This is a genomic window from Pseudomonas sp. OIL-1 (genome assembly GCF_010669185.1).
GTDB classification, from domain to species: Bacteria; Pseudomonadota; Gammaproteobacteria; order Pseudomonadales; family Pseudomonadaceae; genus Halopseudomonas; species Halopseudomonas profundi.
The window spans coordinates 1489154-1604496 of record NZ_CP048629.1 but is presented as its reverse complement, the minus strand read 5'-3'; the positions used below and the strand labels follow the sequence as shown (position 1 = coordinate 1604496).

The window sequence follows — 115343 nt, the reverse complement described above, 5'->3', positions numbered from 1 at the left end:
ATAGTACGTCGGAGGCCAGGCCGGCAAACCAGGCCATCACCAGGCCGATCCTGTGCGGCAGAACCATCACCCAGAAAGCGACTGTCATCGCCAGCCACATAGGCCGACCAAAGCCGAACGGCTCGGGCATGGGCATGACACTCAGCAGCAGCGCCAGCAGAACGGTAAAGCCGACAACCAGGCTATGGCGCATCGTTGCTGCCCTCCTCGCCGGCTTCGCTTGATTCGCTTGATTCGCTTGATTCGCCAGGAATGTCAGGCTGTTCAGGCTGTTCAGGCGCGGCAACCGCCTGATCCGGCGGTGCCTCAGGTTCCAGGCTCAACACAGGGAACACATCGCCATAGGCACTTTCCGGACTGAACACCAAAAGCAGGTAACGGCTGCGATTGAGCTGGGCAGTCGGGGCAACCTTGACGATGGAGAAAGGCTCGGCAGGGTCCTGTTCGACCGAGATGACGCGGCCAACCGGATAACCGGCCGGAAAGCGCTGCCCCAACCCCGAACTGACCATGATGTCGCCAATGCGAATATCTGCCGTGTCGCTGACATGGCGAAGTTCAAGCCAGTCGTTGTTCCCGGTCCCGGTCGCCATCGCGCGCAGACCATTGCGATTGACCTGCACCGGCAGGCTGTGGGAGACATCCGTCAGCAGCAGTACGCGCGAATTGAACGGCATCACCTCGACCACTTGTCCCATCAGACCAGTGGCATCAAGCACGGGTTGGCCAAGAAAGACGCCGTCGCGTTCGCCCTTGTCGATCATGATGCGTTGGGTAAAGGGATTGGGGTCAACCCCGACCAATTCAGCTACCAGCACGCGTTCGTCGACCAGCGAGGAGGAGTTCAGCAGCTCACGCAGCCTCACGTTCTGCTCGGTCAGGGCCGCGAGTTTCTGTAGTTTGCGCTGGGTCAGCAAGGATTCGGCGCGCAGGCGCTGGTTTTCGGCAATCAGATCGGCACGGCTGGTGAGTTGGGTATGCACATTTTCCCAGGCGCGAACCGGCAGCTCGGCGACGTAATAGATAGGCATCAGGATCATGCCGAGCTGGGCGCGCACCGGCTGCAGCACGTTCAGCCTGGCGTCAGTCACCATCAGCGCCACCGACAACACCGTCAGCGCCAGTAAACGAACGCCCAGTGAAGGGCCTTTGATGAACAGCGGTTTGATGGTGCACTCCTCATAAACCTGTGCGGCTCCTGCTGCCGCGACGCTGAGCCAGTCGTTGCTGGTCCCTATCATGCAACACCGGCATGACAGGGACCAAGGCCTGGTGAACAGTGCGTCGGTTTACTCGGTGGAGAGCAAGTCCATATTGTGGCGGTCCATCATCTCCAGCGCCTTGCCACCGCCACGTGCGACGCAGGTCAGCGGCTCTTCGGCGATGATCACCGGCAGACCGGTTTCCTGGGTCAGCAGTTTGTCGAGGTCACGCAGCAGCGCGCCGCCACCGGTGATGATCAAGCCGCGCTCGGCGATGTCAGACGCCAGTTCTGGCGGAGACTGCTCAAGTGCGCTTTTCACTGCCTGAACGATGGTCGCCAGGGACTCCTGCAAGGCCTCGAGCACTTCATTGGAGTTCAGCGTGAAGGCGCGTGGCACGCCCTCGGCCAGATTGCGGCCACGCACGTCCACCTCAAGAATTTCACCGCCAGGGAAGGCAACGCCGATTTCCTGCTTGATGCGCTCGGCCGTGGCTTCGCCGATCAGGCTGCCGTAATTGCGACGGACGTAGGTCACAATGGCTTCGTCGAAGCGATCACCGCCGACGCGGACCGATTCGGCGTACACCACGCCATTCAGCGAGATCAGGGCGATTTCAGTGGTACCGCCGCCGATGTCGACGACCATGGAACCGTGCGCTTCCTCAACCGGCAAGCCGGCACCGATCGCTGCGGCCATGGGTTCCTCGATCAGGAACACTTCACGTGCGCCAGCACCCAGCGCCGATTCGCGAATAGCGCGACGCTCGACCTGGGTGGACTTGACCGGAACACAGATCAGCACGCGCGGGCTCGGCTGGATGAAGCTGTTTTCGTGCACCTTGTTGATGAAGTACTGCAGCATCTTTTCGCAGACGCTGAAGTCGGCGATGACGCCGTCCTTCATCGGACGGATTGCCTGAATGTTGCCGGGGGTGCGGCCGAGCATGCGTTTGGCTTCCGTGCCGACGGCTACAACACTTTTCTGATTTCCATGGGTGCGGATGGCCACGACGGATGGCTCATCCAGTACAATGCCGCGGTCACGAACATATATCAGTGTATTGGCAGTGCCCAGGTCAATGGACAAATCACTGGAAAACATGCCGCGTATTTTTTTGAACATGCGTTGAATATACCCCGGTGCGGGTGGGTTAAATGTAAAAGAAGTACTGACAAGTTGCCTGGGCCCACGGCAAACGCCCACTGGCCTGAAGTTGAACGGCCTCCCGGCGACAGGACAAATATGAACTGACAAGCCAACTGGTCGGTACTTCCTGAAGTGTCGCAACTCTAACAACGGCGGGGTTTTTGGGCAAGGCGCGTCTATGGTAAATTCGCCGCTTTGTCCGGGCTCGGCTACAGCCATTCACAGATTGGCGCATCGGCCCTATTGCGCCGGTCCGCGCCCAGGTTTCACGGAGAACAGAACATGGCACTAGAACGTAAAGAGGTGGAGAACGTCGCCCATCTTGCCCGTATCGCCATTGACGACGCGGATGCCACTGCGTTTACCGCCAAACTGGCCGGCGTCATGGATCTGATCGATCGCATGCAGGAGGTGAATACCGACGGCGTTGCCCCGCTGGCCCACCCGCTGGAAACCACTCAGCGCCTGCGCCCGGATGCGGTCACCGAGACCAACCAGCGTGACGCCTACCAGGCCATTGCCCCCGCTACCGAAGACGGCCTGTATCTGGTCCCTCAGGTGATCGAATAACCGCCGCGCCCCCGGAGAACACCTTTCATGCACGAGAAATCCCTGGCCGAGTTATCACAGGCCCTGCAGAGCAAGTCGATCTCAAGCGTCGAGCTGACCCAGCATTATCTTGATCGTATCGCGCGGTTCGATAGCACTCTTAATAGTTACATTACCGTTACCCCCGAACTGGCGCTGGAACAGGCGCGCGCGGCGGATGCCCGCCTCGCCGCCGGTAATGCCGGCCCGCTCACCGGCATACCGCTGGCGCACAAGGACCTGTTCTGCACCCAGGGCGTGCGCACCAGCTGCGGCTCGAAGATGCTCGACAATTTCATCGCGCCCTACGAATCCACCGTGACTTCGCGCTTTCTCGATGCTGGTACGGTCATGCTCGGCAAGACCAACATGGATGAGTTCGCCATGGGCTCGTCCAGCGAATCCAGCTATTACGGTCCGACCCGCAACCCCTGGGATACCGACCGCGTACCCGGCGGCTCCTCCGGCGGCTCGGCCTCTGCAGTGGCGGCACGCCTGTGCGCGGCAGCGACCGGCACCGATACCGGTGGCTCGATTCGCCAGCCCGCCGGCTTTACTGCATTGACCGGCCTCAAGCCGACCTACGGCCGCGTCTCGCGCTGGGGCATGATTGCCTATGCCTCAAGCCTCGACCAGGGCGGCCCGATGGCACGCACCGCGGAGGACTGCGCGTTGATGATGCAGGTCATGGCTGGCTTTGACGAAAAAGATTCCACCAGCGTCGACGAGCCAGTCGCCGACTATTCCGCCAGCCTGAATGACTCGCTCAAGGGTCTGCGCATCGGCCTGCCGAAGGAATACTTCGCCGGTGGCCTGGATGCCGCCACCGCCGAGGCCATTCAACAGGCGGTCAAGGAGTTCGAAGCCCTGGGCGCAGAAATTCGCGAGATCAGCCTGCCCAACGCCGAACTGGCCATTCCGGCCTATTACGTCATCGCGCCGGCAGAAGCCTCCTCGAACCTGTCGCGCTTCGATGGCGTGCGTTTCGGTTACCGCTGCGAGAATCCCGCCGATCTCACCGATCTGTACAAGCGTTCGCGCAGCGAAGGCTTCGGCAACGAGGTGAAGCGGCGCATCATGGTCGGCGCCTATGCGCTGTCTGCTGGCTATTACGATGCCTATTACCTCAAGGCGCAGAAAATCCGACGGCTGATCAAGACTGACTTCATGGCCGCCTATGAGCAGGTCGACGTCATTCTCTGCCCGACCTCACCGACGCCGGCGTTCCGCATTGGCGAGAAAATCGACGACCCGGTCAGCCTGTACCTCACTGACATCTACACCATCACCGCCAACCTGGCTGGGGTGCCTGGCATCGCTTTGCCCGCCGGTTTCGCCAATGGCTTGCCGCTGGGCATGCAGTTGCTCGGCCCGTATTTCAGCGAAGCGCGCCTGCTAAACATTGCGCACCAGTACCAGCAGGTCACCGACTGGCACACCCGCGCACCGCAAGGTTATTGAGTTATGGCGGAGCCGGGTTGCCTTGGTCCCCGCCAGGAGCGGCAACCGGCGCCACGGAATTTCTGAGGAATATTAAAGATGCAATGGGAAATCGTTATCGGGCTGGAGATTCACGCTCAGCTCACTACCGCCTCGAAGATCTTCTCGGGTAGCTCGACCACCTTCGGCGCCGAACCCAACGTGCAGGCCAGCCTGGTAGACCTGGGCATGCCCGGCACCCTGCCGGTATTGAACCAGCAGGCGGTCCGCAATGCGGTCAAGTTCGGCCTGGCGATCAATGCCGAGATCGGCATGACCAACGTGTTCGCGCGTAAGAACTACTTCTACCCCGACCTGCCCAAGGGTTATCAGATCAGCCAGATGGATCTGCCCATCGTCGGCAAGGGATTTCTCGACATCACCCTGGACGATGGCAGCATCAAGCGCGTCGGCGTCACCCGCGCGCACCTGGAAGAAGACGCCGGCAAGAGTCTGCATGAAGACTTCCAGGGCATGAGCGGCATCGACCTCAACCGCGCCGGCACACCCTTGCTGGAGATCGTTTCCGAACCCGATATGCGCAGCGCCAAGGAAGCCGTCGCCTACGCCCGCACTATTCACTCGCTGGTGCGCTACCTGGGTATCTGCGACGGCAACATGGCCGAAGGCTCGCTGCGCTGTGATTGCAACGTCTCCATACGCCCCAAAGGGCAGGAAGAATTCGGTACACGTTGCGAGATCAAGAACGTCAACTCGTTCCGCTTCATCGAGAAGGCCATCAATACCGAGGTGCAGCGCCAGATCGAGCTGATCGAGGACGGCGGCACGGTCATCCAGGAAACCCGACTGTATGACCCGAACAAGGACGAAACGCGCTCCATACGCAGCAAGGAAGAAGCCAACGATTACCGCTACTTCCCGGATCCCGACCTGTTGCCTGTGGTGATCGAGCCCGCCTTTATCGAAGAAGTGCGCGGCGAGCTGCCGGAGCTGCCGCAGCAGAAGCGTGAGCGTTTCCAGAGCGAGTTTGGTCTGTCGGTTTACGACGCCAGCGTGCTGTCTGCCAGCCGGGAAATGGCCGATTATTTCGAGGAAGTCCAGCGCGTCTGTGGCGATGCCAAGCTGGCTGCCAACTGGGTCATGGGCGAACTATCCAGCCTGCTCAACAAGGAAGGTCTCGAAATCGATCAGACGCCGGTCAGCGCCAGCCAGCTGGGCGGCATGATTCTGCGCATCAAGGACAACACCATTTCCGGCAAGATCGCCAAGATGGTCTTTGAAGCGATGGCCAAGGGTGAAGGCGATGCGGATCAGATCATCGAAGCCAAGGGCTTGAAGCAGGTCACCGACAGCGGCGCGATCGAAGCCATGCTCGACGAAGTGCTGGCCGCCAATGCCGAGCAGGTGGAGCAGTATCGCGCCAGCGATGAAGCCAAGCGCGGCAAGATGTTCGGGTTCTTTGTCGGCCAGGCCATGAAGGCTTCGAAGGGCAAGGCCAACCCGCAACAGGTCAATCAATTGTTGAAGCAGAAGCTCGATGACTGAGGGCAGGTCGGCACTCCTGCACAGGAGTGCCGGGCGGTCCCGCTGCGGTACGCCAGCCATGCGCCGATTTCTCGCGGCGCTTGTGCTGATTCCCGCGGTTGCCTGCGCCAGCAACGGGCCGCTCGAGGACGCTTCGCCCAGCAGCCTCGACAGTTATACCGAAACAGGCAGAGCCTCCTATTACTCCTCCCAGCTGCATGGCCGGCGTACCGCCAGCGGCGCCATCTACGACCAGACCCGACTGACCGCGGCCCACCCGACCCTGCCGTTCGGCACCCTCGTTTGCGTCACCAATCGACAGAACCAGCGCAGCGTAATGGTGGAAATCACCGACCGCGGCCCCTATAGCGGTAAGCGGGTGATCGACCTGTCGCTGCGGGCAGCCAGGGAAATCGGCATGACCAAGGCAGGGACAGTCCGGGTCAAGATTGAAACCTGTGAAGAGTCCTGATTAGCCGCTGCCAGTATCGCCGGAAGCACCCGCTATACTCACTTGCACTCGCGCACCGACGGCTTTCTGAACGTCTGATGCCGCTTGGCTGTCACAAATCACGAGAGGATTACGTATCGCGCGCTCACCCTTCCGAATTGACTACAAGGAAAAACTCCAATGAAGGCTGAACAATCCGCCTGGAAGTCGACCATCCTTTTCCCCGTTTTCATACCCGCCGTGGTCGTGACCCTGTTACTGGTAATCGGCACCGTCAGCAACCCGGACCTGGCAGGCGACGCCTTCGCCGCAACCCTGACGTATATCAACACCACCTTTGGCTGGTTCTATATGCTCTCGGTTGCCTGTTTCCTGGTATTTATCACGGCGATCGCATTCAGCAACTGGGGGCATATCAAACTGGGCCCCGACCATGCTGAGCCGCAATACAGCTTCCCGGCCTGGTTCGCCATGCTGTTTTCAGCCGGCTACGGTATTGCCCTGTTGTTCTTCGGTGTGGCCGAACCGGTGCTGCACTATGCCTCGCCCCCGGCGGGCGCGGCGGAAACGGTTGATGCAGCCAAGCAAGCCCTTCAGATCGCCTTCTTCCACTGGGGCTTTCATATCTGGGCGATTTACGGCCTGGTTGGCCTGGTTCTGGCGTACTTCGCCTTCCGTCATGGCTTGCCACTGTCCATGCGATCGGCCCTGTACCCGCTGATTGGTGAGCGCATCCATGGCCCGATCGGCCACACCGTGGACGTGTTCGCCATTCTGGGCACGCTGTTCGGCATCGCCACCACGCTGGGGCTGTCGGTCACGCAGATTAACGCAGGGATGAATTATCTCTGGCCGGAGGTACCGGTATCCATCACGGTACAGATCATCACCATTGCGGTGATTACCATGCTGGCGCTGATCTCGGTGGTAGCGGGCCTCGACAAGGGCGTAAAAAACCTCTCAATATTGAATATGGTGCTGGCCGTTGCCCTGATGATTTTCGTTTTTCTGGTTGGCCCTTCGGTGTTTATCCTGGAAACCTTCCTGCAGAACACCGGCAGCTACCTGAATAACATTATCGAGCGAACCTTCAATCTTCAGGCCTATACGCGCTCTGACTGGATCGGCAACTGGACGCTGTTTATCTTCGGCTGGACCATTGCCTGGGCGCCCTTTGTCGGGTTGTTTATCGCCAAGATCAGCCGCGGACGTACCATCCGCCAGTTCGTAGTAGGCGTCATGCTGGTGCCGAGTATTTTCACCTTCATGTGGTTCTCCATCTTCGGCGACACCGCATTGCACCTGATCATGAACGAGGGCTACACGGCGTTGATCACGGAAGTACAGAACGATAACGCGATCGCGCTGTTCAAGTTGTTCGAGCGTCTGCCGTTCACCTCGATTGTGTCTTTCCTGACGGTACTGCTGATCATCACCTTCTTCGTTACCTCCTCGGACTCGGGATCCCTGGTGATCGACTCGCTGGCATCCGGCGGCGTGCTCGCGACCCCGGCCTGGCAACGGGCGTTCTGGGCCATTCTGGAAGGTGCGGTGGCAGCTACCCTGCTTCTGGCGGGCGGCTTGAGCGCATTGCAGACCATGACCATCGCCAGCGCCTTGCCCTTTGCCATCATCATGCTGATATCCGCTGTGGGAATGTGGCGGGCGTTGGTGATCGAGGGACACCGCGACCAGAGCCTGATCCATCACATGCAAACCAGCCGGCATTCACAGGGCAATAGGGCCTCGTTGTGGAAGAAGCGTGTCGCGGGGATCGTCAATTTCCCCGAGAAGAACGAGGTCGAGCAGTTCATCGCGCAAACGGTGTTCCCAGCCATGCAACGGCTGGCCAGCAATCTGGCCGACCAGGGCTGGCCAGCCGAAGCGAACCACGATTCCGATTTGGGACGTGCCTATATTGAAGTCGTCAAGCCAGGCCAGACCGATTTCATCTATGAGATCCGCATCCGTGAATATGCTCGCCCGGACTATGCTTTTCCTGAAGTAGCCGCCACGGATAGCGCCCTCGAAGCGCACTACTACCGCGCCGAGGTCTTCCTCCGTCGCGGCGGGCAGACCTACGATATTTACGGTTACGATCAGCAGGAAATAATCGGCGACATTCTCGATCACTTCGAGCGCTACCTGCACTTCCTGCATATCTCGCCCGGCTCACTGCCCTGGAACATGGCTGAGCACGACGTGATGCTCCAGCCATCTCCGACCATGACGCCGCCACCCGAGAAGGGGTAAGCGGGCCGTTGGAAGCCACCCACAAAAAAGCCAGACCTCAGGGTCTGGCTTTTTTGTTCACGCCGTTAATCAGGCCTGTCTACGGGGAGAGACCCTAGCGCTGAAGAACGCGGACGATTTCCTGATCGCGGAACACCCGCGACAAGGCATCGCTCAGCACTTCGGAAACCAGCTTGGTATTGGTAGCCTGATTAGGTGCGTAACCGAAACGATGCTGGGCAGATGCGCTGTAGCGTCCGTTGTAGACCTGATCGCCACCCCGCGCCTCAGCAGTGAACACTGCACCGATGTCAGCCTGGGTGACATAAGCCCCGTCGCTGGGTGAGCGGTAGCTAAGCTCGGCGAGGTTGACTGTCAGGTTATTGGCACCGGCTGAACCGGGTTGAACCACGACGAACCCCAGCTGGCGTAGCGATTGTTCGACTTCCTGACGGATGGCAGGGATCGACTTGTCACTCAGGGTCAGGTTACTGGAATTGGGATAAATACCGCCGCGCGTGCCGAGCACAGTGGAAGACCGCGTGTCTTGCACAGTAACCGCCACCGGCTGATTGCCTGCAACGGGATTCAGGGCGACCTGAACCCTGGGCTGCACGCTGAGCTGCTGTGGACTATGGGCGCAGCCCACCAACGTCAGAGCCAGAGCGAATACAGCCAGCATACCCACAGGTTTCAACATGACACGGCACTCCTCAAATTCGATTGTTGATGTCCCGGGCGGCGGTCAGCCTGGTTGCTACGCCGGGGTTCACAGCATAGCTGATGACCATCGCCAGTGGCAGACTGACAGCACGACAAACCCGACCTGAAAAACAGCTTTTACCGCGCGCCAGCAGCCTCGAGGGCGACAATGTAATCCTCAGCCTGGGCGTGATCGCGCAGCGTACTGAGAAAAGTCCGACCCTGTGCGTCGGTGGCATTGATGTCATAACCTTCAGCGCGAAACATCTCCAGAAAGCGCTGAAAATCCTCCGCCCGCAAACCACGATACGCTTTGGTCAGGATATGCAGTTCCACCGACTCATTGGTATCGAATGGCCTTGCCTGTAAAAAAACCGCAACCTGTTCGTCTGTAATCGGTTCACCGACTACCTTCTGCTTGTCTTTACGCACGGAAACCTCGTTGCACAGTGTTCAGGGAGCGCAATTGTAACCAGACCAACCAGCCCCCACCAGCATCGTCCTGCCGCAACAGGGCTCGCTCGCCAATATTGTGCCTGAGCAGGAACGCGGCCCTGCGGTAAATCCGCACATCCCTGGCGCTTTGCTCCAGACAGAGCCCCGGAAGAGTATGCTATGAGTGCTTCCTGGCTAAAAGGATGAACTTTGATCAGAGCTGCTCCAAGCACCGATCAGGCACGACAGGACATTTTATGGCTCGCACTGGTTCAGGCCGCCTGCCCCTCTTCGCGGCGATGCGCGAAAGCATCAAACAGGGATATACCCTCCAGACGCTACGCGGCGACCTGCTCGCCGGCGTCACCGTCGGCATCATAGCCATTCCGCTGGGCATGGCCTTGGCCATCGCCGTGGGCGTTGCTCCGCAACACGGGCTTTACACCGGCATTATCGGCGGGCTGATCATTGCGCTGACCGGCGGCTCGCGATTCAACATTTCAGGCCCTACCGCCGCCTTCGTGGTGATTCTGTTGCCCATCACCCAGCAGTACGGGATGGGGGGGCTTCTGGTGGTCAGTGCCCTGTCCGGGCTGATCCTGCTTGCGCTGGGGCTGGCGCGAATGGGCAGCCTGATCCAGGTGGTGCCCTATCCGGTGGTAATGGGCTTCACCGCAGGCATTGGCGTGGTCATCGCCACCTTGCAGATCAAGGACTTCTTCGGCCTGCAGAGCGTTGGTCAGCACGAAAGCTACGTCGATCAACTGCAGGCGCTGGTGCAGGCACTCCCGAGTATCCAGACCGGCGACACCCTGGTCGGCATCGTTACGCTTGGAGTACTGATACTCTGGCCCCGCGTGACACGCAAGATCCCCGGTCATCTGGTCGCTTTGCTGGCCGGTGCGTTGCTCGCGCTTGGGCTGATGCGTTTCGGTCTATCAGTGGACACCCTCGGTTCACGCTTCAGTTATGTGACGGACGGAGTAACCCACGCGGGCATCCCGCCCATCGCCCCGCATTGGGTCTTGCCCTGGACCTTACCCGGCGCAGACGGCCAGCCGCTAGCGGTGGATTTCAATCTGCTGCGGGAGTTATTGCCCGCAGCGCTCGCGGTTGCCATGCTCGGTGCCATCGAGTCCCTGCTATGCGCGCTGGTCGCCGACGGCATGGCCAATACCCGCCATGACCCCAATGCCGAATTGATGGGCCAGGGGCTGGGTAATCTGATCGTGCCCTTCTTCGGCGGCATCACCGCGACAGCGGCTATCGCGCGGACCGCAACCAGCGTCCGCTCCGGGGCGCGTACGCCGATGGCGGCGGTATTCCATGCATTGGTCATTCTGCTTGCCGTAGTGTTGCTGGCCGACCTGTTCGCTTATCTGCCGATGGCTTCGCTGGCGGCAATGCTGCTGATCGTGGCATGGAACATGAGCGAGGCGCCCCACGTAATGCACATGCTGCGTATCGGGCCGCGCCAGGATGTCTGGGTCTTGATCATCTGTCTGGTGCTGACCGTGCTGTTTGATATGGTCCTGGCTGTTGGCGTCGGTCTGCTGCTGGCATCGGTGCTGTTCATCAAACGCATGGCGGACCTGAGTCAGGGCAGCAAGAAACCGATACACAGCGATGCAGCACTGGCCGCACTGCCGGAAAGCGTTGCGCTCTATCAAATCAACGGTCCGCTGTTCTTTGCCGCCGCGGACAAGGCACTGAACGCCCTGAATCGGTACGACGAAGCAATTCGTTATCTCGCTATCGATATGCAGACGGTACCGAGCATGGACATGAGCGCGCTGGTGATCTTGCAGAAGGCGCTGCAGGATCTTGAGAAACGCGGGATTCAGGTCTATCTGATCGGCGTGAAAGCGCCGCTGAGGCTCAAGTTGAAGCGGGCAGGCATGGGAGCGAGACGTGGTAGCCGGCGCTTTGTGGCCAGGCCGACAGAGGCGGCCCGATATATCCGTGAGGAACTGGCCGAACAAGCGCAGGAATCAGCGACCGCCTGAGCAAAGACGGTCGCTAGGGTATCAATGGTATCAATGGCCTTTGAGGGCGAAGATACCCGGCGCGTTGCGCCAGTAACCCTTGTAATCCAGACCAAAACCGAAGATGTAACGGTCTTCTACGTCCATACCGGTGAAGTCGGCGCGCATACCAGGGTACGCCTTGCGATCGTGCTTCTTGTCCAACAGCACCGCCGTCAGCACTTCACCAGCGCCAGCGTCGCGGCAGTATTCAACAATCGCCGCGAGGGTATGCCCCTCATCGAGAATATCGTCCAGAATCAGTACCGTGCGGTCGACCAGCGAATGTTCGGCGCGGGCTTTCCAGAACAACTCACCGCCGCTCAGCTTGTTACGATAACGCGTCGCGTGCAGGTAACTCAGCTCCAGCGGAAAACTCAACCGGGTAGCCAGTTGACCGGCGATGATCAGGCCCCCGTTCATTACGCTGTAAACGATGGGATTGCTACCTGCCAGGCGAACGTTCATCTCCGCAGCCATATTATCCATGGCGGCCCGTACTTCAGCCTCGGTGAACAGACAATCGGCCTCAGCCATGACTTGCCTGATGTGTTCAAGATCGACGGACATTGCAATTCTCCGGGGGTACGAAAGGGGCGCAAAATACTGGTCCTGCAGGTTAAACGCAAGATAATTGCTCTCGTTTACTGCTCATCCGGACGCGTGGTTTCGCCGTGCGCAGGTTCGCCAGCCCTGCTCATCGCCGTCCCGCGTGAATATCAATCCAGGTCATGTTTAAGTCGCCAGGGCAGCCGAAACCAGGCATTGATGCGCCAACCACACTACCCTTCTGCTTGCGACCTTATGCACACAGACTCTAAGCTATAAAGCATCTTCCCTCCGCGTGCACGAGAGCCTTCCATGAAAGTCAAAGAGATCCGCCACCCGCTGATTCGCCACAAACTTGGGCTGATGCGCCGCGACGATATAAGCACCAAGAATTTCCGTGAGCTGGCCCAGGAGGTCGCCGCACTGCTGACCTACGAAGCCACGCAGGACATGCTGCTCGAGGAAGCGGTTATCCCCGGCTGGTGTGGTGATGTAACCGTGGAAAAACTGTCCGGCAAGAAAATCACTGTCGTGCCCATTCTGCGCGCCGGCATCGGCATGCTTGATGGCGTCCTGTCGCTGATACCCAGCGCCAGGGTCAGCGTAATCGGCCTGGCACGCAATGAAGAAACGCTGGAAGCCGATACCTATCTGGAAAAACTGGTGGGCGAACTGAATCAGCGTCGGGCGCTGATCATCGACCCCATGCTGGCCACTGGCGGCTCCATGGTTGCAACGATCGACCTGCTCAAACAAGCCGGTGCCAAGGAGATCCGCGCGCTGGTGCTGGTCGCTGCGCCGGAAGGCATCAAGCGTGTAAATGAGCTGCACCCGGATGTGGAAATATATACTGCCTCGATCGACCAGCGCTTGAACGAGCATGGCTACATCATTCCCGGTCTGGGCGATGCTGGCGACAAGATTTTCGGAACCAAGCAAAAGGATATTCATTAAATGCAGGGAGTTGAAACCAGCGGCTGGCGCACCGCGCTAGCTGGTTCGCAGATGCTGTTCGTGGCTTTTGGCGCCCTGGTGCTGATGCCATTGATCACCGGGATGGACCCCAGCGTAGCCTTGTTTACCGCTGGTATCGGCACCCTGATGTTCCAGTTCACCACCCACCGACAGATTCCGGTGTTCCTGGCGTCCAGCTTCGCTTTCATCGCACCCATTCTCTACAGCAACCAGACCTGGGGCTTGCCGGCAACGCTCGGCGGGCTGTTCGCAGCCGGGGTTGTCTATATCTTGCTGAGTCTGGCAGTCAGGCTGCGCGGCCCGGGATTTATCCAGAAATTGCTGCCGCCGGTGGTCGTCGGGCCGGTGATCATGGTGATTGGACTTGGACTGGCGTCGGTCGCGGTCAATATGGCGATGGGCAAGGCGGGAGATGGCAGCGCGGTACTGGTTGATTACCCGGTCGCCATCCTCATTTCCATGGCGTCTCTGGCGACCACTATTGCCGTGGCAGTGCTGGCCAAGGGAATCTTCCGGCTGGTGCCAATCCTTGCCGGCGTGCTGGTGGGCTACAGCCTGTCATGGCTATTTGGCGTGGTTGATTTCAGCACGGTCGGCGAGGCCAGCTGGTTTTCTGTTCCCCAGTTCGTAACACCTGAGTTCCAGCTTGCCGCGATTCTGTTCATGTTGCCGGTCGCGATCGCACCAGCCATCGAGCATATCGGCGATGTACTGGCGATCGGGTCGGTGACGGGCAAGGACTATCTGCGCAAACCCGGCCTGCAACGCACCCTGCTCGGCGACGGGATTGCCACGTCTGCGGCGGCCTGCCTCGGCGGCCCTCCGAATACAACCTACTCGGAAGTGACCGGGGCAGTGATGCTGACGCGCAATTTCAATCCGATGGTGATGATCTGGGCCGCGATTTTTGCAATCGGTCTGGCCTTTGTCAGCAAGTTCGGCGCGGTCCTGTTAAGCATGCCGGTGCCGGTCATGGGCGGCATTCTATGTCTGCTGTTCGGCTCGATTGCCGTGGTTGGCATGAATACCCTGATCCGCCACCAGGTTGATCTGTCGGAGCCGCGTAATCTGTGTATCGTCTCGGTAACACTGGTGTTCGGCATAGGCGGGTTGATCGTCGGCAGCGAGGAGATCAATCTGCAGGGCATCAGCCTGTGTGGCGTGGTTGCGATCATTCTCAACCAGCTGCTGCCGGGTTCTGCCAAGGGCACCCAGCCGGCTGCCTGAGCCTCTGGTTTTTCAGCGCCGCCAGCATTTGGCATCGGCTGGCGTGCGCTGCCCCACCTGATTGAGCGTATAGACCGCGCAGGCATCACCGTCGAGAATGCCACCTGAGACAGCCGTAGCAGTCAGCGTGTAGGTTTCCGCGCCCAACGCCGCACCGATCGTCGCCACTGCACTCCCACTGGCAGGACTCTGGGTACCAAGAGTCACCGTTCCCGAGTCATAGGCACCCTGGCGGGTGTAATGTCGCTCGAGCAGTTGTGCGTTCTCCAGCAGAACAGCTGTCACCTCTGCGCGCCGGGTCTGGCGGACGTGCTCCAGATACGATGGATAAGCGATAGCTGCCAGAATGCCAATAATGGCGACAACGATCATTACCTCGATCAAGGTAAAGCCAGGCGTTCTGTTCTTCATCTGTACTCCCTCACATCCGTTGTCGCCAGTTGATTCGGTCGAAACGACAGGTGGCGGTCGCGGTGACGACCGCTACACCGCTTGAGCCCTGCACCAGGATGATGTCCGGCGCACAACCGGTCTGAGTGATTTCAGGATCGTCCTCGCGACGCACAATATTGATATCCCCAGGCAGCCCGATATCCAGATCCTTGCCGGCGACCTGCTCATCATCGTTATCGACGTTGTTGTCATTGTTGGTATCGAGAAACTTGCCCGGCGCCATGCTGCCGTTATCCAGCGAGAGCACCATGAGCCAGCCGGCGCCCTGGGTCATACAGGGGTCCGTGTCCGGCTTGATATATCCCGTGTTGAAAGAGACCTTGCCATCGCGCACCGCAAAATCCCGGGTTACCCTTTCACCGATCGCCTGCGCCCCGCTTATCAAGGGCAGACGCCAGCCATATTGGCTGGCCCAATCGACAGGGTTTACCGACACTCGACGGAATGTTCCGCCAGCGCCATCCGAGACGGTGGCCGAATCGATCTGTTGCGCCTGCAGATTGGCCGGTGCAAGCCCGCCAGCCGGAAGACTGGACGCGTCCAACACTGCATAGAAACTCTGCAAGGAGGTATCGGTAAGATCGGCCTGCTCCATGAGCTTGCCGGTGCCGAAAAACACCAGAGAACCGTTGGCGTCGGCGCTGCGGTGCACCTGAGGCCGAACGGTGATCGGTTGGTTCGCGTTCGCGGTGAATAGCGGTACGCCGCCGTGGGCAATGCTCCAGTCAGTGCTGTCAGCGTCGCTGAGGTCAAATTTCCACAGCTGTCCGTGCAGATCGCCAGCGAACACTGAGTAGTTGCCGCTTCCATCATCGTGCAACACCGGCGCCGACAGACCGTTCCCCTCGGTGGCATCCTCGCGGCTGGTAACGTCCAGCTTTCGGATCAACACGCCCGTTGCAAGATCGATCACCAGCAACGATGCGGTCCCCGCCGCGCTGCCGTAACCGTTTCCAGTAATCAGCACGCTCCGGTCATCCAGACGCGCCAGCACGGGCTGCGCATAGATATGTCCGAGGTCTTCCCAGCCTGGATCAGCGGCGTTGATTTCCCACAGCGCGCCGATCGCATTGTTGCCGGTGGTTGCATCGAACAACCGGATCGCCGCCAGTCCCTTGCCACCGGCGCCAAATCCGGTTGCCGCCACAGTGGACCAGATATCGCTCAATGGAATGTCGGCGACGGACAGACGGCCATCCACACCCGAACGGTGATTATTGCCATTGGAATAATCGCTGCGCGCCCGTGCACCCAGGCTGGCATGCAGGCCGGCGGGCAGAAAGGAATAGCGGTGCTGACCAGCGGTATCGAATACGCGGATAAAGCCATCGTTCGCACCCACTACGAGCGATTCGATCAGTTGCTGCTTACTGCTCCTATAGGCCGCGGGCGCACCGGATGTCGCCTGGTGCCGGGCCACCAGCACCGGCGAGGCGTTGATGACATCGCCAAGCAAGGACGTACGGGCGCGCAGACCAGCAACGTTCTGTCCACGCACCCAGTTCAGGAGAATCTGGCCAGCCTCACCAATGAGACCTGCCTGAACTGCTGCGTTATCAAGAATGGTTTGTTGCACCGGCGCCAGCATAGCCCTGGTGGCTCCATTCAACGCCACCGGACCAGCAAGGGTGGCGTCATGTGCAAGGCGCCAGGTCTGAAATACGCCAGGTCGGTTGGCCGGTGTGAAAGTCGAGTCAGTAGACCAGAGCACAGCGCCCGGCTCACCTTCCGCGTTCAACGTATGGGCGCTAAGCGAACCGCTCCAGTCCTTGGGATTAAATTTGCTCTGGTAATAGCGGCTGGTGCCGGCCTGCAGCACCTGGCTATCGACGGTCGCTCCGCCACCGGAACCGGACGAGGCCATGATCTCGCGCAACGCGGTGCGCAATGCTTCCTTCAGTTCCGTCCGGTCACTCGCCGTGTAGTATTTCCCACCGCCGGCGGTCGCCGTGTCGCGCAGGCGCGAATCATCCAGCGCGAAGCCGACAGTGAAGGTCTTCATGTTCTGGGTTGGAAAGGTCGGATCGTCCCAGCTTTTGCCGGCCTGGTCGGTGCCATCGCCAGTGTTGCGCATATCGGTATCCAATGCGAAACGCGCAATATCATCAAGATAGAAGGTGCTGCCTTCGGTGGAGGGATTCGGACTGTTTACATCGCCCTGGCTGTCACCATCCCAGTTCGGCAGATTGAATACACCAGACACCTGCGAATTATTACCCGCCGGGTCTTCAGCCAGCGTCGCAGGGAACTGGTTATCGTAGGTCGGCAGACCATCAGTCAGTACCAGACCGAAATTCTTCTGGCAGCGGTATTCTACGGGGCTGTTGAATTGTTCCCGGTTCTGCTCGGCATCTGACTGCGGATAGAACGCCCGAAGACCGCGCATGTAGCGCGTGACTTCGTAATAACTCTCAGCCAGCGGCGTCCAGGTTAGTCCTGAACGGCCACTGCCTGGATTGATATCGTCCAGCGCAGAATTGATTGCGTTGAAGCGTGATTCGCCAGTCGCTGTGCCTGCCGCAATGGATCCGACCGGCACCCGCAACAGACCGCCCGGCGCGTTGGTTCCCGAGCGAAAGGTAAACAGGCCGAAGCGTACGTCGCGGTTGTCGCTGATCACATCCTTCGCTGCGTCCCTGGCGATATTCAGACGGGTATCGCCGTCGATGCGGTTCATGACCATGCTCGAAGAGCTGTCAAACAACATAACGACGTTGGGCGACACGCTGGATGCCGAGAGCACCGGGCCGCTGAGCGGGGTGAACGCATTGGCCGAACAGGCCAGGGTCATGCCGAGCGCAAAACTGGCCAGCCGGCCAGCACCTGTTCGCGCCCCTTCCATGTTAAATCCTGGTATGTGCATAGGTTCCCTCCAGCACGGTGCGGGTGGTGCCTTTGAAGCCGACTACCGATATTCGATAGAGGGTGCTTGGTGCGCTGGCGCTCAGGTTGACCGGTATCTCGCTGTCGCCCAGCCGCACCACGCGGTACCAGACCGAGGCAGCGTTGCCCGCGATGGCTTCAGGCACTGCTATCCAGTTGTCCCCTGGCGAGGACAGCTGATCGATATCGAGCGCGGCGGCATCAATCTCGCACGCCGCGCCAGCGCAGACCTCGGCAGGCAACACCACCGCCAGGGTTTGCACCTGCCCTTCTACGAAGCGCATGCCTGCTTCAGCTGCCTGAAAGCTGTCATTCTTGAGTTTCAGGTTGGCTGCCATGCGCTCCTGGCTGATGGAGGTCTTGACGCCAGCTATCGCAGCCAGGCTCAGCAATAACAACAGCACCATGCTGATCAGCAAGGCGCTGCCCTGCTGGCTGTTTCGAGGGCAAAAATGACGGGGTGACATAAGCGCTTCCTTGCGTGTTCAGTCGAGACGATTGCGCAGCGCTGCAACCAGGGTGAAATCCTTTGTTTTGACACTTCCAGCATCCGGATCGGACGGATTCTCGGCCAACTGCAATACCAGACGCACGCTGCGAACCCGGCTCTCCAGACCCGTAACGTCAGTGACGTAGGCCCCCGAAACATGCACATCGGCATCGGATGCAGCCAAGCCGAATTGCGCATCGAAACCCGACACGCCTTCAATCAAGGTCTCAAAGTTGCCCATCCCGTTTACCCGCGTCTTGAGCGCATGATCCGTCAGCCGGTATTCCAGTTGACGCACCGGAACCACCAGGTCACCCGCTGCAGCCGTTACGCCGACGCCGCTATCAATACGCAGTCCGGCAACGCAATCGCTTACCAGTAGCCACCCTGCCCCAAGGCTTGAGGCAGTCAGCGTTACCTCTTCGGTCACGCGCTCAACCGCCGAGTCAGCTGTGATGATGGTCAGAATGCCGTCTTGAAAGGTAACGGGCGTAGCGAATGCGGCGGGGATCTGGTTGCGGGTTGCAATGGGAAGCCGTTCGATATCCAGGCAGCCGAACATGCCCACCTGCCTCAGCTCCGAGCTGATCCGGCTGAGCACGAAACGTGCGTTTTCCTGCATGGTGGCGGCGCTCTGCTGCATGCTGTAGGTCTGTTTGCTGGTGATGAATATCTGCATGACGCCCATGATCAGAATGAGCCCGAGCAACATGGCAATCATCAGCTCAACCAGACCGAAGCCGCGCTGTGCAGCGCGTGTGCTAGAGCTTTTCATGGCGTTTTCCGAACGATCGAGGAAACCACAAACTCGGTATCCTCCTGGCCCGCCACGATCCGCGCTTCGGACCAGCTGATGGTGATGGTGGCGGTGTCCGCAGCAACACGGATGCTGGCTTTACCTGATGGCAACTGACAGGTTACGGCGCGGACGAAGTCCGCGCGATCAAGGGCGATGATTGTGTCTGGCGCTTCCGCATCCGGATCGCAGGCGCCGGAAACCGAGCCTGCATATGAGGCAAGGTCGTCAGCGTTGGCACGCATCCGGTCAAGCAGGTCGTAGGCGATAAAGCTGGCGTGGGTGGTATGCGCGGCACTGGCACTGTAACGCACTGCATTGAGCTGTAATGATGCTGCGCCGAGTACACCGATAGCCAAAACCAGCACAGCAATGAGTACTTCGAGCAGGCTGACGCCACGCTGACTGATGCATTGTACTTCCGACCAGTCGTAAAGACGGTGAGCTGTCGACAGCCCATCAAACAGAAAAGGGTCTGCTGTCGCGGATACGGGGAAATCGAAGAAGGACTCGCCGCTGGCGAGAAGCTGTTCGGTGGTTACAACCGAATTCATTGTTGGCCAAGTCATTATTTGCTCGTCCCTGAGCGAAAGATGACCCGACCTTATTCCCGTCCTACCTGCCCCATCCATCACCTAAAGAGGTGGAGCAAGCCGGATTGTGCGCCAGTTGGCGCCAGATCGACGCAAATGCCAGCTTGATCAGCTAACTGACCGCCGCACCGCCCCATCCATAAAACCAGACAGGTTCTCCGCGAGCTGAGCAACGATGCGCTGCCTCGCTTCGCGGCTGCCCCAGGCGCTATGCGGCGTAATGATCAGATTAGGCACCTCGGTATCGAGTAGCGGATTGCCACGAGCCGGCGGCTCCTCGCTCAATACATCCAAAGCGGCTCCGCCGAGATGTCCGCTCTTCAAACTGGCAAGCAGCGCGTCCTCATCGACCAATCCGCCCCGCGCGGCATTCACCAGCAGGCTGCCAGGCTTCATCAATGCCAGCTCCGGCGCGCCTATCAGGTTGCGCGTGCTGTCCGTCAGCGGGCAATGCAGACTCAACACGTCGACCTGAGGCAACATCTCCCGCAACCCTGGACGGCCCGGCTGTTCACGACCCGGTAAGGCGCCCACCAGAAGCTGCATGCCAAACGCCTCGGCCAGCTTGCCAACCGCACGCCCGAGCTCACCGTAACCAAGAATCCCCAGGGTGCGGCCGGATAATTCGCCGATCGGATAATCCAGCAGGCAGAACTGGCTGCTGCGTTGCCAGGCGCCGGCTCTGACCGCTTGGCGATAGGATTCGAAGCGCGTGATCAGCACCAGCATCAGCATGATGCTGTGTTGGGCCACCGACGGCGTGCCATAGCCCTGGCAATTGCAGACCTGGATGCCGCGTCGACGCGCAGCATCCAGGTCGACGTTATTGGTCCCGGTAGCGGCTATCAGGATCAGTTTCAAGGCCGGACACGCGGCCATGGCGGTCTCGTCGATGACCACCTTGTTGGTGATCACCACCTGATGGTCACCGATCCGCTCGCTGACCTGCTCCGCTGTGGTTGCGTCGTACAGCGTCAACACCGCGGCGCTGTCTTCAAGCGGCTGCAGATCGAGATCATCCTTGTCCAGGGTAGCCTGGTCGAGAAATACCACGCGCAATTGTTCATTCATGGCTAGATCCAATTGGGTTTAAAATGGTCGATTTTCACGGGAGCGGTCGATGTACCTCAATGAATTTCTGCTGGTAGCGCTGATACATCTGCTGGCAGTCATGAGCCCCGGGCCGGATTTCGCCGTGGTCATCCGCAACAGCGTAAGTGCCGGACGACAGGCTGGACTGATGACCGCTGCGGGAATCGGCATTGGGATCTTTATTCATGTCGGCTATTCGCTACTGGGCATCGGCCTGATCGTCTCGCAATCGGTATGGCTGTTCAATCTGCTCAAGTTGCTGGCGGCGGCCTATCTGATCTATATCGGGGTCCGGGCACTTCGGGCGCAACCCCAGGGGCTGGCCGACGAGCGCACCCGCACGGTGTCCATGGCGCCACGGCAAGCCTTTCTCAACGGCTTCATAACCAACGGCCTGAACCCCAAGGCGACCCTGTTCTTCCTCTCGGTATTTACCGCTGTGATCAGCGCCCAGACGCCTCTGACGGTGCAAGCCGGCTACGGCCTTTATCTTGCCCTGGCGACCGGAACCTGGTTTGCGCTGGTTGCAGTGCTTTTCAGCCAGCCACGGGTCCGCCGCGGCTTTGCTCGGCTGGGACATTGGTTCGACCGACTGATGGGCGTCGTGCTGATCGGCCTGGGATTGCACCTGGTACTGGCCGAATGGCTGCGGCGTAGCTGATCAATTCCATCAGACTCAGACGGCCGCAGGCTCGGTGCGGCACCAGTGCTCCAGCGTATCGATCCACTTCGGATGGTCGTTCAGACAGGGCACCAGCACCAGTTCCTCGCCCCCGGCGGCCACAAACTGCTCGCGGGCACGATCACCGATCTCCTCAAGCGTCTCGATGCAATCGGCGACAAACGCCGGGCACATCACCAGCAAACGCTTGACCCCTTGGGCGGCCAGTTCGTCCAGCCTCTTCTCGGTATAGGGTTCGATCCATTTGTCGCGACCCAGCCGCGATTGAAAGGCCATGGACCATTTGTCATCGCTCAGCCCCATGCGTGCAGTGAATGCTTTGCTGACCGCCAGACACTGGGCGCGGTAGCAGGTGGCATGCGCCGGGGACGGCTGTTCGCAACACGCAGGATAGTTACCGCAGTGCGAGCCGGTCGGATCGGCCTTGCGCAGATGCCGTTCGGGCAACCCGTGGTAGCTGAGCAGCAGGTGATCGAAGCCCTGCTGCAGGTGCGGCTCGGCACTCTCGACCAGGGCGTCCATGTAACCCGGGCGATCGTAGAACGCAGGCACCACGGTCAGCTTGAGATTCAACTGATGCTTGGCAATGACCCGCTCAGTTTCCCTGATGGACGTGGTGATGGTGCTGTCGGCATGCTGCGGATACTGTTGCAGCAACAGCACCTCGCGCACGCCCGGCTTGGCGGCCAGTGCCAGAACGCCCCGTTCGATAGAAGGTTCGCCGTAGCGCATGGCCAACTCCACGGGCATATCCAGACGCGCCTGCAACGCCTCTTGCACGCGCCGGCTGATGACCAGCAGCGGCGAGCCCTGCTCCCACCAGATGGATGCGTAGGCGTGCGCGGACTGCTTGGGTCGGGTGGCCAGGATAATACTCACCAGCAAGCGACGTAACGGCCACGGCAGATCCACCACGTAAGGGTCCATCAGAAACTGATTCAGATAGCGGCGCACGTCGGCCACGCTGGTGCTGGCCGGTGAGCCCAGATTCAACAGTAAAACCCCACGATCCGACATTGACTGCTCCGATGCTCAGTGATTGTTTATTACATCATCCAGCGCCGCTTCAAGCGTCGCATGGCGAAAGCTGTAACCTGCTTCAATGATCCTGGCCGGCACTACTCGCTGGCCGGTCAACAACAAAATGGACATTTCCCCCAAGGCCGCTTTCAGGGCAATGCCAGGCAAAGGCATAAATGCAGGGCGATGGAGGGTTTTGCCCAATGCACTGCTGAACGCCTTGCTGGTCGCCGGGTCAGGTGCAGTGGCGTTATAGACGCCTTTGCACTCAGGGTGATTCAGCAGATGCAGGATGATGCCCACCTCATCCTGGATATGGATCCATGACATGTACTGCCTGCCCGATCCTATCGGCCCGCCAAGCCCCAGGCTGAATGGCTTGAGCAGACGCTGCAGAAAACCGCCGCCTGGCGCCAGCACCAGTCCGGTGCGTACCACGCATACTCGAATACCGTGCGAGCTTGCGCGCCGTGCCGCAGCTTCCCATGCGTCACAGAGCGTATGAGCATATTGCCGGTTGGCCGGGCTGTCCTCGGTGAGTTCCGCCTCGCCCCCATCGCCATACCAGCCAATGGCTGAGCCGCTGATCAACACTGAGGGCCGGCTTTTCAGAGCGCCCATCCAGTCAACCAGGTGCTCGGTGAGTGACACCCTGCTGGCCCAGAGTTGCGCCTTGCGCTCGGGTGACCAGCGCCGATCCGCTATGGGCGCGCCGGCGAGGTTGATGACGGCATCCAGCGGGACCGCATCAAGCTGCTCCAGACGCCCCACGCCTTTGACTTCCGACCCGCACAATGCCCAGACCTGTTCTGGTCGTCGGCTCCATACGCTTACCTGGTGTCCCTGCGCCAACAAACGATGACACAACGCCCGTCCAACCAGGCCTGTCCCCCCTGTTAACAATACGTGCATGGCTCGCCTCCCAGCATGCGTGACTCCCTGTGAAAACATCCTTACGAAACGGCAACAGACCCTGAGTCCAAGCTTAACAGGTCACTGACAAATCGCGACCAGTGCAGCTGAACGGTACCGCTCCAGAGCGGTTCTGAATGTACAGAGACCAGCAACCGACCGTATGATGATCGCCCGACGAGTTTAGCCCAACAGGAAGCTCCGCCCATGAGTTCTCTTCGTATTGCCGTTGTCGGCGCCGGTCTGGCAGGCGTCAGTGCAGCCAGTGCTCTGCGTGAGGATGACCACCAGGTATTCGTGTTCGACAAAAGCAGAGGCTGCGGTGGCCGATTGAGCAGCAAGCGAACGCCAATGGGCGGGTTCGACCTGGGCGCCCAGTATTTCACCGCGCGTGACAGCCGCTTTCGCCACGCGCTTCAGCATTGGCTGGATAGCGGATGGGTGGCGGAATGGACGCCCAGGCTCTACTGCTACGACGATACCGGCCTGCACGAATCGCCCGACGACCAGCAGCGCTTCGTTGGTCTCCCTGGCATGTCGGCACTGCCTCGCCAGCTGCTGGCGGATGTAACCCTCACCAGCCAGACGCATATAGAACGATTGCACCCTGTAGAGCCCGGGCAATGGATGCTGGAGGATAAAACAGGCGTAACGCACGGCCCCTTTGATCGTGTCGTCGTGGCCGTCCCCGCACCGCAGGCGGTAGTACTGCTGGAGCCGGCTCCAACGTTGCAGCAGACCGTAGCGCAGATCAGCATGTCGCCCACCTGGACGCTTGCGGTCGCCTTCGATCAACCGCTGGCAACCTCCGTCGACGCCTGCTTTGTACGCGGGGGCCCGCTCGACTGGGTCTCGCGCAACAGCAGCAAACCCGGGCGCCACGGCAGCGACAGCTGGGTGGTTCACTCAACCCCCGCCTGGGCGGCTGATCACCTTGAGGCTTCGCCTGAATCGGTAACGGCGCACTTGCTCGAAGCCTTATCCGAAGTGCTGGGAACCGCTCTCCCCGAACCTGCTTGTACCCATGTGCACCGCTGGCTTCTGGCTCGCCCCGACGATAAGCGTAACTGGGGCGCATTGGCCGCCCCAGAGCTGGGACTTTATGTGTGTGGCGATTGGTGCCTGGACGGCCGGGTCGAAAACGCCTGGCTTAGCGGACAACAGACCGCGCGCACCCTGGTCTGATCAGAACCCGGGCACGCATCAGGTAGACTCTCCAGCCGGCTCCATCATTCAGAGGACTCAATGGCGGCACGAAACAACTCCATTAACGCAGCATTATTCGTCGTTGGCTGGCTAGCCTGTCTGCTGGGCGGATATTCCGGCTGGCTACTGGTCGCCCTTGCTGCACTGGTAATGCACTTTGCGCTGGTCAGCTCATGGTCAGCGGAAGGCAAGACGGTGGTGAGCACGATGCTGGCTGGAGCAGCGCTGGATTCCTTCACGCTGCAAATGAATCTGCTCAGTTATCCCGGTGATCCCGCCCTGGTTCCACTGTGGCAGGCCCTGTTCTGGGCCCTGCTGGGAACCACGCTTAATCATTGCCTGGCCTGGAGCGGCCGAACGTGGTGGCTGGCCAGCACTGTTGGCGCCGTTGCAGCGTTAGCAGTCTACAGTGCTATCGCTGGGCTACGCGGTGTATACCTCGGACAAGCGCCGACAACCACCCTGGCGATTGCCGCTATCAGTTGGGCCGTCTTGTTTCCATTGCTACATGGTTTTGCTCAGCTGTATCGCGATCAATATCGAATGAAGCTGGCTGAAAGCAGGAACAAGCGCCGTTAGCTGCCCCGCCCGGCTGTGGCGGGGCCTCTGGCCGGAACATTCCGGTTGCTGTCAGATATCGAAGCGGTAGTGCAAGGAGACTGTTTCGATACCGTTGTTCGGGCTCTTGATGCCGGCATTGGAGTAGTGAAATACGCGTAGGCCAAGCTGCGAACCGTCAGCGAAACGCACACCGGCACCCAATCTGTCCTCGAACTGGAATTTCGAGCCCAGATCGACATTTTCGCTGTCGAAATCTGTTCGAGTGAAGTAGGACGCACCGATACCTGCCTCGATATAGGGCGTCATGGCGCTGTTGGGGCTACCAAAATCGAGTCGCAACACCGGCGAGATAGCAACGGTAGTGGCGTCAAGGCCGCTCCAGCGACGCACACCTGCATCCCAGTAGCCGCCGAGCCGCACGTTGCCAGACTGGTTCTGCCAAAGGGTCTGCCCAAAATCGAACTGAGCGGCTAACCGGAAGGTGTTGGTGGATTCCGAACTTCTACCCGCCTCAACAGAGATTCCATCCACCGCGTGAACTAATGGCGCCAATGTCGAAAAGGACAGCAGGCATCCAACTACAAGACCGCGTTTTTTCATTGATTTTTCCTTGCGCATCGAGCTACAAGCCCATTTGTATCCGTTTACACAGACAACGCTCGCACCGTCTCGTTCCGCCCCCAGAGCACTGGCAGCACGCGCCCCAGCGATTCCGGCGCCGCTGTAGTCCAGAACCGGGGCCGCTGAGCGCCGCCGGCGGCAAGAAGATCAGCCTCGATCAGACGCGCACGCAGCTGCCTCGCTACGGCGGCACCGGTATCAATCAAGGAAATGTGCGGGGGGAGAACAGCGAGCAACTGGGCGCGCAGAAAGGGGTAATGAGTACAACCAAGAATCAGCGTATCGCACCCCGCTTCCAGTAGCGTATCGGTATAGGCCCGTAACAGCTTTTCCACATGAGGCCCCCGCAGCTCGCCCCGCTCCACGCATTCCACCAGCCCCGGACACGGCTGGGTAACGACTTGTACCGAGCCGGCGAAACGGTCAAGCAGGGCAGCAAAGCGAGCGCTCTGCAAGGTACCTGTGGTCGCCAGCACGCCTACAACGCCGGAGCGCGTCGCCAGCGCCGCGGGTTTGACGGCGGGCTCCATGCCGACCACGGGCATGTCATACAGGCTGCGCAAGTCGGCAACCGCAGCCGCAGTGGCAGTGTTACAGGCGAGCACCAAAGCCTTGGCACCCTGCTCCACCAGAAACGCAGCGATCTTCCGGCTTCGCTCCCGAATATACTCAGCCGATTTCTCACCGTAGGGAACGTGGCCGCTGTCGGCGACATACAGCAGCGTCTCCTGCGGTAACAGACGGTTGATATCGCCCAGCACCGACAATCCGCCGACGCCGGAGTCGAACACGCCGACCGGTGCGTTATTGCTCAAGACCTGCGGCTCCACAGCAGCCGCAGGCCGGATCGCGCTTGACGCGCATTTCCCGGAAGCGGCTGGTCAACGCATCAATCAACAGCAATCGGCCGGTCAGCGGCTCGCCAAAACCCGCCAGCAATTTGAGCGCTTCCAGCGCCTGCAGACTGCCAATCATGCCCACCAGAGGGCCGATCACGCCTGCCTCGCTGCAGCTCAACGCCTCTTCGTCGCCCTCCCCGTACAGACACTGGTAGCAGGGGCTGTCTTCGCGCCGGGGGTCAAAAACGCTGACCTGGCCTTCCAGACGAATCGCCGCACCGGACACCAGCGGTTTGCCCGCCGCAAAACAGGCAGCGTTAACTGCCAGGCGGGTAGCAAAGTTGTCGGAGCAATCAAGCACCAGATCCACATCCCGCACGGCGCGATTCAGCGTCTCGCCTTCCAGCGCACGATCAATCAGCGTCAGCTGGACATCGGTATTGAGCGCCTGCAGCGTATCGCCTGCCGAGTCGACCTTGGTCCGGCCGACGTCCCGAGTGAGGTGAATGATCTGACGATGCAGATTGGTGGTGTCCACCGAATCATGATCAGCCAGCACCAGCGTGCCGACCCCGGCTGCAGCCAGGTACAGCGCGGCCGGCGCGCCCAAACCGCCCAGCCCGACAATCAGCACCCTGCTTTTGAGAAGGCTTTGCTGCCCATCGATGTCAATTTGCGGCAGCAGAATCTGCCGGCTGTAACGCAGTAGCTGTTGATCATCCATGCCAGCGCCCTCCACTGATACGTTGATGGCCGGCCAGATCCTGCCAGGATTGCACCTCGGCAAAACCCCGTGCAGCGAGCAGGTCGCGCACCGCATCTGCCTGCTCCCAGCCGTGCTCCAACAGGAGCCAGCCATCTGGTTGCAGATGATCAGGCGCTGCCTGGGCGATATGCCGGATGTCATCAAGACCGTCAGGCCCGCTGACCAGCGCGGTGGCGGGCTCGAAACGGACATCGCCTCCAATCAGATGCGGATCGTTTTCCGCGATGTAGGGCGGGTTGGAAACAATCAGGTCGAACGCCTTGCCTTGGGCGAGCCCGGCAAACCAGTCACTGAGCACAAAGGTGGCATTGCCGATGCCCAGCCGCTGACGGTTACGTTCGGCCAGCGCGACGGCGGGAGCCGTACTGTCGCAGCCGGTGACCTCCCAGGCCGGCCGCTCCACCGCCAGGGCAAGCGCCACGGCGCCTGTTCCGGTACCCAGATCGAGCACCCGGGCCGGATGCTTGACGACGCGCTCCAGGGCGACTTCAACCAGCCGCTCGGTATCCGGACGCGGAATCAGCGTCGAGCTGTCGACTTCCAGATCCAGGCTCCAGAACCCCCGGCGCCCGAGCAGATAGGCAACCGGCTCACCCGCTCGACGACGCTGCAACAAGTGCTGGAAACGTTCGATTTGCTCGGGCTGTGGCTGATGCTCTGGCCAGGTCATCAAGAAGCTGCGCGGCTTGTTCAAGGCATGCGCCAGCAACAACTCGGCATCCAGCCGCGGACTGTCTGAATCCGGCAGAGCCGCAGCGTGCAGCAGGGACGCCAGGTTCAGGCTCATGCGTGTTCCAGATCAGCCAACTGGTCAGCCTGATGTTCGCGTAACAGCGGCTCGATGACGTTGTCGAGCTCGCCCTGAATAACCTGATCGAGACTGTACAGGGTCAGATTGATCCGATGATCGGTCACCCGGCCCTGAGGGAAATTGTAGGTACGGATGCGCTCAGAACGGTCCCCCGAGCCGACCAGCTGCCGGCGGGCATCGGAGACCTCTTTATCCTGCGCCTCGCGCTGGCGACTTACGAGCTTGGATTGCAACAGGCTCATGGCCTTGGCGCGGTTCTTGTGCTGCGAGCGCTCTTCCTGGCATTCCACTACTATGCCGGTCGGCAAGTGTGTCAGACGTATCGCCGAATCCGTCTTGTTGACGTGCTGCCCACCCGCACCCGAGGAGCGATAGGTATCGACCCGAAGGTCCGCCGGATTGATCTCCACGGCAGCCTGCTCGTCCATCTCCGGCAATACCGCTACCGTGCAGGCGGAGGTATGGATACGCCCCTGGGATTCGGTTTCCGGCACGCGCTGCACCCGGTGAGCGCCGGATTCAAACTTGAGCTTGGCATATACGCCACGACCTTCGACCCGGGCGATGACTTCCTTGTAGCCGCCATGCTCGCCGATATTCTCCGAGAGAATCTCAACCTGCCAGCCCTGACGCTCGGCGTAACGCGAATACATGCGGAACAGATCGCCGGCAAAAATCGCCGCTTCGTCACCACCGGTGCCGGCACGCACCTCAAGGAATACGTTGCGTTCGTCGTTCGGATCCTTCGGCAACAGCAAGCGATTGAGGTCTTCTTCGAGGACCACTAGCCGCGCCTGACAGGCCTTGGCGTCTTCCTCGGCCATTTCGCGCATGTCGGCATCGCTGTCCTTGAGCAGGCTGCGCGCCTCGGCGAGATCAGCGGTGACCTGTTTCCATTGGGCATAACAGCTAATAGTGGGCTCAAGTTCGGCATATTCGCGGGAATAGGCGCGAAAACGCGTCTGGTCGCTGATCACTTCCGCGTCGCTAAGCAGTGCGGAGAGCTCTTCAAAGCGTTCCGTCAGTATATCCAGCCGGTTTAACAGTGATGCCTTCATGGTCAGCCTTGTGGTGAGTTCGTCTCGTCGTCCAGCGCGAACAGTTCCTGCGCCAGCGCCAGCGCTTCAGCCCGACCCTCTGCGCTCATCTGCTTGAGTTGCACACTTGGGTCATGCAGCAGTTTATTGGTCAGCGCACGGGCCATTTCCGCCAGCACAGCTGCCGGGTCCCCGCCGCGCTCAAGCTTCGCCTGCGCCTTGAGCAATTCCTGGTCGCGCAGTTGCTCAGCCTTCTGACGGTAGCGACGCAGGACATCCACCGCCGCCAGCGCTCTGAGGCGCTGCATGAACTCGGTGGAGCCCTGTTCGATCAGTCTTTCCGCCGCCTCAGCAGCGCCCTGACGCGAGCGCATGTTCTCTTCGATGACTTCGTGCAGATCATCGACGGTATACAGATACACATCCGAGAGCCCGCCAACCTCCGGCTCGATGTCACGCGGCACGGCGATATCAACCATGAATACCGGCCGGTGTTTGCGCTTGCGCAGCGCCCGTTCGACCATGCCCTTGCCGAGGATCGGCAGCGGACTGGCGGTGGAGCTGATAATAATGTCGCACCGCGACAGCACGTCAGGGATCTGGTTGAGGATGATAGCCTGCCCGCCCAGCGGTTCGCTGAGCAGTTGTGCACGCTCCAGAGTGCGGTTGGCGACGATGATGTCGCTGACACCCTGGTCGTACAGATGCCTGGCGACCAGGGCGATGGTCTCACCCGCGCCGATCAGCAGAGCCGTACTGCGCTGCAAATCGGAAAAGATCTGCTTTGCCAGACTGACTGCAGCAAAGGCAACCGACACCGGGTTCTCGCCAATTGACGTGTCGGTACGGACTTGTTTCGCGGTATTGAAGGTGCTCTGAAACAGTCGGTCGAGATAGGGACCCAGCGTTCCAGCGGTGCGCGCGGCCTGCCAGGCGTCCTTCATCTGACCGAAAATCTGCGGCTCACCCAACACCATCGAATCCAGACCGGCGGCAACGCGCATCATGTGCCGCACGGCCCCGGCATCGCTATGCAAATAGCTACAGTTCTGCAGGTCAGCGACCTCAAGCCCGTGGTAATGCGCTACCCATTCCACGACCCGATCAATGTCAGGATGATCCTGCGCGCAGTAGATCTCGGTGCGATTGCAAGTAGAGAGGATCGCGACTTCCTGGGTGTGCGTGTCGTTCAGCATCTGTTGCAGCGCGTCTGCCAGACGCTCAGGGGCAAACGCAACCCGCTCGCGCACGTCTACTGCAGCAGTCTTGTGATTGATCCCGAATGCGAGAAAGCCCATGGAGCCTCATATACCCGAACGACACGGGTCGAAAACGTGCAATTGTCCTATGTAAGCGGACGCCGATCAATTCCCGCGGGGATTTCCGCAACCGCAGCGTATGGCCCCATCGCCCGAATGCATCTACCAGACAAAGTTGGAAAGCCGCCGAGACGCATCTCGCCCAGACAATGGCTGGCATTTTCACCCGGTGCGGCTTTGGGCTTGCGCCGCATCCTGTGTCATGATGAGCCTCCCGCCTGTAACGATTCGAGCGTCCTTGTCAATGAAGGCTTTCTACACCTATCCCTTGCTGGTCACGGCATTCGGGCTCTGGCTCTCCGGTTGTGCTGCCACAGGCAACTCGCCGCAACCATCGCCTCAGCCTATAGCCCCTGAGGAAGCGATCTCGCAGCAGCCAGAACCGGAGCCGCCCATAGTATACGGCCAGTTCAGCCAGGACACGCTGTTCGCTCTGCTCAGCGCAGAGATCGCCGGCCAACGAAACCGCTTCGACGTCGCGCTGAACAATTACCTGGAGCAAGCTCGAATCACCCGCGACCCCGGCATCATTCAGCGCGCGATGCAGGTGGCGGAGTTTCTGGGCGCGCAGCAGCCGGCACTGGAAATGGCGCTGCTATGGGTGGAGGTGAAGCCAGAAGATCCTGAAGCGCTGCGCGCCGCCGCCTTACAACAGGCCAGGGCCGGTGACCATGAACGCGCCATGGCGATGATGGAAAAGGTGCTCGCCCTGCACGGCGAAACGCATTTTGATTTTCTTGCCCTCGCCGCCGCACAGACCGACTCCGCAACGCGCCAGGCTGCGCTGGAAAGCCTGCAGCAGTTACAACAGAAAAATCCGCAGAACGCCCAACTGGTGTTTGCCACTGCCCTGTTACTGCAACAGGAAGATCGTCAAGCCGAAGCCCTGGCGTTGCTCGAAAAGAACCCGGCGGCACACACCGCCTCAGCCCCGGTGATGCTGCACGCGCGCCTGCTGGCCGAACAGGGCGAAACGCAGAAAGCCATTTCTACATTGCAGGACGGCCTGATCAGTTTTCCGGACGACACACGCATGCGCCTGTTGCTCGCTCGACTGTTGGTAGCGAACGATGACCTGGAAGCGGCCGCAGCCCAGTTTGCCCTGCTTGTAGAGCAGAACCCGAATGATGCTGAGTTGCTGCTGGCACTGGGGCTGGTGAACCTGGAAAGTGGCGACCCTGACACGGCTATCGAGTACCTGGAGCGCCTGACCGACATCGCGCCCGGCAACAGCACCGGTTTGTACCACCTTGGCCTCGCCTACCAGGAATCCGGCGGCCAGGAAGATGCCCTGCGCACCTGGCAGAGCATCGATGATGGCAACGAATTTTTAACTTCGCGCCTGCAGATCAGCCGTGTGTTGATCGAGCGTGATAACCCGGACAGGCTGGCCGTTACCCTGGCAGCAGATCGTCTGGCCTATCCCGACCATCAGCTGCAGCTGTATCTGATCGAAATCGAGGCCCTGTTCGACGAGCATCCTCAACGCGCCCTGGACCGTATCAACGAAGCCCTGCAGGAATTCGAGGCACACACCAACCTGCTCTACATGCGCGCCATGGTCTCGGAAAAACTCGGCGACCCCGCGGGGCTGGAGAGGGATCTGCGGGCCATTCTTGAGCGCGAGCCGGATAATGCCATGGCACTGAACGCCCTGGGCTACACCCTGGCCGATCGCAACGAGCGCCTCGACGAAGCCCTGGAGTTGATCGAGCGGGCGCACCGCCTCGAACCGGATGATGCAGCCATCGCAGACAGCCTGGGGTGGGTACATTACCGGCTCGGCAATCTGGACAAGGCTGAGGAGCTGTTACGTCAGGCATATCGCGAATTTCCCGACCAGGAAGTCGCAGCGCACCTCGGAGAGGTGCTATGGAAACAAGGCCGCAAGGCCGAAGCCCGCGCAGTCTGGAACGAAGCCGTAGAGAACGAAGCGGAAGGAGAACTGATCCGTTCGACCCGAGAACGCCTGGGAGCCCGCTGATGAACCCATTCATACGTGTCGCCACGCTGGTCTGTGTGGCTGTGGCGCTGAGCGCCTGCGGTAATTTACACAAGCGCGAGACTCTTGAGTTCGGGGGCGACGCTGCCGCCTGGAAAGCCCATCGCCAGTCCGTCGAACCCATCGTCAGCTGGACGTTGCAGGGTAAACTGGGCATGCGCTCGCCCGAGCAATCCGGCAGTGGCACCCTGCTCTGGCTGCAGCAGCGGGAAAGCTATGACATCCGCCTGTCCGGCCCACTCGGACGGGGCGCGACCCAGATAGTCGGCACGCCTGCAGGCGTGACACTGGAGATTGCCGGGCGCGAACCCATGCACGCGGCCACGGCAGAAGATCTGCTGGAAGAGCAGATTGGCTGGCGCCTGCCTGTCGAGCATTTACTCTGGTGGGTCCGCGGTCTGCCAGCACCGGATAGCCCTAGCCGACTGCAGCTGGATATTGAGAGCCGGCTGGCTCGACTGCAACAATCAGGCTGGACCATTGAATACAGCCGCTATCAGGATGTTGATGGAATCGAGTTGCCGCAGCGCATGCAGCTGGCCGGGCACGATATCCTGCTCACTCTGATTATTACGCAATGGGATCCCGAGCTTTCCGAATGATCACTACACCCCTGAGTCTCCCGGCGCCAGCCAAGCTGAATCTGTTCCTGCACGTAACAGGTCGCCGGCCAAACGGTTACCACGAGTTGCAGACCCTGTTCCAGTTTCTCGACCATGGCGACACGCTGCACTTCGCTGCGCGGGAAGACGGCGGCATAACCCTTCAGCCAGAGCTCCCCGGCGTACCCGTCGAAGACAACCTGGTTGTCAGAGCGGCCCGATTGCTGCAACAGACCAGCGGCTGCACCCATGGCGCCGACATTCGCCTGGACAAACTTCTGCCCATGGGCGGCGGTATCGGCGGCGGCAGCTCCGACGCCGCCACAACACTGCTGGGGCTGAATCATTTATGGGAGACAGGCTTGAACCTCGAGCAGCTTGCTGAGCTAGGCTTGCAGTTGGGCGCCGACGTACCGGTGTTCGTACGCGGCCAGGCAGCCTGGGCCGAAGGAATCGGCGAGGAACTGACTCCGGTCGACCTGGAGGAGCCCTGGTATCTGGTAGTGGCCCCGCCCTGCCAGGTCAGTACCGCAGAAATTTTTTCGGATCAGAGGTTGACGCGTGATACGCCGCCCATTACATTAGCGGCCTTCCGGAGGCACGGAGGTCGAAATGACCTGCAGCCTGTTGTTGAAGCGCGTTATCCTGAAATACGTAACGCGTTGATCTTGCTAAACAATTATTGTGAAGCTAAGATGACCGGATCTGGCAGTTGCTTATTTGGGGCCTTCCCAAATAGACGTGAAGCTGATAAAGTTCGCGCCCGGTTGCCAGCCACACTGCAAACCTTTGTTGCAAAGGGATGTAACAGATCACCGTTACACCAGTTGCTTTACAAAGCGGCGTAAGAAGGATGCAACCTTTGCATCCGGACAGTTACAGGGGCGTAGCCAAGCGGTAAGGCAGCAGGTTTTGATCCTGCCATGCGTTGGTTCGAATCCAGCCGCCCCTGCCATTTTCCCGGCAGCAATCATTACATCTTGAGTCGATCTCACCGACCAGGCACCCTAGCCCGTTGTCGGCATCCCGGCTCATTCGCAACGACCACTACCCAGAAAGGTATTGCAGCGTGTCCAAGATGATGGTTTTCACGGGGAACGCCAACCCCGATCTGGCACGACGCGTCGTGCGTCAATTGCATATCCCCCTTGGTGATGCATCTGTCAGCCGCTTCAGCGATGGCGAAGTCAGTGTTGAACTCAACGAAAACGTGCGCGGCAAGGATGTCTTCATAATCCAGCCGACTTGCGCACCGACCAATGACAATCTGATGGAACTGGTGGTCATGGCTGATGCCCTGCGCCGCTCCTCCGCCTCACGTATTACTGCAGTCATCCCCTACTTTGGTTACGCCCGTCAGGATCGCCGTCCGCGCTCCGCTCGCGTGCCCATCAGCGCCAAGGTAGTGGCCGACATGCTCGACGTGGTGGGCGTCAACCGCGTTCTGACCGTTGATCTGCATGCCGACCAGATTCAGGGTTTCTTCGACATTCCGGTGGATAACATCTACGGTTCCCCGGTGCTGATCGACGACATCCAGGATCAGCGTATGGACAACCTGCTGATCGTTTCTCCGGACATCGGCGGTGTGGTCCGGGCCCGGGCGGTGGCGAAATCCCTCGGCGTGGACCTGGCGATTATCGACAAGCGTCGCCCCAAGGCCAATCAGTCCGAGGTCATGCACATCATCGGTGATGTGGAAAACCGCAACTGCATCCTGGTTGACGACATGGTCGACACCGCCGGCACCTTGTGCCATGCAGCCAAGGCTTTGAAGGATTTTGGCGCTACCCGTGTATCCGCTTATTGCACCCACCCGATCCTGTCGGGCAAGGCGATCGAAAATATCAACGGGTCCATGCTCGACGAACTCGTCGTGACCAATACCATCCCGCTGTCCGCCGCCGCAGAAAGCTGCGACCGCATCCGCCAGCTGGACATGGCACCGATTATTGCCGAAGCGATGCGTCGCATCAGCAACGAAGAATCCATCAGCGCAATGTTCCGTTAAGGAACAGGTACTGATACACACAGCCCGGCCATTTCGGCCGGGTTTTCATCATTCATCCGACGCGTTGGTCGCAAATGCCCGGATGCTTAGCAAGGAGACTACATATGGTCGACTTCACACTGAATGCGAAAGAGCGTAACGACCTGGGGAAAGGTGCGAGCCGCCGCCTGCGTCGTATCGCTGATCTGGTACCTGCCATTGTTTACGGTGGCAACAAGGAACCGCAAAGTATCTCGCTGGAAACACGCCAGCTGAACAAGGCGCTCGGAAACGAAGCCTTCTACTCGCACATCATCTCGCTTGATGTTGATGGCAAGAAGCAGGACGTTCTGCTCAAGGCACTGCAACGCCATCCTTCCAAGCCGCGCATCATGCACGTCGATCTTCTGCGTGTTGTAGCCGGTCACAAGGTTAACGTTCAGGTTCCGCTGCACTTCCTCAACGAAGACACTTGCCACGGCGTCAAGCAGGAAGGCGGCATGATTTTCCGCAACCTGCCTGAAATTGAAATCACCTGCCTGCCGAAGGATCTGCCAGAAGCGATCGATGTTGATCTCGCCAATCTCAAGCTGGGCGAAGTGATTCACCTGTCCGATCTGAAGCTGCCAAAAGGCGTAACCATCCCCAGCCTGGCGCTGGGTGCTGATCACGACCTGCCGGTTGTAAATGTCATGGCTCCGCGCGTTGCCGCTGAAGATGACCAGGCTACTGGAGAAGGCGAAGAGTCAGCGGAATAATCGCTGCTGAGTCTTCTGGAGGGCGCCCGTTGTGACGCAGGGAATCAAGTTGATGGTCGGTCTGGGAAACCCTGGACCTGAATATGAACTGACCCGCCACAACGCCGGCGCCCTTTTTATTGAGCGTCTCGCGGACCGGCATAACGTAGCGCTGCGCCACGAGAGCAAGTTCTTCGGCCTGACCGGCCGCCTCAACCTGTCCGGTCAGGATGTTCGTCTGTTGATTCCCACCACCTTCATGAACCGCAGTGGCCAGGCTGTTGCCGCACTGGCCGGCTTCTATCGCATCGCTCCGGAAGAGATCCTGGTCGCTCATGATGAGCTGGACCTGCCCCCCGGCGTGGTTAAATGCAAACAGGGTGGCGGTCACGGCGGACACAACGGGCTACGCGACATTATCGCCAGCCTGGGCAACCAGAATACCTTCCACCGCCTGCGCCTGGGGATCGGACATCCTGGTCACAGTTCTCAGGTTACGGGATTCGTACTGGGCCGCGCGCCCCGCGCCGAGCAGGATCTGCTCGACGCCTGCATCGACGAAGCCGTACGTGAACTCCCCGGCATGCTAGCCGGTGACTGGACGGCGGTCATTCGCCGCCTCCACAGTTTCAAAGCCTGAATCATTTATCCGCCGCGAACGCGGCAGAGGACACCAGTATGGGTTTCAATTGCGGTATTGTCGGCTTGCCTAACGTAGGCAAATCCACCCTGTTCAATGCCTTGACCAAAGCCGGCATCGGCGCTGAAAACTTTCCCTTCTGCACCATCGAGCCGAACAGCGGCATCGTGCCCATGCCCGATCCGCGTCTGGACGCCCTGGCGGCCATCGTCAAGCCGCAAAAGGTTCTCGCTACCACCATGGAGTTCGTTGATATCGCCGGCCTGGTGGAGGGCGCGTCGAAGGGCGAAGGCCTGGGTAACCAGTTCCTGGCCAACATTCGCGAGACCGATGCCATTGCCCATGTGGTGCGCTGCTTTGAAGACGAGAATGTTATCCACGTTTCCAATACAGTCGACCCCAAGCGGGACATCGAAATCATCGATCTGGAGTTGATCTTTGCCGACCTCGACAGTTGCGAGAAGCAACTTCAGCGCGTCACCCGCAACGCCAAAGGCGGTGACAAGGAAGCCGTGGCACTGAAGGCCCTGGTCGAAAAGCTGATCCCGCACTTCTCCGAAGGCAAACCTGCGCGCTCGCTGCTGAAAGATCTGGCCGATGACGAAAAGAAACTGATCAAAAGTCTCCACCTACTCACCAGCAAACCCGTCATGTACATTGCCAACGTCGCCGAAGACGGCTTCGAAGGCAACCCCCTCCTCGATGTTGTACGCAGCATCGCCGAAGCGGAAGGCGCTCTGGTCGTACCGGTTTGCAACAAGATCGAAGCAGAGATCGCTGAACTCGATGATGGCGAAGAGAAGGACATGTTTCTCGAAGCGATCGGCATGGAAGAGCCCGGGTTGAATCGCGTGATCCGTGCCGGCTATGAATTGCTGAATCTGCAGACGTACTTCACCGCAGGCGTCAAGGAAGTGCGTGCCTGGACCGTAAAGGTGGGAGCCACCGCACCCCAGGCTGCCGCAGTCATTCATACGGATTTCGAAAAAGGCTTCATCCGCGCCGAAGTTATCGCGTATGACGACTTCATCAAGTACAACGGCGAGAACGGTGCCAAGGAAGCAGGCAAGTGGCGCCTGGAGGGCAAGGAATACATCGTCAAGGATGGCGACGTCATGCACTTTCGCTTCAACGTTTAAGCAAGAGCCTCTATGCAAAGCCGCCTCCGGGCGGCTTTTTTATGCCTGCGGCAAACACCTCTGGCCGCCCCGACTTTCCGGATCCACCCGCAGCGTCCGCGGCACAATTAAGGAACTAATCGGCGGCATGGCCGCCAGAACTCATGCTGTCTTGCCTAAGTATCCAGGGGAATCCAACGCATGAATTGGGACGTTTTTTGGAATAACGAACTTCTGTTCAATCTGGTCGTTCTGCTTTCCGTCACCATTGTCAGTTACCTTATTCTTTCCGCTGCGCTGCGGATTATCAGTAGCCGTCTCGATTCCCTGTCCAAGCGGAAACGTGCCAAGAGCTATTTCTTTGCTGCGCAGCTGTTACGCAACACCAGCCGCCTGCTGGTGCTCGCCTTTTCCCTACTGATCGGCTTGAAAGTGGTCGAGCTTTCCCCGCGCTGGGAAGATGCCATGTCCCACGGGTGGTTTATTGCCCTCGCCTTCCAGGTGGCGCTCTGGCTGGACATGGCAGTACGTCTCTGGACAGAAAGCCTGACCCGGGATGGCAAGGCACGCAACCCGGTAACCACCACGATCATCGGGATCATGATACGCATCGTCGTATGGACAATGATGCTGCTATCGATTCTGGCCAATCTCGGCGTCGACATCACGGCGATGGTTGCCAGTCTCGGGGTGGGGGGCATCGCTATCGCGCTCGCCGTGCAAACGTTGCTGAGCGATGTTTTCGCTTCCCTGTCGATCGGTATCGACAAACCCTTCGAGATCGGTGACTTCGTGGTATTCGGCGAGGTGGCAGGCAATATCGAGCACATCGGCCTGAAGACCACCCGCATTCGAAGCCTCAGCGGTGAGCAGATCGTTTGTGCCAATGCCGACCTTCTCTCGCAGACGCTGCATAACTACAAGCGCATGCAGACGCGCCGCATCGTGTTCCGTTTCGGGATCAGCTATCGCACCTCAGCCAGGGACGTCAGGGAAGTCGGCCAGATGGTGCGCCGCGTCATTACAGAGGTCGACAAAACCAAGTTCGACCGGGCGCATTTTTTCGCCTTCGACGACAGCCAGCTCACCTTCGAAGTGGTTCATATCGTCCAGACCGCCGATTACAACGAGTACATGGACATTCAGCAGGAGATCAATCTCGGCATCATGCAGGGCCTGGAATCCATGAACGTAGAGTTTGCTTTCCCGACGCGCAGCGTGGAGTTCATTGGCGGCAGCTTGCCCGATATCAACCTCCAGACTCCCCCACAGCAAACTGCAACCGAAGCTTCTGGTTAACATTGCTCTATTGACTGCAACCTGGCCGGCCGGAAGATCAACAATTCCGGTTGTGGCTGGGCTAAGCGGTTGAAAATTTAAGGAAACGACGCGCGCTGACTATTGACAATAATTACCCAGATGGGAATAATGCGCGCCTCGGATGGCTACATAGCTCAGTTGGTTAGAGCACAGCATTCATAATGCTGGGGTCCCTGGTTCAAGTCCAGGTGTAGCCACCAACCGTTTCAAGGGCTTAGCTTCGGCTAGGCCCTTTTTTATTGCGTTGACCGATCTTCTTTCCCCGAAGCCTTTTCAAGCCTGACATCCAATTCTCCCGCGCGATACGCACCGCACTCGTCATAGACCCACTGCGATCACCAAGGCGCGCTCATATCACTTTGCCCAGAAGCACACTTCTCATTCGTCCGATACCGGTTGCACCCGGTTGCACCTTTAGCTTAATTTGCGTTTTTGACCAATACTGACTGCTTGCCTGGAGTCGGTTAACGGAGCACAAGCGCATGGCCAACACCACACTCGGCGTAAAACTGGACGAAGCCACCCGTACCCGATTGAAAGACGCTGCTGCGCGCATCGATCGCACGCCGCACTGGCTCATCAAGCAGGCGATATTCAGCTACCTAGAAACCCTGGAACGTGGCGTGGAAATGCCCGAACTTGCTGCCCTGGCTCAGCGCATCGGTGCTGGCGACACCAGCGCTATCGATCAACTATCAGAACATTCCTTCCAGCCGTTTCTCGAGTTTGCCCAGAGCATTCTGCCGCAACCAGTACTCCGCGCAGCCATCACGGCAGCCTATCGCCGGCCAGAACCGGAAATTGTGCCGCTGTTACTGGAGCAGGCGCGCGTCCCGGAACAGCTTGCCAAATCCAGCCACGAACTGGCCTACCGGCTCGCCGAGCAGCTCCGCGCACGCAAAGGTGCCAGCGGCCGAGCCGGACTGGTGCAAGGGCTGCTCCAGGAATTCTCGTTATCTTCCCAGGAAGGCGTAGCGCTGATGTGCCTGGCCGAGGCGCTGTTGCGCATTCCGGACAAGGGTACCCGCGACGCGCTGATTCGCGACAAGATCAGCAACGGCAATTGGCAGCAGCATCTGGGAAACAGCCCATCGATGTTTGTCAACGCTGCGTCCTGGGGGCTGCTGGTCACCGGCAGACTGGTGTCGACACATAACGAAGCAGGCATGACCCGCTCACTCAATCGCATCATCGGCAAGAGCGGTGAACCAGTCATCCGCAAGGCCGTGGATATGGCCATGCGGATGATGGGCGAACAGTTCGTGACCGGCGAAACCATCGGCGAGGCGCTAGCCAACGCATCCAGACTGGAAACACAGGGGTTCCGCTACTCTTACGACATGCTCGGCGAAGCGGCGATGACTGACGAGGACGCCCGCGCCTATATGACCTCCTACGAGCAGGCCATCCACGCCATCGGCAAAGCCTCAAATGGCCGCGGCATCTACGAGGGGCCGGGCATTTCCATCAAGCTATCCGCCCTGCATCCGCGCTACAGCCGCGCACAGTATGACCTGGTCATCGACGAACTCTATCCTCGACTACTGGAGCTGGTCCGCCTGGGACGCCATTACGACATAGGCATCAATATTGACGCCGAGGAAGCCGACCGCCTGGAGCTTTCCCTCGATCTACTCGAGCGGCTGTGTTTCGACCCCGACCTTCGCGGATGGAACGGGATCGGTTTCGTCATCCAGGCTTATCAGAAACGTTGTCCCTATGTGATCGATTTCCTGATCGACCTCGCACGCCGCAGCGCCCACCGCCTGATGATCCGTCTGGTCAAAGGCGCCTATTGGGACAGCGAGATCAAGTTCGCTCAGCTTGAGGGGCTTGAGGGTTATCCGGTGTTCACCCGCAAAATGTACACCGACATTTCATATATAGCCTGCGCCCGTAAATTGCTGGCGGCACCGGACGCGGTATATCCACAGTTTGCCACCCACAATGCGCATTCGCTGGCGACCATCTACCATCTGGCTGGACAGAATTATTACCCCGGGCAATACGAGTTCCAGTGTCTGCACGGCATGGGCGAACCGCTTTACGACCAGGTGGTCGGCAAGACTGCTGAGGGCAAACTGAATCGTCCGTGCCGCATCTACGCCCCCGTAGGCACCCACGAAACATTGCTCGCATATCTTGTGCGCCGGCTTCTCGAGAATGGTGCCAATACGTCCTTTGTCAATCGCATTGCTGATCGCTCAGTGTCCATCAGTGAACTGGTCGAGGATCCTATCGTTACTGTGCAACAGTCCGCAGTCAGTGAAGGGACACTGGGGCTTCCGCATCCGCGTATTCCGTTGCCGCGCGACCTGTACGGGAAAGGACGCGCCAATTCCAGCGGGATAGACCTGTCCAATGAGCAGCGCCTCGCCTCGCTGTCCAGCGCGCTTCTGGCCAGCACCCAGCAACAGTGGCGCGCCCAGCCCATGCTTGGCTGCCCTGTCGCCGAGGGGAAATGGGAGGACGTGCGCAATCCGGCAGATCTGCGCGACTGCGTGGGCCAGGTACGCAACGCGACCGAGCAGGAGGCACGCGATGCGCTGCAGGCCGCCGAGATCGCAGCGCCTATCTGGCAAGCAACCCCCCCGACGGAACGTGCCGCTATCCTCGAGCGAGCCGCTGATGTGATGGAGTCGCACATCGAGCCTCTGCTCGGCCTGCTGGCCCGCGAAGCCGGTAAAACCTTTTCCAACGGTATTGCCGAAGTTCGCGAGGCAGTCGACTTCCTGCGCTTCTATGCGCGGCAAGCCCGTGAGGACTTCAACAACGACACTCACCGTCCACTGGGTACGGTGCTGTGCATCAGCCCCTGGAACTTCCCGCTGGCAATCTTTACCGGTCAGGTGGTGGCTGCACTGGCCGCCGGTAATACGGTAATAGCCAAACCGGCTGAGCAGACCTCGCTTGTCGCCGCTCAGGCTATCCAGTTCCTGCTCCAGGCCGGCGTACCCGAAGGGGCAGTCCAGCTGCTTCCAGGCGATGGCGCGGCACTGGGTAACGTGCTGGTAAGCGACGAGCGCATCAAAGGCGTGATGTTTACCGGCTCAACCGAAGTCGCAAGCGTCATCTCGCAAAATCTGGCCGGTCGACTGGATGCACAGGGACGCCCGATTCCCTTGATAGCTGAAACGGGCGGCCAGAACGCCATGATTGTCGATTCGTCCGCCCTGACCGAACAGGTCGTAGCCGACGTGGTCGATTCGGCCTTTGATAGCGCAGGCCAGCGCTGTTCGGCGCTGCGCGTATTGTGCGTACAGGACGACGTAGCTGAACGTCTGCTGCGCATGCTCGAAGGCACCTTCGCCGGCTATAGTGTCGGCGACCCGGGGAACCTCGCTACTGATGTAGGCCCTGTGATCGATGCTGAAGCCAGGATCACAATCGAGCGCCATATCAACGAGATGCGTGAAAAGGGCCGTCGCGTCGTACAGGCGGGCCGGCATGAGCCCGATGCTTTGAGCCGGGGAACCTTTGTACTTCCGACCTTGATCGAAATCGAGAATCTGGATGAGCTCCAACGCGAGGTATTCGGCCCGGTATTACACGTGCTCCGCTATCGCCGCGAAGACCTTTCGAACCTCCTGGATCAGATCAATCACACCGGTTACGGACTGACGCTCGGAGTACACACGCGCATAGATGAGACCATCGAGCAGGTGGTGAACAAAGCGCGTGTCGGCAACCTCTACGTCAACCGCAATATCGTCGGCGCCGTGGTGGGCGTGCAGCCCTTCGGTGGCGAAGGACTATCCGGCACCGGCCCCAAGGCCGGCGGCCCGCTGTATATGTATCGATTGTTATCGAGCTGCCCTGCCCAGGGCGCAGCACCAACCTTCGAGCGCATGGGTAGCGAAGGCGAAACCGAAGCACGCATGCGTGAACGCCTGGCCGCGCGCATAGACCTTCCGGCACAAGCGCTTCGGGCCTGGGCTAGCGAACAGAACAACTCCGAATTGGTTGACGCCTGCGACGCCTTTGCGTCTCTGTCGCAGAGTGGTTTGACACGCGTATTGCCGGGCCCGACGGGCGAGCGCAATACCTATACGATACTGCCGCGTGAACGCGTATTGTGCCTGGCTGACGACCAGCAGGACCGCCTGATTCAATTGGCTGCGCTGCTTGCTGTCGGTTGTACCTCAATCTGGCCGGAGGACCAAACCAGCCGGGATCTGCTTGCATGTCTCCCCGCTCCGGTACAGGCAAGGATCGAGAGCACAACGAACTGGGAGGACGATAGCGTTGAGTTCGAAGCTGTCTTGCACCATGGCGACTCCGATCAGCTTCGCGAGCTGTGCAAACTACTGGCGCAACGCAGCGGACCCATCATCGGTGTGAGCGGATACGCGCCGGGGGACCGGCAGATAGCGCTCGAACGCCTGTACATCGAACGCTCGCTCAGCATTAACACTGCTGCGGCCGGGGGCAACGCGAGCCTGATGAGTATCAGTTGAAAGACAGATAATCGGCCGGTCTAGCTATCTGGCGTGCCCCGGTCGAGTGGCCAGAACCAGACCAAGGAAGGTCAGCGCTCCGCCAGCAAAATGAAACCACTGCAACTGCTCGCCCAGGATCAGCATACCGAGTAAGGCCGCAAATACGGGCATCAGATAACTGAACAACGAGGCGGTGGCTGGCCCCAGCACTCGAACGCCGTTATTCCAGGCCCAGTAAGCGAGCAGAGAGGCGAAAACTGCGGTATAGCCCACCGCGCCCACAGCCTGGATCGTCAGGGGCATTCCACCCGTCGTACTGTATTCCCACAAATAGAACGGCAGCAAGAGTGGCACGCCGCAAATAAGCAGAGCAGCCAACTGAATCAGTCCGGGCATCGGTAGCATCCAATGCCGTAATAACACCGAATACAGACCCCAGCATAAGACCGCCACAACCATGATCAGGTCGCCCCGATTAAATGCCAGAGACAGCAGCCGCTCGGGTTGTCCGTTGCCGAGAATGACCAGCAGACCAAGGAAGGACAACAGCGTACCAAGCAGCGTCAGCACGCTGGGCCAGATCCGCAACAACAATACGGACCAGATAAACGCGGCGACGGGCAAGCCGGTGTTCACCAGGGTCAGGTTGATCGCCGTGGTGCTTTGTGCGGCCTGGTAAAGCAAGGTGTTATAGGAGGAGATGCTCAGTGTCGCGAGCACTACGACATGCTTCCATCGCGTGAGCAACACCTCGCGGTGCTGCCATAGCCCACGAACAGTAAAAGGCAGCAGTAGTGCCAGAGCGGTGGTCCAACGCCAGAACGACAAGCCTATGGGCGGTAGCTCACCTGCGGTTGCCCTGGCTACCAGTGCATTTCCAGCCCAGGCCAGAGTGCAGATCACCAGGCCGGCTACCGCCCAGGATCGCTCGTTTCGCATTAGGGTGGGCTGAGGCGGTATTGCTCGGGTATCTGCTCCGGCCCCGTCACGGTCACGTCGAGGTTTTTCAGATGGCCATTCTTGATTCCGTAAATGAAACCGTGAACGGCCAACGGCTGACCGCGGTGCCAGGCGTTCTGAACAATGCTGGTATGACTGGCGTTGGCCACTTGACGAATTACGTTCATTTCACACATGCGGTCCAGGCGAGTCTCTTCGTCTTCAATCAGACGCAGCCGTTCGCGTTGCTCGAAATACAGGTCGCGAATGGTTCTTAGCCAGCCGTCACTCAGGCCCAACTGTGTGTTGCTCATCGCCGCCTTGACGCCGCCACAGCCATAGTGACCGGTGACGATGATGTGTTTGATCTTGAGTACATCCACGGCGAACTGCATTACGGAAAGACAGTTCAGATCCGTATGCAGCACGACGTTGGCAATGTTGCGATGAACAAATAATTCCCCCGGAAGCAAACCAACGATCTCATTGGCGGGCACGCGGGAATCTGCGCAGCCTATCCAGAGAAACTCGGGCGCCTGCTGGCCCGCCAGCTTGGTAAAAAACTCCGGATCCTCCAGTTTGATGGCTTCGGCCCATTCACGGTTGTTCTGGAACAGTTGCGTGAGGTCGTGCATGCATTTACCTGTTGTAATTGATATGACTCATGAAGCGACCGGCCCCGGCGAAACGCTTAATCCAGCAACGAGAATGCCATGACCAAAGCATCTTCCTGGCCCTGTGCTGCCGGGTAATAACCACGTCGACGCCCAATCTCATTGAAGCCAAAGTTCTCATACAAGCGAATCGCCGAAATGTTGGATTCCCTGACTTCAAGGAAAGCCACTTCTGCGTCCCGGTATTTGGCGCGCTCCATTAGCTGCTCCAGCATTCTCAGGCCATAGCCCCGGCCCTGGCAGTCGGGCCGCACTGTCAGGTTCAGCAGGTGCGACTCCTGAGCGGCTGCCGACAACACGCCGTGACCTACCTGCGTATTGCCCTCGAACGAAACCCAGCATTCATAACCGGAGCGAATACAATCAAGGAAGATACCGCGCGTCCAGGGGTGCGAAAAAGCAGAACATTCGATATCGAGTACTGTATCGACGTCACTCTCACCCATCGGGCGAAAATACAAATCAGACATTCACTGGCGTCCAATGCGACTTTATGCGTTTAAGAAAATGCCAGAGCCGGCGCTTCGCCTCAGGCTCGGCCATCAGATCCTCCAGCGAGGGCACAAACCATGCGGGGGGAAGCTGCTCAATCGACTCGATCCGACCGGCGAGGGCTGCGATGGACTCAGCATCGGGATCGCTGAGTAATATGGTGTGGGCTCCAAAACAGCCGATAGAGCCGATCTGTTGAGACTCCAGGCGTGCTTGCATGAACGCCTGTAGCCCCTGGCTGGCCGCCACTGCACTGTTATCAAGCTGACGATTCCGGGTCAGTGGCCAATGAAAGTCAGCGTAAAGCCTGGCTGGTGTCGGCAACTGCGCCGCGCGCAGAATTTCATTGAGCAACCGGAACGTAGCAGAGGAGCTTTCCAATCCAGGTTCCTCCGTTTCAATCAGCAACGCACAAGAGCCTGCCAACCAAAGCTGCATGTAAAAAGGGCGCACAGGTACTGCTGGGGCAGTTGGCTCGACAGGTGCAGCCACGGATTCAGTTGTCTCAACTACCGGGGTTTTGGCTGCACCACCGGGGCGCGGCACGGGAATAGGCACCCGCTTCCTGACAGGTTGCGCCTCTACCTCGGGACTGACGACGTCTGAAATGACCTTTGCCGATGCTTCTATGCGCTCGGGCGTAGCCTGCGCCGGAGGAAAAGGAATATCGGCGGCGGCGCGTTGCGCTGCGTTAGGCAGCACATCGCGGGGCACCCAGTTGGCTACCCCCATGGCCTCCAGATAGGACAGTCGGGTTTGCTCAAGCATTAAACGCCTGCCGCTTGCGGGTGCGCCTTGAGCGCACCCGCCTGAATCAGGTTAAGAGCATTGATATAGGCTTTGGCCGAGGCGACCACAATATCGGTATCAGCGCCATTGCCATTGACGATACGGCCGGCTCGTTCCAGCCTGACCGTCACTTCACCCTGAGAATCAGTGCCTTGAGTAATGGCATTGACCGAATACAGCTGCAACATCGCGTTAGACTGAACAATTTTCTCGATCGCCTTGAATGCAGCATCCACTGGGCCAGAGCCCTCCGATTGCGCCTCACGATCTGCCCCATCAACATTCACTGTTACCTGGGCTATGGGTGTCTCCCCGGTGCGCGACGCGACGTCAAGAGAGACCAGCTTGATGTCCTCGACTGCTTCGGTGAGCGTGTCCGAGACCAGCGCTTGCAGATCTTCATCAAAGATCTCGTGCTTCTTGTCTGCTAACTCTTTGAAGCGGCTAAAGGCAGCGTTCAGCTCAGCTTCGCCTGGCAGCCGAATGCCCAGCTCATCCAGACGACTGCGGAACGCGTTACGCCCCGAGAGCTTTCCGAGCGACAAGCGATTGGTATGCCAACCAACTGACTGAGCGCTCATGATCTCATAGGTTTCCCTATGCTTGATCACACCGTCCTGATGGATACCCGACTCGTGGGCGAACGCGTTGGCACCGACAATTGCCTTGTTCGGCTGCACCGGAAAACCGGTGATCCCGGAGACAAGACGTGAGGCGCTGAGAATGTTTTCGGTCACGATACCGGCATGCACACCGAGAATGTCCTGGCGCGTCTTGATCGCCATGACGATTTCTTCAAGTGCGGCATTACCTGCCCGCTCACCAAGGCCATTGATCGTACATTCCACCTGTCTGGCACCCGCACATACCGCCGCAAGTGAGTTGGCCACTGCCAGGCCCAGGTCATTATGACAATGCACGGAAAAGATAGCCTGATCGGAATTGGGGACCCGCTCGATGATCTGGCGAATCGTCTCGCCAAACTGGTGAGGGATGGAATACCCAACGGTGTCCGGGATATTGATGGTACGCGCGCCGGCATTGATAGCCGCTTCGATAATCCTGCACAGGAAGTCGATTTCCGAGCGGCCGGCATCTTCGCAGGAAAACTCAACGTCGGCGCAGAGATTACGGGCATGCTTGACAGCGTGCACTGCCTGCTCAAGCACCTGGTTCGGCTCCAGGCGCAGCTTGTGTTGCATATGTATCGGGCTGGTCGCGATAAAAGTATGGATGCGACCTGCGTTAGCGCCTCCGAGAGCCTCGGCTGCGCGCTCGATATCCGCTTCCACCGCACGAGCGAGACTGCAAACAGTGCTGTCCTTGATGTTATCGGCGATGGCCTTGACCGCTTCGAAGTCGCCGGGACTGGCGATCGCGAAGCCGGCTTCGATTACATCGACCTTAAGCTTTTCCAGCGCCTTGGCGATCCGCAGCTTTTCCTCACCCGTCATCGACGCGCCGGGGCTCTGCTCACCGTCACGAAGAGTCGTGTCGAAGATAATAACGCGATCCTGGTCCATCGCAGTCTCCTCAGTATCAAGCCCGGCGCAATGGTGGGCGCACAATGGAAATATCCAGGCAGTATACCGCATAGGAGAGTGAGAGCGCCGAGTTGCACCGTCGCTGAGTAACTTGATAGACGGTAGGAAAAGACTACAAGGAGACTCGTAAAACCGACGCAATCAAGACCATAGGAAGAGCCCCGTTAGCAGCTGAAGCCTGGATGGGCACCTCCACGCTTCGGTATGTCCTCCCAGCTGCCCGAAGCTATTTCCCAGGCGCATAAAAGAACACCCCGACCTGTCTCCAGATCGGGGTGTTCTCGGTATAAGCGCTTGACGATGACCTACTCTCACATGGGGAGACCCCACACTACCATCGGCGATGCATCGTTTCACTTCTGAGTTCGGGATGGGATCAGGTGGTTCCAATGCTCTATGGTCGTCAAGCAATTCGTTGCTGTGCGTTTTTTAGTCCACACGGCGTAAAGGGTTGGGAGCGTGATAGAAGCTCAGACAAGGTGGCAACTGTGATCTCTGCAGTTCCAGACTGTCGTTCAATCGGTGTCTTGTATAACACCGTAAATTGCTTGGGTGTTATATGGTCAAGCCACACGGGCAATTAGTACTGGTTAGCTCAACGCCTTGCAACGCTTACACACCCAGCCTATCAACGTCGTAGTCTTCGACGGCCCTTCAGGGGAGTCAAGCTCCCGGTGAGATCTCATCTTGAGGCAAGTTTCCCGCTTAGATGCTTTCAGCGGTTATCTTTTCCGAACGTAGCTACCCGGCAATGCCACTGGCGTGACAACCGGAACACCAGAGGTTCGTCCACTCCGGTCCTCTCGTACTAGGAGCAGCCCCTCTCAAATCTCAAACGTCCACGGCAGATAGGGACCGAACTGTCTCACGACGTTCTAAACCCAGCTCGCGTACCACTTTAAATGGCGAACAGCCATACCCTTGGGACCGGCTTCAGCCCCAGGATGTGATGAGCCGACATCGAGGTGCCAAACACCGCCGTCGATATGAACTCTTGGGCGGTATCAGCCTGTTATCCCCGGAGTACCTTTTATCCGTTGAGCGATGGCCCTTCCATACAGAACCACCGGATCACTAAGACCTACTTTCGTACCTGCTCGACGTGTTGGTCTCGCAGTCAAGCGCGCTTTTGCCTTTATACTCTACGCACGATTTCCGACCGTGCTGAGCGCACCTTCGTACTCCTCCGTTACTCTTTGGGAGGAGACCGCCCCAGTCAAACTACCCACCATACACTGTCCTCGATCCGGATAACGGACCAGAGTTAGAACCTCAAAGTTGCCAGGGTGGTATTTCAAGGTTGGCTCCACGCGAACTAGCGTCCACGCTTCAAAGCCTCCCACCTATCCTACACAAGCAAATTCAAAGTCCAGTGCAAAGCTATAGTAAAGGTTCACGGGGTCTTTCCGTCTAGCCGCGGATACACTGCATCTTCACAGCGATTTCAATTTCACTGAGTCTCGGGTGGAGACAGCGCCGCCATCATTACGCCATTCGTGCAGGTCGGAACTTACCCGACAAGGAATTTCGCTACCTTAGGACCGTTATAGTTACGGCCGCCGTTTACCGGGGCTTCGATCAAGAGCTTCGCCGAAGCTAACCCCATCAATTAACCTTCCGGCACCGGGCAGGCGTCACACCCTATACGTCCACTTTCGTGTTTGCAGAGTGCTGTGTTTTTAATAAACAGTTGCAGCGGCCTGGTATCTTCGACCAGCCAGAGCTTACGGAGTAAATCCTTCACCCTAGCCGGCGCACCTTCTCCCGAAGTTACGGTGCCATTTTGCCTAGTTCCTTCACCCGAGTTCTCTCAAGCGCCTTGGTATTCTCTACCTGACCACCTGTGTCGGTTTGGGGTACGATTCCTAGTTACCTGAAGCTTAGAGGCTTTTCCTGGAAGCATGGCATCAACCACTTCGCGTTCTAAAAGAACACTCGTCATCGGTTCTCGGCCTTAGGATCCCGGATTTACCTAAGATCCCAGCCTACCGCCTTAAACAAGGACAACCAACGCCTTGCTGGCCTAGCCTTCTCCGTCCCCCCATCGCAGTAACTAGAAGTACGGGAATATTAACCCGTTTCCCATCGACTACGCCTTTCGGCCTCGCCTTAGGGGTCGACTCACCCTGCGTCGATTAACGTTGCGCAGGAACCCTTGGTCTTCCGGCGTGGGAGTTTTTCACTCCCATTGTCGTTACTCATGTCAGCATTCGCACTTCTGATACCTCCAGCCAACTTCTCAATTGACCTTCACAGGCTTACAGAACGCTCCTCTACCGCTCATCTTACGATGAACCCGTAGCTTCGGTGTATGGTTTGAGCCCCGTTACATCTTCCGCGCAGGCCGACTCGACTAGTGAGCTATTACGCTTTCTTTAAAGGATGGCTGCTTCTAAGCCAACCTCCTAGCTGTCTAAGCCTTCCCACATCGTTTCCCACTTAACCATAACTTTGGGACCTTAGCTGACGGTCTGGGTTGTTTCCCTTTTCACGACGGACGTTAGCACCCGCCGTGTGTCTCCCGTGCTGACACTCACTGGTATTCGGAGTTTGCATGGGGTTGGTAAGTCGGGATGACCCCCTAGCCCAAACAGTGCTCTACCCCCAGTGGTGATACACGAGGCGCTACCTAAATAGCTTTCGAGGAGAACCAGCTATCTCCGAGCTTGATTAGCCTTTCACTCCTATCCACAAGTCATCCGCTAACTTTTCAACGGTAGTCGGTTCGGTCCTCCAGTGCCTGTTACGGCACCTTCAACCTGCCCATGGATAGATCGCCCGGTTTCGGGTCTATACCCTGCGACTAAACGCCCTATTAAGACTCGGTTTCCCTACGCCTCCCCTATACGGTTAAGCTTGCCACAGAATATAAGTCGCTGACCCATTATACAAAAGGTACGCAGTCACGGAACAAGTCCGCTCCCACTGCTTGTACGCATACGGTTTCAGGTTCTATTTCACTCCCCTCACAGGGGTTCTTTTCGCCTTTCCCTCACGGTACTGGTTCACTATCGGTCAGTCAGGAGTATTTAGCCTTGGAGGATGGTCCCCCCATGTTCAGACAACGTTTCACGTGCGCCGTCCTACTCGATTTCACAGCTAAGAGCCTTTCGTGTACGGGGCTATCACCCACTACGGCCGCCATTTCCAGGGCGTTCCACTAAACTCTAAACTGCTTAAGGGCTGCTCCCCGTTCGCTCGCCACTACTTGGGGAATCTCGGTTGATTTCTTTTCCTCGGGGTACTTAGATGTTTCAGTTCCCCCGGTTCGCCTCACACACCTATGTATTCAGTGTGTGATACCTGGCTTATGCCAAGTGGGTTTCCCCATTCAGAAATGTCCGGATCATAGCTTGTTTGCCAGCTCCCCGAACCTTATCGCAGGCTACAACGTCTTTCATCGCCTCTGACTGCCAAGGCATCCACCGTATGCGCTTATTCACTTGACCATATAACCCCAAACAATCTTGCTGTTGCCAGCGCGACCGATCGAAGTCACATGTTATATCGACATGATTTCACGACAATCCGGAACTTGCGTTGAGATTACAAGTTACCTTAGCCATAACCCTGTGCAGTGAAACACAGTGCTATGTCTTGTCTTACTTCTATCACTTTCCCAAATTTTTAAAGAGCGGCTGGTTATTAAAGACCAGACATCAATGATCCACCCATCGGTGATCATTCATGTATGAACTCTAGGTCCAGCTAAGGCGTTGTCATTGCGTTCGGTACGTCGGTCTGTCTTGGTGGAGCCAAGCGGGATCGAACCGCTGACCTCCTGCGTGCAAGGCAGGCGCTCTCCCAGCTGAGCTATGGCCCCTTTAAGAACCGTCGCACCTCGACAATTGGTGGGTCTGGGCAGATTCGAACTGCCGACCTCACCCTTATCAGGGGTGCGCTCTAACCAACTGAGCTACAGACCCAATTATCTCGGGTACCTTGCAGCACAAAGCGCTGCAACCCAATCGCCTTTCTGTTGAATCAAGTAATTCGTGTGAGTGCTTGAAGAGTGCCGAGATCTATCGATTAAGGAGGTGATCCAGCCGCAGGTTCCCCTACGGCTACCTTGTTACGACTTCACCCCAGTCATGAATCACACCGTGGTAACCGTCCTCCCGAAGGTTAGACTAGCTACTTCTGGTGCAACCCACTCCCATGGTGTGACGGGCGGTGTGTACAAGGCCCGGGAACGTATTCACCGCGACGTTCTGATTCGCGATTACTAGCGATTCCGACTTCACGGAGTCGAGTTGCAGACTCCGATCCGGACTACGAACGGTTTTTCGGGATTAGCTCCACCTCGCGGCTTGGCAACCCTCTGTACCGCCCATTGTAGCACGTGTGTAGCCCTGGCCGTAAGGGCCATGATGACTTGACGTCATCCCCACCTTCCTCCGGTTTGTCACCGGCAGTCTCCTTAGAGTGCCCACCATTATGTGCTGGTAACTAAGGACAAGGGTTGCGCTCGTTACGGGACTTAACCCAACATCTCACGACACGAGCTGACGACAGCCATGCAGCACCTGTGTCTGAGTTCCCGAAGGCACCAATCCATCTCTGGAAAGTTCTCAGCATGTCAAGGCCAGGTAAGGTTCTTCGCGTTGCTTCGAATTAAACCACATGCTCCACCGCTTGTGCGGGCCCCCGTCAATTCATTTGAGTTTTAATCTTGCGACCGTACTCCCCAGGCGGTCAACTTAGTGCGTTAGCTGCGCCACTAAGAACTCAAGGTTCCCAACGGCTAGTTGACATCGTTTACGGCGTGGACTACCAGGGTATCTAATCCTGTTTGCTCCCCACGCTTTCGCACCTCAGTGTCAGTATCAGTCCAGGTAGTCGCCTTCGCCACTGGTGTTCCTTCCTATATCTACGCATTTCACCGCTACACAGGAAATTCCACTACCCTCTACCGTACTCTAGTTCAGCAGTTATGAAAGCAGTTCCCAGGTTGAGCCCGGGGATTTCACACCCATCTTACTGAACCACCTACGCGCGCTTTACGCCCAGTAATTCCGATTAACGCTTGCACCCTCTGTATTACCGCGGCTGCTGGCACAGAGTTAGCCGGTGCTTATTCTGCCGGTAACGTCAAAACTGACACGTATTAGGCGTCAGCCCTTCCTCCCGGCTTAAAGTGCTTTACAATCCGAAGACCTTCTTCACACACGCGGCATGGCTGGATCAGGCTTGCGCCCATTGTCCAATATTCCCCACTGCTGCCTCCCGTAGGAGTCTGGACCGTGTCTCAGTTCCAGTGTGACTGATCATCCTCTCAGACCAGTTACGGATCGTCGCCTTGGTGAGCCATTACCCCACCAACTAGCTAATCCGACCTGGGCTCATCTGATAGCGCAAGGTCCGAAGATCCCCTGCTTTCTCCCGTAGGACGTACGCGGTATTAGCGCCCGTTTCCGGACGTTATCCCCCACTATCAGGCAGATTCCCAGGTATTACTCACCCGTCCGCCGCTCTCAAGAGAAGCAAGCTTCTCTCTACCGCTCGACTTGCATGTGTTAGGCCTGCCGCCAGCGTTCAATCTGAGCCATGATCAAACTCTTCAGTTTAAAAACTGCTTGGGTTTTGAGAAAACCCTAAACTTGGCTCAGCGTTTACAAATAAACTCGATGAATTCACAGAGTTACTTGCTTGGCTGATAATCTTGCGATCATCGAGCAATTCAGCAAGCACCCACACGAATTACTTGATTCAGATTGTTAAAGAGCGATTCGGCCGGCGTTTCCGCCTTGCCAAGGCCGCGTATTCTACGCTAACCTTCTGATCCGTCAAGCAATTTTGTGAAGTATTTTTGCTGCTTCACTTGCTGCCTGAATGGCCTGAACAGCGTTGCTGTTCCGTGCCAGGGAGGCGCATTCTACAGGAGCCAGGCTCGCTGTCAACACCTTCCGTAAACCTTGATGAGCTTCACTCATCGCTGCGAACAACCGATCCATCCAGCCTTCGCAGAGCGGCGCATTCTACGCCTTCTCTCCAGCCTGTCAACCCCTAAATTATCGCTAACTTATTGATTGCAAAGCGCTTATTCCGTAGCGCCATGACTTGAGAGAGGCGCATTATAGGCGCTTGAGATTGAGCGTCAACAGTTTTCTCAGACTATGATTCGCCCGACTCCGACTTTGCACCTGAACCGCCCTGTTTACGCAGCCTCCACAACATGAAAATCGGACCGGATATGGTATAAGCGATGAAGATCAGCCATAGGATGCGTGACGGATCAGTCGATACCACTGCAAAGCCGAGCACGACCAGCAGAATAACGAAAAATGGCACTCGCCCCTTCAGATCCAGATCCTTGAAACTGTGGTATTTGATATTGCTGACCATCAACACACCAGCCAGCGCGGTAATCAACCCCACCAACAAGGCGATATCACCACCATCGACGCCGAAGTCACTCAGCGCCCACACCATACCCGCAACGAGACCCGCCGCGGATGGGCTCGCCAGCCCGGTAAAGTAGCGCTTGTCTTCATCGCCAATATGGGTGTTGAAACGCGCCAAACGCAGCGCCGCTCCAGCGACGTAGATGAATGCGAAAACCCAACCCGCCTTGCCCAGATCAGCCAACGCCCAGGTGAATGCAACGAGCCCGGGCGCTACGCCGAACGCGACCATGTCGGACAGCGAATCAAACTCGGCGCCAAATGCGCTCTGGGTGTTAGTCATACGCGCCACGCGGCCATCCAGTCCGTCCAGCACCATCGCTACAAAGATAGCAATCGAGGCGTTGGCAAAGTTGCCGTCCATTGCACTGATGATGGCGTAAAAGCCGGAAAACAGAGCTGCCGTAGTAAACAGGTTCGGCAGAAGATAGATCCCACGATGGCGGATTTTCTTACCATCAGGCCCGTGCTCTTCTTCGACATGCTCATCGATAGGTAAAAGCAGGCTCGGTATCTCTTCATCGCCGTGCTTCTTGTCGTGTTCTAGATTGTCGCTCATGTGGTTACCTTACAACGGTGCCGGAAATGACAGTGTGGCAACTCACCCTGTAAATGGCTACAGGACAGGCATAAAAAAACGCGGCCATGGCCGCGCTTCTCTTGTGCAATAAAGCAGAACGATTAGTTCTTGTCTTTATCAACAATCTTGTTGGCAGAGATCCACGGCATCATGCCGCGCAGCTTTTCGCCCACTTGCTCGATCGGGTGTGCCGCGTTGTTACGACGGGCAGCAGTCATCGAAGGATAGTTGTGAGCGCCCTCAGCGATGAACATCTTCGCGTACTCACCGCTCTGAATGCGCTTGAGTGCATTGCGCATCGCTTCACGGGATTCGGCGTTGATCACCTCAGGGCCGGTCACATACTCACCGTACTCGGCGTTATTGGAGATCGAGTAGTTCATGTTGGCGATGCCGCCTTCGTACATCAGGTCGACGATCAGCTTCAGCTCGTGCAGACACTCGAAATAAGCCATTTCTGGCTCGTAACCGGCTTCGACCAGCGTCTCGAAGCCAGCCTTGACCAGCTCGACCGCGCCACCACAAAGGACAGCCTGCTCGCCGAACAGATCGGTTTCAGTCTCGTCCTTGAAAGTCGTCTCGATGATACCGGTACGGCCACCACCAATCCCGCTTGCATAGGACAGGGCCAGGTTCTTGGCGTTGCCGGAAGCGTCCTGGAAGATCGCGATCAGGTCGGGAATACCGCCGCCCTTGGTGAATTCAGTGCGCACTGTGTGGCCCGGAGCCTTGGGTGCAACCATGATCACGTCGAGATCCTTGCGCGGAACGATCTGGTTGTAATGGATCGCGAAACCGTGGGCGAAGGCCAGAGTAGCGCCCTGCTGCAGGTTCGGCTCGATTACTTCCTTGTACAGCTGCGATTGGAACTCGTCAGGCGTCAGGATCATTACCACATCGGCAGCAGCAACTGCGGCCGGCACGTCAGTGACCTTAAGACCATGCGCTTCGGCCTTGGCTACGCTGGAAGAACCGGCGCGCAGACCGACAGTGACGTCTACGCCAGAATCTTTCAGGTTGCACGCGTGGGCGTGTCCCTGTGAACCGTAGCCGATAACGGCAACTTTCTTGCCCTGGATTAGGCTCAGATCACAATCTTTATCATAAAAAACGTGCATGTAATTCCCCTGTTACTGTGCGGACCCAGCCGGGCCCTGCTGACAAATTTCAGAAACCCTAGATACTCAGGACCTTCTCACCACGGGCAATACCAGATACCCCGGTACGCACGACCTCGATAACCGCCGTCGGACCGACCGCTTCGATAAAGCTGTCCAGCTTATCGGAGGTGCCTGCCAGCTGCACGGTATAAACGCTGCTGGTGACGTCAACGATCTGGCCGCGGAAGATATCGGTTGTGCGCTTGACCTCGGCGCGCTGTGCGCCGGTAGCCTTGATCTTGACGAGCATCAGCTCACGCTCGATGTGCGCGCCCTCGGACAAATTGACCAGTTTCACCACCTCGATCAGCTTGTTCAGATTCTTGGTGATCTGCTCGATGACCTCATCATGGCCGACGGTAGTCAGGGTCAGACGAGACAATGTCGGATCTTCAGTTGGCGCAACGGTGAGCGTTTCGATGTTGTAGTTGCGCTGCGAAAACAGGCCAACCACACGAGACAGCGCACCAGGTTCGTTTTCCAGAAGTACGGAAATGATGTGTCTCATGTCAGGTGCGCTCCGTCTTGCTCAACCACATATCACGCATCGATCCATCCTTGATGTGCATTGGATAGACGTGCTCGCTGTCGTCTACGCGAATATCCATGAAGACCAGACGCTTGCGGTTGGCGAACGCTTCCTCCATGGCCGGCTTCAACTCTTCCGGTTTATCCACGCGCATGCCGACGTGCCCATAGGATTCCGCCAGCTTGATGAAATCTGGCAGCGACTCCATATAGGAATGCGAGTAGCGGCTGTTGTATTGCATGTCCTGCCACTGCCGAACCATACCCAGGGCGCGGTTGTTCAGGGTAATGATCTTGACCGGCAGATCATATTGCAAACAGGTCGACAGCTCCTGGATGTTCATCTGGATGCTGCCCTCACCGGTCACACAGGCAACCTGCGCGTCAGGATAATGCAGCTGCACACCCATCGCGGCCGGCAATCCGAAGCCCATGGTTCCAAGCCCGCCGGAGTTGATCCAGCGATTAGGCTTGTTGAACGGGTAGTACTGCGCAGCAAACATCTGATGCTGACCAACATCGGAGGAAACGTAGGCATCACCCTCGGTGACTTCCCAAAGCGTTTCGACAACCGACTGCGGCTTGATAATAGAGCCGTCACCCTTGTCATACGGGAACAGGCCACGGCTGCCACGCCATTCATCAACCTGCTTCCACCAGCTGGCCATTGCTTCCCTGGTTGGACGCAGATTGAATTCGCGCGTGGTTGCCAGCATTTCATTCAGAACGCCATCAACCGGCCCGACAATCGGAATATCCGCATGAATCGTCTTGGAGATGGATGCCGGATCGATATCCACGTGAATGATTTTGGCGTTCGGGCAGAACTTGTTGGCGCCGTTGATAACCCGGTCATCAAAGCGGGCGCCGACACACATCACCACGTCGGCATGATGCATCGCGACGTTGGCAACGTAGCTGCCGTGCATACCCAACATACCCAAGAACTGCCGATCGCTGCCGGGGTAGGCGCCTAGCCCCATCAAGGTATTGGTAACCGGAACATTCAGCTCGCGGGCCAGCTCGGTCAGTTGCGCCGAGGCACCGCCTAGGATCACGCCACCACCAGAGTAAATGATGGGACGCTTGGCTTCGGCAAGCATATCGAGCGCCTTGCGGATCTGGCCGGAGTGACCGCGGACCGCAGGGTTGTAAGACCGCAGTTTGACCTTCTTCGGATAGCTGTATTCGAACTTCTCCGCCGGATTGGTCATATCCTTGGGAATATCCACGACAACCGGACCCGGACGGCCAGACTGGGCGATATAGAACGCCTTCTTGATAACTTCGGGAATCTCGCGCGGATCCTTGATCATGAAGCTGTGCTTCACGATAGGCCGGGAAACACCCATCATGTCAGTTTCCTGAAACGCGTCGGTACCGACCATGTTGCTCGCAACCTGACCGGAGATAACCACCATCGGAATGGAGTCCATGAAGGCTGTCGCGATACCGGTGATGGTATTGGTCGCGCCCGGGCCGGAGGTTACCAGCACCACGCCGGCCTTACCGGAAGCACGCGCGTAACCGTCGGCCATATGGGCCGCCGCCTGTTCATGACGCACCAGAACGTGCACGACATCGTCCTGACGGAAGATCGCATCATAGATATGCAGCAGGGCACCACCGGGATACCCGTAAATATATTTAACCCCTTCGTCACGCAATGAGCGGACGACCATCTCAGCGCCGGATAAAAGCTCCACTTAGAATCACCTCTAGCTTGCCACCCATCGGGAGAGGGCAGCAGGGTACCTGTTTACTGCTCGGCAGAGCATTAGCAACGGTGGTTGCCATGCGTCAGCTTGACTACGTGCATCGGAGACAGCCCTTGGTTACCGAACCGTCTCACCCAGCGCGAGGTAGCGCGTGCGGGTGCCAGGCCAGGAGTTGGCGGGGTCTCGCCTCCTGGATTGAGCAACAAAACGCTACGCCCGGATACCGAGTAGGTCCCGATAGCGACGCGCTTATGAGAACCACGAATTGTTTACACTCGAGCAGGAAAAGTCAATCAGGTTGAGACAAAAGCATGCGGTTATCGCCCGGCATATACCTGCCCGGCCGCGATTGGCTATAGTAGGCGTTCGCTGACGCTCATACCAAGGAAGGAGACTTGCATGTACAAGATGTTGACTGCTTTGAGCCTTGCCCTGCTCTGCTCAAATGCCATCGCAGTATCGATGTACCAGTGGACCGATGACCGGGGAGGTCTACAGTTCGGTCAACAACCTCCTGCCGATCGACCTTACCGCATCGTCGACATCAGTACTCCACCCCCGCCAGGCGGCACTCTGCGCGAGCGCCAACCGCTACCGCCTATCGAGGCCAAAGCTACGCAAGCGCCTGCAGAGAGGGCAGCCGCGCGCGCAGAGAGTGCCGAACTGCAGCGTCATTGCGAGCAGCTGAACAAGAACCTCGAGACCCTGGTGAATAACCCGCGGCTGACCCGGACCGGCGCATCGGGCGACGTAGAACGGATCGGAGAGGACGAGAGACAGAAAATGATCGCCGATACGCGCAGCGAGATCGACGATCGTTGCAACTGACTAGCTGAGTTTAGCGGCCAGACCGTCGATGCGGGTCAGAATAGCTACCAGCGTGTAACGGCGGCGGCCCAACCAGGCCAGCGCCTGCTCACCCATAGGCGCGATATGGAACGCCCCGGGCAGATCGCGACCTTGCCGGATGATTACAGCCATGCGCGGCACGAAGATCCACTGCAACCATTGCTCGAAACCGAGCGTATCGACGCAGAACGGTTGCTGACTGGCAAGCAGCTCAGCATCCGGCGGGCTTTGCGCCCACAGCCCAAGCCCGCGTAACTCTCTTTCCAGATCGATAAGGGCGTCTGCCAGATCTTGCCAGAGCGGGTCCATCACAACTGAACCCTGGCCCGCTCCCGCGCTTCGGCCGCGCCTGCACGATTGCCCTGCTTGTCCCGCGCTTCGGCAATCAGGTTCCACAACCCGGCCTGAAGCGTCGGACGATCCGCCGCGTATGCCAGCCCACGCTGTGCCAGTTGTTCGGCCTGTGCAGCATCCCCCTGTGCCAAGCGCACCTGGGCCAACCGATAAAGTACCTGCGGTTCACGCGGAGCAATACGCATCGCTCGCTCCAGGCTCGCTGACGCGCTACCCAGATCGCCGCGGCCTTCCTGGTCCCGCGCCACAGTCAGCAACGCCAGCACCGGCCCGTCGAGCTGCTCGTCGCCCTGAAGCGCGCCGCCTGGCTGGGCCGGCGCCTGCTGCGTTGGCTGCTGACCGGATTGTTGCTGTTGTTGTTGCTGCTGTTGCTGTTGTTGCTGCGGTTCACCCTGCTGCCACGAAGGCTGAACGTCCAGAGGATAGGATTCGATTGCACGCGAGCCACCGGCTTCGTCAGGCACCATCACCACCACACTGCTTTGCTCCGGCTCAGGGGCCGGTTGTTGCTGTACCGGTTGACGTCCGGCCCCAACCCGCATCTCTTCGCTGGACACCGAACGCCCCGAATCGACTACCGGAACCGTGCCCCCCGTACCAGCACAACCGGCCAGCACCAACACACACCCGGCAAGCAGGCCGAACCGTTCATATCGCATCATTCAATCCTCTCTTGATTCATGGCAACCAGCCACGAATAACATCCAGTACTCGATTCGCGCCGTCTTTCACCGCTTCAGTATCGAGCAGCGGCCGACAGCCCGGTCCTGGCAATGGCGCAAACCCTTTTCGGAACGGCTCCTCGATACTGCCTGGACAGCTCGGATCACTGCCCTGCCCGGTTACCGGGTCGATCCAGGCCATATCCACGCCTGCGGGTGGGCTGGTTGAAAGCCCTTGCGGGTGTGCGTCACGCATAAATGCGCTCCACACCTGCAGGGCACCGGTGGCCCCGGTCAAGCGCGTCGCGCCGTTATCATCCCGACCCAGCCAGGTCACCGCGAGCAGGTCCTGAGAATACCCAGCAAACCAGCTATCGCGCAGATCATTGGTCGTACCCGTTTTACCCGCAAGGCGTACCGTAGACGGGATCTGATTATACGCCGATCGGCCCGTACCTTCGGTCATTACCCGAACCATCGCTTCCTGCATCAGATAGATGGTCGCTGAATCGAAGCGTTGCTGCACCGCGAACGGATAACGTCCCAGCGGCTCGCCATCCGGCGCCAACACACTGCGGATAGACCGCAGCGGCGTATTAAAGCCGCCATTGGCCAACGTCTGGTACATATCCGTGACCTGCAATGGCGTCATGGCACCCGAGCCGAGCAGCATCGAAGGATAAGGCCGCCAACCGTGTCGAACGCCCATCCGTTCAATGGTCTTGAGCACCTCCGGTACGCCGAGTTCCATACCCAGCCGCACCGTGGCCTGGTTATAGGAACGGCTCAATGCCACGTGCAGCGGCACCAGGCCATGGCTTTCCCGACCATAATTCTGCGGCGTCCAGGTCTTGCCAGGCTCAGCCTCGAGCGTGACCGGAGAATCATCAATCGGCGTGATCAGAGAGTAGCGCTGCGGCTGTTCAAGCGCCGTCAGGAAGACTGCAGGCTTGACCAGCGAACCGATGGGCCGCGACGCGTCGAGGGCACGATTGAACCCCGAGAACCTGGGGTTACGTCCACCGACCAGCGCCAGCACCTCGCCGGTTTGAGCACTGGTCACGACCATCGCGCTTTCCATCTCCACATCGCCCGGCGCGGGCCCTAACCGCTTCAACGTGGTCTCCACCGCCCGCTCGGCCTTGTTCTGCATAACCGGGTCGAGACTGGTAAAGATTCTCAGACCTTCGCTGGTCAGATCCTCGTCACGATATTCTTCGCGCAACTGACGCTTGATCAGGTCCATGAACGCTGGATAGCTGGTGTCGGTCAGACGCCCCCGTGCCGCTACATCCAGAGGCTTGGCGATGGCCGTCTGTGCATGCTGCTCACTGATCACGCCCTGTTCAGCCAGCATTCCGATCACCAGATCCCGGCGTTGCTTGGCGCGTTCCGGTCGCCGACGCGGGTTATAGAAGGAGGGGCCTTTGACCATACCCACCAGCAACGCCACCTGGTGCAGCTCAAGCTCACGCAGCGGCTGCGCAAAATAATACTGGCTCGCAAGTCCGAAGCCATGCACCGCACGGCGACCATCCTGACCCAGGAACACTTCGTTCAGATAGGCCTCGAGGATGTCTTCCTTGGAATAATGCAATTCCAGCAGGACCGCCATGATGGCTTCGTTGGCCTTGCGCAACATGCTCCGCTCGCTGGTGAGATAGAAGTTCTTCACCAGCTGCTGAGTCAGCGTACTGCCGCCCTGCACCACCCCGCCAGCCTTCATGTTGACGTACGCCGCGCGCAGAATCCCCTTGGGCGAGACGCCGAAATGCTGAAAGAATTCGCGATCCTCGACGGCTACCAGAGACTCGACAAGATAGGGAGGCGCCTCCTGCAGCTGAATCAGAACGCGATCTTCATTGTGGGCCGGGTAAATACCACCAATCATCAGCGGCTCGAGCCGCGCCATAACCAGATTCCCGTGCCCTGCGAGCCCGGCCACCTGATTGCCGTCAAAGCGTACGCTCACGTGCTGGGCAGGCTCGTCGCCCTCGGAAAATGCAAAGCCGCGCGTATGCACATCGACCCGACTGCCGGCGACCGACACCTGCCCAGGCGAACGCGCCGCCTGGGCGGTGCGATACCCCAACGCCTCCAGCTCGGCCAGAAAGTCATCCTTGTTCAGCCGCTGCCCCGCAAACAGCTCCAACGGTCTGGCGTACACCTTGGCCGGAACCGCCCAGCGCTTGCCGGAAAACTTTTCCTGTACGACAGCGTCCAGGTAGATCACCAGACCGCCAAACAATACCAGCGCGACCAGCCCCAGCTTGAAAATCCAGCCCGACCAGCGCTTCCAGAAGCCGGCCTTCTTGGCCGCCCGTCCCCCGCGTTTTCTTCCCATAACCTTCCCAACCACCCCGTAACCGATGCAACCGCCTGATTCGTCGGCGGATATAGCGAAGGTTGGCCTGCAGCCTACCAGCCTTCATAATGCTGCTGTTGTCAGTCCAAGCAAGGATACACCGTGAGCCAGACACTGCTGAACGCACTGCAAGATCCAGCCCTGTACGATCATCCGGTTTCCGGATTTACGCTGATGGAGACCCATATTTCATGGGTGTTGCTGACCGGCGACTATGTCTACAAGATCAAGAAGCCGGTCAATTTCGGTTTCCTTGACTATTCGAGCCTTGAGCAGCGCGCTCATTACTGCAAAGAAGAGCTGCGCCTCAACCGTCGTCTCGCACCCGAGCTGTATCTTGATGTCATCCCGGTCCGCGGCAGCGAAAGCTCACCGACGCTGCGCGGGGAAGGTCAGATCATCGAGTATATGGTCAAAACGCGCCAGTTCAGACAAGAGGACCTGCTCGGCAATATGCAGCGAGCCGGTACGCTTACCGCCGAGCATATCGATTCGCTGGCCCGTACGCTGGCTGACTTCCACGGTCGCATCGACTGTGCAACGCTCGACTCTACCTGGGGCGAACCCGAGCAGGTGCATGCGCCAGTCGCCCAGAACTTCGAGCACATCCGCTCCATGCTGAGCGACGCCAAACAACTAGCGCAGATCGAGCAGCTGGAGCTGTGGGCGCATAGTACATTCCAGCGGCTGATTCCCCAACTGGCCCAGCGCAAAGCAGAAGGATTTATCCGCGAATGTCACGGCGACATCTACCTGGATAACGTCACCATGGTCGACGGCAAGGTCACGCTGTTCGACTGTATTGAATTCAATGAAGCCTTTCGCTGGATTGACGTCATGAGTGACGTCGCGTTCATGGCCATGGACATCGAAGACCGCGGTTTGCCCACGCTGGCCCAGCGCTTCGTCAATGCCTATCTGGAACATACCGGCGATTACGCTGGCCTGCTGGTGCTGAATTATTACAAGGCCTACCGCGCCATGGTCAGAGCCAAGGTCGCCCTGCTGCGCCTCGGCCAGCCCGGCATCACCGATTCCGAGCACGATGAGGTCATGGCGCGCTTCCAGGGTTACGTCAATCTCGCCGAAAGCTATACGCATATACCACAGCGCTTCGGTTTGCTCATGCATGGCGTGTCGGGCTCTGGTAAAAGCACGCTTACCGGCCAATTGGTCGAGCATCTGGGCGTCATCCGGATACGCTCTGATATCGAACGCAAGCGGCTGTTTGGCATCGATGGTGCAGGCAAACTGGACGCCGAACTCTACGCACCAGAGCGCACCCAGCAAACCTACGCCCGCCTGGGCGTACTGGCCGCACAGGTGCTTGCCGCTGGCTACCCGGTAGTGGTTGATGCGACGCATTTGAAGCGCGACCAGCGTGCGCTGGTTCGTCAGCATATCCAGGAGCAAGGCGCGCCCTGCCTGATCATCGCCTGCAAGGCGCCGCTGGAAACCATCGAAGCCTGGATTACCAAGCGAGCCGAAGCAGGTAACGACCCATCGGACGCAACCATCGATATCGTGCGCCACCAGCTCGAGACCATGGACGCGCTCGACGAAGAGGAATCACAGCACAGCCTGACGGTTCAGACGGACAAGAGTCAAAGCATGCAGGAGCTCGTTGCCACCCTGCGCAAGCGACTCTGATCGCGATACAAGCCAACCCCCCCCTGGCTGTACGGAACTGACAGGGGGCACTACACTGGATTCGGGAACCAATAAAAAGAAGCCCCGAATCATGCAATCATTTCAAAGACCGGACCCTTTGTCGGGCCAGCTGCTGTCGCGCCGTTTCAACATCACCCTGCCGCATTCCATCCACTTGGTCATGTGGGGTAAACATGCAGGATGATGAGCTTCTGGGTCTGCGCAACCTGGGCAAAACCTCCACCCAATGGCTACATGCCACCGGCATCCACAGTCTCGAGGAGTTGCGTCGGCGCGGGCCGGTGGGTTGTTATTGTGCAGTACGCGCCCGTGGATTTCGCGCCTCCAAGGCGCTACTGTTTGCCATTGCCGGAGCACTACAGGACGTACACTGGAACCAGCTTGATCCGGCCTATAAAGCGCAATTGCTCGATCAATTGCGCAGGGAAGAAAAGCCCTGAAGGCGGCAAAAAAGAGAACCAGCTCACATTTCCGGGTTTTGCGTGACCGCAGCCTGATTGCAGCCAATTTATATTAGAAAGCGCGCTGTAGCGTCTGGACCGTCGCAGAGCGTCTACTGCCGGGAGCGGCCTTGGAATTTATCAAAAGGAATTTCTGAATGTATCTCATTGGTGACCAGCCTTCCTACGCCGAAAAACTCATTAGTGACCTGCAGCTCATACCCGAGCAACTGCTGGTTGGCCTAGAGCCCTGCGACGCGACACTGCATCTTGATTCGACCGATGACCTGTATCGCACTATCGGCAACAACCGGCTCTACCTGCTCAAAAGCGGTTTGCTGCACGCCATGATCGACGGCAAGCCGCTGTTTTACATGCAGGAAGGAGACCTCATCGGACTACGCCAGGGGCTGAGCACCGCGCCCTGCATCTATACCAGTGACGAACCTCTGGAGCTGGTCCCTTTTGACCGCGAGGCGCTGTTCAAGCACATCCATGCCAGTAGCAGACGTCAGGAGCAATTCACTCAATACATACTCGGGCAGGCGGCGCTTATGTCAGACGCGTTGGCACATAACAAGCCGGCGGAAATCAGACCGGTCACCGGCTTTCAGCACTTCGAAGCGGGTGCTGAACTGATACGCCAGGGCGACGATGCAGACCACGTATTCATCATTACCGAAGGTCATGCTGAAGCCTTTGTGGAAGGTATCAAGGTAGGCGATGTGCAAAAGGATGAGATTTTCGGAGCCATGGCCTTGTTCACCCGGGAGAAACGCTCGGCGACTGTCATTGCCAGCGCACCGACTACCGTGATGATGATTCCGAAGGAGCAGTTCCTGGCACTGATGCAAAGCAATCCGCGCATCGCGCACAGCCTGATTGAAAGCATGGCGCGTCGCATCGATCTGATGAACAAGGAACTCAGCCACTACAAGCGCATGAAATAAATCAGGCCGATCGCTTGACATGATAATGAGAACGATTATTATTAACACAAGCCATCGCGAGGTGGCCCGATAACGGGATGTCGCGAGACAGCTGGTTATCTCCTCATCAGGCTAATCACGGATATTTGACCCGCTCTTTGAGCGGGTCTTTTTTTGTCCGCCCGCTTCACCAATCAGCGCAGTAATCCTTCGGCTCCATCGCTGCGGTCAACCAGACGAAATCAGCTTGCGTTGCGCCGGGGACAGATTGTCCCGCCTCGATCAGCATGACTACCGTCGGTGCGTCGCCGCCCGGCCAATGTAGCGGTGCGCCCAGATCCTTGCGTACATGGAAATTGCCAGCCAGCAGCAATGCGGGTGGCTCGGCGGCGTACAGCGTCTCGGCCATGCGCTGATCGCGGGCCTGCTGAATACTGAGCATTGCCGGAAAATGCGTTTCGGAGAGCTTGCCGCAGTGCGAGTCCTCAATCGTTTCGCGCAGCTGCCGCCCCGCGTCCTTGCTGTACACGTCACTTAATGGGGTCGGATCGCGATAACGCTGCTTCATCTCGTCGTCTGCGATATTGGCTGCGAGCAACCGGTCGGGCTCACCCAACCCCCAGCGGACCAGGTCGCCATACAGCGTCCACTCCCAACCGGGCGCCCAGTCCAGGCGTGCCTGCAACGTTTCATTATCCGGCAGTTTCTCGTTACGAAGCAGGTCATCCACCGACTCCTGTTGCTCGGGCGCGAGCATTTCCATCAACAGACTCGCCTGCGGCCGGCGCTCCGCCAGCGCGCGCAGCAACCACAGCTGTAGCTGATGATGATCGGGATTATCGTGCTTCTCTCCGACCATTACATACGGCGCGTCTACCAGCGCCTCGACCAGTTCAAGGGGACTGATCCACTCATTGGTCGCCGTGTTTTTGACCTGCCCCACCTGTGGGTGCTCTTTGTGCAAGGGGCTGATCCACTCCGGTAGCGGTTTCGCCAGGGCACCCAATGAAAACAACATTGCAACTGATCCAACCAGAAATGCATTCATCCTCACCTCAGATGATTATCAAAGGGCTGTCCTGGGCAGGATGCCGTGTTACCTGAACTGCCACAGCAAAAACCTCGCCGATGCGCTCCGCCTGTAACACATTCCATGGCGTGCCCAAGGCGACAACCTCACCGCGATCAAGCAACAAGATACGGTGAGCGTAGCGGGCGGCAAGGTTCAGATCATGCAACACCACCAGCACCGCGCCACCCCCTGCAGCAATGCGTTGTGCCTGCTCGAGGATCAGCTGCTGATGGGCCAGATCCAGAGATGCAGTTGGCTCGTCCATGATCAGACAAGCCCCGGGTGTTTCCCAGATCTGCGCCATGACGCGTGCCAGATGAACACGCTGCCGCTCGCCGCCAGACAGTTTGAGATAGCTGCGCCCAGCGAGATGCGTCACATCCGCCGCCCGCATCGCCTCGCTGACGATACGTCGATCGGTTAGCAAGCCGGTGTCGTGCGGCATCCGGCTCATCGCCACGACTTCTTCGGCAGTGAAAGCGAACGCAAGCGACGAGGATTGCGGCAGTACGGCCAGACGGGTCGCGAGCTCGCCAACAGGCCACTGCGCCAAGGGTCTCCCGGCCAGGCGAACCTGCCCGGCCGAAGCTGATAGCTCCCCCGCCAGCGTACCCAACAGCGTGCTCTTACCTGCCCCGTTGGTACCCAGCACGGCCAGTACTTCGCCCGAGCGCAATTCGAAATTGACCTGGCTCAGAATGGTCTTGCCGCTCCGGGCACAACTGAGATCGACCGCCTCCAGCATCAGACGCCTCCGTTGCGCTGGGCGCGCAGAAGCAGGGCAAGGAAGAACGGCGCGCCGAGCAAAGCCGTCAATATCCCCAAGGGCAACTCCGCGGGCGCCACCACCAAACGGGCCGCAACGTCCGCGACCAATAGCAGGCCTGCACCCAGCAACATCGAGGCAGGCAGGACGTAACGATGATTCGCGCCGACCATTAGCCTGACCAGATGCGGGACCACCAGTCCGACGAATCCGATCAGACCGGCTGCCGCTACGCAGGCACCGACACCGAGAGCTGTCAGCAGCACCAGTTCACGCTTGACTCGCTCTACTTCAATGCCCAGATGCCGGGCTTCGGATTCGCCCAGCAACAAGGCATTGAGCGCCTTGGCCTGACGCGGCAGACGCCACCAAACCAGCGCACAACATAGCGCCAGCATGCCCACTCGCTCAAAACTGGCACCACCGAGGCTGCCCATATTCCAGAACACCAGCGTCCGCAGCATGGCATCGTCAGCAAGATAGCTGAGCAGTCCGATAAAGGCGCCGCTAACGGCCGCGATGGCAATACCCGCCAATAGCATGTTGGCAACCGAGGTGCCATGAACTGACTGTCCGAGCCGGTAGACCAGCCAGGTCGTCAGGGCACCGCCAATGAACGCCCCCAGCACCGTGGCGTAGGGCAATAGCGCATCGGGCATCATCGCCAGCCAGGGTCCACCCAGCACCAGAATCAAGGCGACGCCCAGCGCCGCGCCGCTGGATACACCAATCAGCCCGGGATCAGCCAGCGGGTTCCGGAACAGCCCCTGCATCGCCGCGCCGGTCAATGCCAGCGTCGCTCCCACCAACATGCCCATCAAGGTGCGCGGAAGGCGTATCTGCTCGACGATCAGCTGCGCCTCGACTGCATGTTCCATCGGCAGAATCAGGCTGACCAACACCAGGACCGTATCGCCCAGAGGAATCGTTACCGCACCCAGCGCCAGCGATAGCAGCACCGCCAGCACCAGCAGAGCGGCAAGCAGCACCATGGCCATCAGCCTCAGCCGACGCGCAGCATCCATCTGTTGTCCTTTCATAATCAACTGATCCGGCACCGCCTTGAACCGGGCCGCCCCAAGGTGGCACAAGGTACCAGTATTGCTGCTGGCCGTCAGGCCGGCCAATAAGGATAATCGGCCGATGACCAAGCAAAGCAAACACCGAGAACCCCGCGCATTGTGCCGGATGGATGAGCTGCCCGACCCCGGAAGCAAGGGTTTTGGCAACGGCGCAACCGGCATTCTGGTTGTGCGCCAGGGCACTGAAGTCTTCGCCTACGAAAACCGGTGCCCGCACCGTGGCATTCCGCTGGAATGGACGCCCGACCAGTTCCTCGATAGCTCCGGCCGATTGATTCAGTGCGCGACGCACGGCGCGCTGTTTCTACCGGAAAGCGGTGAGTGTATTGCAGGCCCCTGCAGTGGCGACTCGCTGCGCAAACTGGACAGCTATTTACAGGACGGCGTTGTGTGGCTTGGAAAAGCCAATCCCCCCTAGTCCCCCTTTTACCAAGGGGGGAATCGGTCCGTCGTGTTTGATGGCTTTATTTTCAGCAATACCTTGAACATTTAGCGAGCCAGGGAAGGTTCAATCTCCGGACCGCACCGATGATCGAACAAGCACGCCGGTTGGCAGGGTTCACGGCGTCTTGCGTAACGCGGGCGGACGGTGGGCGATTGGCTCAGATCATATCCGCGCTCGTACCCAGCAGGTTCATCAACGCTCAGCCCACACGCTTTGCCACTAGAGAACCACCGGCAGCTGCCCCACCACGTTCAACCCTTCTGGCTGAGGTAACACCGACCAGGCGATGATCTCCACGCCCTTCTGCGCCGCCTCACGCAGCAATCTCCCATAGACCGGATCTATCTCGTCGGCCGGGCGTACCGAGCGGATGCCGCTGTGCATCACACAGAACAACAGGCACGCGCGGCGACCTGTTTCCACGACATCAATCAGCTCCCTCAGATGCTTCTGTCCGCGCAGGCTGATCGCATCCGGAAACGCGCCTTCGCCCTGTTCCAGCGCCAGCGTAACGCTCTTGACCTCCACCACGCATTCGCCCGGGTCGCTCAGCAGAAAATCGAAACGGCTCGCACCGGGAATCAGCGTAACCTCCGCACGGAGGTGCCCGAAGCCGGTCAGCGGACCTATTGCGCCCACCGCCAGCGCCGCGCCTATGATCTTGTTTGCGCGTGCGCTGTGAATGCAGGCCAGCTCACCCGGCGCTGTCTCGACCAATTCCCAGGTGCCGGGGAGTCTGCGCCCTGGTTTGTCGACCATCCGCACCCAGACCCGGCTGCCGGGCTCCCCGCAATTCTTCATCGAACCCGTGTTCGGGCAATGGACAGTCAGTTCGCGCCCATCAGCCAGCAGAACATCGGCAAGAAAGCGCTTGTAGCGCTTCACCAATACGCCTTCGGTGAGCGGCGATTCGAACGGTATCAGCATGCGCGCCAGCTTTGTAATCCACGGGCGAGGCGTTCAACAGCCTGCTCCAGGCGTGGCAGAGACGTGGTGTAGGCGAAACGCACATGCTGATCGGCCAGATAGTCGCCGAAATCCAGCCCGGGGGTCACCGCCACATGCTCGGTCTCGATCAGATGCTGACACAGCGCCGCGCTGTCCCCGCCGAACCCCTGGGTGCCTGCGTATAGATAGAAGGCGCCGTCCGGCGTGACCGGCACGTCGAAGCCCAACTCGCGAACCGCCGGCAGCAGAAAGTCCCGGCGCTGGTGGAATGCCTCACGCCGTGACTCGCAGATGTCCAGGCTCTCTTCACTGAAGGCAGCCAGCGCGGCCACCTGCGCCATGTGCGGCGCGCATATATAAAGGTTCTGCGCCAGCTTCTCCAGCTCCGGTACCGCAGCCTCTGGCGCGACCAGCCAGCCCAGGCGCCAGCCAGTCATGCCGAAGTATTTCGAGAAGCTGTTCAGCACAAAGGCGTCGGGCGCGACTTCAAGCGCAGACACCGCATCACAGCCGTAGGTCAGACCATGATAGATCTCATCGACAATCAACGAACCGCCCAGGCGCTGGGTCATCTCGGCGAGACCGGCAAGCTGGGCACGGCTCAGCAGCGTACCGGTTGGATTCGATGGCGACGCGGCCAGCACCGCCGCCGTGTGCGGTTCCCAGAACTGCTTAATCATGGCTGGCGTCAATTGATAGTGGGTATCGGCCCCGGTTGGAATCAAACGGGTCTGGCCTTCCACCAGGCGAAGAAAATGTCTGTTACAGGGATACGCCGGGTCGGCCATCAGGACGTTGCAGCCGGGCTCCACCAGCAGTGCACTGATCAGTAACAGGGCGGCTGAGCCACCTGGCGTGATGACCACGCGCCGCGGGTCCAGATCGATACCGTAGCGGCTGGCATACAGTCCGGCGACCGCTTCACGCAGGGCCGGTATCCCCAGCGCGGAAGTATAGCCGGTGCGACCATCAGCCAGGGCAGCCTGCCCGGCCCGCACTATGGGTTCAGGCGTGACAAAGTCGGGCTCGCCAATCTCCATATGAATCACATCGTGCCCCAGCGCTGCCAGAACCTGGGCCCGGGCGAGCACGGCCATAACGTGAAAAGGCTGGATATCATGCGCCCGTTGGGCCCAGCGATACTGCTGCATCATCATCTCCTGGTTCAAGGGCAACATCGAAACGCGGATGATACCGCCGATAGCCCCTCGCTACAGCCCGCCTGACACTGGCCCGCCTTCTGGCGCCAAACAGTAGCTTACGGTACAAGGTTCTGGTAGCTTTGCCCGCTGCAAGCCACCGGCCGCCTCCACAAGGACAGTTACGGTGGGTACCCGGTCAGATTGATTGAGCAAAAGTGAGGCGCTTCCCATGCCCAGCAATGTCAAAGAAAAAACACAATTGTTACGCGGCTTTGTTCCTTATAAGGAAGAACAGGGCGAGGAATACATGAACGAGCGCCAGCTCGCCCATTTCACCAATATCCTCGATAGCTGGAAGAAACAGCTGATGGAGGAAGTGGACCGTACTGTTATGCATATGCAGGACGAAGCCGCAAACTTCCCGGACCCGGCCGACCGTGCCAGCCAGGAAGAAGAGTTCAGCCTGGAGTTGCGCGCACGTGACCGCGAGCGCAAGTTGATCAAGAAAATCGACCAGACTCTGCTGCGCATCGAAGATGACGATTACGGTTTCTGTGATTCCTGCGGCGTCGAGATCGGCATCCGTCGTCTGGAAGCACGCCCCACCGCCACGCTTTGCATCGACTGCAAAACACTGGCGGAGATCAAGGAAAAGCAGATCGGCGGCTGATAGCCGGCCTCCCCTCCCGCTGGCGACGCTTAAGGATTGGTGTCGCCAGCCGGTTTCCCCTGACACAGGCCCCGCAGCATGCATGCCAAGCCTTACGTCGGACGCTTCGCCCCAACGCCCAGTGGTCATCTGCATTTTGGTTCGCTGCTTGCTGCGCTCGCCAGTTATCTCGACGCACGTCACCATACCGGCCGCTGGCTGGTGCGGATCGAAGATCTCGACCAGCCTCGCAATATGCCCGGCGCAACCGATCACATCCTCAGCACGCTTGAAAATTATGGCCTGGGATGGGACGGCAATGTGTTGCAGCAAAGCCAGAACCTCAATCGCTACAGCCACATACTGCACAGTTTGATCAAGCGCGGCGAAGCCTACTATTGCGATTGCTCGCGCAAGCTGATTATGGAACACGGAGGGGTTTACCCCGGTTTTTGCCGTACCCGGGATTTACCGGCCGGGAGCAACCATGCCATCCGCGTCCAGGTTCCGGATCAACAGATCAGGCTGAGCGACCGTCTGCAGGGCATATTCAGCCAGAACCTGGCCAGCGAAGTCGGTGATTTCGTGGTGCGACGTCGCGATGGCATCGTCGCCTATCAATTCGCAGTAGTGGTGGATGATATCGATCAGGGCATCACCGACATCGTCCGCGGGGCCGATCTGCTTGACTCCACGCCGCGCCAGTTGTGGCTTTATCACTTGCTGGAGGCTACGCCACCGCGCTATCTGCATATTCCGCTGATCATGCGCAGGCAGGGCGAAAAGCTCAGCAAACGACTCGCTTCAGAGCCGATCGAAACAGGCCATGCACCTGCCACGTTGTTTCGGGCGCTTACCGCGCTGGGCCAACAGCCGCCGCACGCCTTACGCAACGCGCCGGTCAGCGAACAGTTGGCATGGGCCGCCCCCAACTGGCAACCACAGCGGCTGCCGGCAATACAGCAAATGCTTGAGGACAGTCTCCCGCCCACGTAACTTGGCAAGCCCACCCGGCCTGATTACCATCAGACAACTTCGATACGGAAGCGTCATGTATATTTACCGATTGGTATTGTTGCTGGTAATCGGCATCTACCTGTTTTCCCCTGCAATCATGGACTGGTGGATCGAACCCCAGGGCGCCTGGTATCGCCCCTATGTTCTGTGGTTGATTCTGATCATTGCCGGCATGCTTCTGCAAAGCCCAAAGGACACTGATGAGCTTTGATCTGGGACTGCTGCTGCTTATCAGCGTCGTTTACCTGCTCGCCCTGTTTGGCGTCGCCTGGATTACTGAAAAGGGCATGCTGCCCCGCGGCGTGCTGCATCATCCTGCGGTGTATACGCTCTCGCTTGGCGTATACGCCAGCGCCTGGGCCTTCTACGGCACTGTTGGCCTGGCCTATCAGTATGGTTACGGCTTTCTTACCTATTATCTCGGGCTGTGCGGCGCGTTCCTGCTCGCACCGGTGCTGCTGAACCCGATTCTGCGCCTGACCCGCACCTACCAGTTATCGTCGCTGGCCGACCTGTTCGCGTTTCGCTTCCGCAGCACCTGGGCCGGCACACTGACCACCATCCTCATGTTGATCGGGGTGCTGCCGCTGCTGGCCTTGCAGATCCAGGCGGTGGCCGATTCCGTACAGATACTCACCCGGGACCCGACCCAGCACTCGATTGCCCTCGGGTTCTGCTTGCTGATTACCCTTTTTGCCATCCTTTTCGGTGCGCGCCATATTTCCAACAGGGAGAAGCACGAAGGCCTGGTCATGGCGATTGCTTTCGAGTCGCTGGTCAAGCTGATCGCCATCGGAGCCGTGGGTCTGTATGCCCTGTTCGTGGTATTTGATGGCCCATCCGGGCTGGAAGACTGGCTGGCAAATAACCAGCAGGCTTTGAAGACCCTGCACACGCCGCTTCAGGAAGGCCCGTGGCGGACCCTGCTACTGGTGTTCTTTGCTGCCGCGATCGTCATGCCGCACATGTACCACATGGCGTTTTCCGAGAACATCAACCCCAGGGCACTGGCCACCGCGAGCTGGGGGCTCCCGCTGTTCCTGCTGCTGATGAGCCTGGCGGTACCGCCGATTCTGTGGGCCGGGCTGCATCTGAACGTCTCGACCAATCCGGAATACTTCACGCTGGGTCTGGGGGTCGCAGCCGGCGCCGACTGGCTGACGCTGCTGGCCTACGTTGGCGGGTTGTCCGCCGCAAGCGGACTGATCATAGTTGTGACCCTGGCACTCTCCGGCATGGTGCTTAACCATATCGTGCTGCCGGTTTATCAACCGAGCGCCGATAACAATATCTATCGCTGGCTACGCTGGACCCGTCGCACGCTGATCGCCGCCATCATCATGGCCAGCTACGGTTTCTACCGCATGCTGGGTGCGGAACAGGATCTGGCCAATCTGGGTATCGCCTCGTTCGTCGCCACGCTGCAGTTCCTGCCAGGCGCGCTGTCGATACTCTATTGGCCACAGGCAAACCGGCGTGGATTCATTGGCGGCCTGCTTGCCGGCATGCTGGTCTGGGTCATCACCTTGCTGCTGCCGCTGGTTACCGAGCTACGCAGCCTGGAGCTGTTTGGTCTGGTGCTGGATTTCCACGAAGACACCTGGCATTTCGCGACTATCGCCTCGCTGGCCGTGAATATTGTGGTGTTTACCCTGATCTCGCTGTTTACCCAGCGCTCGAATGAGGAGCGCAGCGCGGCCGAAGCCTGTTCGGTGGACAACGTCAGCCGACCGCAGCGCATGGAGCTGGTCGCCAATTCGCCACAGGAATTCGCCCAACAGCTGGCCAAACCCCTGGGCAACAAGACCGCGCAGAAAGAAGTGGAGCAGGCCTTGAATGACCTGCAGCTGCCCTTCGATGAACGCCGCCCCTACGCCCTGCGCCGCCTGCGCGACCGCCTCGAGGCCAACCTGTCAGGGTTGATGGGCCCGGCAGTTGCACAGGAAATGGTAGAAACCTTTCTGCCATTCAAGCTGGCTCGCGACGGGTATGTTACCCAGGACATTCACTTCATCGAGAATCGCCTGGAAGACTATCACTCGCGGCTTACTGGCCTGGCCGCAGAACTCGACGCGCTGCGCCGGTATCACCGCCAGACATTGCAGGACTTGCCGATGGGTGTGTGTTCGCTGGCAAAAGACAGCGAAGTACTGATGTGGAACCGCGCCATGCACGCGCTCACTGGGATCGAAGCAGACAGCGTTATCGGCTCACGCCTGGCGAATTTACCCGCGCCCTGGAACAGCCTGCTTGAGCGCCTGGTGGCGGACCAGTCAGCACACCTGCATAAACAGAAACTGGTCATCAACGGCCATACCCAGTGGCTCAACCTGCACAAGGCAGCGATCGACGAGCCGGGCAACCTTGGCAGCGGCCTGGTGTTGCTGATCGAAGACCAGACCGAAACGCAGATGCTCGAAGACGAACTGATCCATTCCGAGCGGCTGGCGTCTATCGGCCGTCTCGCCGCAGGCGTAGCACACGAGATCGGCAATCCGATCACCGGCATCGCCTGTCTCGCCCAGGAAATGCGCGAGGAATCGGCTGAACCGGATACCCGTGAAATGGCCGAGCAGATACTGGAGCAGACCCGCCGCGTCTCACGCATCGTACAGTCCATGGTCAACTTCGCCCATGTCGGCAGCCGTCACAACAACGCCAACGAACCGGTCGATCTGGACGCCTGCACCCGTGAAGCGATACATCTTCTGTCACTCAGCCGTAAGGGCCCGGATGTCAGATATGTTAGCCTGTGTAATCCGGACCATCTGGCAGCCGGCGACAGTCAGAGACTGGTGCAGGTATTGATCAATCTTCTGGGCAATGCCCGGGATGCCAGTAATGACGGAGACACCATCACAATAAAAACTGTGCAGGACGAGCATCAGGTCCTGCTCACGGTTGAAGATCAAGGTAGCGGAATCGACAAGGCGATCATGGCGCGCCTGTTCGAACCGTTTTTCACGACCAAGGAGCCCGGCACGGGCACCGGCCTCGGACTGGCACTGGTCTATTCCATCATTGAAGAACATTACGGGCAGATCACCATTGATAGCCCGATGGATGCAGCAACCATGCGTGGCACGCGGTTCACTATTACCCTGCCCCGCTATAGCGTATTGGGTAACGGCACTGGTGCCTGAACGGGCCACGCCGTGATCACAAGAGGTAGATATGTCACATATTCTGGTTGTTGAAGACGAAACCATCATCCGCTCTGCATTGCGACGGTTGCTGGAACGCCACCAATACCAGGTCAGCGAAGCGGGCGCGGTTCACGAGGCTGTCGAACGCTACAACCTTGATGATTTCGACCTGATCATCAGTGACCTGCGCCTGCCCGGCGAACCCGGTACCGAGTTGATTGCCAGGGCATCCGCGACGCCGGTGCTTATCATGACCAGCTATGCCAGCCTGCGCTCGGCGGTCGATTCGATGAAGCTGGGCGCTGTGGATTACATCGCCAAGCCCTTCGACCATGAGGAAATGCTGGCGGCGGTTGCGCGGATTATCGAAGATCACAGCAAGCGGTTGGCCCAGCCCGAACCAGACGCTACGACAGCTGACGTCGACGGCGAAGCGGCTACGGTAGGCGATATGGGCATCATTGGCAGCAGCCCGTCCATGCAAACGCTGTTCAAGCGGATCGGCAAGGTCGCCCCCACTGACTCAACCGTCCTCATCCAGGGTGAGTCCGGCACCGGCAAGGAGCTGGTCGCCCGCGCCCTGCATGAACACTCCCGGCGCATAAAAGCCCCGATGATTTCGGTGAACTGCGCGGCCATTCCGGAAACCCTGATTGAATCCGAGTTGTTCGGCCACGAGAAAGGCTCCTTTACTGGCGCCACAGCCGGACGCACCGGCCTGGTTGAAGCCGCCGATGGCGGCACGCTGTTCCTCGACGAAATCGGTGAGCTGCCACTGGAAGCCCAGGCGCGACTGTTGCGCGTGCTGCAGGAAGGTGAAATTCGCCGCGTCGGCTCGGTACAGTCGCACAAGGTTGATGTACGACTGGTCGCCGCCACTCATCGTGACCTGAAGACATTGGCCCGCCAGGGCCTGTTCCGCGAGGATCTCTACTACCGGCTCAACGTGATTGAGCTGCGCCTGCCGCCGCTGCGCGAGCGCGGAGATGATGTCATGCTGATTGCCGAGGCGCTATTACGCCGCGCGGCCAGGAAGATGGGGCTGAGTGGCCTGCACTTCAGTCGCGAGGCGTCTGAAAGCATTCGCTTGTATAACTGGCCGGGCAACGTTCGCGAACTGGAGAACGCCATCGAGCGTGCCGCGATCCTGTGCGACGAGGATGAAATATCCACCGACCTGCTGGGGATCGAACTGGACCCCGAATACCAACGCGCGTCGGAAGCGACCAGTGCGCTCGAGACCATGCGCCAGTCCACTCCAAAGCCGCAGCAGGATCCCACCGAGGATCTGTCGCTTGAGGACTATTTCCAGCATTTCGTGCTCGAGCATCAGGAACACATGACCGAAACGGAGCTGGCCAACAAGCTCGGCATCAGCCGCAAATGCTTGTGGGAGCGCCGTCAGCGTCTCGGCATTCCGCGCAAAAAAACCGCCAGCAGCTAAGAAAATCATTCACGGGCCCGCTTCGTAGCGGGTCTGTTACCTGTTACCCACCCCACACATGCAAACTGTTACCCCCGATCCGAGCTTACGTAACACCCGTACGGGTTGATTGGTAACAAACCCCTCCCAGACCCTCCTCACCGCAAAGCCAGAAATAAGTAACTCGTTGATTTAAAACGTATTTCAAAACCTGGCACGGCTAATGCTTTATATCCAGTACAACAACAATAAAAACCAAGACACATAACAAAAACAACATTTGCTCTCACCACAACAAAAACAAAACGTGCGGGCGTAGCAAACTGATTTTTTTGGAGAGTGGGAACTCTTTTAGCGAACAGGACGTTCGATTGGATTCGAGAATAATAAAAGTTGCCCAAGCAACCTACCGTTCCAATGCCGAAGAGGCCTGAGTCGCACACCTAAGCTTCCAAAGCAATCCGTTTGTTTTTGGACAACCCGGGATGGGTAAACCATAAGGCGACCTTGTCGCCTGTGCCTAAAAACAACAACAGCTCGAATCGAACAATAATAAAAAAACCACCATTAGGGGGAGTACCTACTCCCCTTGAGCTTTATTTCCCTTCCTTACAATTCCCCCTGCTTCACGCTAGAATACCCCTCTATTAAAAACAGGCAACACTACCGCCTTTGCCCGGATCGCTTTGCTGGTGCAGTTATGCCGGCTCCATCGCAACGGCCCAGGTTTGCCAATGTAACCCACATTCTTTTCCCTGGATCTGCTGACGTTGCGGTACGTCGCGACGGAACGCCACAAGATCTGAACCTGAACGGAAATATGCCGGTGGAATACCTGCCCCTATGATTCGAAAGCTGTTGCAAAAGATCCCCTACCCCTTCGGCCGTCCCGCTCGACGACGCACAACGCCTGCCATTATCCCTGCCAGCCAGCACAATCTGAGTCGGGAGCGGATGAACAGGAATGCCGTGACAGTGGTGGATCGCTTGCAGCAGGCAGGGTACGAGGCATTTGCGGTGGGCGGTTGCGTACGCGACCTGCTGATAGGCATGGAGCCCAAGGATTTCGATGTGGCGACCAGCGCCACCCCGGAGCAGGTGCGCGCCACCTTTCGCAATTCACGTCTGATTGGCCGTCGATTCAAGCTGGCCCATGTGCATTTTGGTCGTGAGATCATCGAAGTCGCCACCTTCCGCTCCAATCATGGAGAAGAATCCATCGACGGCGAAGTACAGAGCGACGAGCATTCGCGCCAGAGTGAAACCGGACGACTGCTGCGCGACAATGTTTACGGCACGCTTGAACAGGATGCACAACGTCGCGATTTCACCATCAACTCGCTGTACTACGATGTGCGCACCGGCAATATCCATGATTTCGCCAATGGCCTGCGCGACATCCGCAACGGTGAGATCCGCCTGATCGGCGATCCGGTTCAGCGCTACCACGAAGATCCGGTACGCATGCTGCGGGCGGTACGTTTTGCTGCCAAGCTGAACTTTGAAATCGAGCCTCACAGCGCCGCCCCTCTGGTCGAAATGTCCGAACTGTTGCACGACATTCCCGCGGCGCGCCTGTTCGATGAGAGTCTCAAGCTGTTGATGAGCGGACAGGGCGAGCAGACCTTCGAGCTGCTGCACCATCACGACCTGTTCGCCCCGCTGTTTCCGGACACCGACGAGGCGATCGAAGACAATCCCGAATACACCCTGAAACTGATTCGCCATGCGTTGCGCAACACCGACGAGCGCATCCGTGAAGGCCGTCCGGTAACACCTGCTTTCCTGTTTGCCGCCCTGCTCTGGCCTGCGCTACCCAACCGCATCAGGGAACTGGAAGAACGCGGCATACCCAGCATCCCAGCCCATCAGCAAGCGGCTCACGAGCTATTGTTCGAGCAATGCCGGCACACCGCGATACCCAAACGCTTCAGCGTTCCCATGCGCGAAATATGGGACCTGCAGCCACGCCTGGAGCGCCGTAACGGGCGCCGCGCTGATCAGATGCTGGAGCATCCTCGCTTTCGTGCAGCCTACGATTTCCTGTTATTGAGAGAAGCCGCTGGCGAGGAGACCGACGGTCTCGGCGAGTGGTGGACACGCTATCAGAGCGCAACCGAAGACCAGCGACGCAGCATGATTCGTGGCCTCGGTGAAAAGACCTCAGGGCCGAAGCGTCCGCGCGGTCGCCGTAAACGCAAACCCCGCGCCCAGGCTGATTGATCAATGTCTGAACGGTGTTTCGTTGGGCTTGGCAGCAACCAGGCCGATCCTGCCGCGCAGATCGAACGCGCCTGCGAGGCGATCAGCCGCTTACCTCAGGTCATGCTGCGCGCGCGGTCATCGTTGTATTCAAGCGCTCCTCTGGGACCACAGGATCAACCGTCCTACATCAACGCCGTGGCGATGATCGATACCCGGCTGCAACCAGAGGCTCTGCTTGACGCGCTGCAAGCCATCGAGCAGCAGCAGGGACGAGTACGCAAAGCCGAACGCTGGGGCCCGAGAACGCTTGACCTTGATATATTGCTGTTCGGCAACCGGGTCATTGATACGCCACGCCTGCAGGTTCCGCATTACCATATGCATGCCAGACCCTTCGTGCTCTACCCTCTTGCCGAGCTGAATGCACAATTGGTGATGCCCGATGGCACACCATTAAGTGACTTGCTTCTGGCCTGCCCGGCGGAGGGTATCGAGCCCATCGCTGACAGTGCCCAGACCTATTGCTGATGAACCAGGACTGTTGCTGCAGCGTCACGGCTATAATTGGCCGGGAACAGACTCAAGACAAGGATCCCACCCGTGAAGAACACAGGGTTGTCGGGAAAAACAACATGGACAGTAACTGCGGATATAATCGCCCACCAATCCTAATCACTGGGACCAACCATGCCTGACGTAACTCTGACGACGCTCAACAAGCTCAAGCGGAATGGCGAAAAGATTGTCTGTCTGACTGCATATGATGCGACTTTCGCTCATATGGAATGCCAGGCCGGCGTAGAGGTCATACTGATTGGCGATTCATTGGGAATGGTCCTGCAGGGGCACGACAGCACCCTGCCGGTGACCATCGACGACATGGCCTACCACACCCAGTGCGTCAAACGCGGCAACCAGGGCGCGCTGATCATGGCTGACCTGTCTTTCATGACCTACGCCACGCTGGAACAGGCGTTGGCCAACAGTGCCCGGCTGATGCAGGCAGGCGCACATATGGTCAAGATCGAAGGTGGCAGCTGGCTCGCCGAGTCGGTGACTACTTTGGTACGCAACGGCATCCCCGTCTGCGTTCATCTGGGCCTGACACCGCAGACGGTCAACGTGCTGGGTGGTTATAAGGTGCAGGGCCGCGAAGAGGCGCAAGCCAAGGCACTGCTGGCCGATTGCAAAGCGCTCGAAGCGGCGGGCGCCAGCATGCTGGTGCTCGAATGCGTCCCCAGCAGCCTGGCGGCCGAAATCACCCGGTCAGTGAGTATTCCGGTCATCGGCATCGGCGCAGGCAGCGAGACCGACGGCCAGGTGCTGGTGGTTCACGATATGCTCGGACTGTCACTCAGCGGGCGTATGCCGCGCTTTGTGAAGAATTTCATGACCGGGCAGCCGGATATCCAGTCAGCCGTTCGCGCCTATGTCGAAGCGGTCAAGGCTGTCGAGTTTCCCGCGGCCGAACACGAGTTCTGAACAGATGAACACCGTACATACCATTACCCAGCTACGTGCTGCGGTTGCCCGGGCGCGCCAGGAAGGCAAACGGATCGGCCTGGTGCCCACCATGGGTAACCTGCACGATGGTCATCTCGCGCTGGTGCAGAAAGCGTTGCAAAGTACCGATTACGTGGTGGTCAGCATCTTCGTTAACCCGCTGCAGTTCGGCCCCAGTGAAGACCTCGACAGCTACCCGCGCACGCTGGCGGCGGACCAGAGCAAGCTGCTTGATGTCGGGGCCAACCTGGTGTTCGCTCCCACGCCCAAGGAGATGTACCCGGACGGCATGGACGGGCACACCCGCATCAGCGTCCCGCTGGTATCCGAAGGCCTGTGTGGGGCCAGCCGTCCCGGACACTTTGAAGGCGTCGCCACCGTGGTCAGCAAGTTGCTCAACATGACCCAGCCGGACCTGGCCGTGTTCGGCAAGAAGGACTATCAGCAGCTCGCTGTCATCCGCAAGATGGCCCAGGATCTGTGCATGCCGGTGCAAATCATGGGCGAAGCCATCGTCCGCGACGCCGACGGTCTGGCGCTCTCCTCACGCAATGGCTTTCTCACCGCCGACCAAAGGCAAATTGCCCCCAGGCTGTACCAGGTATTGGTACAGATCGCCGAACAGATTCAGGGCGGACGCCGTGACTATCCGGCGGTGCTTGACGGCGCGCGCCAACACCTTATCGACGCAGGCATGCGGCCCGACTATCTGGAGCTGCGCGACTCGTTAACGCTGCACCCGGTGGGCGCCGACAGCAAACAGCTGATCGTGCTGGCAGCGGCATTCCTCGGTACAACCCGGCTGATTGATAATCTCGGTTTCGAATTGAACTGAGCTCCCCCCAGCTGCCGGTGCGCATCGGCAGCTACACCTCTGCTGAACTACACTCAAGCAGGCTCCAACTCCGCTCCTCGGCGGCCTGCGCTCGCATCTCTTTTGTCGAGGTCATATCAGACCAAAGAAGGGTTGAAGCAGCCGCTTTTATCGGCAAGTCTTGAGCCATAGGGTTCTGTTACGCGACAGGCTGTTGAAGGCCTGACAGAACGCGCCGCCAATAACAATAGAGGACTATCCATGTACAAGATCGAGAATCACAAGATATCCGATGCTGCCCGCGTTAACAGCCATGCTGACGAAGCCACCTATAACCGGCTCTACAAGCAGTCCATCGAGCAGCCTGACGAATTTTGGGCCGAGCAGGCCAAGCGCTTTCTCGATTGGGACCAGCCCTGGTCCAAGGTACATGAAAGCGACATGAGCCAAGGCGAAGCGGCCTGGTTCATTGATGGCAAGCTCAACGTCAGCAGTAACTGCATCGATCGCCACCTGGCGACCCGCGCTGACCAGGTCGCCATTATCTGGGAAGGCGATGACCCTGCCGACTCGAAAAACATCACCTATCGCGAGCTGCACGAGCAGGTCTGCCGACTGAGCAATGTGCTCAAGGCACGTGGCGTGAAAAAGGGCGACCGGGTGTGCCTGTACATGCCGATGATTCCGGAAGCTGCCTTTGCCATGCTGGCTTGCGCCCGTATTGGCGCCGTGCATTCGGTGGTGTTCGGTGGTTTTTCCCCTGACGCGGTGCGCGACCGCATCCTCAACGCCGATTGTCGTGCGGTGATCACCGCGGACGAAAGTGTGCGTGCAGCCAAACGGGTGCCCTTGAAGCAGAACGTCGACAAGGCCCTGTCGGAATGCCCCAACGTGCACACCGTCATTACCGTGCAGCGCACCGGCGGCGATATTGAATGGAACGAGTCGCGCGACGTCTGGTATCACGCGGCGTGTGCCGGCGTCAGCGCCGACTGCGCGCCGGAGCCGATGGACAGTGAAGATCCGCTATTCATTCTCTATACCTCAGGCTCCACCGGGCAGCCCAAGGGCGTGTTGCACACCACTGGCGGTTACCTGCTCGGCTCTGCCATGACTCACCACTATGTATTCGACTACCACCAGGGCGAAGTCTACTGGTGCACGGCCGACGTCGGCTGGGTCACCGGGCATTCCTATATTGTCTATGGACCACTGTGCAATGGCGCAACCACGCTGATGTACGAAGGCGTGCCGACCTATCCTGATGCGTCCCGCTGCTGGGAAATCATCGACAAGCACCAGGTCAATATCTTCTATACCGCGCCTACCGCTATCCGCGCATTGATGTCCAAGGGCGATGAATATGTCACCAAGACGTCCCGTGCCAGCCTGCGCTTGCTCGGCAGTGTGGGCGAGCCGATCAATCCGGAAGCCTGGGAATGGTATTACCACGTGGTCGGCGATATGCGTTGCCCGATTGTAGACACCTGGTGGCAGACAGAAACCGGTGCCATCATGATTGCCCCGCTGCCTGGCGCTACCGACCTCAAGCCAGGCTCGGCGACCCGCCCGTTCTTTGGCGTCGAACCTGCACTGATGGATCCTGAAGGTAACGAGTTGACCGGTCCGGCGAGCGGCAATCTGGTTATCAAGCGCTCCTGGCCGAGTCAGATCCGCACCGTATATGGCGACCACCAGCGCCTGGTGGATACCTACTTCAGCACCTACAAAGGCGTATATTTCACCGGCGATGGTGCCCGCCGTGACGAAGACGGCTACTACTGGATTACCGGCCGGGTCGACGACGTACTCAACGTATCCGGACATCGAATCGGCACCGCCGAAGTCGAAAGTGCTCTGGTGCTGCATGATGCCGTCGCCGAAGCCGCTGTGATCGGTTGCCCGCATGACATCAAGGGCCAGTGCATTTACGCCTACATCACGCCGATGCACGGGGTGACGCCCAGTGATGAGCTGGTTCAGGAAGTACGCGCATTTGTCGCCGAACAGGTGGGCGCATTCGCCAAACCGGATTTCGTACAGTGGGCACCCGGACTTCCGAAAACCCGCTCCGGCAAGATCATGCGCCGCGTTCTGCGCAAAATCGCGTGCGACGAGCTCGACACCCTGGGTGACACCTCAACGCTCGCCGATCCGTCAGTCGTCGAAGAACTGATTCAGAACCGGCAAAACAAGCCATCCTGAGACCTCTCAGCGATGACCAGCAGTTGCCCTGAATGACTGCGAACGCTACTCTGGTCCCTTTCAGAACGGGACCAGAGGAGTCGTTCATGCAAGACGTCGTAATTGTTGCCGCCACCCGTACCGCCATAGGTAGCTTCGGTGGCCAATTTGCCAATGTTCCGGCTCACGAACTGGGCGCTACCGTCATCCGGGCGCTACTGGAGCAATCCGGAATTGACCCGGCAAGCGTGGACGAAGTGATCCTCGGTCAGGTGCTGACAGCCGGCTGCGGCCAGAACCCTTCCAGACAGGCAGCCATCCTTGCCGGCCTGCCCCACGCCGTACCGGCAATGAATCTGAACAAGGTATGCGGATCCGGGCTCAAGGCGCTGCATCTGGGCGCGCAGGCCATTCGCTGCGGTGACGCCGAGGTGATTATTGCCGGCGGCCAGGAATCCATGAGCCTGTCACCCCACATACTGCCCAATTCCCGCACCGGCCAACGCATGGGTCACGGCAAGCTGATTGATACCATGATCAACGACGGTCTGTGGGATGCCTTCAACGACTATCACATGGGCATTACCGCCGAGAATCTGGTCGATAAATATCAGATCAGCAGAGAGGAGCAGGACGCTTTCGCTGCGGCCTCCCAGCAAAAAGCGGTGGCCGCTCAACAGTCCGGTCGTTTCGACAGGGAAATTACGCCTGTCAGCGTGCCGCAGCGCAAGGGCGAGCCCCTGCAGATCATCAAGGACGAGCAACCGCGCCCCGGCACCACCGCTGGATCACTTGGCTCACTACGCCCTGCCTTCAAGCCCGACGGCTCGGTTACCGCCGGCAATGCGTCCGGTCTCAACGACGGTGCTGCCGCTGTACTGATGATGAGCGCTGCCAAGGCCGAAGCGCTGGGGCTTCCGGTGCTGGCGAGGATAGCGGCGTATGCCAATGCTGGCGTTGACCCAGCGATCATGGGTATCGCGCCGGTCTCGGCTACCCAGCGCTGTCTGAGCAAGGCCGGCTGGACGATTGAGGACCTTGATCTGATCGAAGCCAACGAAGCCTTCGCAGCCCAGGCGCTGGCGGTCAGCCGTGAACTGCAATGGGACATGGACAAGGTAAACGTCAACGGCGGCGCTATCGCGCTGGGCCACCCTATCGGGGCATCCGGGTGCCGGGTACTGGTAACGCTGTTACACGAAATGCTGACCCGGGACGCCAAGAAAGGCCTCGCGACACTCTGTATCGGTGGCGGTCAGGGCGTAGCACTGGCCCTTGAGCGGGACTGAAATACAATGACGTGAAGATGGTGCGCCAGCGCAATGCTGGCGCATCCACCTTGCCCTCCGCGTCAGTGCCGCTTGAAGCGCGGGGGAAACCACCAGAACGTTGCCACCACCAGCAGCCCGAACAGCGTGTACAGGGTCACGAACATCCACTCCGGCGCGTTGTAATACAGAACGCTCTGCAGCCAGTGCTCGATAAATCCGCCTTGATAACCCCCAGTGCCTGCTTGTTGGCGCAACCAGGATTCAAGGAGGGTCAGCGGGCAGACGACGCCCAGCCAGGCCTCCGCAACCACCACCCCGATAGTGCTTACATGGGCGAGCCGAAACCACAGATTGTTGACCCAGGCCCAGTGGCGCAGGTTACCGAGAATAATAACCACCAGACCCAGGACGACGAAGGCGACCAGCATGACATGCGTGATCAGCACCATGTCGGCCAGGGTCTGATACAGGTTCCAGCCATCCATCGCGCCTCCCGGCTACATGTCCAGTGAGGGTTCCGGCAATACCGGCTCGTCATCCGAACTGGCGAGATAGACTTCCCAGATGTCATGCGTACGGCGCCGGGTGTGGTCGAGCAGGCAGGTCCCGAGCATTGCTCCGCGCACCGTGCCCTCATGCCAGAGATCATAGACCGCCAGGCAGTGGCTGTCGCGATACCGTACCCAGGCCCCCTGGGCAGCTTCCATGGTGACCACCGCATCGGCCCGCTTGGCATGTAGGGTACGGCTCGCCTCCAGATAACGGTTGAGCTCGCCCTCGGCCTTTTCGACCTCCGCATGGATACACTTGTTCAAGGCGGCGGTGTCTTCGGCATCCTCGCAAAGTTCCTCCGCCAGGGCGAAACCCGGCAGGAGCAGGAAAAAACCTGCCAGCCATTGTTTGTTCATCGAGGCTCCTCAGAATTTATTATGGTCTGGCACCCTCCTGCCACCGGGTGCCGGCAACAGAACGAAGACAACAGACACTCAGGCGGGTATTACACCGTACCCGGTCCGCAGGAGCAACGCGGACTGGCGGGTTGCTTGTCTAACCCAGCACAGTTTCACACCGATCAGGACGATTCCGTCTCTTCCTTGGGGTTCATCTGCCAGGGCCACTTGCCGGTCAATTCGACTTCGAGCGTGAAACTCAGGAACGCGCGCACCAGCACGATGACAATCAAGACCCCGACACTCTCGAATGACAGGTCCACTGCGACAGTCAGCATGATGTCCGCAGCGATCAGAAACTCGAGCCCCAGCAATATCCCCCGACCGAGCCGCTGCCGTACCTCGCGGAAAATGGTCTCGGTTTCATGTCGGTGATAGACCATATGCACCATGGCTATGATCACCGAATAAAAGGCGGCACCTGCGATGATCGCAATCCCGATCCCCCCTACAGCAATCGCAGTGAAGTCAGCGACGGGTCTGAGCACTTCCATTGAACGGTTCTCCAGTAAAAGGACGGGGCGCTAGACCAACAGTCGGTTCCAGCTGCCATAGCGACAAAACACCGGGCCCCGGCGCCAACTCAGCAGAATAACCGCGGCGCCACAGGCAACACTCGCCAGCAGCGAAGGCAGCGGCGCGTCATACAAGAAAGGGGTAATGAATAGCGCGGCCCCCAGCGGTATCAGCAGATAGCGCACTGGGCGCGCCGACTCGGCTATGGCGATCCCCGCTACAGTGATGATCAGCGCGCCGAGCACGTGGTCCCAATCAGCCAGCCCTCCGGCGCTGCCCAGCGTAACGCGAGTCAGCATCAACATCAGACCAATGACCAGACACAGCGCCAGGTTCCACGGCAGGCTGACACCGGTGCCGGCAATCGCTTTCAACACAGCGCCGGGGCGGCGAGCAAAATTGTCTTCCAGCGGTTCGTCCGGGCCATCATCCGTATCCCCGGTGAAGAAGATCTTCAGCAGCGGGGCACCAGCCTGCTGGCGACGCCGGAGGAACTGCCCTGTCGCCACCAACTCGTTGAAGGCATAGGCGATCTGCAGCAGCATGGCCGCGGCACCTGCCAGACACAGCGTGCACCAGGTGCCAATCATGATCGGCTGGATAATGACGAAGGTAATCGACACCACACCCAGCGGCACGATCAACAGGCCGAAGCTGGCGACAACCCAGGGCATGGTGCGCCAGCGTTGCGTCGACCCCACCAGCCCAAGGAGAATCTCCAGCGCATAAACGATACCGCCCAGCCCGGCATCGGGCACCGGCCAGGCTTCGGAAACCTCCGAGGTAATGATTTCCTCCGTACCGTTCAGCTGAGTTCCGGTGCCAGTAAAAATAGGCTCCCAGACCGTGTCGATATGCCCGAGTTGATAGGCCGCCAGGTAGCGGGACATGAGCAAGCCAAACAGCGCCAGCCCAATAACCGGCAGGCGCTGGAACCAGCTTGAGGGATTGTTATCCCAACCGGGCGGAGTGGTCGGCCCGCTGATGGCGGCAACCGGGGACACCCCTGGCATGGGACGCGCACTGGCGGCCAGAGCGATTACCAGAATGCCCACCAGACTACTGTTGAGATAAGCCGCTGCGCTGTCAGTCCAGAACAGCAGCGGTGCCAGCAGCAACCATACCCCCGTACCGGCGCAGACAAATCGCGCCCAGCTGCGCCGCAGCGACAGCGACATCCCGCCGAATACCAGCAACACCAGCCCAACGCCAATATCGCTGTAGCCCAGCGCGCTACCGAAGTAACCCAGGGTTGCAGGCGAACTGATCAGCCATGCCCCGAACCCCATATTGACGAAGTGCGTCCAGAGGAACTGATAGTGCTGACGCTGCTGCTGATCCTGGTAGCCTCTCAGCACCTGATCTGGATCGCGGCCTTTTTCAGCCGCCTCCACCAGCCAGTCCGGTGGTGTGAGCCCGTTGGATTGATACCAGCCTAAAGGGTCTTTCCTCAGGCCGCCCACCAGATCCTCAAGGCCGTCGTAGAGATTGTGCCTGGGTTCCCAGCCCAGCAGCTGTCGGGCAAGTCGGGTATCCAGCTGGTAATGGTCTGATGACATGTCGATCATGAAGGGCCGGATGAAGGGTTTCTCGCCCTTGTCGAAATCATCCGGCACCAGCGGTTCGGCCTGTTCCTGTGCCCACGCCCCTATCTTGGCCACAGGCTTGGGCAAGGTCAGCGTCTGCCATTTTTCTGCGCCGTGAATCAGCTCGCCCAGGCGATTCTGCAAGGTTTCGTAGCTATCACTGCGTTCTTCGCCGATCAGTATCACGTTCTCCGGCGGCAACTCGTTGCGCCGATCAATAGTGCGGCGGAAAGCATCAATCATATCCTCCTGGTGAACGAAGGCCTGACCGGCCTGAGGATCACCGGAGTACAGATGGCTCTGGAAGGTTTCTTCGTAAATGCGCGCGATCTGGTGCGCCAGGGTCGGCACACAATTCGTCTCGTTGTATAACCCGGCCAGGCGCAGCAAGGTATACGGCATATCACCGGCCTGCTCGCGAATCACTGCTTCAGTCTCCGCCTTCGACTGCGGATACGCCCAGCCAGGCCCATCGGGAGATTGCTCGCTGATCTTTTCCCCCGGTGCGCCCGGCGCGTAGACCAGCATAGTGCTGGAATAGACGAACCGCTCGACCCGATAATCCCGCAGCGCAGCCAGCAGGTTGCGAGTGCCCTCAACATTCACTTTGCGGTACAGCGGCGAGTCATCCCCGGTAAAATCGAAATAGGCCGCCAGGTGGACCACCGCGGCAATGTCGCTCCCCTGCTCTGCCGCCATGTTGCGCAGCGCCTGCTTTACCGAGTCGATGGAGGTGAGGTCGAATTCATAACTGAAGTCTGCCGTTTCGGAAACACGGCGATCCAGCGAGACGATACGATAGCGGCGCTTCAGCGCCCGGACCAGCGCGGTACCAATGTTGCCGGAACCACCGGTGATGACGACAAGGGGCTTGCGCCCAGGTGCCTGGATCTCCGTCATGCTGTCGAAATCCTTCCAGAGAAGAAATTTCAGCCTGCGCTCCGACGGTTACGCCGCAGGACAGACAACCCTATCCTCGTGACTCGCACGCCAGAATAAAGTTGCACCCTGTTGACTGATCGCAGCTTATCGATCCCGGGTAAGCACCAGCCCTACCGCCGCAATACGCTCGACCTCCGCATACGCCGGCTTGAGCAGCTCTTCGCCGAACACATCGGGATCAATCTCCTGGTAGCGCCAGCTGCATGGCTGCGTCGTCAGCCGCTGGTGCAGACCCTCACGAAAAACGTCGCGCCCCGCCACTATCGCAACGCCGGTATACAGCACCAGGCTTCCGCCGGGGGCCAGGCGCTCCAGCGCTGCGCTGACGATACGTTCAGACAGGCCCGCGCCCAGCGTACCGCCGCCGTGCCGGTAGGCTCGCTCCTGCGAATCCATCATGTACGGCGGGTTGGCGACAATCAGATCGAAGTCACCCTCGACATCATTCAGCAGATTGCTCTGCGCTGTGCGGATGTTGCTCAGCCCCGCCAGTTCAGTGTTGATGGCTGCCATACGCAAGGCCTGGGGGTTGATATCGACCGCCAGCACATCCGCATCCGGGCACGCCCCGGCAACCAGCATCGCTCCCGCGCCCGAGCCACAGCCAATATCCACCGCGCGGCGTACCGAGCCGGCGTTGTCCGCCAGGTACGACTGGATAAGCCGGGCGAAACGGTAGGTGTCCGGGCCGAAAAATACCGCATCCGCCGAGTCGGTTGGGTAGGCCGAATGCGCGCAAAGCCAATTGCCCAGACTGGACCAGCGTATCCTGCTTCGCCACACCTCCCCTTTGTGGCCCAATACGCCGGCCTGCTGCATCAATTCAAACTCGTCTGTACTGACCTGATCCTGCCTGAACGGTCTACTCCAGCCAAAAACATCTCTCAGATCACGGACCGGGCGGTCTGCCATCCGTCGCAGATAATGTTGATGGGTGTCGGGCGTCACGGCGACGAACTGGTAATCCACTGATTGCAGATAACGTCCGAGCGCCAGCATGCCTTGCGTTGTATCCGGCGTCTCAGCAGGCGGGGCGTGATCAACCGGTGTGGCAGGTGACAGTTGCAAAGTCATTGATGAATCCTTGATGGTCAGCCCAGGGCGACGGTGAAAAGCCGAGTGGCCAGCAGCCCCGCTGCGGTATGGTGCGACGCCGGTGCCATCAGCTCTATCAGACGCCGCATGCGCGCTTCGGTCGGCAGATCGCGCAATGAGCGCTGCAGTCCGACCAGTTCCTGATCAACATCCCCGTCCTTGTGGACCTGAACTGAGGGCTGCTCGTCGCTCACGGCACGCCGTCGCGCGCGCGGCCGGAATGCCTTGTTCCGGCCTCCTGCGGCTGCAGACGAACCGGCGTCGCCAAACCAGTCGCCGGCAATCCAGTCACGCAGCAACTGTTTTTCAAAGCAGCTGAATACCCCGAACATTTGCGCATCCGGACCATCGACCAGTTGCCAGAACCGACTGTGGGCAGGATCCTCGTGGCGTTTGATCCAGCCACGTTCTTCCAGCGCTGCCAGAAAGCCGGGAATCTCCCCGGGACGCGACAGCCATTCATTCACGGTACGTCCGCCGATCCGGCAAAAGTCAGAGTGCATTTGCTGGCCAAAGGCGCGTTTACGCTCGAACATATCGATCAGCTCGGATTCCAGATCGAAGGCTTCAATCACGTCCACGGTACCGAGCCCGAGATCATTCAGGCGGTAACCGTCAGCTACCCGCTTGAGGAACGCCTGTCTGTCGCCAACCGCCGGCATGGTATCGAGTACCGCCTGTACAGCCTTGCGCGCATGCCCGGTCGCTGCGTTATCAATGGTCACGTGCAAGGTGAAGTAATAGGGATCGATATCCAGCTCGTTCAATTCAAAGGCGCTGATCAGCAGATGCAAAGGCAACTGTTCATAGCCCAGGTTGTAGCCGATCAATTCCGGCAGGAACGCGTCGGCGTGATAGCCCAGCGCAAGCTGCAACGCGCCTTGCAGATAATGGTCATCACTGAATTCGGGCAGCGTCTCGCAACCCTGCTCAGCGAGTAGACGTTGATAAAGCACTACGTGATTCTGTGCTGGAACGCCATCGCCGAGCTCTTCCAGATAGGTGCGGATCAGACCGTAGAAGCGATTATCGTTCCACTTGTCCAGAACGCCATAAAGCCAGGCACCGTCGACCAGCTTGGTCGGCGCGACACCCTGCAAGAATGCCAGTGCGTGCGATTTACAGCTGAAATACCGTCTCGGCTGGCCAGCCTTGCGGCTTTCAAGATAGGCCGCGTACCGATCACCGGTGGTCAGTACCTGTTGTTCCATCCACTCGACCATCGCTTCGGGCTGCGAGGGCAACTCACAGGGCAATCGGGCGGCCTTCTGCAACTGGTCTTCAAGGTACTGCCGCGACACGCTCAGGCTGTCAGCAGACAAGGGCTCATCCAGCAAGGCCTGGTAAACCAGCCTTGCGCGGTCGCTACCGACCGTCTCGGTACGGCTCGACGGGGTGATTCTTTGAAGCGTATCGGGCGTCAACATCTGCACTCCTGACTCAGGCAATGCCTGCAGCAGTGTCCGCTGGAGGCTGTCATGTCTATATAAGAGCTTGGCCGGCGATGAAAATTCCATCGCACCTGCAACGCTGCGCTGAGCGGTTAGCCAATCTTCTCCGGGCCCTGTACATCCTTGAGCGTCGGCCTGGCGGGCGCCTCGGCTTGGCCAATGACATCGAAGCTACCATCGGTTTCCAGAATCACCGCGCCGACCTTGGCCAGGTCTGCATAGCCGCTGGCACGCGCGACGGCCAGAATTTCGTTCTCGGTCACCCTTTCCTTGCGTAATGCGTCGTCCAGCATGCGTCCGTTGTGATACAGCAATCTCGGCTCGGATTTGACGAAACGCCGAACCGCCGCGGAGCGGACTGACAACGCGGTAATGATGTACTGAGCAAAAATCAACAGGCCGAAGGCAAGGATACCCTCCAGTAGCGGCACGTCCTTGGACAGCAACACCGTCGCCAGCGTTGAGCCCAGCGCCACGGTTACGACCAGATCGAAGGCGTTGAGTTTGGACAGCGTGCGTTTGCCGGATATACGTAGCAGAACCACCAGCGCGATATAGGCCAGTGCGCCGACAACCAGGACCCGACCCATGCCTCCCCAGCTTTCAAAAAACATCAGACCTCCTCACTTTTCAGGCAGACGCACCGAGATGTGTTCGAAATCCGGGCGCTGTGGCAATTCGTTACAGATACGCCGTCCGCCTTGAAGAGGCGTCTCCTGTATTCGGACCGGAGCCGTACAGACGGGTTCCTCCGATGCCTGCTTGAGTCAGGACAGAGAGAATCTGTGCAACACCGAATATACCGACCCTTCCGCTGCCTGTGTGCTGGAAAACAGGCCCAAGGCGTTGAACATGAACCACTCGGACGTCAGTCCAGCGTTGCTCTGGGCGAATCGGACTGCTGACTGATCGCCACCACGGATTCGGGCAAGCGTGATATGCGGCTTGAACCCGGCGTGTCGATCCTGCGGCAAGGCCAGCGGCGCCAACCGCTTATCGATTTCTTCACGAAGCTGAGCCAGGGGTTGTTCGGGCGACACGCCCGCCCACAGTGCAAAGGGCCGATGCGGGCCGCCAAAACATCCGGCTCCTTGCAGCCGTACGGTTACCGGCGCGGCACCCAGGGTGGACAGCGAGTCGATGATCTGCGGAACGACAGCATCACTCACCTCGCCAAGAAAGCGCATGGTCAGGTGAAGTTGGTCAGCACGCTGCCAGCGCGCAGCCGGCAATGACTCGTGGATGCCCAACAGCTGCTGCTTGACCGACGTCGGCAGTTCAAAGCCGAGAAACAAGCGGGACATGGCGAGGCTCTCCCGATCCTGACGCAGCCGTTTTTACGCGCCGCAGGCATCGCAGATGGAGAGGATGTCGATGCGGTAGTCGATGCTGCCACTGCGCGCCAGCTCGGCTTTTTGATCATCGTCGAGAGTAAGGTCGCTGGCTGCAGCCTGCTCGGCGCTGAGGTTGAAGGAGCGACCTTGTTCGATTGCCTCGATTTGATCATCGGTCAAGCCAACGATGTCGAGCTTTACCCGGACCTCCTCCTCACACTCGTGATTGGTCTGATCGGCGCAATTGAGATGGTAGACCGGCATGTCGCTCTCCTCGTTGAGATGAAATATACCTATGAAAGTCTGGCATGTGTTCCGAGCTGCAGTTCCGCCTTTCAACACAAGATTCAACTGGCGCGTCGCCTTTCGGTTTGCGTCTCGGGCCAAGCGTTACTAACCTGTCTGCATACATGCGTCTCCCTACTGGAGGACCACTATGAGCACGATCATTGCCGCCAGGTTCGAGGATCAGGACCACGGAGAGAAAGTCGTCGCCGCTTTGCGGGATGCAGGATTCTCCCCGGAAGGCATCTCGCTGTTTTACGTCAATCCGCACGGTCAGCACGACATATACCCCATTGGCGGGGACGAGAACACCTCCCCGGGTGCACGCGAGTCGGGCAAGGGCGCCCTTGCCGGCGGTGGTGTCGGCGCCGTGGTTGGCGCCGCAGCCGGGCTGGCTGCCACCCCTGTTGCCGGCCCTCTGGGCGTCGCGATTGGTGCCGGCATCGGGGCCTATACCGGCTCACTGGCAGGCGCCATGGGCAAGACAGACCAGGACTCAGGTGTAGACGAAGCCGAATCCAGGGGCGAGCTGGACGAAAAGGAGGTCGAACAGCACAAAGCCATCGAGCGCCAGGCCGGCACCTATGTCGCGGTGCGTACAGGCGACACCGAGAGCCGCACCCAGCGAGCCGTGGAGTTATTCCGCGTGCATGGCGGCGTCGACATCGAGCATGCCGAAGGTGAATTACGCGACGGCCACTGGACCACATTCGACCCGCGCTCGGTGGTCAACCTGGTCTGACAGGCATTCCTGCGGCGAACCGCCGGCGGCTATAATGCGCCGCCATGAGACTCGACCGCTTCATCAGCAAACATACCCCGCACAGTCATCAGGCCTCGCGCCTGATGATTGCGCGCGGGCTGGTGCGGGTGAACGGTAAAGTGGAGCAGGATCCCCGCGCCGACATTGACCGGTTCATGGCGGTCACTCTGGGCGAGGTTTTGTTACAGCAGCAGACTGCGCATTATCTGATGTTACATAAGCCAGCCGGCTATCTCAGCGCAACCAGCGACCCCGTACACCCGACCGTCATGGAGCTTCTGCCAGCGTCGCTGCGCCCGTTACTGCATATCGGCGGTCGCCTTGACCGTAGCAGCTCCGGCCTGCTGATTCTGACCAATGACGGCCTCTGGTCCCGGCGCCTGACCGAACCAGGCAAAAAAATCGCCAAGACGTATCGAGTAACCACAGCCAGACCGATCACACCGGAAACCCGGCACCGTTTCGTCGAAGGTATCTACTTTACGCCTGAACATATCACCACCTCCCCTGCCCAGCTTGAACAACTGGATGACTACTCGGCGCGCCTGACTATCTATGAAGGGCGCTACCACCAGGTGAAGCGCATGTTTCACGCCGTTGGCAATCATGTGACCGCTCTACATCGCGAAAGCATGGGCGAGATTCGTCTGGACGACACGCTGGAGCTGGCCGCCAGCCGGCCACTGACCAAGGCAGAGGTCGCCTCAGTTGATGGGTGAGGACGCGTTGGCCAGCGACCCCTGACTCAATAACCGCTGCGCCGCCGGTTTCGATCCGGCGACGTATGACAGGTCATGAACCCTGGGTACGCCGCAAGGCCTGGCACCAAACGAGCGCGCAGTCTCATCCAGTCCGGGGCTGAAATACAATTTGAGCTCACAATGCAGTCGACCTTCTGATTCAAGTCGTTGAAAGAGCGCCAGGTCCCTGACCTCTTCCTTCAAGCAGGCTGCACTCACGGCGTTCAGCACCAGCCCCAGCCGCTCGTCTGCCAGCAACGGATCCCCAACATTGAGCACATGCCAGACGCCATCGCGTGGTGACTTATCCTCTGTGCTGGAGCTCATCTGATCAGTGCAATAACAGCCACCACCACGGCAACCAGCGACACACCCGAGGAGAACATAACGAGTTTCTGCAGTTTGTCGACTTCCTGCTGTAGCCTTGCCGCCGCATCATCAATCCCCAGCACCGTTCGCTCGAAATTCTCGGCAAGGGTATGGATGGATTCCGCGTTCTTGGTCGCGGCTGTCTGCAGCTCCTCGATCTGCCTGGCGACTACCGGATCGGTCTTGCTGGCGTCCGGCTTGGAGGTAAAGGCCGGAATAGCGGTCGCCACAATCTGCGTGACATAAGGAAGCGTGGTTTTCAACAGCGGTAACCAGGCTGGCATGAGGAGCGCCTCTGATGAAGTGAAGATGCTCACAGCATACCTGAGGCGGCTCATGCCAAGAAGCGGGCTGCGGATTACCAGCCGCCAAACGCAAGAAGCCCCGGAGGTCCGGGGCTTCTTGTTTTACTACGGGATAAAGCTGTTATCAGACGCCGCTGGTTTCAGCCGCTTCGACGTCCTTCATGGACAGCTTTATGCGACCACGGTTATCGACATCGAGGACCAGGACTTTCACTTCCTGACCTTCCTGCAGCACGTCGGTCACTTTCTCGATACGCTGGTTGGCGATTTGCGAGATGTGTACCAGACCGTCCTTGCCGGGCAGGATGCTGACGAATGCGCCGAAATCGACGATACGCTCAACCTTGCCGGTGTAGACCTTGCCGATTTCCGCTTCGGCAGTAATGCCGTCAACACGTGCCTTGGCAGCGTTAGCGGCATCCTTGCTGGCAGCAAAGATTTTCACGGTGCCGTCATCGGTGATGTCAATGGAAGCACCGGTCTCTTCGCAGATGCTGCGAATGGTGGCGCCGCCCTTGCCGATCACGTCACGAATCTTGTCGGAATCGATCTTCATGCTGATCATGGTCGGCGCATTGGAGGACAGCTCCTTGCGCGACTCAGGCAGCACTTCGTTCATCTGGCGCAGAATCGTCAGACGCGCTTCGTGGGCCTGATGCAGAGCGGTTTCCATGATCTCTTCGGTAATACCGTTGATCTTGATATCCATCTGCAGGGCGGTAACACCCTTCTCGGTACCCGCTACCTTGAAATCCATGTCGCCGAGGTGATCTTCATCGCCGAGGATGTCGGTCAGTACAGCAAACTTCTCGCCTTCCTTGACCAGACCCATCGCAATACCCGCGACCGGCGCCTTGAGCGGAACACCGGCATCCATCAGCGCCAGGGAGGCGCCACACACGGAAGCCATGGAGCTGGAGCCGTTGGATTCGGTGATCTCGGAGACAATCCGGATGCTATAGGGGAACTGGTCCATGTCAGGCATGACAGCCTGGATACCACGACGCGCCAGACGGCCGTGGCCGATTTCGCGGCGACCGGTGCCGCCCATGCGACCTGCTTCACCTACCGAATAGGGAGGGAAATTGTAGTGGAACATGAAGGGGTCTTTCTTCTCGCCTTCCAGCGTATCCAGCAGCTGCGCATCACGAGCAGTGCCCAGCGTGGTGACAACCAGCGCCTGGGTTTCGCCACGAGTGAACAATGCGGAACCATGGGTGCGGTTCAGGACGCCGACTTCGATATGCAGCGGACGAACAGTCTTGGTGTCACGGCCATCGATACGCGGGTTGCCGTTGACGATGCTCTGGCGCACGGTGCGGTATTCAATCTCGCCAAACGCATCCTTGACCTCGGCACTTGATGGCTTGCCTTCTTCTTCGCCGGACAGGGCTTCGATAGCCTGGTTGCGCAACTCGCCCAGACGGGTATAACGCGCCTGCTTGTCAGTGACGGTATAGCCTTCAGCGATGCCGGCACCAAACTGACCCTTGATAGCGTCAAGCAGCGCAGTGTTTTCCGGCGCAGCGGTCCAGTCCCAGCGTGGTTTGCCGGCTTCTGCTGCCAGCTCCTTGATAGCCTGAACGGCAGGCTGGAATTCCATGTGAGCGAAAAGCACCGCGCCCAGCATCTGGTCTTCGGTGAGCTCTTGCGCTTCGGATTCAACCATCAGGACGGCGTCTTCGGTACCCGCTACGATCATGTCCAGACGCGACGTCTTGAGCTGCTCGTAGGTTGGGTTGAGGACGTAACCATTGTTCTCGTCAAAGCCTACACGGGCGCCACCAATGGGGCCGTTGAAGGGGATGCCGGAGATAGCCAGTGCGGCAGACGTGCCGATCAGGGCAGCAATATCCGGATCGGTGGTCTTGTCAGTTGAAACAACAGTACACACGACCTGGACTTCATTCATGAAGCCGTCGGCGAACAGCGGACGAATCGGCCGGTCAATCAGGCGCGAGGTCAGCGTCTCTTTTTCAGTAGGACGGCCTTCGCGCTTGAAGAAACCGCCGGGGATCTTGCCGGCGGCGTAGGTTTTTTCAATGTAATGCACAGACAGAGGGAAAAAGTCGCGGCCTGCGTCGGCTTTCTTCGCGCCGACCACGGTACACAGAACGGTGACGGCATCATCAATGCTGACCAGAACGGCACCGGTTGCCTGGCGGGCAATACGGCCCGTCTCCAGGGTAATGGTGTTATTACCTAATTTGAATTGCTTGATAACCGGTTTCACGGTGTCTTCTCTCTTTGTTTTTGCCTTGGGGGAAACTCTGGGCATGGCCGGGTTTCGGACCCGACCACGTCCAAAAGGGCATGGTCGCTTAGCGACGCAGACCCAGACTGCTGATCAAGCTGCTGTAACGCGGAATGTCTTTCGACTTCAGGTAATCCAGCAACTTACGACGCTGGTTTACCATCCGGATCAGACCGCGACGGGAATGGTGATCCTTCTTGTTGTCCTTGAAGTGACCCTGCAGCTTGTTGATGTTTGCGGTCAACAGAGCTACCTGGACTTCCGGAGAACCGGTGTCACCTTCGCCACGGGCATATTCAGTTACGATTGCAGCTTTCTCTTCGACGCTCAGTGCCATGACAGCTTTCCTCTGAGTGAACAGGCCAGGACGTTTCGTCCTGTGTTTTAAATCGAGGAATGACCGTGCCTGTTAACAGCCACCCTCGTTGTGATCCATATGGATCGACTTCATCAGAACGCATCCACCCGCAGGGTGCAACGCGCCTTTAACCATTGAATCGCATCAGTCTCCTGGGAGCGACACGTGCGTCATCGGTCATTTCACCGATGCCGATAAATTTGCCGGTCTGGTCGCGCAAGCGTACCTTGCCGAATGCCGGACTGCCGGGCACCCGTACCGCCTGCCCGTGATTAAGATAATAGGCCGTCTGCTCGGTAAGCTGCACTTCGGGCCAGTCTTCCAGACCACTGTCACTGGGTAACAGCAAATGATCCAGCGCGAGGTGTCCGTCTTCGGCATGCAGCGCTTCGAGCGTTTCCAGGGTGACCGCCTTACTCAGATCGAAGGGGCCGGCCTGAATACGCCTGAGCTCGGAGACGTGCGCGCCGCAACCCAGTGCAGCGCCAATATCTTCAACCAGGGTGCGTATGTATGTGCCTTTGGTGCAGTGCACTTCCAGACGCAACCGATCGCCTTCCAGGCCCAGCACAGTCAAGCGTTGTATGGTAACAGATCGCGCTTTGCGCTCCACTGTTTCACCCGCACGGGCAAGCTTGTAGAGCGGCTGGCCTTCATGCTTGAGCGCAGAATACATCGGCGGTATCTGTTCGATATCGCCGGTGAACCGGGGCAACACCGCTTCCACGTCGGCCAGGCTCACCTGAACCGGCTTCATCTCCAGTACATCGCCTTCAGCGTCCCCGGTAGTGGTGGTCATACCCAGGCGCGCTTCGGTGACATACCCCTTGTCGGCATCCAGCAAGTACTGCGAGAACTTGGTCGCCTCGCCCAGACACAACGGCAGCACGCCGCTGGCCAGCGGATCCAGGCTGCCGGTGTGCCCACCCTTGCTCGCATTGAACAACCAGCGCACTTTTTGCAAAGCGGCATTGGAGGTCATTCCGAGAGGCTTGTCGAATATCAGTACGCCGTCGATATCCCGGCGTTTGCTACGCGGTGCTGACACCCGTTACTCCTCGTTATCTCGGGGGTGCTGGCGATCTTCCTCTACCGCACGTTCAATCAAGGAAGACAGATGCACACCGCGGCGAACACTCTCGTCGTAATGGAAGTGCAGTTGCGGAACACTCCGCAACTTCATTGATCGTCCCAGCTGAACCCTGAGAAACCCTGCCGCGTCTTTGAGTGCAGACAGGTTTTGCGCGATGTCTTCTTCGGTCGCTTCGCCCATCAGTGTCAGATAGACCTTGGCGTGCGCCAGATCACGGCTGACCTCAACCGCAGTAAGAGTAACCATGCCGATGCGCGGGTCGCGTACGTCCCGATGAATCAGCTGGGCCAGTTCACGCTGCATCTGATCAGCAACGCGCTGGGTACGACTGTATTCTTTAGCCATAAAATTCACCTCTGGCTGCCAGGCTCTGTCGTTCTCTCGTCAGCGACGAGCAACCTGCCTGGCTACCTCAATCTGCGTTACGCCAGGAGTCGGCATAACCCTCAAACAACAAACGGCAAGCCCAGCCCCCGGCGTCTCATTGGACTGCCAAAAGGCCCTGGCTTGCCGCTTGTCGCAGACGCCTTAGAGCGTCCGCGCTACCTGGATCCGCTCGAATACTTCAATACGGTCGCCGGGACGCACATCGTTGTAGTTCTTCACGCCGATGCCACATTCCATGCCGTTGCGTACTTCAGCGACGTCATCCTTGAAGCGACGAAGAGATTCCAGCTCGCCTTCGTAGATAACCACGTCTTCGCGCAATACGCGGATCGGGCGATTACGATGGACAGTGCCTTCGATGACCATACAGCCAGCGATATCACCGAACTTGGGCGAACGGAACACGTCGCGCACTTCAGCGACACCCAGGATCTGCTCGCGCACATCACTGCCCAGCATACCCGTCAGGGCTTTCTTGACGTCTTCGATAATCTCGTAGATCACACCGTAGTAACGCAGGTCGAGGCCTTCGCTCTCGATGATCTTGCGCGCCGAGGCATCAGCACGCACGTTGAAGCCGAAGATCACCGCATTCGAAGCCAGTGCCAGGTTGGCGTCGGTTTCGGTTATACCACCCACCCCGCCGGACACGATCTTGACCTGGACTTCCTCATTGCCCAGCTCAACCAGGGAGCTTTGCAGCGCCTCCAGCGAACCACGCACGTCGGCCTTGAGCACCACATTGAGGGACTTCTTCTCGCCCTGGCCCATGTTCTCGAACATGTTCTCGAGCTTGGCCGACTGCTGACGCGCCATCTTGATCTCGCGGAACTTGCCCTGACGGAACATAGCAACTTCGCGCGCTTTCTTCTCGTCGCTGAGCACAGTCAGTTCGTCACCCGCGCCGGGGGTACCGTCCAGACCAAGGATAGCCACCGGAATAGACGGCCCTGCTTCCTTGATGCTATTGCCGTTCTCGTCGAACATCGCCCGGACTTTGCCGTAGTTGACGCCCGCAAGTACAACATCACCCTGGCGTAGCGTACCGTTCTGAACCAATACGGTGGCTACCGGACCACGACCCTTGTCGAGACGCGATTCAACCACGACGCCGCGGCCTGGAGCAGAAGGCTGAGCCTTGAGCTCAAGTAATTCAGCTTGCAGCAGGACAGCTTCCAGCAGCTCTTCGATACCGGTACCAACCTTTGCCGATACGTGTACGAACTGGGTATCACCGCCCCACTCTTCTGGAATGACTTCACGTGCAGCCAGATCATTCTTGATGCGATCCGGATCCGCGCCTTCCTTGTCGATCTTGTTGACGGCTACCACCAGCGGCACGCCGGCAGCTTTGGCATGCGCGACCGCTTCTTCAGTCTGGGGCATCACGCCATCATCGGCTGCAACCACCAGAATCACGATATCGGTCGCCTCGGCACCGCGAGCACGCATGGCGGTAAACGCCGCGTGACCGGGGGTATCGAGGAAAGTCACCATGCCACGATCGGTTTCGACGTGATAGGCACCGATGTGCTGGGTGATGCCGCCCGCTTCGCCGGAAGCCACTTTGGTGCGGCGGATATAGTCGAGCAGGGAGGTCTTGCCATGGTCAACGTGGCCCATCACGGTCACGACCGGAGCACGACTCACGTCTTCGCCTTCGAAATGCAAGGCTTCTACCAGACGGTCTTCAATGTCGCTTTCCTTGGTGTGCTTGACCTGGTGGCCCATGTCTTCAGCGACGATGGTCGCGGTGTCCTGATCAAGGACCTGATTGATGGTCACCATGTTGCCGTTCTTGAACATGTACTTGATGACTTCAGCGGCTTTTACTGACATTTTTTGCGCCAGTTCAGCCACGGTCACGGTCTCGCCAATTACTACTTCTCGCACTACTGGTCCTGTCGGCTTCTCGAAGCCGTGCTGGTTGCGTTTCTTGTGCGCCTTGAGCTTGCCACCGCCGCCGCGACGTCGCGCGAGCGCTTCATCATCGTCAGATACGCGTGGTGCGTTGCGGCCTTTGGCCCCACCGGCGCGCTTGTTGCGGTTACGCTCATTATCGTCGTCACGCGTAGGCGCCGCCTTGCGCCGATGTTGCTCTTCTTTCTTCTTCGGCTGTTCGACCGGAGTCGGCTCAGCCGGCACTGCCGGAGGTGCAACCGGCGCAGCGGTTGGAGCTGCGGCCGGCTGAGGTGCAGCGCTGGCTGCGGCCGCCGCTTCCTGCTCAGCTGCCTTGCGCGCTTCTTCCGCTTGCCGTGCAGCTTCTTCTGCCTGCCGCTTGGCTTCCGCTTCGGCTGCCAGACGCGCCTCTTCAGCTATGCGCTGCTCTTCAGCTTCGCGCTGACGCTCAGCTTCCTGCGCATCAGGCTCGCGCTTGACGTAGGTTTTCTTCTTGCGCACTTCGACATTGACGGTTTTGCTACCCGCCACTTTCAGCGTACTCATGGTCTTGCGCTTGAGTGTAATCTTCCGCGGCTCGGAACCTGAGTCGCCATGGGCGCTTTTCAGGAACGTCAGCAGCTTCTGCTTCTCATCGTCTGTTACAGGCTGCTCGGCACTTGAATGTGCCAGACCGGCTTCCTGCATTTGTTGTAGCAGGCGCTCAACCGGAGTACCTACTACTTGAGCCAATTCTTTGACCGTCACTTCCGCCATTCACTTCTCTCCTCAGTCGGGTCCGTGCGTCTCCGCAGGGGGGTACCGCTATACCGACCGGTTATTCAAACCAGGGCGCCCGGGCAGCCATAATCAGCGTGCCGGCACGGGCTTCGTCAATACCATCAATATCCAGCAGATCGTCGACCGATTGCTCAGCGAGGTCTTCCATGCTGATGATGCCTTTTGCTGCAAGCTGGAACGCCAGGGCCCGATCAACACCTTCCATATTCAGAAGGTCCTCAGCGGGCTGGGCTTCTTCCAGCTTCTCTTCGCTGGCAATCGCCCTGGTCAGCAGCCGATCCTTGGCTCGTGCGCGCAGTTCATTGACGATATCCTCGTCAAAACCGTCGATTTCCAGCATTTCTTCCATCGGGACGTAGGCAATCTCTTCAAGCGAAGTGAAGCCTTCTTCCACCAACATCTGAGCCAGCTCTTCGTCTACGTCCAGCTCTTCTATGAACCCGCGCAAAATATCGCCGGTCTCGGCTTCGCGCTTGGCGACGATGGCTTCTTCGGTCATCACATTCAGCGTCCAGCCGGTCAACTGACTGGCCAGGCGAACGTTCTGCCCGCTGCGACCGATGGCCTGCGCGAGATTGTCCTCGGCGACCGCAATATCGATGGTGTGAGTATCTTCGTCGAGGATGATCGACGCCACTTCTGCAGGTGCCATCGCATTGATGACGAACTGCGCCAGATTGTCGTCCCACAGAACGATGTCAACCCGCTCACCACCGAGTTCGCCGGACACTGCCTGCACGCGCGAGCCGCGCATGCCGATGCAGGCACCCTGCGGATCAATACGCTTGTCTTTCGAACGCACCGCAATCTTGGCGCGGGAGCCGGGATCACGGGCAGCGCCCATCACCTCGATCAGCTCCTCGGAGATTTCAGGCACTTCAATACGGAACAGCTCGATAATCATCTCTGGCGCGCTACGTGACAGCACCAGTTGAGGACCACGGTTCTCCGCACGGATCTCCTTGAGCAGGGCACGAATGCGGCTGCCGGTACGGAAGGTCTCACGCGGGATCATCTCTTCACGTGGCAGAACGGCCTCGGCATTGTTGCCCAGATCCACGATCACGCTGTCCCGGGTAACCTTCTTGACTGTGCCGCTGATAATTTCGCCCAGGCGATCACGATAGGCATCGACGACCTGCGCACGCTCGGCTTCGCGCACTTTCTGCACGATAACCTGCTTGGCGATCTGGGCCGCGATACGGCCAAATTCGACGGACTCGATCTTTTCTTCGATCATGTCGCCGATTTTCAGATCCGGATCACGCGCTTCGGCCTGATCAAGCGTCAGTTGCATGTCGGGTTCTTCGAAATCCTCATCAGCCACCACAGTCCAGCGACGATAAGTGTCATAGCTGCCCGTTTGCCGATCAATCTGCACCCGTACATCTACTTCATCTTCGTAACGCTTCTTGGTTGCTGTGGCTAATGCCAGTTCCAATGCTTCGAAAATCACATCGGGCGGTACGCCCTTTTCATTGGAAACGGATTCCACAACCAGCAGCACTTCTTTGCTCATCGTATGCCTCGCCTAACGCCGTCCATTGGGGCCACTGGAGCCCGAAAAATGCTCAAAACCGCGGAATTATATTGCTCTTGTCGATAGAGTCGATGGGCAGCAGGTATTCGTGTTCCCCGACCTGAAGAATCACCTCATCGCCTTCAACACCGCGGATGACACCTTGAAAATTCCGCCGCCCTTCATACGGGACGCGCAATCTGAGTTTGGCCTGTTCACCAGTGTAAGCGGCAAACTGCTCCAGGGTGAACAGCGGCCGATCCATGCCAGGGGAGGACACCTCCAAGGTATAGTCCCCGGTGATGGGATCTTCAACGTCCAGTACGGCGCTTGCCTGCCGACTAACCTCTGCGCACGCTTCGACAGTAATCCCGTCCGGATGATCAATGTAAACGCGCAGGAGGGTGTGACGGCCCTGAGACAAATACTCAATGCCCCAACAACGATAGCCTAACGCTTCGATAATCGGGACCAGAAGTATTTCCAACTCAGATACTTTGCCGGACAAATTCACCACCTTTGCTTTGCATGAATAAAAAATGGGCCTTTAAGCCCATCCTGGTCGCTGGCCACTTCCGGGGAAGTCCAGACATCTAACAAAAAGCCCCTGAAAAGGGGCCTTTGACTGGTTGCGGGGGCAGGATTTGAACCTACGACCTTCGGGTTATGAGCCCGACGAGCTACCAGACTGCTCCACCCCGCGTCGAATCTAGGGCATGAATTATACGCCCGGCCGCCCAACAAGACAACCGGCACGCACAGCCCGAAAACAAAGCAGGGCCTGCCAAAGCAGACCCTGAGTGATTGGTGCGGAAGATGGGACTCGAACCCATACACCCTAAGGCACTACCCCCTCAAGATAGCGTGTCTACCAATTCCACCACTTCCGCAAAACGTTAGGCTTACTCGACGGCAGGTACATCATCCGTCTCAGCAGGAGCCTGAGGGGCCTGCTCTTCAAGAACAGGTATATCCTCGCTCAGAACCGGTGCAGCCGGTTCGGAGCGCAACACCGGATCAGGCAAACCACTGTCGAGCGATCGTGCCGCATAATCGCTGGCATAGTAGGCCAGACCCAGAGAAGTCAGAAAGAATACAGCGGCCAGCGCGCCTGTCAAGCGACTTAGAAAGGTAGCTGAACCCTGGCTGCCAAACACAGTGCCGGAAGCGCCGGACCCGAAGGACGCGCCTGCATCAGCACCCTTGCCCTGCTGGATCAGTACCAGACCGACCAGAGCAATTGCAGCCACCAGGTGAATAACTATAACTACCGTCTCAATCATTATGCTCGTCCCGCGGCACGCGCTATCGCACCAAATTCATCAGCATTGAGAGAGGCTCCACCAACCAGCCCCCCATCGATATCCGGCATCGCAAACAGCGCTTCGGCGTTATCCGCCTTGACACTACCGCCGTAGACAATCTGGACACAGCGGGCCTGCTCATCATCGAGCATTGCCAGCCGGCCGCGGATCATCGAATGTACATCCTGAGCCTCTTCCGGCGAGGCCGTCAAACCCGTGCCTATGGCCCAGACCGGCTCGTAAGCCACTACACCCTGGGCGAGACCGCCAACCCCGAACGATTCAAGTACCACCTGCAACTGGCGTCCGACGACCTCTGCGGTTTCGCCAGCATCGCGCTGTTCACGCGTCTCGCCGACACAGAGAATTGGCCTCAGACCACACGCCAGCGCGGCTGCAAACTTCTTGCACACTACTTCATCCGTCTCGCCGAACAGACTACGCCGCTCGGAGTGACCAACGATCACATATTCACATCCAGCATCACGTAACTGGGCCGGCGACACTTCGCCGGTGAACGCGCCAGGCTCGGCCTGGGTTGCAGATGTCTGTCCCGCAAGGCTAACGGACGAACCTTCAAGCGCTGCCCGACACTGCTGAAGATAAAGCGCGGGCGGAGCAATAACGAGATCAACCTCTTCAGGCCAATCCTGCTGATTCAACCCACCAAGCAAGGTCTCAACGGATTGCCGAGTACCGTGCATTTTCCAGTTTCCGGCGACCAGCGAACGACGCATGCCTAACCTCTCAGCTCAAGCGGGCGCCAATCTTACCCAAGATGCCCGGGCGAAACAACCGCATTCTGCTTACTTACCACTGAACAGTCTGCTGACCTGTTCAGCCAGAATACCGGCCTCGGTTTCCACCTGCTCAGCGTCCTGCCCCTCGACCATTACGCGGATTACCGGCTCGGTGCCAGAGAGCCGCAGCAGCACCCTGCCCGCCTCCCCCATACGTTGCTCTGCCTGGGTTATCCCGGCCTGCAGCTCAGGATGCTCAAGCGGCGAGACCGCCCCGCGCTGATAACGCACATTGATCAGTTTCTGCGGACACTTGTGCATGCCTTTGCGCGCCTCACTGAGCGTCGCGCCGGCGATCTGCAGAGCGCGCAACACCTGCAACGCGGCGATAATACCGTCGCCGGTTGAGGTGTGATGCAGGCATACCAGATGGCCTGAGGACTCACCACCGAGCGTCCAGTCGCGCTCGCGCAGCTCGGCCATCACGTAACGGTCACCCACCCTGGCCCGCACGAACGGCACATCCGCCTCTTTCAACGCCAACTCAAGCCCAAGATTGGTCATGAGTGTGCCGACCACTCCGCCGCGTAATATGCCGCGCTGCTGCATGTCACGTGCGATGATGAACAGCAGCTCATCTCCGTCCACCTCTTCGCCCAGCTCGTCGACCATCAACACCCGGTCACCATCACCATCGAAGGCAATACCCAGATGCGCGCCCGACTCGAGCACCGCCTCACGCAGCGCCGCCAGATCAGTTGAACCTACGCCTGCATTGATATTCAGCCCGTCCGGCTGGGCACCGATAACCTTCACTTCCGCTCCCAGCTCACGGAATACGTTCGGAGCAACCTTGTAGGTGGCGCCGTGGGCGCAATCGATTACTAGCTTGAAATTCTTGAAACTGGTGCTGGTCGGAACACTGCTTTTGCAATACTCGATGTAACGGCCCGACGCGTCTTCGACCCGAGCCACCTTACCCAGGCTAGCCGAGTCCACGACCTCCATCGGCGAATCAACCAGGCGCTCGATTTCGAGCTCCAGCTCGTCTGGCAACTTGCTGCCGGTAACCGAGAAGAACTTGATGCCATTGTCGAAGAAGGGATTGTGCGATGCGCTGATAACGATACCGGCATCAGCCTGGAAGGTTCGCGTCAGATAGGCGATTGCCGGTGTCGGCATCGGTCCCAGTAGTTGAACCTGCGCACCGGCGGCTGACAAGCCCGCTTCGAGAGCCGATTCGAACATGTAACCTGAGATGCGCGTGTCCTTCCCAATCAGGACCCGGCACTGACCCTGGCGTTTGAATGCCATACCCACCGCCCAGCCCAGCTTGAGCATGAATTCGGGTGTAATAGGATGACTGCCAACCCGACCGCGGATGCCATCGGTTCCAAAATAGCGTTTTTCCATGTTGCGCAATCCTTCAAATCTGTCTTGTTCTGTTTGGGTCAGGCGGAGAGCACCGCTTCGATCATGCGAACCGCGTCCACGGTTTCAGGTACATCGTGTACCCGGATGATGCGCGCGCCCTTGGTAACAGCGAGGACTGTCAGGGCGATACCACCGAATAAACGCTGATCTACCGGCCGGTCAAGTGTCTGACCGATCATGCTTTTGCGCGACACGCCCACCAGCACAGGCAAGCCGGACGGCTGCAACGCATCGAGTCGATTGAAAAGTTGAAGATTGTGCTCAAGCGATTTGCCGAAACCGAAACCCGGATCCAGCACCAAGCGCTGGCGCGGAATACCCGCCGCTTCACAGGCGGCGACTCGCTCGAGTAAAAACTGATTCACCTCGTCGAGGACCGACGCATAGACCGGAGCCTGCTGCATGGAGACCGGCTCGCCCTGCATGTGCATGATGCATACAGGCAACCCGGTCGCGCCGGCAGCTTCGAGCGCGCCAGGCCGGCACAGAGCGCGTATATCATTGATAAACCCCGCTCCCGCCCTGGCGGACTCGGTGAAAACCTCGGGCGTGCTGCTATCGACCGACACCACCGTATCGAAGCGTGCCTTGATCGCCTCGACCATTGGCACAACGCGCTCGACCTCCTGCGCAACGGACACCGGGGCCGCGCCGGGTCGGGTCGATTCACCACCCACATCGATCATTGTCGCGCCAGCGGCGAGCATTTTGTCTACGTGCGCCAACGCCGCGTCCATCCGCGTGAAACGGCCACCATCGGAGAACGAGTCGGGAGTGACATTGAGAATACCCATGATATGGGTACGGGAAAGATCAAGCTCCCGATCACCACAAGGCAACCGGGAGCTGTTAGACAGGTTAGTCATCGACGTTTCAGTGTTCGCCAGCAGGGCCGCCGATTATACCGCCATCTTTGGGCTTGTCGTCGCCTGTTGTCACATCCGTAGCGGGATCATCACCGACACTCGCCGAAGCACCTGGGCCCTGGCTATCATCGCCTTGCCAACCTTTGGGCTCGCGAGGAGGGTTGCCACCCATGATGTCATTGATCTGCTCGGCATCGATGGTTTCGTATTTCATCAACGCCTCGGCCATCATGTCCAGCTTATGGCGATTATCCTCAAGCAACTGGCGCGCAGTGCCGTAGCATTCATCAATAATCCGGCGCACTTCTTCATCGATCAGCTTGGCTGTCTCACCGGATACGCCGGCAGACTGACCACCACCCATACGGCCGAGATAACCTTCGTTCTCGTCTTCGCCGTACATCAGCGGCCCCAGCTTCTCCGACAGACCCCACTTTGTCACCATGTTCTTGGCTAATTGCGTAGCGCGCATGATGTCGTTGGACGCACCCGTCGTTACGCCCTCGAATCCGAGGGTCATTTCCTCGGCAATACGGCCACCAAACAACGAACAGATCTGACTGATCAGAGCGCGCTTGGACAGGCTGTAACGATCCTCTTCCGGCAGAAACATGGTCACACCGAGCGCTCGGCCACGCGGAATGATCGAGACCTTGTAGACAGGATCATGCTCGGGGACCAGTCGCCCGACGATGGCATGTCCGGACTCATGATAGGCGGTGTTGAGCTTTTCCTTGTCAGACATGACCATGGATTTGCGCTCTGCGCCCATCATGATCTTGTCTTTGGCCATCTCGAACTCTTTCATTTCCACCAGGCGCTTACCGGCCCGCGCAGCAAACAGCGAAGCCTCGTTCACCAGGTTGGCAAGGTCAGCACCGGAGAAGCCTGGCGTGCCACGCGCGATATTGGTCGGCGCCACATCGTCACCCAGCGGCACTTTGCGCATGTGGACCTTGAGGATTTGCTCGCGGCCGCGGATGTCTGGCAAGCCAACGACAACCTGGCGATCGAAGCGGCCCGGACGCAGCAGTGCGGGGTCAAGGACGTCCGGACGGTTAGTGGCCGCCACAACGATAATACCGTCGTTTGGCTCGAAACCGTCCATTTCCACCAATAGCTGGTTCAGGGTTTGCTCACGCTCATCGTGACCACCACCCATACCGCCGCCACGGTGACGGCCGACAGCGTCGATCTCGTCGATAAAGATGATGCAGGGGGCGTGCTTCTTCGCCTGCTCGAACATATCGCGCACGCGGCTTGCACCGACGCCGACAAACATCTCGACAAAATCCGAACCGGAGATAGTAAAGAACGGCACCTTTGCTTCGCCTGCAACTGCCTTGGCCAGCAATGTCTTACCGGTACCCGGCTGCCCTACCATCAACACGCCGCGGGGAATATGCCCGCCCAGACGCTGGAACTTGCCCGGATCACGGAGAAACTCGACCAGCTCGCTGACTTCTTCCTTGGCTTCGTCGCAGCCCGCAACATCCGCAAAGGTGGTCTTTACCTGATCTTCGGTCAGCATTCGCGCCTTGCTCTTGCCGAAGCTCATCGGACCGCCACGCCCCCCTGCCCCGCCCTGCATCTGGCGCATGAAAAACATGAAGATGGCGATGATGATCAGAATCGGGAAGCTGGCTATCAACAACTGGGTCCAGATGCTCTGCTGCTCCGGCTGCTTGCCCTCGATGATGACGTCATTCTCGAGCAGATCACCAATCAGCCCGCTGTCCTGTATCGCCGGGCGAATCGTGGTGAAGGTAGTGCCGTCGCGGCGACGCCCTTCAATCTCGTAGCCGTCAACAGTCACGCGTTCAACCTGACGATCTTCGACCATCTCGAGGAACTGGGTGTAATTGAGGGTATTGGTTTCGGTGGGAGTACTGAAATTGTTCATCACCGTCACCAGGACCGCGGCAATGATCAACCACAAGATGAGGTTTTTCGCCATATCGTTCAAATCGCTACCCTCTTGCCCCGCCGCGACAGCGACCGGGCCTGACTGAAATCTTCATATATATAGGGTCTGTTGACGTTTCGTCGCGAGCCGCGTTGCTGTGTCAAATGGCGCCAGGCAAGGCGCGGGACGCAGGCAATGGTTGTTCCCTTGCCAAGTTCCGCAACGCCGCATGGCGTCATTTGACGCGCAACCCGAAGGGACGGGGCCCGTTGGCCGCAGCACTGCGTTACTCGTTGCTCATTTGGAACAACCAAACTTCACTCCTCGCGCCTTGCTCTGCATCAAACGGACCTCCGTCGCGGCCGCGCCGAAACGTCAACCGACCTTAAAACATGCCTACCTTACACCAGTTTCTGGCGTGACGGCAGACGCGGCAATGTTACGCGCTATGTCGCCGCACTCACGCTTGCGGACCTTTGTATCCCTTGGCCAGCAGGTAGGTTTCGCGGGACCGGTCTCTGGATGCCCCTGGCTTACGGGTGACCAGCTTGTCAAACTGACCTCTCATTTGCCGGAAGTACTCATCAAAACCTTCTCCATGGAACACTTTAACCAGAAAATTGCCACCGGGACGCAGAACCTGCGCCGCCATATCCAGCGCAAGCTCGCACAGATACATGGCCCTTGGCTGATCCACTTCAGGCGTACCACTCATATTGGGGGCCATGTCGGAAATAACAAGATCTACCTGCTGATCGCCGATCGCCTGCAGGATCGCCTCGAATACCGCATCCTCGGTGAAATCGCCTTCAATGAAGGTTACATCCGCAATACTGTCCATGGGCAGGATATCCGAGGCGATGATCCGCCCCTTGTCGCCAATCAGACGACTGGCAACCTGACACCAGCCCCCCGGCGCCGCACCCAGATCCAGAACGGTGATACCAGGCTTGAGCAGCCGGTCCTTTTCCTGGATTTCCAGCAATTTATAGCTGGCACGTGAACGATAGCCGTCCTTTTGCGCCTTCTTGACATAGGGGTCGTCGAAATGTTCTTTCAGCCAGCCTTTGCTGGTTTTGGATTGAGCCACGGAATACCTCGTGCAGCGAATGTCGCCGCCAGTTAAACTAACCTGTCTATCGAGGAGCCTCTGAAGAACGTAGCGAGCGAAGGTCAGGCAAGGCGAAATCCGACGAAAGAGCGCAGTTTACGTGTTGTAAATGAGCATCTTGAGCAGGACTTCAACGCCGCATGGCCGAGCGCAGTAGTTATTCAGAGGCTCCTACATTCAATGAACCTGGAACGCATACAGATATTATGGCGCTTAGCTCCGAACAGAAAAAAGCCTACAAACGTATTGGTCACCATCTCAAGCCGATCGTAATGATCAGCGAAAACGGCCTCAGCGAAGGCGTGATGGCCGAACTTGATCGTGCACTCACTGATCACGAACTCATCAAGATTCGCCTCAGTGTTGCCGATCGCGACAGCAAGCAGGCGCTGATTGAAGAATTATGCAAAAACAGCGGCGCGGAACTGGTGCAGGTTATTGGCAAGATGGCAATTCTGCTGCGCAAGGCTAAAAAGCCCAACGCTCAACTATCCAATCTTGTGCGCTACAAGAACATGTGACCGCGTCACAGCTAACGTCCGGCTTCATCCGGACGTGGCTGTAGAATCAGAATCAGCCCCGCAAAAGCCACAACCAAATAGCAAAACAGCTCGATGTAGACCGCTGCTGTAAAGGATCTCGCGCTGAAGAAGATTGCAGACGCCGCCAGCACCAGCATCAACAACTGGCCACGTAAATCTTTCCACCAGCCCACACCTGTCGCCGACCAGACAATGACCAGCTGAAGCACCGCGCAGACGGCAGCAAAAGCCACCATCAACGGCCGCATAAAGCTACCAATCTCTTCGGTCAGCATCGGAGCGAGACCGAAACTTTCCAACGCGGGCAACAGGACGAAATGCAGCATCCAGATGCCGCCCACCCACAGCGTCACGGTCAGCTGCCAGGCAACCCGACCGCTACGCATGGCTGGCACGGCGGCCGATCCGCTCACAGATGCCGCACCTCTACCACTTCATACTCAACCACACCGCCAGGTGTCTTGACCGCAACGATGTCGCCCTCTTCCTTACCGATCAGTGCACGAGCAATCGGCGAACTGACCGAGATCTTGCGCGTCTTGATGTCCGCCTCGTCCTCACCGACGATCTGATAGACCATCGCCTCATCCGTATCGACATTGGCGATCTCGACCGTGGTCCCGAAAATCACCTTCCCTGAATGCGGGATAGTCGTGGGATCGATGATCTGGGCGTTGGACAACCGGCCTTCTATATCGCGGATACGCGCCTCAACCATACCCTGCTGTTCCCGCGCAGCATGGTACTCAGCATTCTCTTTCAGATCCCCCAGCTCCCGCGCTTCGGCAATCGCCTGGGTTATCTGCGGACGCATGGTGTTCTTGAGATGCTTCAACTCTGCTTCGAGCGCTTCTGCGCCCTGCTTGGTCATCGGGTATTTCATGAATCAAGCCCCCTCATGCAGATCCTGGAGACGCCGAACCGCACGCTCAGGACCAAATTTCAGTGCCATGCATACAGCCTGGCCGCCAGCCAGGGTGGTCGTGGAGTAGACCTTGTGCTGCAGTGCATTGCGACGGATTGAATAGGAATCGGCGATCGATTGGCGCCCCTCGGTGGTGTTGATCACCAGACGGACTTCATCGTTCTTGATCATATCGACGATATGCGGACGCCCTTCCGTGACCTTGTTCACCCGGCGCACCTTGTGTCCGGCTGCCTGGATCACCTTGGCGGTGCCGCTGGTTGCGACCACATCGAAACCCAGCCCGATCAGTTCGCCGGCCATCTCGGCAACGAACGGCTTGTCGTCTTCACGGACACTGAGGAACACCGTGCCGCCCTGCGGTAGTGTTTCACCGGCACCAAGCTGGGACTTGGCAAACGCTTCGGCGAAATTATCGCCCACACCCATTACTTCACCGGTTGACTTCATTTCCGGCCCAAGGATCGGGTCGACACCGGGGAACTTGGCGAACGGGAACACGGCTTCCTTGACGCTGTAAAACGCGGGCACGATCTCTTTGGTGAAACCAATTTCCTTGAGCGTCTTGCCAGCCATCACCCGCGCCGCAATCTTCGCCAGCGACTGGCCAATGCACTTGGACACAAAGGGTACGGTTCGCGACGCGCGCGGATTGACTTCGATGATGTAGATGCGATCGTCCTGCAACGCCAACTGCACGTTCATCAAGCCCACCACACCGAGCTCAAGCGCCATCTTCTTGACCTGCTCGCGCATCTCGTCCTGGATATGCGCAGGCAACGAGTAAGGCGGCAGTGAACAGGCGGAATCACCCGAGTGCACGCCAGCCTGCTCAATGTGCTGCATGATCGCGCCAATCACCACATCGGCGCCATCCGACACTGCATCCACATCGACCTCAATGGCGCAGTTCAGGAAATGGTCCAGCAATACCGGGCTGTCGTTGGAGACCTTCACCGCATCGCGCAGATAACGCTTGAGTTCTTCTTCCTGGTAGACGATCTCCATCGCCCGGCCGCCCAGCACATAGGATGGGCGCACGACCAGCGGATAGCCGATCTTGCCAGCGGCGCGAATCGCTTCGTCTTCACTGCGTACGGTGGCGTTCGGTGGCTGCAACAGGTTCAGACGCTCAACCATCTGCTGGAAGCGTTCGCGGTCTTCGGCACGGTCAATCGCTTCAGGACTGGTACCGATGATCGGCACACCGGCCTCTTCCAGCGCGCGCGCGAGCTTCAAAGGGGTCTGGCCGCCGTACTGTACGATGACGCCCTTGGGCTTCTCCACGCGGACAATTTCCAGCACGTCTTCAAGCGTTACCGGCTCGAAATACAGACGGTCTGACGTGTCGTAGTCGGTCGATACCGTTTCCGGGTTGCAGTTGACCATGATGGTTTCGTAACCATCGTCGCGCATCGCCAGCGCAGCGTGAACACAGCAATAGTCAAATTCGATGCCCTGCCCGATACGGTTCGGACCACCGCCCAACACCATGATCTTTTCACGGTCTGAGGGATTGGACTCGCACTCTTCCTCGTAGGTCGAATACATATATGCCGTGTCGGTAGCGAACTCGGCAGCGCATGTATCCACCCGCTTGTATACCGGGAAGACATTCAATTTGTGCCGGTGGCGGCGCAGGCTTTTTTCACTGACAGCCAGCAACTCGGCGAGCCGGGCATCCGAGAAGCCCTTGCGCTTGAGCCGGAACATCAAGTCGCGATCGAAATCAGCCAGACCCAGCGTCTTGACCCGCTCTTCGTCCTTGATCAGATCTTCGATCTGCACCAGGAACCAGGGATCAATATTGGTCAGCTCGAAGATTTGCTGCATGCTCATGCCCGAGCGGAACGCATCACCGATATACCAAATGCGCTGCTCGCCAGGCACGGTCAGTTCACGCACCAGATCAGTCTGGGCATCGCTGCTGTTCAGATCGACCTTGGGATCCAGACCGGAAACCCCGACTTCCAGCCCACGCAGGGCTTTCTGCAGGGATTCCTGGAAGGTACGACCGATGGCCATGACCTCGCCTACGGACTTCATCTGCGTGGTCAGACGCGCATCAGCATTGGGGAATTTCTCGAAGGCGAAACGCGGAATCTTGGTCACAACGTAATCAATGGAAGGCTCGAAGGAGGCCGGAGTGCGTCCGCCAGTGATGTCGTTGCTGAGCTCGTCCAACGTATAGCCCACGGCGAGCTTCGCAGCGATCTTGGCGATCGGAAAACCGGTAGCCTTGGAGGCCAGCGCCGATGAACGGGACACGCGCGGGTTCATTTCGATAACAACCATGCGGCCGTTGACCGGATTGATACCGAACTGAACGTTGGATCCGCCAGTTTCCACGCCGATTTCGCGCAACACCGCCAGTGAGGCGTTACGCATCACCTGGTATTCCTTGTCGGTCAGCGTCTGCGCTGGCGCTACGGTAATGGAATCCCCGGTGTGCACGCCCATCGGATCGAAGTTCTCGATGGCGCAGACAATGATGCAGTTGTCCTTGGTGTCGCGGACCACTTCCATCTCGAACTCTTTCCAGCCGATCAATGACTCATCAATCAGCAGCTCGTTGGTTGGCGACAAGTCGAGCCCGCGGGTGCATATTTCTTCGAATTCCTCACGGTTATAAGCAATACCGCCACCCGAGCCGCCCATGGTGAAGGAAGGACGAATAATGCAGGGGAAGCCGACCTG

General features: G+C 58.8%; 103 protein-coding genes, 6 tRNA genes and 3 rRNA genes (2 of these 112 running past the window's edge). 41 read left to right on the top strand and 71 right to left on the bottom strand.

From position 1 onward, the window contains the following. The 3 genes in view from mreD to G3M63_RS07515 are tightly spaced (at most 48 nt apart) and all read right to left on the bottom strand, a layout consistent with a single transcriptional unit that may run on beyond the window. Nucleotides 1–193: the 5' end (the start) of a rod shape-determining protein MreD gene (gene mreD, locus G3M63_RS07525; RefSeq protein ID WP_150301343.1), read on the bottom strand. It extends 281 nt beyond the left edge of the window; only the first 193 of its 474 coding nucleotides appear in the window; its start codon is at nt 191–193; the stop codon falls past the left edge of the window. Continuing rightward, nucleotides 183–1241: a rod shape-determining protein MreC gene (gene mreC, locus G3M63_RS07520; protein ID WP_163982388.1), complete on the bottom strand. Its 1059-nt coding sequence runs from the start codon at nt 1239–1241 to the stop codon at nt 183–185. The genes mreD and mreC overlap by 11 nt, the downstream gene beginning before the upstream one ends. A gap of 48 nt (nt 1242–1289) precedes the next feature. Further along, nucleotides 1290–2327, bottom strand: a complete 1038-nt coding sequence (locus G3M63_RS07515) for a rod shape-determining protein (protein ID WP_150301345.1) — start codon at nt 2325–2327, stop codon at nt 1290–1292. Nucleotides 2328–2633: 306 nt separating this feature from the next. Between G3M63_RS07515 and gatC the strand changes: the two genes are divergently transcribed. The 5 genes from gatC to G3M63_RS07490 all read left to right on the top strand — a co-directional run bounded on the left by gatC (nt 2634) and on the right by G3M63_RS07490 (nt 8607). Continuing rightward, a complete protein-coding gene (gene gatC / locus G3M63_RS07510; RefSeq protein WP_150301346.1) occupies nt 2634–2921 on the top strand; it encodes an Asp-tRNA(Asn)/Glu-tRNA(Gln) amidotransferase subunit GatC in 288 nt (95 codons plus the stop codon). Between the two features lie 27 nt (nt 2922–2948). Beyond that, entirely contained in the window at nt 2949–4400 is a 1452-nt protein-coding gene (gene gatA / locus G3M63_RS07505; RefSeq protein WP_163982387.1) for an Asp-tRNA(Asn)/Glu-tRNA(Gln) amidotransferase subunit GatA, read from the top strand. A 78-nt stretch (nt 4401–4478) separates the two neighbouring features. Then, entirely contained in the window at nt 4479–5924 is a 1446-nt protein-coding gene (gatB, locus tag G3M63_RS07500; RefSeq protein ID WP_163982385.1) for an Asp-tRNA(Asn)/Glu-tRNA(Gln) amidotransferase subunit GatB, read from the top strand. Nucleotides 5925–5982: 58 nt separating this feature from the next. Beyond that, a complete protein-coding gene (locus tag G3M63_RS07495) occupies nt 5983–6375 on the top strand; it encodes a septal ring lytic transglycosylase RlpA family protein (RefSeq protein ID WP_163982383.1) in 393 nt (130 codons plus the stop codon). Nucleotides 6376–6534: 159 nt separating this feature from the next. Beyond that, on the top strand, nt 6535–8607 hold the full coding sequence (locus G3M63_RS07490) for a BCCT family transporter (protein ID WP_150301349.1): 2073 nt from the start codon (nt 6535–6537) through the stop codon (nt 8605–8607). A gap of 94 nt (nt 8608–8701) precedes the next feature. Here the strand turns inward: G3M63_RS07490 and G3M63_RS07485 are convergent, their stop codons facing one another. Next, nucleotides 8702–9286, bottom strand: coding sequence for a YajG family lipoprotein (locus tag G3M63_RS07485; RefSeq protein WP_163982382.1), 585 nt, complete (start codon nt 9284–9286; stop codon nt 8702–8704). Nucleotides 9287–9426: 140 nt separating this feature from the next. Further along, nucleotides 9427–9720 carry a PA4642 family protein gene (locus G3M63_RS07480; RefSeq protein WP_163982380.1) on the bottom strand — a complete coding sequence of 98 codons (294 nt, stop codon included), beginning with the start codon at nt 9718–9720 and terminating at the stop codon, nt 9427–9429. 260 nt (nt 9721–9980) lie between these two features. On the opposite strand from G3M63_RS07480, the gene dauA reads away from it, so the two are divergent. Then, complete coding sequence (dauA, locus tag G3M63_RS07475) at nt 9981–11729, top strand: C4-dicarboxylic acid transporter DauA (RefSeq protein ID WP_163982378.1); 1749 nt, start codon at nt 9981–9983, stop codon at nt 11727–11729. Nucleotides 11730–11759: 30 nt separating this feature from the next. Here the strand turns inward: dauA and G3M63_RS07470 are convergent, their stop codons facing one another. Continuing rightward, nucleotides 11760–12317: a hypoxanthine-guanine phosphoribosyltransferase gene (locus G3M63_RS07470; protein WP_150301353.1), complete on the bottom strand. Its 558-nt coding sequence runs from the start codon at nt 12315–12317 to the stop codon at nt 11760–11762. A gap of 291 nt (nt 12318–12608) precedes the next feature. Here G3M63_RS07470 and upp point away from each other — a divergent pair, with 291 nt between their 5' ends. Both upp and G3M63_RS07460 read left to right on the top strand, forming a co-directional pair. Further along, complete coding sequence (gene upp, locus G3M63_RS07465; protein ID WP_150301354.1) at nt 12609–13250, top strand: uracil phosphoribosyltransferase; 642 nt, start codon at nt 12609–12611, stop codon at nt 13248–13250. Beyond that, entirely contained in the window at nt 13251–14498 is a 1248-nt protein-coding gene (locus G3M63_RS07460) for a uracil-xanthine permease family protein (RefSeq protein ID WP_150301355.1), read from the top strand. 12 nt (nt 14499–14510) lie between these two features. On the opposite strand, the gene G3M63_RS07455 is transcribed toward G3M63_RS07460, so the two are convergent. The 6 genes from G3M63_RS07455 to G3M63_RS07430 all read right to left on the bottom strand — a co-directional run bounded on the left by G3M63_RS07455 (nt 14511) and on the right by G3M63_RS07430 (nt 20784). Further along, nucleotides 14511–14909, bottom strand: a complete 399-nt coding sequence (locus tag G3M63_RS07455; RefSeq protein WP_163982376.1) for a type IV pilin protein — start codon at nt 14907–14909, stop codon at nt 14511–14513. 10 nt (nt 14910–14919) lie between these two features. After that, nucleotides 14920–17793 (bottom strand): pilus assembly protein, encoded by a 2874-nt coding sequence (locus G3M63_RS07450; RefSeq protein ID WP_163982374.1) that lies wholly within the window; start codon nt 17791–17793, stop codon nt 14920–14922. 1 nt (nt 17794) lies between these two features. After that, a complete protein-coding gene (locus G3M63_RS07445; RefSeq protein ID WP_163982372.1) occupies nt 17795–18301 on the bottom strand; it encodes a PilX N-terminal domain-containing pilus assembly protein in 507 nt (168 codons plus the stop codon). A gap of 18 nt (nt 18302–18319) precedes the next feature. Further along, the gene (locus tag G3M63_RS07440) at nt 18320–19099 is read right to left on the bottom strand and encodes a prepilin-type N-terminal cleavage/methylation domain-containing protein (RefSeq protein ID WP_163982370.1); all 780 of its coding nucleotides are present in this window, start codon (nt 19097–19099) and stop codon (nt 18320–18322) included. Continuing rightward, entirely contained in the window at nt 19096–19689 is a 594-nt protein-coding gene (gene pilV, locus G3M63_RS07435; RefSeq protein WP_163982368.1) for a type IV pilus modification protein PilV, read from the bottom strand. The genes G3M63_RS07440 and pilV overlap by 4 nt, the downstream gene beginning before the upstream one ends. Before the next feature lie 132 nt (nt 19690–19821). Continuing rightward, a complete protein-coding gene (locus tag G3M63_RS07430) occupies nt 19822–20784 on the bottom strand; it encodes a 2-hydroxyacid dehydrogenase (RefSeq protein ID WP_150301361.1) in 963 nt (320 codons plus the stop codon). A 49-nt stretch (nt 20785–20833) separates the two neighbouring features. Here G3M63_RS07430 and G3M63_RS07425 point away from each other — a divergent pair, with 49 nt between their 5' ends. Further along, nucleotides 20834–21466: a LysE family translocator gene (locus tag G3M63_RS07425; protein ID WP_163982366.1), complete on the top strand. Its 633-nt coding sequence runs from the start codon at nt 20834–20836 to the stop codon at nt 21464–21466. Between the two features lie 15 nt (nt 21467–21481). On the opposite strand, the gene hemH is transcribed toward G3M63_RS07425, so the two are convergent. Beyond that, nucleotides 21482–22504: a ferrochelatase gene (gene hemH, locus G3M63_RS07420; protein WP_163982365.1), complete on the bottom strand. Its 1023-nt coding sequence runs from the start codon at nt 22502–22504 to the stop codon at nt 21482–21484. Nucleotides 22505–22519: 15 nt separating this feature from the next. After that, nucleotides 22520–23419: a TIGR01777 family oxidoreductase gene (locus G3M63_RS07415; protein WP_163982363.1), complete on the bottom strand. Its 900-nt coding sequence runs from the start codon at nt 23417–23419 to the stop codon at nt 22520–22522. Nucleotides 23420–23626: 207 nt separating this feature from the next. Between G3M63_RS07415 and G3M63_RS07410 the strand changes: the two genes are divergently transcribed. After that, the gene (locus G3M63_RS07410; RefSeq protein ID WP_163982361.1) at nt 23627–24604 is read left to right on the top strand and encodes an NAD(P)/FAD-dependent oxidoreductase; all 978 of its coding nucleotides are present in this window, start codon (nt 23627–23629) and stop codon (nt 24602–24604) included. Nucleotides 24605–24664: 60 nt separating this feature from the next. Further along, complete coding sequence (locus G3M63_RS07405) at nt 24665–25204, top strand: DUF2878 domain-containing protein (protein ID WP_150301366.1); 540 nt, start codon at nt 24665–24667, stop codon at nt 25202–25204. 51 nt (nt 25205–25255) lie between these two features. On the opposite strand, the gene G3M63_RS07400 is transcribed toward G3M63_RS07405, so the two are convergent. The 6 genes from G3M63_RS07400 to hemA are packed head-to-tail and all read right to left on the bottom strand — an operon-like array spanning nt 25256 to nt 30558. Further along, nucleotides 25256–25786, bottom strand: coding sequence for an acyloxyacyl hydrolase (locus tag G3M63_RS07400; RefSeq protein WP_150301367.1), 531 nt, complete (start codon nt 25784–25786; stop codon nt 25256–25258). 44 nt (nt 25787–25830) lie between these two features. Then, a complete protein-coding gene (murI, locus tag G3M63_RS07395) occupies nt 25831–26622 on the bottom strand; it encodes a glutamate racemase (RefSeq protein ID WP_163982359.1) in 792 nt (263 codons plus the stop codon). Further along, nucleotides 26612–27370 (bottom strand): molybdopterin-synthase adenylyltransferase MoeB, encoded by a 759-nt coding sequence (moeB, locus tag G3M63_RS07390; protein WP_163982357.1) that lies wholly within the window; start codon nt 27368–27370, stop codon nt 26612–26614. Before moeB ends, murI begins: the two co-directional genes overlap by 11 nt. Next, on the bottom strand, nt 27363–28199 hold the full coding sequence (gene prmC / locus G3M63_RS07385; protein WP_163982355.1) for a peptide chain release factor N(5)-glutamine methyltransferase: 837 nt from the start codon (nt 28197–28199) through the stop codon (nt 27363–27365). Before prmC ends, moeB begins: the two co-directional genes overlap by 8 nt. Next, the gene (gene prfA, locus G3M63_RS07380; RefSeq protein WP_150301371.1) at nt 28196–29281 is read right to left on the bottom strand and encodes a peptide chain release factor 1; all 1086 of its coding nucleotides are present in this window, start codon (nt 29279–29281) and stop codon (nt 28196–28198) included. Before prfA ends, prmC begins: the two co-directional genes overlap by 4 nt. A gap of 2 nt (nt 29282–29283) precedes the next feature. After that, nucleotides 29284–30558 (bottom strand): glutamyl-tRNA reductase, encoded by a 1275-nt coding sequence (gene hemA / locus G3M63_RS07375; RefSeq protein ID WP_163982353.1) that lies wholly within the window; start codon nt 30556–30558, stop codon nt 29284–29286. A 265-nt stretch (nt 30559–30823) separates the two neighbouring features. Between hemA and G3M63_RS07370 the strand changes: the two genes are divergently transcribed. From G3M63_RS07370 to putA, 11 genes are all read left to right on the top strand, one after another. Continuing rightward, complete coding sequence (locus tag G3M63_RS07370; RefSeq protein ID WP_256670006.1) at nt 30824–32563, top strand: tetratricopeptide repeat protein; 1740 nt, start codon at nt 30824–30826, stop codon at nt 32561–32563. Beyond that, nucleotides 32563–33183: a lipoprotein insertase outer membrane protein LolB gene (lolB, locus tag G3M63_RS07365; RefSeq protein WP_163982351.1), complete on the top strand. Its 621-nt coding sequence runs from the start codon at nt 32563–32565 to the stop codon at nt 33181–33183. The genes G3M63_RS07370 and lolB overlap by 1 nt, the downstream gene beginning before the upstream one ends. Then, nucleotides 33180–34031, top strand: a complete 852-nt coding sequence (gene ispE, locus G3M63_RS07360; protein WP_163982349.1) for a 4-(cytidine 5'-diphospho)-2-C-methyl-D-erythritol kinase — start codon at nt 33180–33182, stop codon at nt 34029–34031. Before lolB ends, ispE begins: the two co-directional genes overlap by 4 nt. 32 nt (nt 34032–34063) lie before the next feature. Then, nucleotides 34064–34138 (top strand) — tRNA-Gln (locus G3M63_RS07355). A gap of 114 nt (nt 34139–34252) precedes the next feature. After that, complete coding sequence (locus tag G3M63_RS07350) at nt 34253–35194, top strand: ribose-phosphate pyrophosphokinase (protein WP_150301375.1); 942 nt, start codon at nt 34253–34255, stop codon at nt 35192–35194. 104 nt (nt 35195–35298) lie between these two features. Further along, nucleotides 35299–35931 carry a 50S ribosomal protein L25/general stress protein Ctc gene (locus G3M63_RS07345; protein WP_163982347.1) on the top strand — a complete coding sequence of 211 codons (633 nt, stop codon included), beginning with the start codon at nt 35299–35301 and terminating at the stop codon, nt 35929–35931. A gap of 52 nt (nt 35932–35983) precedes the next feature. Then, nucleotides 35984–36550, top strand: a complete 567-nt coding sequence (gene pth, locus G3M63_RS07340) for an aminoacyl-tRNA hydrolase (protein ID WP_163984205.1) — start codon at nt 35984–35986, stop codon at nt 36548–36550. A 38-nt stretch (nt 36551–36588) separates the two neighbouring features. Beyond that, nucleotides 36589–37689 carry a redox-regulated ATPase YchF gene (ychF, locus tag G3M63_RS07335; RefSeq protein ID WP_163982346.1) on the top strand — a complete coding sequence of 367 codons (1101 nt, stop codon included), beginning with the start codon at nt 36589–36591 and terminating at the stop codon, nt 37687–37689. Nucleotides 37690–37869: 180 nt separating this feature from the next. Further along, nucleotides 37870–38967, top strand: coding sequence for a mechanosensitive ion channel family protein (locus tag G3M63_RS07330; protein ID WP_163982344.1), 1098 nt, complete (start codon nt 37870–37872; stop codon nt 38965–38967). Between the two features lie 144 nt (nt 38968–39111). Then, a tRNA-Met gene (locus G3M63_RS07325) sits at nt 39112–39188 on the top strand. Nucleotides 39189–39470: 282 nt separating this feature from the next. After that, complete coding sequence (gene putA, locus G3M63_RS07320; protein ID WP_163982342.1) at nt 39471–43445, top strand: trifunctional transcriptional regulator/proline dehydrogenase/L-glutamate gamma-semialdehyde dehydrogenase; 3975 nt, start codon at nt 39471–39473, stop codon at nt 43443–43445. 24 nt (nt 43446–43469) lie between these two features. Here the strand turns inward: putA and G3M63_RS07315 are convergent, their stop codons facing one another. The 14 genes from G3M63_RS07315 to G3M63_RS07250 form a co-directional block, all read right to left on the bottom strand. Continuing rightward, complete coding sequence (locus G3M63_RS07315; protein ID WP_163982340.1) at nt 43470–44366, bottom strand: DMT family transporter; 897 nt, start codon at nt 44364–44366, stop codon at nt 43470–43472. Next, nucleotides 44366–45001: a carbonate dehydratase gene (can, locus tag G3M63_RS07310; RefSeq protein ID WP_150301381.1), complete on the bottom strand. Its 636-nt coding sequence runs from the start codon at nt 44999–45001 to the stop codon at nt 44366–44368. Before can ends, G3M63_RS07315 begins: the two co-directional genes overlap by 1 nt. Before the next feature lie 56 nt (nt 45002–45057). Then, entirely contained in the window at nt 45058–45510 is a 453-nt protein-coding gene (gene rimI / locus G3M63_RS07305; RefSeq protein ID WP_163982338.1) for a ribosomal protein S18-alanine N-acetyltransferase, read from the bottom strand. Next, nucleotides 45503–46300: a hypothetical protein gene (locus G3M63_RS07300; protein ID WP_150301383.1), complete on the bottom strand. Its 798-nt coding sequence runs from the start codon at nt 46298–46300 to the stop codon at nt 45503–45505. The genes rimI and G3M63_RS07300 overlap by 8 nt, the downstream gene beginning before the upstream one ends. After that, complete coding sequence (locus G3M63_RS07295) at nt 46300–47844, bottom strand: 2-isopropylmalate synthase (RefSeq protein WP_163982336.1); 1545 nt, start codon at nt 47842–47844, stop codon at nt 46300–46302. The genes G3M63_RS07300 and G3M63_RS07295 overlap by 1 nt, the downstream gene beginning before the upstream one ends. Nucleotides 47845–48157: 313 nt before the next feature. Further along, a 5S ribosomal RNA gene (gene rrf, locus G3M63_RS07290) occupies nt 48158–48273 on the bottom strand. Nucleotides 48274–48424: 151 nt separating this feature from the next. Further along, nucleotides 48425–51314: ribosomal RNA gene (locus G3M63_RS07285) — 23S ribosomal RNA — on the bottom strand. A 298-nt stretch (nt 51315–51612) separates the two neighbouring features. After that, a tRNA-Ala gene (locus G3M63_RS07280) sits at nt 51613–51688 on the bottom strand. 26 nt (nt 51689–51714) lie between these two features. Further along, nucleotides 51715–51791, bottom strand: a tRNA-Ile gene (locus tag G3M63_RS07275). A 104-nt stretch (nt 51792–51895) separates the two neighbouring features. After that, a 16S ribosomal RNA gene (locus tag G3M63_RS07270) occupies nt 51896–53432 on the bottom strand. The 16S, 23S and 5S rRNA genes sit together here with 2 tRNA genes alongside, the layout of an rRNA operon. A gap of 547 nt (nt 53433–53979) precedes the next feature. Further along, nucleotides 53980–54828: a CDP-diacylglycerol--serine O-phosphatidyltransferase gene (pssA, locus tag G3M63_RS07265; protein ID WP_150301399.1), complete on the bottom strand. Its 849-nt coding sequence runs from the start codon at nt 54826–54828 to the stop codon at nt 53980–53982. A 122-nt stretch (nt 54829–54950) separates the two neighbouring features. Beyond that, nucleotides 54951–55967: a ketol-acid reductoisomerase gene (ilvC, locus tag G3M63_RS07260; protein WP_150301400.1), complete on the bottom strand. Its 1017-nt coding sequence runs from the start codon at nt 55965–55967 to the stop codon at nt 54951–54953. A 58-nt stretch (nt 55968–56025) separates the two neighbouring features. Next, a complete protein-coding gene (ilvN, locus tag G3M63_RS07255; RefSeq protein WP_150301401.1) occupies nt 56026–56517 on the bottom strand; it encodes an acetolactate synthase small subunit in 492 nt (163 codons plus the stop codon). Nucleotide 56518: 1 nt separating this feature from the next. Next, the gene (locus G3M63_RS07250) at nt 56519–58243 is read right to left on the bottom strand and encodes an acetolactate synthase 3 large subunit (protein ID WP_150301402.1); all 1725 of its coding nucleotides are present in this window, start codon (nt 58241–58243) and stop codon (nt 56519–56521) included. A gap of 411 nt (nt 58244–58654) precedes the next feature. On the opposite strand from G3M63_RS07250, the gene G3M63_RS07245 reads away from it, so the two are divergent. Beyond that, nucleotides 58655–59083: a DUF4124 domain-containing protein gene (locus G3M63_RS07245; protein WP_163982334.1), complete on the top strand. Its 429-nt coding sequence runs from the start codon at nt 58655–58657 to the stop codon at nt 59081–59083. On the opposite strand, the gene G3M63_RS07240 is transcribed toward G3M63_RS07245, so the two are convergent. The 3 genes from G3M63_RS07240 to mrcB are packed head-to-tail and all read right to left on the bottom strand — an operon-like array spanning nt 59084 to nt 62464. Next, the gene (locus G3M63_RS07240; protein ID WP_150301538.1) at nt 59084–59413 is read right to left on the bottom strand and encodes a YqcC family protein; all 330 of its coding nucleotides are present in this window, start codon (nt 59411–59413) and stop codon (nt 59084–59086) included. Continuing rightward, nucleotides 59413–60120: a tetratricopeptide repeat protein gene (locus tag G3M63_RS07235; RefSeq protein WP_163982332.1), complete on the bottom strand. Its 708-nt coding sequence runs from the start codon at nt 60118–60120 to the stop codon at nt 59413–59415. The genes G3M63_RS07240 and G3M63_RS07235 overlap by 1 nt, the downstream gene beginning before the upstream one ends. Nucleotides 60121–60136: 16 nt before the next feature. Further along, nucleotides 60137–62464 (bottom strand): penicillin-binding protein 1B, encoded by a 2328-nt coding sequence (mrcB, locus tag G3M63_RS07230; RefSeq protein ID WP_150301405.1) that lies wholly within the window; start codon nt 62462–62464, stop codon nt 60137–60139. Nucleotides 62465–62587: 123 nt separating this feature from the next. Here mrcB and G3M63_RS07225 point away from each other — a divergent pair, with 123 nt between their 5' ends. The 3 genes from G3M63_RS07225 (at nt 62588) to G3M63_RS07215 (ending at nt 65546) form a co-directional block, all read left to right on the top strand. Beyond that, nucleotides 62588–64135 (top strand): bifunctional aminoglycoside phosphotransferase/ATP-binding protein, encoded by a 1548-nt coding sequence (locus G3M63_RS07225; protein WP_163982330.1) that lies wholly within the window; start codon nt 62588–62590, stop codon nt 64133–64135. A 194-nt stretch (nt 64136–64329) separates the two neighbouring features. Further along, nucleotides 64330–64596, top strand: a complete 267-nt coding sequence (locus tag G3M63_RS07220) for a TfoX/Sxy family protein (RefSeq protein ID WP_150301407.1) — start codon at nt 64330–64332, stop codon at nt 64594–64596. Nucleotides 64597–64754: 158 nt separating this feature from the next. Beyond that, entirely contained in the window at nt 64755–65546 is a 792-nt protein-coding gene (locus G3M63_RS07215; RefSeq protein WP_150301408.1) for a cyclic nucleotide-binding domain-containing protein, read from the top strand. Nucleotides 65547–65712: 166 nt separating this feature from the next. Here G3M63_RS07215 and G3M63_RS07210 read toward each other — a convergent pair whose 3' ends face one another. The 3 genes from G3M63_RS07210 to G3M63_RS07200 are packed head-to-tail and all read right to left on the bottom strand — an operon-like array spanning nt 65713 to nt 68403. Next, nucleotides 65713–66543 (bottom strand): ChaN family lipoprotein, encoded by an 831-nt coding sequence (locus G3M63_RS07210; protein ID WP_256669973.1) that lies wholly within the window; start codon nt 66541–66543, stop codon nt 65713–65715. 37 nt (nt 66544–66580) lie between these two features. Next, on the bottom strand, nt 66581–67342 hold the full coding sequence (locus G3M63_RS07205; protein WP_163982326.1) for a heme ABC transporter ATP-binding protein: 762 nt from the start codon (nt 67340–67342) through the stop codon (nt 66581–66583). After that, a complete protein-coding gene (locus G3M63_RS07200; RefSeq protein ID WP_371923546.1) occupies nt 67342–68403 on the bottom strand; it encodes a FecCD family ABC transporter permease in 1062 nt (353 codons plus the stop codon). The genes G3M63_RS07205 and G3M63_RS07200 overlap by 1 nt, the downstream gene beginning before the upstream one ends. Before the next feature lie 103 nt (nt 68404–68506). Here G3M63_RS07200 and G3M63_RS07195 point away from each other — a divergent pair, with 103 nt between their 5' ends. Further along, the gene (locus G3M63_RS07195) at nt 68507–68863 is read left to right on the top strand and encodes a Rieske (2Fe-2S) protein (protein WP_256669972.1); all 357 of its coding nucleotides are present in this window, start codon (nt 68507–68509) and stop codon (nt 68861–68863) included. 246 nt (nt 68864–69109) lie between these two features. Here the strand turns inward: G3M63_RS07195 and sfsA are convergent, their stop codons facing one another. Together sfsA and G3M63_RS07185 are read right to left on the bottom strand one after the other, a co-directional pair. Next, the gene (sfsA, locus tag G3M63_RS07190; protein WP_150301541.1) at nt 69110–69811 is read right to left on the bottom strand and encodes a DNA/RNA nuclease SfsA; all 702 of its coding nucleotides are present in this window, start codon (nt 69809–69811) and stop codon (nt 69110–69112) included. Beyond that, nucleotides 69811–70992: a pyridoxal phosphate-dependent aminotransferase gene (locus tag G3M63_RS07185; RefSeq protein ID WP_150301542.1), complete on the bottom strand. Its 1182-nt coding sequence runs from the start codon at nt 70990–70992 to the stop codon at nt 69811–69813. Before G3M63_RS07185 ends, sfsA begins: the two co-directional genes overlap by 1 nt. A gap of 217 nt (nt 70993–71209) precedes the next feature. On the opposite strand from G3M63_RS07185, the gene dksA reads away from it, so the two are divergent. The 11 genes from dksA (at nt 71210) to G3M63_RS07130 (ending at nt 85210) form a co-directional block, all read left to right on the top strand. After that, complete coding sequence (gene dksA, locus G3M63_RS07180) at nt 71210–71650, top strand: RNA polymerase-binding protein DksA (RefSeq protein ID WP_163982324.1); 441 nt, start codon at nt 71210–71212, stop codon at nt 71648–71650. Nucleotides 71651–71728: 78 nt separating this feature from the next. Next, the gene (gluQRS, locus tag G3M63_RS07175; protein WP_163982322.1) at nt 71729–72625 is read left to right on the top strand and encodes a tRNA glutamyl-Q(34) synthetase GluQRS; all 897 of its coding nucleotides are present in this window, start codon (nt 71729–71731) and stop codon (nt 72623–72625) included. Nucleotides 72626–72680: 55 nt separating this feature from the next. Then, the gene (locus G3M63_RS07170; RefSeq protein WP_150301413.1) at nt 72681–72857 is read left to right on the top strand and encodes a hypothetical protein; all 177 of its coding nucleotides are present in this window, start codon (nt 72681–72683) and stop codon (nt 72855–72857) included. Continuing rightward, nucleotides 72847–75789, top strand: coding sequence for a sensor histidine kinase (locus G3M63_RS07165; protein ID WP_150301414.1), 2943 nt, complete (start codon nt 72847–72849; stop codon nt 75787–75789). The genes G3M63_RS07170 and G3M63_RS07165 overlap by 11 nt, the downstream gene beginning before the upstream one ends. A 31-nt stretch (nt 75790–75820) precedes the next feature. Next, the gene (locus G3M63_RS07160) at nt 75821–77236 is read left to right on the top strand and encodes a sigma-54 dependent transcriptional regulator (RefSeq protein WP_163982321.1); all 1416 of its coding nucleotides are present in this window, start codon (nt 75821–75823) and stop codon (nt 77234–77236) included. Nucleotides 77237–78058: 822 nt separating this feature from the next. Further along, a complete protein-coding gene (gene pcnB / locus G3M63_RS07155) occupies nt 78059–79438 on the top strand; it encodes a polynucleotide adenylyltransferase PcnB (RefSeq protein ID WP_150301416.1) in 1380 nt (459 codons plus the stop codon). A gap of 3 nt (nt 79439–79441) precedes the next feature. Further along, a complete protein-coding gene (gene folK, locus G3M63_RS07150; protein WP_150301417.1) occupies nt 79442–79948 on the top strand; it encodes a 2-amino-4-hydroxy-6-hydroxymethyldihydropteridine diphosphokinase in 507 nt (168 codons plus the stop codon). Between the two features lie 159 nt (nt 79949–80107). Next, nucleotides 80108–80902, top strand: a complete 795-nt coding sequence (gene panB / locus G3M63_RS07145) for a 3-methyl-2-oxobutanoate hydroxymethyltransferase (RefSeq protein WP_163982319.1) — start codon at nt 80108–80110, stop codon at nt 80900–80902. Between the two features lie 4 nt (nt 80903–80906). Next, nucleotides 80907–81758 carry a pantoate--beta-alanine ligase gene (gene panC / locus G3M63_RS07140; RefSeq protein ID WP_163982317.1) on the top strand — a complete coding sequence of 284 codons (852 nt, stop codon included), beginning with the start codon at nt 80907–80909 and terminating at the stop codon, nt 81756–81758. Between the two features lie 240 nt (nt 81759–81998). Next, nucleotides 81999–83942: an acetate--CoA ligase gene (gene acs, locus G3M63_RS07135; protein ID WP_163982315.1), complete on the top strand. Its 1944-nt coding sequence runs from the start codon at nt 81999–82001 to the stop codon at nt 83940–83942. An 86-nt stretch (nt 83943–84028) separates the two neighbouring features. After that, on the top strand, nt 84029–85210 hold the full coding sequence (locus G3M63_RS07130) for an acetyl-CoA C-acetyltransferase (protein ID WP_163982313.1): 1182 nt from the start codon (nt 84029–84031) through the stop codon (nt 85208–85210). 62 nt (nt 85211–85272) lie between these two features. Here the strand turns inward: G3M63_RS07130 and G3M63_RS07125 are convergent, their stop codons facing one another. The 9 genes from G3M63_RS07125 to G3M63_RS07085 form a co-directional block, all read right to left on the bottom strand. Next, a complete protein-coding gene (locus tag G3M63_RS07125; protein WP_150301422.1) occupies nt 85273–85677 on the bottom strand; it encodes a DUF2784 domain-containing protein in 405 nt (134 codons plus the stop codon). Between the two features lie 12 nt (nt 85678–85689). After that, a complete protein-coding gene (locus tag G3M63_RS07120; RefSeq protein WP_150301423.1) occupies nt 85690–86100 on the bottom strand; it encodes a lysozyme inhibitor LprI family protein in 411 nt (136 codons plus the stop codon). 164 nt (nt 86101–86264) lie between these two features. Continuing rightward, a complete protein-coding gene (locus G3M63_RS07115) occupies nt 86265–86636 on the bottom strand; it encodes a DUF1622 domain-containing protein (RefSeq protein WP_163982311.1) in 372 nt (123 codons plus the stop codon). Nucleotides 86637–86666: 30 nt separating this feature from the next. Beyond that, the gene (locus G3M63_RS07110) at nt 86667–89144 is read right to left on the bottom strand and encodes an NAD-dependent epimerase/dehydratase family protein (protein ID WP_163982310.1); all 2478 of its coding nucleotides are present in this window, start codon (nt 89142–89144) and stop codon (nt 86667–86669) included. A 126-nt stretch (nt 89145–89270) separates the two neighbouring features. Continuing rightward, nucleotides 89271–90185, bottom strand: coding sequence for a class I SAM-dependent methyltransferase (locus G3M63_RS07105; protein WP_256670005.1), 915 nt, complete (start codon nt 90183–90185; stop codon nt 89271–89273). Nucleotides 90186–90277: 92 nt separating this feature from the next. Further along, nucleotides 90278–91708 (bottom strand): iron-containing redox enzyme family protein, encoded by a 1431-nt coding sequence (locus tag G3M63_RS07100; protein ID WP_150301427.1) that lies wholly within the window; start codon nt 91706–91708, stop codon nt 90278–90280. A gap of 116 nt (nt 91709–91824) precedes the next feature. Further along, a complete protein-coding gene (locus G3M63_RS07095; RefSeq protein ID WP_150301428.1) occupies nt 91825–92346 on the bottom strand; it encodes a DUF421 domain-containing protein in 522 nt (173 codons plus the stop codon). A gap of 153 nt (nt 92347–92499) precedes the next feature. Continuing rightward, nucleotides 92500–93036, bottom strand: coding sequence for an RNA 2',3'-cyclic phosphodiesterase (gene thpR, locus G3M63_RS07090; protein WP_150301429.1), 537 nt, complete (start codon nt 93034–93036; stop codon nt 92500–92502). A 33-nt stretch (nt 93037–93069) separates the two neighbouring features. Next, entirely contained in the window at nt 93070–93330 is a 261-nt protein-coding gene (locus G3M63_RS07085; RefSeq protein WP_150301430.1) for a hypothetical protein, read from the bottom strand. 172 nt (nt 93331–93502) lie between these two features. Here G3M63_RS07085 and G3M63_RS07080 point away from each other — a divergent pair, with 172 nt between their 5' ends. Then, a complete protein-coding gene (locus G3M63_RS07080; RefSeq protein ID WP_150301431.1) occupies nt 93503–94093 on the top strand; it encodes a hypothetical protein in 591 nt (196 codons plus the stop codon). 44 nt (nt 94094–94137) lie between these two features. Continuing rightward, a complete protein-coding gene (locus tag G3M63_RS07075; protein ID WP_163982306.1) occupies nt 94138–94833 on the top strand; it encodes a pseudouridine synthase in 696 nt (231 codons plus the stop codon). Here G3M63_RS07075 and G3M63_RS07070 read toward each other — a convergent pair. From G3M63_RS07070 to rlmE, 17 genes are all read right to left on the bottom strand, one after another. Next, entirely contained in the window at nt 94819–95181 is a 363-nt protein-coding gene (locus G3M63_RS07070) for a hypothetical protein (protein WP_163982304.1), read from the bottom strand. The two genes, G3M63_RS07075 and G3M63_RS07070, sit on opposite strands and share 15 nt — an antisense overlap. Then, on the bottom strand, nt 95178–95507 hold the full coding sequence (locus tag G3M63_RS07065; protein ID WP_150301434.1) for a hypothetical protein: 330 nt from the start codon (nt 95505–95507) through the stop codon (nt 95178–95180). The genes G3M63_RS07070 and G3M63_RS07065 overlap by 4 nt, the downstream gene beginning before the upstream one ends. 145 nt (nt 95508–95652) lie before the next feature. After that, nucleotides 95653–97761 carry a polyribonucleotide nucleotidyltransferase gene (gene pnp / locus G3M63_RS07060; RefSeq protein ID WP_163982302.1) on the bottom strand — a complete coding sequence of 703 codons (2109 nt, stop codon included), beginning with the start codon at nt 97759–97761 and terminating at the stop codon, nt 95653–95655. Nucleotides 97762–97849: 88 nt separating this feature from the next. Then, nucleotides 97850–98119, bottom strand: coding sequence for a 30S ribosomal protein S15 (gene rpsO, locus G3M63_RS07055; protein ID WP_150301436.1), 270 nt, complete (start codon nt 98117–98119; stop codon nt 97850–97852). Between the two features lie 148 nt (nt 98120–98267). Further along, nucleotides 98268–99188 carry a tRNA pseudouridine(55) synthase TruB gene (truB, locus tag G3M63_RS07050; protein ID WP_150301437.1) on the bottom strand — a complete coding sequence of 307 codons (921 nt, stop codon included), beginning with the start codon at nt 99186–99188 and terminating at the stop codon, nt 98268–98270. A gap of 3 nt (nt 99189–99191) precedes the next feature. After that, nucleotides 99192–99578: a 30S ribosome-binding factor RbfA gene (gene rbfA / locus G3M63_RS07045; protein WP_150301438.1), complete on the bottom strand. Its 387-nt coding sequence runs from the start codon at nt 99576–99578 to the stop codon at nt 99192–99194. A gap of 183 nt (nt 99579–99761) precedes the next feature. Beyond that, nucleotides 99762–102275 (bottom strand): translation initiation factor IF-2, encoded by a 2514-nt coding sequence (infB, locus tag G3M63_RS07040; RefSeq protein ID WP_163982301.1) that lies wholly within the window; start codon nt 102273–102275, stop codon nt 99762–99764. Between the two features lie 61 nt (nt 102276–102336). Continuing rightward, the gene (gene nusA / locus G3M63_RS07035; RefSeq protein WP_163982298.1) at nt 102337–103818 is read right to left on the bottom strand and encodes a transcription termination factor NusA; all 1482 of its coding nucleotides are present in this window, start codon (nt 103816–103818) and stop codon (nt 102337–102339) included. A gap of 52 nt (nt 103819–103870) precedes the next feature. Continuing rightward, nucleotides 103871–104326: a ribosome maturation factor RimP gene (gene rimP / locus G3M63_RS07030; RefSeq protein WP_150301441.1), complete on the bottom strand. Its 456-nt coding sequence runs from the start codon at nt 104324–104326 to the stop codon at nt 103871–103873. Between the two features lie 118 nt (nt 104327–104444). Further along, a tRNA-Met gene (locus G3M63_RS07025) sits at nt 104445–104521 on the bottom strand. Between the two features lie 102 nt (nt 104522–104623). Beyond that, a tRNA-Leu gene (locus tag G3M63_RS07020) sits at nt 104624–104708 on the bottom strand. Nucleotides 104709–104720: 12 nt separating this feature from the next. Further along, nucleotides 104721–105101 carry a preprotein translocase subunit SecG gene (gene secG, locus G3M63_RS07015; protein WP_163982296.1) on the bottom strand — a complete coding sequence of 127 codons (381 nt, stop codon included), beginning with the start codon at nt 105099–105101 and terminating at the stop codon, nt 104721–104723. After that, nucleotides 105101–105859: a triose-phosphate isomerase gene (gene tpiA / locus G3M63_RS07010; RefSeq protein ID WP_150301443.1), complete on the bottom strand. Its 759-nt coding sequence runs from the start codon at nt 105857–105859 to the stop codon at nt 105101–105103. Before tpiA ends, secG begins: the two co-directional genes overlap by 1 nt. Before the next feature lie 69 nt (nt 105860–105928). Continuing rightward, nucleotides 105929–107275: a phosphoglucosamine mutase gene (gene glmM / locus G3M63_RS07005; RefSeq protein ID WP_163982294.1), complete on the bottom strand. Its 1347-nt coding sequence runs from the start codon at nt 107273–107275 to the stop codon at nt 105929–105931. Between the two features lie 38 nt (nt 107276–107313). Continuing rightward, nucleotides 107314–108162, bottom strand: coding sequence for a dihydropteroate synthase (gene folP / locus G3M63_RS07000; protein ID WP_150301445.1), 849 nt, complete (start codon nt 108160–108162; stop codon nt 107314–107316). A 7-nt stretch (nt 108163–108169) separates the two neighbouring features. After that, a complete protein-coding gene (gene ftsH, locus G3M63_RS06995) occupies nt 108170–110119 on the bottom strand; it encodes an ATP-dependent zinc metalloprotease FtsH (protein ID WP_150301543.1) in 1950 nt (649 codons plus the stop codon). 409 nt (nt 110120–110528) lie between these two features. Next, nucleotides 110529–111158 carry a 23S rRNA (uridine(2552)-2'-O)-methyltransferase RlmE gene (gene rlmE, locus G3M63_RS06990; RefSeq protein ID WP_163982292.1) on the bottom strand — a complete coding sequence of 210 codons (630 nt, stop codon included), beginning with the start codon at nt 111156–111158 and terminating at the stop codon, nt 110529–110531. A gap of 227 nt (nt 111159–111385) precedes the next feature. Between rlmE and yhbY the strand changes: the two genes are divergently transcribed. Then, the gene (gene yhbY / locus G3M63_RS06985; RefSeq protein ID WP_150301544.1) at nt 111386–111700 is read left to right on the top strand and encodes a ribosome assembly RNA-binding protein YhbY; all 315 of its coding nucleotides are present in this window, start codon (nt 111386–111388) and stop codon (nt 111698–111700) included. Nucleotides 111701–111711: 11 nt separating this feature from the next. Here yhbY and G3M63_RS06980 read toward each other — a convergent pair whose 3' ends face one another. The 3 genes in view from G3M63_RS06980 to carB are tightly spaced (at most 3 nt apart) and all read right to left on the bottom strand, a layout consistent with a single transcriptional unit that may run on beyond the window. Further along, nucleotides 111712–112134 (bottom strand): DUF4149 domain-containing protein, encoded by a 423-nt coding sequence (locus G3M63_RS06980; protein ID WP_256669971.1) that lies wholly within the window; start codon nt 112132–112134, stop codon nt 111712–111714. Further along, entirely contained in the window at nt 112131–112604 is a 474-nt protein-coding gene (gene greA, locus G3M63_RS06975) for a transcription elongation factor GreA (protein WP_150301447.1), read from the bottom strand. The genes G3M63_RS06980 and greA overlap by 4 nt, the downstream gene beginning before the upstream one ends. Nucleotides 112605–112607: 3 nt before the next feature. Continuing rightward, nucleotides 112608–115343 carry the 3' portion of a carbamoyl-phosphate synthase large subunit gene (gene carB, locus G3M63_RS06970; protein ID WP_163982290.1) on the bottom strand. The gene runs 480 nt beyond the window's last position, so 2736 of the gene's 3216 nt are visible here — the last part of the coding sequence; the start codon falls outside the window, past its right edge; its stop codon occupies nt 112608–112610.

Coding starts and splice junctions, on each gene's coding strand:
- mreC (WP_163982388.1), bottom strand. CDS start 1,241: ATGATAGGGACCAGCAACGACTGGCTCAGCGTCGCGGCAGCAGGAGCC.
- G3M63_RS07515 (WP_150301345.1), bottom strand. CDS start 2,327: ATGTTCAAAAAAATACGCGGCATGTTTTCCAGTGATTTGTCCATTGAC.
- gatC (WP_150301346.1), top strand. CDS start 2,634: ATGGCACTAGAACGTAAAGAGGTGGAGAACGTCGCCCATCTTGCCCGT.
- gatA (WP_163982387.1), top strand. CDS start 2,949: ATGCACGAGAAATCCCTGGCCGAGTTATCACAGGCCCTGCAGAGCAAG.
- gatB (WP_163982385.1), top strand. CDS start 4,479: ATGCAATGGGAAATCGTTATCGGGCTGGAGATTCACGCTCAGCTCACT.
- G3M63_RS07495 (WP_163982383.1), top strand. CDS start 5,983: ATGCGCCGATTTCTCGCGGCGCTTGTGCTGATTCCCGCGGTTGCCTGC.
- G3M63_RS07490 (WP_150301349.1), top strand. CDS start 6,535: ATGAAGGCTGAACAATCCGCCTGGAAGTCGACCATCCTTTTCCCCGTT.
- G3M63_RS07485 (WP_163982382.1), bottom strand. CDS start 9,286: ATGTTGAAACCTGTGGGTATGCTGGCTGTATTCGCTCTGGCTCTGACG.
- dauA (WP_163982378.1), top strand. CDS start 9,981: ATGGCTCGCACTGGTTCAGGCCGCCTGCCCCTCTTCGCGGCGATGCGC.
- G3M63_RS07470 (WP_150301353.1), bottom strand. CDS start 12,317: ATGTCCGTCGATCTTGAACACATCAGGCAAGTCATGGCTGAGGCCGAT.
- upp (WP_150301354.1), top strand. CDS start 12,609: ATGAAAGTCAAAGAGATCCGCCACCCGCTGATTCGCCACAAACTTGGG.
- G3M63_RS07460 (WP_150301355.1), top strand. CDS start 13,251: ATGCAGGGAGTTGAAACCAGCGGCTGGCGCACCGCGCTAGCTGGTTCG.
- G3M63_RS07455 (WP_163982376.1), bottom strand. CDS start 14,909: ATGAAGAACAGAACGCCTGGCTTTACCTTGATCGAGGTAATGATCGTT.
- G3M63_RS07450 (WP_163982374.1), bottom strand. CDS start 17,793: ATGGAAGGGGCGCGAACAGGTGCTGGCCGGCTGGCCAGTTTTGCGCTC.
- G3M63_RS07445 (WP_163982372.1), bottom strand. CDS start 18,301: ATGTCACCCCGTCATTTTTGCCCTCGAAACAGCCAGCAGGGCAGCGCC.
- G3M63_RS07440 (WP_163982370.1), bottom strand. CDS start 19,099: ATGAAAAGCTCTAGCACACGCGCTGCACAGCGCGGCTTCGGTCTGGTT.
- pilV (WP_163982368.1), bottom strand. CDS start 19,689: ATGACTTGGCCAACAATGAATTCGGTTGTAACCACCGAACAGCTTCTC.
- G3M63_RS07430 (WP_150301361.1), bottom strand. CDS start 20,784: ATGAATGAACAATTGCGCGTGGTATTTCTCGACCAGGCTACCCTGGAC.
- G3M63_RS07425 (WP_163982366.1), top strand. CDS start 20,834: ATGTACCTCAATGAATTTCTGCTGGTAGCGCTGATACATCTGCTGGCA.
- hemH (WP_163982365.1), bottom strand. CDS start 22,504: ATGTCGGATCGTGGGGTTTTACTGTTGAATCTGGGCTCACCGGCCAGC.
- G3M63_RS07415 (WP_163982363.1), bottom strand. CDS start 23,419: ATGCACGTATTGTTAACAGGGGGGACAGGCCTGGTTGGACGGGCGTTG.
- G3M63_RS07410 (WP_163982361.1), top strand. CDS start 23,627: ATGAGTTCTCTTCGTATTGCCGTTGTCGGCGCCGGTCTGGCAGGCGTC.
- G3M63_RS07405 (WP_150301366.1), top strand. CDS start 24,665: ATGGCGGCACGAAACAACTCCATTAACGCAGCATTATTCGTCGTTGGC.
- G3M63_RS07400 (WP_150301367.1), bottom strand. CDS start 25,786: ATGAAAAAACGCGGTCTTGTAGTTGGATGCCTGCTGTCCTTTTCGACA.
- moeB (WP_163982357.1), bottom strand. CDS start 27,370: ATGGATGATCAACAGCTACTGCGTTACAGCCGGCAGATTCTGCTGCCG.
- prmC (WP_163982355.1), bottom strand. CDS start 28,199: ATGAGCCTGAACCTGGCGTCCCTGCTGCACGCTGCGGCTCTGCCGGAT.
- prfA (WP_150301371.1), bottom strand. CDS start 29,281: ATGAAGGCATCACTGTTAAACCGGCTGGATATACTGACGGAACGCTTT.
- hemA (WP_163982353.1), bottom strand. CDS start 30,558: ATGGGCTTTCTCGCATTCGGGATCAATCACAAGACTGCTGCAGTAGAC.
- G3M63_RS07370 (WP_256670006.1), top strand. CDS start 30,824: ATGAAGGCTTTCTACACCTATCCCTTGCTGGTCACGGCATTCGGGCTC.
- lolB (WP_163982351.1), top strand. CDS start 32,563: ATGAACCCATTCATACGTGTCGCCACGCTGGTCTGTGTGGCTGTGGCG.
- ispE (WP_163982349.1), top strand. CDS start 33,180: ATGATCACTACACCCCTGAGTCTCCCGGCGCCAGCCAAGCTGAATCTG.
- G3M63_RS07345 (WP_163982347.1), top strand. CDS start 35,299: ATGGTCGACTTCACACTGAATGCGAAAGAGCGTAACGACCTGGGGAAA.
- pth (WP_163984205.1), top strand. CDS start 35,984: ATGGTCGGTCTGGGAAACCCTGGACCTGAATATGAACTGACCCGCCAC.
- ychF (WP_163982346.1), top strand. CDS start 36,589: ATGGGTTTCAATTGCGGTATTGTCGGCTTGCCTAACGTAGGCAAATCC.
- G3M63_RS07330 (WP_163982344.1), top strand. CDS start 37,870: ATGAATTGGGACGTTTTTTGGAATAACGAACTTCTGTTCAATCTGGTC.
- putA (WP_163982342.1), top strand. CDS start 39,471: ATGGCCAACACCACACTCGGCGTAAAACTGGACGAAGCCACCCGTACC.
- G3M63_RS07315 (WP_163982340.1), bottom strand. CDS start 44,366: ATGCGAAACGAGCGATCCTGGGCGGTAGCCGGCCTGGTGATCTGCACT.
- can (WP_150301381.1), bottom strand. CDS start 45,001: ATGCACGACCTCACGCAACTGTTCCAGAACAACCGTGAATGGGCCGAA.
- rimI (WP_163982338.1), bottom strand. CDS start 45,510: ATGTCTGATTTGTATTTTCGCCCGATGGGTGAGAGTGACGTCGATACA.
- G3M63_RS07300 (WP_150301383.1), bottom strand. CDS start 46,300: ATGCTTGAGCAAACCCGACTGTCCTATCTGGAGGCCATGGGGGTAGCC.
- G3M63_RS07295 (WP_163982336.1), bottom strand. CDS start 47,844: ATGGACCAGGATCGCGTTATTATCTTCGACACGACTCTTCGTGACGGT.
- pssA (WP_150301399.1), bottom strand. CDS start 54,828: ATGAGCGACAATCTAGAACACGACAAGAAGCACGGCGATGAAGAGATA.
- ilvC (WP_150301400.1), bottom strand. CDS start 55,967: ATGCACGTTTTTTATGATAAAGATTGTGATCTGAGCCTAATCCAGGGC.
- ilvN (WP_150301401.1), bottom strand. CDS start 56,517: ATGAGACACATCATTTCCGTACTTCTGGAAAACGAACCTGGTGCGCTG.
- G3M63_RS07245 (WP_163982334.1), top strand. CDS start 58,655: ATGTACAAGATGTTGACTGCTTTGAGCCTTGCCCTGCTCTGCTCAAAT.
- G3M63_RS07240 (WP_150301538.1), bottom strand. CDS start 59,413: ATGGACCCGCTCTGGCAAGATCTGGCAGACGCCCTTATCGATCTGGAA.
- G3M63_RS07235 (WP_163982332.1), bottom strand. CDS start 60,120: ATGATGCGATATGAACGGTTCGGCCTGCTTGCCGGGTGTGTGTTGGTG.
- mrcB (WP_150301405.1), bottom strand. CDS start 62,464: ATGGGAAGAAAACGCGGGGGACGGGCGGCCAAGAAGGCCGGCTTCTGG.
- G3M63_RS07220 (WP_150301407.1), top strand. CDS start 64,330: ATGCAGGATGATGAGCTTCTGGGTCTGCGCAACCTGGGCAAAACCTCC.
- G3M63_RS07215 (WP_150301408.1), top strand. CDS start 64,755: ATGTATCTCATTGGTGACCAGCCTTCCTACGCCGAAAAACTCATTAGT.
- G3M63_RS07210 (WP_256669973.1), bottom strand. CDS start 66,543: ATGTTGTTTTCATTGGGTGCCCTGGCGAAACCGCTACCGGAGTGGATC.
- G3M63_RS07205 (WP_163982326.1), bottom strand. CDS start 67,342: ATGCTGGAGGCGGTCGATCTCAGTTGTGCCCGGAGCGGCAAGACCATT.
- G3M63_RS07200 (WP_371923546.1), bottom strand. CDS start 68,403: ATGAAAGGACAACAGATGGATGCTGCGCGTCGGCTGAGGCTGATGGCC.
- G3M63_RS07195 (WP_256669972.1), top strand. CDS start 68,507: ATGACCAAGCAAAGCAAACACCGAGAACCCCGCGCATTGTGCCGGATG.
- G3M63_RS07185 (WP_150301542.1), bottom strand. CDS start 70,992: ATGATGCAGCAGTATCGCTGGGCCCAACGGGCGCATGATATCCAGCCT.
- dksA (WP_163982324.1), top strand. CDS start 71,210: ATGCCCAGCAATGTCAAAGAAAAAACACAATTGTTACGCGGCTTTGTT.
- gluQRS (WP_163982322.1), top strand. CDS start 71,729: ATGCATGCCAAGCCTTACGTCGGACGCTTCGCCCCAACGCCCAGTGGT.
- G3M63_RS07170 (WP_150301413.1), top strand. CDS start 72,681: ATGTATATTTACCGATTGGTATTGTTGCTGGTAATCGGCATCTACCTG.
- G3M63_RS07165 (WP_150301414.1), top strand. CDS start 72,847: ATGAGCTTTGATCTGGGACTGCTGCTGCTTATCAGCGTCGTTTACCTG.
- G3M63_RS07160 (WP_163982321.1), top strand. CDS start 75,821: ATGTCACATATTCTGGTTGTTGAAGACGAAACCATCATCCGCTCTGCA.
- pcnB (WP_150301416.1), top strand. CDS start 78,059: ATGATTCGAAAGCTGTTGCAAAAGATCCCCTACCCCTTCGGCCGTCCC.
- folK (WP_150301417.1), top strand. CDS start 79,442: ATGTCTGAACGGTGTTTCGTTGGGCTTGGCAGCAACCAGGCCGATCCT.
- panB (WP_163982319.1), top strand. CDS start 80,108: ATGCCTGACGTAACTCTGACGACGCTCAACAAGCTCAAGCGGAATGGC.
- panC (WP_163982317.1), top strand. CDS start 80,907: ATGAACACCGTACATACCATTACCCAGCTACGTGCTGCGGTTGCCCGG.
- acs (WP_163982315.1), top strand. CDS start 81,999: ATGTACAAGATCGAGAATCACAAGATATCCGATGCTGCCCGCGTTAAC.
- G3M63_RS07130 (WP_163982313.1), top strand. CDS start 84,029: ATGCAAGACGTCGTAATTGTTGCCGCCACCCGTACCGCCATAGGTAGC.
- G3M63_RS07125 (WP_150301422.1), bottom strand. CDS start 85,677: ATGGATGGCTGGAACCTGTATCAGACCCTGGCCGACATGGTGCTGATC.
- G3M63_RS07120 (WP_150301423.1), bottom strand. CDS start 86,100: ATGAACAAACAATGGCTGGCAGGTTTTTTCCTGCTCCTGCCGGGTTTC.
- G3M63_RS07115 (WP_163982311.1), bottom strand. CDS start 86,636: ATGGAAGTGCTCAGACCCGTCGCTGACTTCACTGCGATTGCTGTAGGG.
- G3M63_RS07110 (WP_163982310.1), bottom strand. CDS start 89,144: ATGACGGAGATCCAGGCACCTGGGCGCAAGCCCCTTGTCGTCATCACC.
- G3M63_RS07105 (WP_256670005.1), bottom strand. CDS start 90,185: ATGCTGGCGCTCGGACGTTATCTGCAATCAGTGGATTACCAGTTCGTC.
- G3M63_RS07100 (WP_150301427.1), bottom strand. CDS start 91,708: ATGTTGACGCCCGATACGCTTCAAAGAATCACCCCGTCGAGCCGTACC.
- G3M63_RS07095 (WP_150301428.1), bottom strand. CDS start 92,346: ATGTTTTTTGAAAGCTGGGGAGGCATGGGTCGGGTCCTGGTTGTCGGC.
- thpR (WP_150301429.1), bottom strand. CDS start 93,036: ATGTCCCGCTTGTTTCTCGGCTTTGAACTGCCGACGTCGGTCAAGCAG.
- G3M63_RS07085 (WP_150301430.1), bottom strand. CDS start 93,330: ATGCCGGTCTACCATCTCAATTGCGCCGATCAGACCAATCACGAGTGT.
- G3M63_RS07080 (WP_150301431.1), top strand. CDS start 93,503: ATGAGCACGATCATTGCCGCCAGGTTCGAGGATCAGGACCACGGAGAG.
- G3M63_RS07075 (WP_163982306.1), top strand. CDS start 94,138: ATGAGACTCGACCGCTTCATCAGCAAACATACCCCGCACAGTCATCAG.
- G3M63_RS07070 (WP_163982304.1), bottom strand. CDS start 95,181: ATGAGCTCCAGCACAGAGGATAAGTCACCACGCGATGGCGTCTGGCAT.
- G3M63_RS07065 (WP_150301434.1), bottom strand. CDS start 95,507: ATGCCAGCCTGGTTACCGCTGTTGAAAACCACGCTTCCTTATGTCACG.
- rpsO (WP_150301436.1), bottom strand. CDS start 98,119: ATGGCACTGAGCGTCGAAGAGAAAGCTGCAATCGTAACTGAATATGCC.
- rbfA (WP_150301438.1), bottom strand. CDS start 99,578: ATGGCTAAAGAATACAGTCGTACCCAGCGCGTTGCTGATCAGATGCAG.
- infB (WP_163982301.1), bottom strand. CDS start 102,275: ATGGCGGAAGTGACGGTCAAAGAATTGGCTCAAGTAGTAGGTACTCCG.
- nusA (WP_163982298.1), bottom strand. CDS start 103,818: ATGAGCAAAGAAGTGCTGCTGGTTGTGGAATCCGTTTCCAATGAAAAG.
- secG (WP_163982296.1), bottom strand. CDS start 105,101: ATGATTGAGACGGTAGTTATAGTTATTCACCTGGTGGCTGCAATTGCT.
- tpiA (WP_150301443.1), bottom strand. CDS start 105,859: ATGCGTCGTTCGCTGGTCGCCGGAAACTGGAAAATGCACGGTACTCGG.
- glmM (WP_163982294.1), bottom strand. CDS start 107,275: ATGGAAAAACGCTATTTTGGAACCGATGGCATCCGCGGTCGGGTTGGC.
- folP (WP_150301445.1), bottom strand. CDS start 108,162: ATGACTAACCTGTCTAACAGCTCCCGGTTGCCTTGTGGTGATCGGGAG.
- ftsH (WP_150301543.1), bottom strand. CDS start 110,119: ATGGCGAAAAACCTCATCTTGTGGTTGATCATTGCCGCGGTCCTGGTG.
- yhbY (WP_150301544.1), top strand. CDS start 111,386: ATGGCGCTTAGCTCCGAACAGAAAAAAGCCTACAAACGTATTGGTCAC.
- greA (WP_150301447.1), bottom strand. CDS start 112,604: ATGAAATACCCGATGACCAAGCAGGGCGCAGAAGCGCTCGAAGCAGAG.